The following is a 115,343-nucleotide window of genomic DNA, read 5'->3' as shown; positions in this document are numbered from 1 at the left end:
ACATGGCTGGCGGCCGCGTTGTTCATCAGCTTGGGCACGACAAAGGGATGGACCCTGTTCTTGCCCTCTTCATAGACCGAGCGGTAATTCTCGTCCCAGGTGCTGACGCCGCCACCCGCAGTGCCCAGCACCACGCCCGATTTCGCCGCCAGTTCACCGTGAAAGTTCAGCCCCGACTGGTCGATCGCCTCTTTGGCTGCGGTCAGGGTGAACTGGGTGAACCGGTCATAGAGCGACATCTGTTGGCGGTTGAAGCGGCCCTCGGCCTCGAACCCGCGCACCTGGCCGCCGATGCGGATGGCCAGCCGCTCGACATCGCGAAACTCCAGTTCGCCGATGCCGCAATGGCCCTCGCGCATGGCGTGCAGCGTCTCGGGCACCGAATGCCCCAGCGCGTTGATGGTGCCGGCCCCGGTGATGACAACCCGTTTCATGGGCGCGGTCAGACCTTTTCCGCAACCAGCTTCTCGATGCCCGCGATGATCGCGGCCACATTCGAGATATCGAAGTCGCTCTGGCTGGGTTCGTTGGCATTGAAGGGGATCGAGATGTCGAATTCTTCTTCGATGGCAAAAATGCTTTCCACCAGGCCCAGGCTGTCGATGCCCAGATCTTCAAGCGTGCTTTCGGGGCTGACGTCGGAGGGCTCCAGCACGGCCTGCTCGGCGATGATGGCGATAGCGCGGTCGCTGATGCTCATGTCGATCCTCTGGGTTCTGTCTGGCGCTGATTTACTCGCTCGGTCCCGGTTTGGAAACCGCCTTTTTCAGTGCCGCGATGTCGCGCAACAGGCGAGGAAGACGGCGCTGCGCCTTGTAGATCTCGGTATGCAGATCCATTTTCACGCCGGGATAGCCCATGATCACCCGGCCCGCCGGTACGTTCGACAGGATCTTGGTGCCACCCCCCGCGATCACCCCGTCACCAATAAAGATATTGTCGACCACCCCGGTCTGGCCGCCCAACACCACGTTGTTGCCGATCTCGACCGAACCGGACACGCCGGTCTGCCCGCAGAGCAGACAGTCGCGCCCGACACGCGTATTGTGGCCGACATGCACAAGGTTATCGAGCTTGCTGCCATCGCCGATACTGGTATTGCGGATGGTGCCGTTGTCGACGGTGCAATTGGCGCCGACCTCGACATCGTCGCCGATCTCGACCGCGCCCAGCGAATGGATGCGGGTCCAGGCCTGCGCCTTGGCCTCGCCCTGATCGCCCATTGTCTTGCGGGCATTTTCGGCGCCCGACACCTCGGGCGTAACAAACGAGAAGCCGTCGCCGCCGATCCGTGCGCCGGGTTGCGCGATGAAACGGGCGCCGATGGTGGCGCGGGCGCCAATGCTGACCATCTCGCGCAGGAAAGCGCCCGGCCCCAGCACCACATCCATGCCGATCACGCAATGCGGCCCGATGACCGAGCCCTCGCCGATCCGGGCCCGTGCGCCCACAACGGTCAGCGGCCCGATGCTGACATCGGCGCCGATCTCGGCGCTGGGGTCGATCACCGCCGAGGGATGGATGCCCGCCGCAACACCCTGACCGGGGTCGAGCATGGCGGTCACGCCCGCCATGGCCAGACGCGGTCGGGTGGTAAAGATCGCGGCCTCAAGCCCCATCGCCTGCCATGCGGCGCCGGGCCACAGGATCGCGGCGCGCGCGCCCCCCTGTGCCAGCGCCTCGGCATATTTCGGTGACATCGCCAGCGCCAGCTGGTCGCGCCCGGCATCGCCCGGTTCCGCCGCGCCGGTGACGGTCAGGTCGAGATTGCCTGCGGCCTCGGCCCCGAGGGCCTTGGCGATCTGCGAAATGGTATAGGTCATCTGGGGCCTGCTTCTTGTGGTTGGCCCCGTGGATTTAACCCTGAACCGCGCTCAGAACCACCCCTGCCCGACTGAGCGCGTCCCAAATCTTTGCGTCACGCCCATAAACGTCGCGCCGATAGCCGGGCTGTCCCCGGTCATCCACCACCGCCGTGCGATAGATGATATGTACCGGCACATGGCGTTCCAGATCGACCTTGGTTTCACGACCGGTGTTCAGCACGTTGTGAAAGAAGGCTTTCGGATCGGTTTCTTGCAGAGCGAGCAGCGCGTAAGCGAATTCAAAGGGTTGCGCCAACCGGATGCAGCCATGCGAATAGGCGCGGACCTCGCGGGCGAACAGGTGTTTCTGCGGCGTGTCGTGCAGGTAGATGTTGTACTTGTTCGGGAACATGAATTTCACCAGCCCCAGTGCATTGCTCTTGCCCGGCGGCTGGCGCATGGCAAAGGGAAAGCTGCGGCTGGAGAACTGGCTGAAATCCACTGCACCGCGATTGACCTGGCGGCCACGGCTGTCCGTGATTTCCAGATGCCGGACCGCATTGGGGTTTGCGCGCAGTTTCGGCAGATATTCCTTGGTGATGATCGAGCGCGGCACGTACCAGCTCGGGTTGATCACCATATGCTCCATCTCGTCCGAGAATTCGGGGCTGCGCCGGTCGCTGACATTCTTGCCGATGACCGAACGGGTTTCAAAGGTGACGCGGCCATGATCCACGATCTTGGCGGTGAAATCGGTCTGGTTGACCAGGATATGCCGCTCGCCGCGATCACGCGGCAGCCAGCGTTCGCGCTCCAGCCCGACAATCACCGATTTCAACCGGTCGGCCACGGATTTGTTGATCTCGTCCAGGGTGCCGTCGCCGGCAACCCCGTCGGGCTCCAGCCCATGGGCCAGCTGAAACGCCTGAACCGCCTTTTGCAGCGTGCCGTCATAGCTCGCCACCGCGCTGCGCTCCATGTATCCCATGGCGATCAGCCGGTTGCGCAGCGCCACGACCCGCGGGCCGCTGTTGCCCGGTTCCAGCTTGCCGCCCGAAACGGTCGGCCCCCAGCCACCGGTGGCCAGCGCATGTTCAAGGTCGAGCTTGAGTTTCAGAAGCGCCCGGTACTGCGCGGTATCCGGGGCCAGTCCACGCATGTAGCGCGCAGGTTGGGACGCCTGCAATTCGGTGAGATAAACCTCGGCGCCCCGGCGTTCTACCTCGCGCACCATGCCGTCGTCGATCTGCGAAGGTGTCAGCAGGCCGGTTTGCAGGTCACGGGCAAAGCGGGCGAATTCGCGGCTCAGTGCGACTTCGACCAGCCCCATGTCACGGGTGGTGCGCGCGGACGCCATCTGCGCCCTTAGTGCCTCGATGTCATAGCGTCCGGCGGGCAGGCCATGCACCTCGGCCATGCTCAGCGCTTCGATCAGGGCGGCGCGACGGGCTGTGAATTCGGCCCCCTCTCCGGTCCAGACCGGTTGATAGCCGTTCTTGCGATAAAAGGCGGCAACCCCGTCATCGCCATAGCTTGCCTCGGCAACAGCTTGTTTATATGCGGTAACTTGCGCTTCCGCCCCGCCGACTGAGCCGAACGCCGCGACACCGGCAAGCAGCAAGGCTGTCAGCGTGAGACGAAGGCGGGGGCGTTTGAGATGCGGCATGTTCGGGTCCTGGTCAAATGCGGTTAATCACGGGCAATGATGTGAATCTCTGAAAAACTTCGTGAGAACCAGGGGAAAAAGTCCATTCACAATTGCATCAGATGCCAACATGGCGGTCCGGATGATGCGCGGATGCATCGCCCTTCCGCGCCGGGGGCGCATTGGCTAGCGGCGAATTGCTGCATATGCATCACCTGTTTGGGCGAAAATCTGCCGAAAATTCCCCCTTGGATGACACATTCTGAAAGAAAACTTGGCGAACGAATCCCCCTGTGCCATACAAATGCGCAACCGGGGGATGGTTATTAACAATGTACACGTAACATCGTGTGCAGGCAGGACGACGTACGGGACGAAACAGTCACATGACTCACAACACCTCGACGGGCCTTACTCGGCGCGCACTTCTTCGGGCATTCACCGCAACCGCAGTGGCGGCCGCTCCCACCTACTCGATGGCCGCAGGGTTCCTGCGTGGCGGCGGCGACATCCGCCGCATCCGAATGTACTCTGGCCGCACCGGCGAACGCATCGACATGGTGTATTGGATCGACGGCGACTACATCAAGGACGCGGTGAAGGAGATCAATTACTTCATGCGCGACTGGCGCGTCGATCAGGTCAAGACCATGGACCTGCGTACCATCGACATCATGGCCGCCGCCCACAACCTGATGGACGTGAACGAGCCCTATATGCTGCTGTCCGGCTATCGCAGCCCGCAGACCAATGCCATGCTGCGCAGCCGCTCGCGCGGGGTGGCCCGCAACTCGCTGCACATGCAGGGCCAGGCCGCCGACCTGCGGCTTGCCTCACGCTCGGTCAGCCAGATGGCAAATGCCGCGATTTCCTGCCGCGCTGGCGGTGTCGGCAAATACTACCGCTCGAATTTCGTGCACATGGATTGCGGCGAGGTCCGCTCCTGGGGCGGCTGACCGTCCCTAAACAGGAAAAAGACCGGATGTCCCCCGTGCCGCAGGCTCGGGGGTTTTTGTTTTACGAGTGCATACCGCCTCGTCATCCGCTCTGGCAGGATGGACCGCGAGCCGAAGTATGGAGAGGGCCGCGAATTACCCAAAGGCTCATCCCCTTCGGAACCACCATACCACCCCCTGGCATATTCATGTTGCAAGCGGCATCCGCGCCTGTTTCAGGATCAGAACCGCAAATACTGTCGGTTCGGGCACAATGGCCCGATCGCGGAACCGGATACCGCCCCCTGAATGACTGTGCCTCTATTCGCCCGTGGTACCGGCCTCCCGCTCAGTCCAGCACCTCGGTCAATGGAACCCCGGTCGCGCCAGAGGGCGGCTTGGTGCCCAGATAGGCGGCGATGGTCGGCGCCACGTCCACCGTTTCGACATGGCGCGCAATGCGTGCCGGGGGGATGCCGGGGCCATGAAAGATCACCGGTACATGGGTGTCATAGGTCCACGGCGACCCATGCGCCGAGGCCACCGTCAGCCCGTCAAAATCGGCGATGAACCAATGCGGTTCGAACACGACATAGATATCGCCCGACCGGTCGCGGTGAAAGTTGCGGCGCACCGCGTCCACCACCTTGCCCTCGCCGATCTGCCCCTCGCGCAAGCGGCGGCTGGATACGGCAAGGTCGATGCCCGGCAGCAGGTCAAGTTCACGCGCAACCGAATCCTCGACCGTCGCCGGATCGAGCCCCTTCTCTGCAATCAGCTCGCGGTTGAGATAGACATAGGGGCTGGAAAAGTTGCGGATCAGCGCGCGCGCCTCGCCGAATTGCGCGCCCAGACGCACGAAACCGGGCTCTGTATCGACGCGCTCGAAATCGAAAGTGCCGGCCTTGATGCCATGGGTGGCAAGGTAGCCCGGGTTCTCGGGAGAGCCATGATCGGCGGACAGCACCACCAGCACCTGATCCAGCCCGACCCTGTCATCCACGAAATCAAGGAGATCGGCCAGCGTCCGGTCGAGGCGTCGAATGTTGTCTTCGGCCTCCAGGCTCGACGGCCCGAAGACATGCCCGACATAGTCGGTCGAAGACAGCGAGATGGACAGGTAATCGGGCACCGCGTCCTGCCCGATACCCTCGGCCTCGATCAGCGCCTTGGCGAAATCCACGGTGATCTCGTCGCCTGCCGGGCTGAGCGTCAGGCGGGTGGTGTAATACTTGTCATCCGCCTCTCCCCAGGGATGGGGAAAGCTGCGCCCGAAACCGGGAAAGTCGGTCTCCCACGGCTGGTCGTCGCGGGTGCCGAACATGTAGCTTTCGGGCGCGTCCGCGAGCGTCCAGCTTGTCCCGGCATACGAGGTGACCATGCCCGAACCGTTCCAGTCGCTCACCCAGCCGGGGTAGTCGTCGCGGTAAAAGGTCGAGGTTACGAACCGCCCCTCGGATTTCGAGAACCAATAGGCCTGACCGGTATGGCCGGCCATCGAAATCGCGCCCCGATCCTTGATCGACACGCCAAAGATCAGCGCCTCGGGACCAAAGAACATGCCGATCTCGTCGGCGATGGTCGAGGTCAGGATATTGCCGGGCGAGCGGCCATCGGTGGTGGCGGCGCGCTGGGTCGGGTCGATCTCGGTCGCCGCATCGACCCCGGCGGCGCCCACCAGCGGATAGTCGGGATCCTGCACATTGTAGACCTGACCGCCCTCGACCCGGTCGAACCAGACATTGGCGACCATCCCGTGCACCGCCGGATCGGCACCGGTGGCCAGCGTGGTGTGGCCGACGATGGTTTCGGTATTGGCATGGCCGTGATGGGCCTGGGTGAAATGGACACCGCCCCGGATCAGGCGGCGGAACCCGTCCTCGCCAAGTCCCGCACCGAACCTTTCGATCAGGTCGCCGCGCAATTGATCGACGGTGATCTGCAAGACCAGTTTCGGACGTTCCTGTGCCAGGGCGGGTACGGCGGGTGCAATGCAGGCTAGTGCCGCAACCAGCGCAGGCGCCGTCATTCTTGGGCTGCTGTTCACCATCTTGTTCCTCCTCCAAGTCAATTGTCCGGACCGCACGCGCTGCCGCTACTGTTCAGCAACCGAGCGTTTCATCTCGTTGAGCGCCGCACTATGCGGCAATTTCTCCAACGCCTCGTCAAGCACCCCGGCCGTAGCGTCGGGCCCGTCCATCGCCGCGGCGATGCGCGCCAGCATGATCCAGGCCTCCTCGCGTTGCGGGTCCATCGCGATCACCTGCCGGAACGCGCCGCGCGCGGCCGGGATGTTGCGCATGGTCAGCGCCATGCCCGCCATCACCATATGGGTTTCGGGGAAATCGACACGTGCTGCAAGCGCCCTGCGCCAGTCGGTCATCGCTGCCTGCATCTGCGCCTCGATGCGGGCCGGCAGCCGCGCAATGGGAGCATCCAGCATCGCCTTGGCGGTCTCGATCCGCACCATGCGCACCGGATCCGCCAGCAGCGGGATCAGCCGCTGCACACGTGTCTGAGGGGGCGCCGCGCGCTGAACCCCGATCGCCGCGGCGCGCACGAGGGGATCGTCGTCCTCTAGCAGCCCGGCCAGGAACTCGGCACTGTTGGCATCGCCCCCCTGAGACAAGAGCCAGAGTGCCGTCGCGCGGACCAGCCCGGCCTGATCCCGATCCTGGGCCAGGATGCGCAACCCCGGCCCCGCCGCGACCGGATCGGCCCGCCCGGCTGCCAGCACCGTGCCGTAATGCGTACGTTTGGCCGCATCGGGATACCGTTTGGCGATTTCCGCCGCCGCCCAGCCAGCATCCTGATCCGCATGGCAATCGGTACAGGCATCGGGCCCGCCGGTAACCGCCACCAAATCCGGGCGCGGGATGCGGAAACTGTGATCGCGCCGCCCGTCTATCCCCATGTAATCACGCTCGATCATATGGCAGGACTTGCATTCTGCCCCGGCAGAGCCCTTGGGGTGGAAGGTATGCGCGGGATCGTCGTAGAGCGCTGCTTTCAGGCTGGGAAAGCGCGGGTTCGCCGCCGGGGAGTGGCACTGGGTACACAGGCTGTTATCCTCGGCCCGCAGCGTCGCGCCATGCGGCTCGTGACAGTCCAGACAGCCCACCCCGCGCTGATACATCTTCGATTGCAGGAACGAACCATAGACATAGACCTCGTCCAGGATCTGGCCGTCGGCGTGATAGAGACCCGGCCGCAAAAGCGACAGCGTATAGGCGTCGTGATAGGGCGTCCCCGGTATCGGGTTGCCCTGCCCCATCGGCTCGCGCCGGGAATGGCAGCCGGCACATTGCTGGATCATCGCCTCGGTGCCGGCGGTGTTGAAGTCCATGGCAAGCCCATAGCCCTCGGGCGGCAGCAGCGGGTCCTGCGGGCTTCGCTCGCGAGCGGTTTCGGCCCAGGTCACATGCGCGGAACCGGGGCCATGGCAGGCCTCGCAGCCCACGCCGATCTCGGCCTGTTGCGAGTGGTAGCTGTCGCTTGCCGCATCGTAATTCTTCTCGAACCCGGTTGCGTGGCATTCGGCGCAGCGTGCGTTCCAGTTCTTGTAGGGGCCGGTCCAGTGCAGGCCGTCGCCCGGCGGCAGGTCCTGTTCGGGGTAAAGGTGGTACCAGCGGGCGCCGTCGACATCCCAGACCACGTCGAAGCTCTGAAGTCGCCCCGGTTCGGTCTCGATCAGGTATTGCTGAAGCGGCGCGATCCCGGCGACCGAGTGGATATCATGAGTCTTTTCGCTGCCGTCGACCTCGGTGATGGTGACGCGAAACTGTGCGCCCGCGCGGCTAAAGGCATAGCGCACCCCGTCATGGTTGAACTCGCTGTCATCGAAATCGGCCAGCACGGTCTCGGGCGTCGGCAGGGTCCAGGCCAGCGCGTGATGCGAGCCTTGCCAAGCCTTGGCCTCGCCCTCGTGGCAGTTGGCGCAACTGGCCGAGCCGACGTAATCGGCGCTTCCGGTCTCCGTGTCACCGGTCTGCGCCAGGGATGGCATCGCCAGGCTGATACAGGCCAGAACCGCGACAAGGAGGGAACGAAACATGGGCGACTCCGGTTTGCGCGGTCAGCGCGGATTGAGCGGGGGCAACCCGGCCAGCTGATGATGGCCCGCGCGGTTGGGGCTGTAAACCGCAAGTGCCCGGTCAAGCGCACGCCAGTCCGCCAAATCGCCTCTGGATGCAGGTCCATAGAGCGCCGCGCCGAGCGCCCTGAGCGCGCTGGCGATGGCCGGATCGCGGCGCGGGTCCGTGGTGCCGAGCCGCGCCGCCCAGAGATCGAGCGCGGCCAGCGTCGCCGACAGATCGCGCCGCCGCGCCGCGTCGATGGCCAAGCTGCGCGCGTGCGCAGGCGAGGCAAGATAGCGGCTAAGCCGGGCCGCGCGCCAGCGTTTCCAGCGCCGCAGCGCTGGGCGGACGGCAAATGCGACGACACCCAGCACCAGCACCAGCACCAGTGCGCCCAGGATCAGCAGCTGTAGCGAAAGCGCGGGCACACTGCGCGCGACGGGCGCGTCCACGGTCAGATCGACCCCCGGCACCGAGGCCGTTTCCACCTGACCGGTTTCCAGGTTGTACCAGTCGAGCGTGACCGGCGGGGCGGCGCCGCTGCCGCCGCTTTGCGCCAGATAGGTCACCCGCTCGACCCGGCTGCCGCCCGGTTCGCCGCGCGTTTCGGTTTCGCTCAGCACCGGTTCGGACGGGTAGACTGTCAGCCCGGTGACCGGTTCGACGGCTAACAACCCCGGCAGCAGCATCGCCGGTCCGCCCTCGATCGTGGCGGTCACTTCACGGATCACGCTGTCACCGGGGCCAAGGGGCGCTGTTGCCCCGGTTACCTCTTGCGTCAGCGTCACCGCGCGGGCGGCGATGAACGGGTCCAGCCCCTCGGCGCCATCGGGCAGGATGCCGGTGATCGTGATCGCCTCAATTGGCACGACCTCTTCACGGGGGGCAGCGCTGTCGGGATCGGCCCAGGTCACGATCAGTTCCTGCGGCGGGATCACGAAGCGGCCCGGCACCAGCGGCGTGATCCGGTAGCGCCGCGAGACCCCGGACCAGGTGTCGCGGTCAATCCGTTCGCTGATCGGGTTTGTCGCCCGTTCGGGCAGGCGAACCATCAGGTTCGGCGCCTCGAAAGTGGGGAAGACCACCGGTTTGGGCAACCATGTGGGCACCAGCACCGTGATCCGCAGGTCAAGCGGCTGGCCCGGTATCGTCTCGGCGGTCTCAAGCTCCACCGTCACGCGGGGCACGTCCTGCGCGCGGGCCGGTCCCGTCACGATAAGCGAGAGCACCGCAAGGACCAGGAACAGCGCGCCTCTCATTGACCCGCCCCCGATGCCTCGAACCGGAACCGATAGCGCAGGAAATCCCCCGTTCGGGTGTCGACCGTGTTCATCCACTGGTCACTGGTCAGGATCGCCTCATCACCGCGCGGTTGCCGATCGGTCTGGGTGCCGACGCCCCGGTTGGCCTCGTTGTCAAACACCACGTCATCGGCGCCGATGCCGGTTTCTTCGCCCGTGTCCGAGGCCTCGCGGGCATCCTCGACATAGGTCACGATGCGCCGCGCGGTTTCCAGGTTCTCTGCCGCGCCGGGAAAGTCCGGGTCGCGCTCCAGCGTGGCTTCAAAAGCGCGCACGCCGTCGCGATACTGGCGGTTCTTGATATGGGCAAGGCCCTGGGTAAAAGAGGCCTCGGGCGTCTCCAGCCGGTTCAGCACCTCGATCGCCTCGTCATAGCGCCCGGCTCGATAGAGCGCGTGACCCTTCCACATCGGATCGGCAAAAAGGTCACCCGCGCCTGTGAAGTCGTTCCGGTTGAACGCGCGATAGCCCTGCTGGTCGGGTGTCAGGAACCAGTCGGCCAGCCCGTCGGCCCGTGCGGCACCAGGGTTGAGTCCGACCGAGGCGACAAGGCAAAGCGCACCCCAGCGCATGGTCCAGCCCTGCCGGAACCACAACAGCGCCAGCAGCGCGGCGGGCACCGCCAGCCACCAGCCGCGATCTTCCCAGGGCTGGCTGTCATCATCCAGCAGCGCGCGGCGGTAATCCACATTCAGGATCCGGTCCAGCCGCTGCACGTCGCTGTCATCCGTTGTCGCCCGGACCACCGGCACCGCGCCAAGCCGGTCCAGCCCGATATCCGAAACGCCATCGGGCAGCATCGCCAGAACGGTCGTCGCCGCACCGGCCCCGGCGGAGTCGAAGGCTGCCACATCGGCACTGTCCAGCCCGTCCGCCACGACCAGCACCCCGCCTACGCCTTCGGCGGCAAGGATCTCTTGCGCCAAAGACAGCGCGGCGGTGGCATTCGCGCCCTCCTGCGGCATCACATCGGGCGTCAGCCCCTCAAGATAAGGCAGCATCACCTGCGCGTCCTCGGTAAAGGGCAGGACCCGGTGCGCCGTCCCGGCATAGGCCACAAGGGCGGTGCGCGCCCCGGCGCGCAGGTCCAGCAGGTCGCGGATCTTGAACTTGGCGCGCTCCAGCCGGCTTGGCGCCAGATCGGGCGTGGTCATCGAAGGCGTGACCTCGAGCACGATGACCACCGGACCGGTCTGGGCCAGAAAGGGATCGGCCTGCCGGGTCCAGGACGGGCCTGCGGCGCCGATCACCGCCAATGCCAGCAGCGCCGAGACATGGTCGATGGGCAAATATCGCCGGGCCGCGCCACCGCCCACGGTCAACGCCGCCAGCAGATGCGGCGCGATCCCCTCGGGCAGCGGCGGCTTGCGGGTCGCCGCGCGCCGGTTCATCCACCACAGCGCCGCCAGCGGCACCAACAGGAAGAGGAACAGCGGGCGCAGGAAGTGGAACGCGGCAACCACCAGCCCGAGTTCGGAAAGCAGGATCTCGCTCATGCCGCCCTCCGCCCGCTGCGCGCGGCAGTCAGCAGCCCCAGCGCCCCGATCCCAAGCACCGCCACCAGCCCAAGCAGCCATGAGGACAGAACCCTGCGCGGACGATACGAAACCTGTTCGACCAGCCGGGGGGACAGCGCGTCGATCCGCTGATAGACACCGGCCAGCGCCTCTACGTCCGAGGCGAAAAAGGCGCTGCCGCCGGTTCGGCTGGCGATATCGGCCAGCGTGCGGGTATCGACGCGGGTGTCACCGCTGGCCTGCGGGTCGCCCACCGCAATCGTGTGGATCTCGACCCCGCGCGCGCGGGCGATCTCGGCCGCGTTGAGCGGGCTCATCCGGCTGCCGGTATCGGCGCCGTCGGACAACAGGATCAACAGGCGCTGCTCGACCTCGCTGATTTCAAAGGTGCGAATGGCCAGACCGATCGCGTCGCCGATGGCGGTATGTGGCCCGGCCATCCCGACCTCGGTCTGCTCGACCAGTGCGGCGATGGTGGCCAGATCCTCGGTCAGCGGCGCCTGGAGAAAGGCCTGGGTGCCGAACACGATCAGCGCGATCCGGTCGCCCTCGCGCTCGGCCACGAAGCGGCTCACCACATCTTTGACCGCATCCAGACGTTGCAGACGGGTGCCATCTGGGGCGGCGAAATCGACGATGTCCATCGAGCCGGAAATGTCGATGGCCAGAACCACATCGCGGGCCGAGCGTGTCATCTCGATCGGGGCGCCCAGCCGTTCGGGTCGTGCCAACGCCAGCACCAGCAGCACCCAGACGGTAATCGCCACCGTCATCTGGAGCCGGGTCCGCCGCAGGATCACCGCCCCCTCGCCAGGTGTCACCTCTGCCGCACGTACGATCTGGCGAAAGAAGGGAAAGCGCAGTGCCGAGACCTGCTCGCGCCGCGCAGGCAGAAAGCGCCAGACCACAAGCGGCAGCGGCAGGAGCAACAGCGCAAGTGGAAAGCCGAGGGCGATCATCGCGACACCTCGCGCCGATGGCGGCGGATCCAGCGTGCGGCCAGATCGGCAAGACCGGAGGGCGCGGTACTGCCCGACCGATAGGGCGCGCTGGCCAGTGCCTGTCCGGGTCCCTGGGTGAACGCCGTGCCACCCCCACCGGTCCGGTCGAGAAAAACCAGCCATTCGGTCCCGCTCAACCCGGCCACCTCATGTCGCGGAAAGGCCACCAGCGCGGTGCGCCGCAGCACTTCGGCGATCACCACCGGGTCGCCGCCCGCGCGTGCCAGAGCGGCCAGCGCCGCGCGCCGGTAGCGATTGGCGTGATAATGGCGCCACCAGCGCCAGAGGCCATAGACCACAGCAACGCCGGCAAGCACTGCCAGCACCGCCCAACCGGCGGTTTGCGGCAGCATCGACACTGGCGGCGGCGGGTCGGGTGGCACCAGCTGGCCGATCAGATCGACCAGAGTGACCGGCGGGTCCTGTCCCTGCTCGCTCATCTCGGGCCAAGCCCCATCAGACGTTTCATCTGGGTCAGGCTGTCCTCGGCCGCGCTCAGCGGCAGCACCGGCACGCGATAACGGCGCTGCCAGTCCAGCACCTCGGCCAGACGTCCGCGCGACATCTCGCGCAGGTCGCGATGCACCGTCGTGTTTCCGGTGTCGATCTCGGCCTGAAGCTCACCATCAGAGATCACCAGTTTCAGCCCCTCGGGAACATCGTCCGCGATGGGGTCGGTCACCAGCCCCAGGATCAGGTCGTTCTGGCGCGACAGGGCATTGACCAGTTTCTGCGTCAGCTCGTCGATCACGTCGAAATCGGAAAAGACAAGGATCAGGTGATTGCGCGGCGCGATCCGTCCCACCGCTTGCAACACGTCGTTCAGGCCGACCGGCGCCACCTTGGGGGCATCGGCCCGCAACAGCGCATTGGCCCGCGTGATGGCCAGCAGCAACCGGTCCAGCGCGGCGCGGCTTCGCTGGGGCCGGATCTCGGCAAGGGTCTCGTCGCCAAAGACGATGCCACCGACCCGGTCGCCCTGATCGAGAATGCGGAAGGCGGCAAGTGCCGCGCATTCCGCCGCCGTGACCGATTTCATGTTCAGCACCGAACCGAAGAACATCGACATCCGCTGATCGACCACGATCAACGTCGGGCGGTCGCGCTCTTCGGTGAAGACCCGGACATGCGGCCTGCCGGTGCGCGCCGTCACCTTCCAGTCGATCGAGCGGATATCGTCCGAAGGCAGGTAGTCGCGCAATTCCTCGAAATTCAGCCCGCGCCCGCGCATCCGCGACGCATGGCGTCCGTTCAGCGCGCTGCCGGCAGGTTGGCGTGGCAGAAAGCTGAGCGTCCTGGCGCGGCCTTCGAGCTTGCGCAGATGCGCAAGTTCCACATGCACACGCGGATCGGTTTCTGCGCCTGCCGGTGGCAGGGCGGGCAGTGTACCGGTCCGTATGCGGGCGGCCCTGTCGAACATCGTGACGGTCCTAGGTCAGTGCAACTTGCGCGATCATCTCAGAAATCACCCGGTCCGGGGTGATCCCGTCGCCCATCGCCTCGTATGTCAGTCCCAGCCGGTGTCGAAACACGTTGGGCGCCACCGCGCGGATATCGGCGGGATCGACATAATCGCGCCCTTCCAGCCAGGCATGGGTGCGCCCGCATTTATCGAGCGCCAGCGAGGCGCGCGGGCTGGCGCCCACCCCGACCCAGCGGCCCAGATCGGGCCCGAACCGGTCCGGCACCCGTGTCGCGTTGACCAGATCGGCCATGTAGCGTTCCATCGCGTCCGAGACGTGAATGCCGACGATCTCGCGCCGCGCCTCGAACACCGCCTCTTGCGAAATCGCGGGCGGACGTTCCTTTGCCACCTTGTCCTTGGGCGCATTGGCGGCGGCCTCTTCGCCACGCACAAGGCGGATCACCTTCACCTCGTCCTCGACCGGGGGATAGGTGATCATCACATGCATCAGGAACCGGTCCATCTGCGCCTCGGGCAAGGGATAGGTGCCCTCTTGTTCGATCGGGTTCTGGGTCGCCATCACCATGAACAGCGGCGGCATCTTGTGCGTGGTGCCGGAAACGGTCACCTGCCGCTCTTCCATTGCTTCCAGCAGCGCGGCTTGCACCTTGGCCGGGGCGCGGTTGATCTCGTCGGCCAACACGATATTGGCAAAGATCGGTCCCGGCTCGAAGCGGAACTCCGACCCCTTGTCTGTCTGGTAATACACCTCGGTCCCGGTCACGTCCGAGGGCAACAGGTCGGGCGTGAACTGGATGCGGCTGAAATCGGTCTCGAGGTTCTTGGCCAGCGCCTTGATCGCGCGTGTCTTGGCCAGCCCCGGCAGGCCTTCGACCAGCAGGTTGCCATTGGCCAGAAGCCCGATCACCAGCATCCGGATCACGTCCTGCTGGCCGATGATGGCATCGCCCATGCGCGCAATCAGGGTGTCGATCTCGTCGCGCGGCGTGCTGCCCATATGCGCCTCCGTCTTTCTCGGGTTTCTCTGCCGTCCCCTTGGTGGGGGCCGAACCGGGTGGCGGCCCGCCTGCCCGCCTCGGCAAGACAAGACCGGCGGGAATACACCCGCCGGCCCCGATGGCATCAGATCAGTTCGAACTGGTGTTCGAGGTCAGTTTCTCCAGCGCGGCACCCAGGTTGAAGCTGCCCGGCGACTGGCGCGGCGGGTAGTCCTTGTAGGTTTCCAGATGCTGGGTCACATAAGCCACTGCCGGCAGCACCATGAACGCCCGGTCGAACCGCCACATGTCGTAATTGGCCGATTCGTGATCCGCCCGCTCGAACGGGTCGCCCAGCAGATCGAACAGCTTGGGCAGACGCAGTTCAAAGAACGGTTCCTGCCAGACCTCGAAGCCGTGGCCGCGCTGCTCCAGGAACACCATCTTCCAGCGGCCATAGCGCAGGTTGGCCAGATCGCCGTCATCGGTCCAGTAGAAGAACTCCTTGCGCGGGCCCTCCTCGACCTCGCCCGAGAAATAGGGCAGCAGGTTGTAGCCGTCGAGATGCACCTTGTACTCGCGCCCGATCGCCGAATGACCGGTCAGGAGCTTGTCCTTGACGTCGGTCTCGCCCACGGCCGCGAGGATGGTGGGCAGCATGTCCTCGTGCGAGAAGATGTCGTTATAGACGGTGCCCGGTTCGATGACGCCGGGCCACTTGATCAGGGTCGGCACACGATAACCGCCTTCCCAGTTCGAGTTCTTCTCGTTGCGGAAGGGGGTGGTGCCGCCATCCGGCCAGCTGAACACCTCGGCCCCGTTATCCGAGGAATACATGATCACCGTGTTGTCGGCGATGCCCAGCTCTTCGACCTTGTCGAGAACCTGGCCCACGTGACCGTCATGCTCGACCATGCCATCGGCATAGATACCCAGCCCGGTGACACCATCGGATTCCGGCTTCAGGTGGGTGTTCACGTGCATCCGGGTGGTGTTGTACCACAGGAAGAACGGCTTGTCGGCGGCCACCGCGCGTTCCATGAAGTCGATGGCCGAGGCAGTCACCTCTTCGTCCACCGTCTCCATCCGCTTCTTGGTGAGCGGGCCGGTATCCTCGATCTGGCCATCCGAGGTTGCGCGAATGACGCCGCGCGGGCCGAAATTCTCGCGGAAACCGGGGATCTTCGGATAGTCGGGATGCTCTGGCTCTTCCTCGGCATTCAGGTGATAGAGATTGCCAAAGAACTCGTCAAAACCGTGATTGGTCGGCAGGTGCTCGTCCAGGTCGCCCAGGTGGTTCTTGCCGTATTGGGCGGTCATGTAGCCGTGATTCTTGAGCAGGCCCGCGATGGTCGGGTCCTTCTCGGACAGACCTTCCTTGGCGCCTGGCAGCCCGACCTTGAGCAGACCGGTCCGCAGCGGGCTTTGCCCGGTGATGAAGGCCGCGCGCCCGGCGGTACAGCTCTGCTGGCCGTACCAGTCGGTGAACAGCGCGCCCTCGGAGGCGATCCGGTCGATATTCGGCGTCCGGTATCCCATCATGCCCCGGTTATAGGCCGACGTGTTCATCCAGCCCACGTCATCGCCCCAGATGATCAGGAAATTTGGTTTCTGATCCTGCGCGATCGCGAAACTTGGCGCGATCGCCAACGTTAGTGCAACAGCGGCCTGCACCGCGCGTTGCCTCATTCTCAATGTGGCAGCCACGAACCTTCTCCTTTTTGAACTGACCGGATGTCTCAAAATGGTATCAAGAAACGAGTGGGCAAAAGTATCATTTGATTGTTTTGTGAAAATTCTCTCTTATTTTCTGAGGGTAACGGAAGACGTCAAGGAGTGCGCATCATGCCTGTCGATCCGGCTCTCTTTGGAGACAGCGGGTGGTTCGCCGCGTGTCCCGAGAGCCTGCGCGAGGCACTGGTTGCAAGGGGGCAGTGGCGCAAATACGCGCCGGGGGAACGGGCCACGGGCGATGTCGAGGCGCCGCAGGCCGGCATGTTCGGTGTCTATCAGGGGACCTTTGACATCAAGACTCCGCGCGCGGATGGTGAACTTGTCACCTTTCATTCCCTTTCCCGCGGGCACTGGATCGGCGATATCTCGATCCTGTCGGAGCAAAACCAGCTTGCCGTGATGGAGGCACGAGTCGCATCTGAAGTGCTGTTCGTTCCGGCCCCGGTGGTTCTCGACATCGTTACACGGACCCCAGCCCATTATCGCGATTTCTACCGGCTGACCCGGCGCAACATGAACATCGCGATCGAGGCGCTGATTGGTCTGGTCGCTTCAGATGCCGATCACAAGATCGCCTTTCGCCTGCTCCAGCTTGACCGCATGAACTGTGTTCCCGGCGGATGGCTGGACATGTCCCAGAACGACCTGGCCGAGATGCTTGGCCTGTCCATCGCCTCGGTCCGTCGCGGGCTGACAGAACTCGCCAGAGCAAATGCGATAGAACTCGGCTATGCCCGAATGCGTGTTCACCGGGCTAAGCTGGCTTCGTGGATCGAAACACACTGACGCCGGGGGGAACCTGTTCCAATCCGCCCTACCGCCTTGCGGTTCAAGGCGTTGGGTCAGGGATCAACAAAAGGGTTTGATATGGCGCACCCGAGAGGATTCGAACCTCTGGCCTCTGCCTTCGGAGGGCAGCGCTCTATCCAGCTGAGCTACGGGTGCCTGTGACCCGGGCTATACGGTATCGCCGCGGCCTCTGCAATCGTCAATCTGCGGATTTTTCTTGCCTTCGTCACAACAGCTTCGCCAAATGCGCGGCATGGCTCGTACCCCATCTTTGATGTTGCTGATCCTGCTTCAGGTCACCGTCTCCGCCGCCTCGCTGGTGGTCGAGATCGTGGCCGGTCGCATGTTGGCGCCCTATGTGGGCATGTCACTTTATACTTGGACTTCGGTCATCGCGGTGGTGCTGGCAGGGTTTTCTTTGGGGCACTGGATCGGCGGTGTCCTGGCCGAGCGTCCCGCAGCACGCGCGCTAAGGCTGACTGGTTGGACACTTGTCGCGGCCGCCCTCACCACCGCCGCTGCGGCGCTTCTTTTGCGCAGTCTTTCGGAACCGGTGCTGGAACTGGTCGCGCATCCTGTCTGGGGGATCGCGCTGCTGACATTGGCGGTGTTCTTTCTGCCCTCCTGCTTTGCCGGGGTGCCCGCACCGGTATTGGCCGCGTTGTCGGTGCAACGCGGCACGGGCGCGGGCCGCGCCCTGGGGGCGATGTTTGCCGCCGGGGCCATCGGCGCCATAGCCGGAACCTTGCTGGCGGGGTTCGTTTTCATTTCCTGGCTGGGTTCATCGCTCACGCTGATGGCGGTGACGGCGGTTTATGCGCTGTCGGCGCTGCTCTGTTTCCGCCTCGGTGGCGGGCGCTGGCTGGCGCCTCTCGTCGCTCTTGGGCTGGTTTTGTCGCTGGCTGTCGCGGCGCTGGCCGCACCCGATCCCTGCACCCGCGAAAGCCGCTATTACTGTATTCGCGTGATCGAGCTGGGCACGCCCGAGGCGCCCGAACGGCTGATGGTAATCGACCATCTGGGCCACGGGATCAGTGCCCGCGATATGCCGCTGACCATGTATACCGACCATGCCGCCATGTTGGACGCGCTGGCCCGCATCCGCGCGCCGCGCCCCGATTTCTCGTCCTTCTTCATCGGCGGTGGATCCTACTCGATCCCGCGCGCCTTTGCGCTGCGCGACACCGGCCCGCGCGTGGTGGCCGAGATCGACCCCGAGGTGACCCGCATTGCCGCTGCGCAATTCTGGTTCGATCCCGCCAGTGCCGAGATCCTGCACGAGGATGCCCGCCGAGCGCTGCTGACCCGGCCCGAGCGGCGCTATGACGTGATCCTGGGCGATGCCTTTACTGATGTGGCGGTGCCCGCCCATCTGGTGACGCGTGAATTCTTCGAACTGGCGCGCGACAGGCTGACCCCCGAAGGCACCTATCTGATGAACGTGATCGACTATCAGGATCGCTTGCAGGCACTGGCCGCGCTGGTGCACACGCTGGGCGCCGTCTTTCCCATGGTCGAGGTCTGGACCAGCACCACCCCGCCTCCACCGGGCGAACGCGCGGTCTTTGTCCTGGTCGCGGGCAACAGCCCCACCCCGCATTCGCGTTTCGTCACCCGTGCGCCCGAGCCCACCGAATATGGCGCGCTCGCCCCGGACTGGGTCGCGCAACTGGCCGCCATGGGCACGCTGCTGACTGACGACTTCGCGCCCATCGACCGGCTGATCGGCCGGCCCGACTAAGCCCCTTCATTCCGCCAGAAATACTCCGGGGGGAGGTGACAAAATTCGCCGAATTTTGTCAGCGGGGGGCAGAGCCCCCCGACGCCCTTGCCGATCAGCGATCAGGCAAACAGCTCATGGGCCAGTTCCAGCGCCTCGATCAGCGTGTCCACCTCGGCACGGGTATTGTAGAGGCCAAAGCTCGCCCGGCAGGTCGCGGTCACGCCCAGATGTTCCATCAGCGGACCCGCGCAATGATGGCCCGCGCGCACCGCGACGCCCTTCTTGTCGAGGATGGTCGAAATGTCATGGGCATGCGCCGCACCCTCAAGCGTGAAGGAAAAGATCGCCGCCTTGCCCGGCGCATGGCCCTGCACGTTCAGCCAGTTCAGCCCGGCGAAACGGCTGGCCGCATAGTCGCGCAACCCGGCCTCGTGGGCGGCGATGTTCTCCATCCCCAACGCCATCATGTAATCCAGCGCCACACCCATGCCGATGGTCTGTACGATGCCCGGCGTACCGGCCTCGAACTTCATCGGTGGATCGTTATAGATCACCGTGTCCTTGGTGACCTCCTTGATCATGTCGCCACCGCCCATGAACGGGCGCATCTCGGCCAGCCGCTCGGCCCGGGCATAGATCGCGCCCGAGCCGGAGGGACCATAAAGCTTGTGCCCGGTGATGGCGTAGAAATCGCAGCCCAGATCCCGCACGTCGACCGGCATATGCACCGCGCCTTGCGAGCCGTCGACCAGAACCGGCACGCCCTTGGCCCGGGCGCCCGCGCAGATGGATTTCACATCGACAACGGTGCCCAACACGTTGGAACACTGGGTGATCGCCACCAGTTTCGTCCGGGGGCCGATCGCGTCCAGCACCGCCTGAGGATCCAGCGACCCGTCGGGTTCGGGGTCGACCCATTTCAGCACCACGCCCTGGCGTTCGCGCAGGAAATGCCAGGGCACGATATTGGCGTGATGTTCCATGGTCGACAGCACGATTTCGTCGCCTGCCTGCATAAGCGGCATGGCCCAGCCATAGGCGACCATGTTGATCCCCTCGGTGGTGCCCGAGTTCAGCACGATCTCGTCCTCGGAGCCCGCGTTCAGGAACCGCGCCACGATGCCGCGCACCGCCTCGTATTTCTCGGTCGCGAGATTGGACAGGAAATGCAACCCGCGATGCACATTGGCATATTCCTCGGCATAGCCGCGGGTCACCGCGTCGATCACCGCCTGCGGTTTCTGGGCCGAGGCGCCATTGTCGAGATAGGTCAGCGGTTTGCCGTTCACCTGACGGGACAGGATCGGAAAATCGGCGCGGATGCGGTCGACGTCATACATAGGGGGTCGCTCCGGGGATTGGCCCTCCGACGAAGGACAACAGGACAAGTACGCCAACGGCGATGGCCAGTACCGACAGGATCAACACCGCCGCCGCACGCATGAGGGAATTCAGGCGATGGGCCTGATCGATGAAATGCAGGGTGACATACAGCGCCACCAGATTGGCAGCCAGCGCCAGCAAAGCCGACAACAGCGGTACGGTCAGCGCCAAGAGCAGGGTGGCGGCCTGCACCACCACCAGCACCAGCTGGATCCAGACCATCACCGCCATCACGTCCCAGAAAGAGCCCTCTCCACCCAGCAGCCGCCCGATCCGGTGGATCGCCGCGATGGTCAGGACCAGCCCGCCGCCCATCAAAGCGCCATAGCCAACCACCGATTGCGGGATGCCGGGCATCGCCATTGCGCCAAAGGCCATGTTGGACAGCCCGTGCAACAGGCTCGCCAGCGCCACCGAGAGAGCCAGCGAAAGCCACAACACTTCGCGTCCCGGCGCGCGGCTGAGAATCACCCGCGCCGCATTGGCCGGATCGGTCACGGTAAGGGCGGCAAGCGACCGCAGCTCGGCAGATGTCATGGGGCGGGCCTCTGAGCTTCTCTGAGATTGGTTAGCCAGAACCAGGCAAAGACCGCAACCCATATCAGCCCGACCAGGCTCAACGCCGGGCCGGGGCCGATGAAGCCCGCCACCAGCCCGTTGAGCAATACCAGCGGGGTCGAGGCCAAGAGCGACCAGAACAGTGCCAGCCGCGCGCCATAGGCGCTGCCCTGCCCGCCCAGCATGCGCGCGACCCAATGGGACAGCAACGCGATGACATAGAAAAGCAGCGGCAGCAGAAAGACGCTGCCGAGCAGCGCGCCGCCCATCAGCATGTTCAGATCGGCCTGTTCCAGATGCGCCCGCCGGGCCAGCGCCGGCAGCTGCGCGACAAAGGCGATGACACAGAACGCCATCACAAAGGCCAGCGCGCGATCCTCGCGCTGGCCCATGTCCAGCAGGTGACGCATCACCCGCGCCGGACCGCGATAGCTGGCCGCGATATCTCTGGTGACCGGCATCAGGCCCGCCGCGCCAGCCAGCCTTCGAGCCGCGAGACGATATCGGCAGCCAGAGCCTCGTCCTCGATCTCTTCGACGGCCTCTGCCAGAAAGGCGAGCGTCAGCAGATCGGTGGCCTCTTTTTGAGGCACGCCGCGCGAGCGCAGGTAGAACAGAGCGGTTTCGTCGATGGCGCCGCTGGTCGAGCCATGCGAACAGGCGACGTCATCGGCATAGATCTCCAGCTCGGGCTTGGCCAGGAACTGGCTGTCATCGTCCAACAGCAGCGACTGGCTGATCTGATAGCCGTCCGTTTTCTGCGCGCCGGGCTGAACCAGGATCTTGCCCTGGAACACGCCGGTGGCGCCATTGCGCAGTACCTTCTTGAACACCTGACGGCTTTCGCAGTTCACCGCGTCATGGGTCACGAACACGGTGTCGTCATGGTGGAAGTCACCATCACCCACGCAGGCGCCTGCCACATGGGCCACGCCCTCGTCTCCGGTCAGCTCGACCACCTGTTCATTGCGGGTCAGAACGCCGTTCACGGTCAGGGTAAAGGACTTGTAGACCGAACCCGCGCCCAGCCGGGTGAACATATGCGTCACCGCGCGGCGTTCATGGTCGCGGCCCTGGGCGCGCACATGATGCAAGGTGCCGCCATCAGCGATGTCGATCTCCATGCATTTGTTGAAGCGCGATGCGGCGGGGCCGTTTTCCAGGATGGTTACCTCGGCACCGCTTTCGACCCGGATCACGTGATGCAGCAGCGCGTCCGAGCTTTCCGAGGCATGGCGGTAGATCAGGCTGATCGGTTTCGACGGTTTGCCGGTCACGTGAATGGCGATGCCATCACCGGCAAAGGCGGTGTTCAGCGCCGCCAGCGGGCGCGGCACCGGCGACTGGCCACGTGCTTCAAGAACGCCGTACAAGTCCTTGGCCCAATGGATATCCTTGCAGCAGATATCCTCGATCCGCTCGATCCGCACGCCCTCCATCTCCAGCGCATCCGACGCCTCGGCATCGAAAACCCCGTCGACAAAGACGATCTTGAGCCGGTCGATGGCGTCGAACATCATCGGTTCGTCGGTGTGGAATGTCGCGGCGCGCGGCGCCTCGGGGGCGATCAGCGTATCGGGACGGGTGTATTTCCAGTACTCGTCGCGCCGTCCGGGCACGCCCATTTCACGCAGCCGCGCCAAAGCGGCCTCGCGCGCGGACTGGGTACAGCCGGCGGTGGGCAGCGTCAGCGTCGCCAGCAACGCCTCGGTCGCGGTCTGTTTCTGTGCAGGCACACCCATCAGTTCACCTCGGCCAGGATATCGGCGTAACCGTTGTTCTCGACCTCCAGCGCCAGCTCGGGGCCGCCGGATTTCACGATGCGGCCATCGGCCATGATATGCACGACATCGGGTTTGATGTGATCCAGCAGGCGCTGGTAATGGGTGATCACAAGGAAGCCGCGCCCGGCATCGCGCAGCGCGTTCACGCCCTCGGCCACCAGTTTCATCGCATCCACGTCAAGGCCCGAGTCGGTCTCGTCCAGGATGCACATCTTGGGTTCTAGCATCGCCATTTGCAGGATCTCGTTGCGCTTTTTCTCACCGCCCGAGAAGCCCACGTTGACCGGGCGTTTCAGCATGTCGGCGTCGATTTTCAGTGCCTTTGCCTTGGCGCGCACTTCTTTCAGGAAGTCGGCGGCGCTCAACTCTTCTTCGCCGCGTGCCTTGCGCTGGGCGTTCACCGCGGTGCGCAGAAAGGTCATGTTGCCCACGCCGGGGATCTCGACCGGGTATTGAAACGCCAGGAACAGGCCCGCGGCGGCGCGTTCCTCGGGCTCCATTTCCAGCAGATCGGCGCCCGACAGGGTGGCGGCGCCCTCGGTCACCTCGTACCCGTCGCGCCCCGACAGAACATAGCTGAGCGTCGATTTGCCCGACCCGTTCGGCCCCATGATCGCATGCACCTTGCCCGCCTCGACGGTCAGGTCCACACCTTTGAGGATCTGCTTGTCCTCTTCTTCAAGTTTCACGTGCAGGTTTTTGATTTCAAGCATGGTTTCCTCGTCTCAATTCGGTTCCGCCACAGCGGCGGAGGCAGGGGTTTGGGCGCGCATATGCGCCGGGAAAGCGGTCAGCAGATCGGCGCGGGCGCGGGCGATGCCCTCGGCCCAGGCCAGTCCGTCGTCGTCCTTGAGGCCACGCAGATGCGCGGGTACCTCGTCCAGCCTCAGCGGCATGTCCAGCGGACGGCCCACCGAGGCGGCATAGTCGTAATATTTCAGATGCTGCTGCCCGCCCGGCATCAGCCAGGTCGAGGGCACGCCGCAGGCATCGGCAACGATCAGCCCGTGCAGGCTGGCCGAGATCACATGCCGACAAGATGCGATGCGGCGGCAGACCTCCAGCGTGTCACCCGCGACGTCGATCAGTTCCAGCGCCGGTTCTGCGTCCAGCAGTGTCGCCAGCGCCGGATCGGCCAGCATCGAGTGATGCGGCACCAGCGCGATCCGATCATCGCGCGCGGGCAGCTCACCCAACAGGTCGCCCACCAGCAGGCCGGGATCGCCAAAGGCGCGCATCCTCAGCCCCAAAAGATCGGCGCTGAGCGGTCCACGCAGCAGCGCCACCTCGACATTCTCAAGAAACCCGATGGAACCCACCGGATGCAACAGCCCCGCGCCCCAGATCACCGGACGGCGCCCGTCGGGTGCCGGGTCGCCATAGTTGCGGCGCATCACCTGGATCAGCGAGCCGATGGCCAGCATCTCGCAATTCTTGGGCCCGGCATGGCGCACCGCACGGCCCGACACATGCGCCACCACCAGCGCCGACAGGGCGTCGCCGAAATTCGGCACGCCCTTCCACCAATACAGGCGGATCGGATCTGTGGGCAGCGCGCGCATCCTAGTTCCCCTTCAGCATCCAGGCAGGCAGCGTATCGACGAACTGCCCGGGCACCTCGGGCGCCGCGAGGCCCCGCCGCACCAACTCGTCCAGACAGAACACGGTCAGGTCGAAACTGCCGAAAACGCAGGCAGAGACCACGGCCAGTTGCCGGACCTGCTCTGCCGTCCAATCCCCGATCGTTTCCGGGTCGCGGATATAGATCGCATCGCCATCCATCATCTGGCTGCGGATGGTCTTGTAGGGCAAGCGCGCGCTTTGCGAGTTGATCACCTGCCGCGACTTGGTGAACTGGAAGGTGTGAAAGCGAAACCCCTGATCGTGCAACTCCACATCCAGCGGCCCGAACAGCGGCTCGTCCTCGTAGATGCGATAGAACCGCACCTCGGGAATGATACAGATCGCCTCGGACAGTTTCTGGCGCCCGGTGCGGATCACGTCCAGCTCGCCCCCCTGAATGTCGATCTTGAGCACATCCGGACGCGGCAGCGCCGCGTCGTCGAGATCGTCAAGCGCGATCAGCTCCATATCGATCGGCTCGCGTCGCGAGTCGTGCCACTGCGGCTTGCCCAGATAGGTGACCGATTCCTTTCGGATCGGAAACAGCGACCCCAGACCGCTCAGCCGATGCGGATGGAACCGGCCCGGACCGGTCACCCCCACCGCCTGTTGCAGGTAATGGGTGCCCGGACGCGGATCGGCCATCAGCGCATCGAACGAGGCCTGATCGGGTTCAAATCCCCAGACCTCGCACCCGCCGAGCGTCAGCAACCGGTCATAGTCGGGCACGTTGATCGGGTTGGCCCCCACATCGGTGATGCGCAGCGGTCGTTCGGGCGCGATGGCATCGGCGAGGAACGCATAGCGGCGCGCCAGCATCTGGTCTGCGCGGCTCAGCTGCGCGGCGGGTGCGATATCTTCGGTACTCACGTCGATCCTCCCACAATCAGTCCAGCACGACGGCGGTGCCCGAGGCCGAGACCATCAGCATCGACTGGCCCACCACCTCGTAATCCAGATCGACGCCAACGACCGCATTGGCCCCCAGCGCGGCGGCGCGGCCCTCAAGCTCGGACAGCGCGGTTTCGCGGGCATCCTGCAACTTGCTTTCATATGCGCCAGAGCGGCCACCGACGATATCGGTGATCGAGGCGAAGACGTCGCGCACAACATTGGCGCCCATGATCGCCTCGCCCACCACGATGCCCTTGTAGGCGGTGATGCGGTGGCCTTCGACACTTGGAGTAGTGGTCACGATCATGGGTCGGGTCCTTGTTGCGGGTTCAATTCACGGGCTGGTCATGGTGCGGATCACCCGCAACAGCGCGCCGGGGGGGATCGGCTGCGGCTCGACCTGAAAGGCAGCCAGGCGTCCGATCATCAGCGGGGCGCCGAGGTATTCCTCGACCTGGTGTTGCCAGCGTCGCTGGCTGTAATCGTCAAACAGCAACGTCACCGGACGGGTGATCGAAAAGGCGGTGGCCAGCGCACAGCCAACCCGGAACCGCCCATCCACCAGCACCACATCGGGATGGCGGAACCCCTCGGCCCGCCAGACCGCCAGCGGATAGTCGGGATAGCTGCGCCATTTGCTGTCCGAAACAGGATGCCCCCAATCGCCGGTCGGGCCGATATCGGTCCAGACGATATTGACCTCGGTCCCCTCGGCGGGCGGGTTGGCGGCCAGCCAGGCCTTCATCATCCGTGCCCAGGTCCGGTCGCTTTCGATCGAGGTGACATGCTTGCCCGGCAGTTCCGACGCCAGCACGGTCGAGCCGCCGGACCCGTATTCCAGGATCACCCGCGCCTCTTCATAGGCCGTGCGCAGCGCCTCTGCCTCTGCCGGGGGCATGGTCAGCTCTGGCCGCATCTGTTCGCCGGTCTGGTCGTCCACTGGCCTGATCCCTGCCGCAACGGCCCCGAAGGGGCCTTAGCCCACCGAGCCTTCGAGGCTGATCGCCACCAGTTGCTGTGCCTCCATGGCAAACTCCATCGGCAGCGCCTGCAACACGTCCTTGCAGAACCCGTTCACCACCAGCGCTACGGCCTCTTCCTCGTCCATCCCGCGCGAGCGGCAATAGAACAGCTGATCCTCGTCCACCTTGGACGTGGTCGCCTCGTGCTCGCAGCGCGACGAGTTGTTCTTGACCTCGATATAGGGCACCGTATGCGCCCCGCATTTGTCGCCGATCAGCAGGCTGTCGCACTGGGTATAGTTGCGGCTGTTCTTGGCCTTGGGATGCATCGAGACGAGGCCGCGATAAGTATTCTGCGCCTTGCCCGCGCTGATCCCCTTGGAGACGATGCGCGATTTGGTGTTCTTGCCCAGATGGATCATCTTGGTGCCGGTATCGGCCTGCTGCATGTTGTTGGCGATGGCGATGGAATAGAACTCGCCCTGACTGTCATCGCCGCGCAGGATGCAGGAGGGGTATTTCCAGGTCACGGCCGAGCCGGTTTCCACCTGGGTCCACATCACCTTGGACCGGTCGCCCCGACAATCGGCGCGTTTGGTGACGAAGTTGTAGATGCCGCCCTTGCCGTTCTCGTCGCCCGGATACCAGTTCTGGACGGTCGAGTATTTCACCTCGGCGTCTTCCTCGACGATGATCTCGACCACCGCGGCATGCAGCTGAGCGGTGTCGCGCTGGGGGGCGGTGCAGCCTTCGAGATAGGACACATAGCTGCCCTTGTCGGCGATGATCAGGGTGCGTTCGAACTGGCCGGTGTTTTCCGCGTTGATGCGGAAATAGGTCGACAGCTCCATCGGGCAGCGCACACCGGGCGGCACATAGACAAAGGAGCCGTCCGAGAACACTGCAGAGTTCAGCGTGGCATAGAAATTGTCGCTGACCGGCACCACGGTGCCCAGGTATTTCTTCACCAGTTCGGGATGTTCGCGGATCGCCTCGGAGATCGAGCAGAAGATCACGCCCGCCTTTTTCAGTTCGGCCTGGAATGTGGTGCCCACGGACACGGAATCAAACACCGCGTCCACGGCGACCTTGCGACCCTCGGCGGGGGCGTTCTCGGCGCCTTCGACACCGGCCAGGATCATCTGTTCCTTGAGCGGAATGCCCAGCTTTTCATAGGTGGCGAGCAGCTTGGGGTCGACCTCGTCCAGCGATTTGGGCTTTTCGGTCATGCTCTTGGGGCGAGCATAGTAGTACTGATCCTGAAAGTCGATTTCGGGATAGTTGACCATCGCCCATTTCGGTTCGCTCATGCCGGTCCAGCGTTCGAACGCGGCCAGCCGCCATTCGGTCATCCATTCGGGCTCTTCGTTCTTGCCCGAGATCAGCCGCACGATATCGGGGTTCACGCCCTTGGGGGCATATTCCATCTCGATCTCGGTTTCCCAGCCGTATTTATAGGTGCCCGCCTCGCGGACGGCATCCACCGTCTCCTGATCGACGCCTTCTTTTACCTGGGTCTGGTCCAATGCGGCCATGAGAGCCCTCCTTCGCGCTGAGCGCGCTGTTTGTTCTGTGTCACGCGGCGCGCGCGCGGTGTTTCTTTTCTTTGTCCAGCCACGCTTCGGCAAAGCGCAGCACATCCGTTTCGGTCGTCTCGGGCCCCAGTGACACGCGGATCGCGCTTGTCGCCGTTGCCTCGTCAAACCCCATCGCCTGAAGCACAGCGCTGGAGCGGACCTTGCCGCTGGAACAGGCGCTGCCGGCGCTGATGGCAAATCCGGCCAGGTCCATCTGCATCACCTGCGTCTCGCCCTTCCAGCCCGGCGTGGCCAGGCACAGGGTGTTGGGCAGGCGGGGCCGACCTTTCCCGACAAAAATAGTAGATTTAGCTCCGGCCTCAAGAGCATTTTCTAGAATATTTCTAAGTTTCTCGACACGGCTCCAGACCCCGTCCGCAAGATCGCGCGCGGCGGCCTCGGCAGCGGCGCCGAAACCGGCGATGCCGATCACGTTTTCAGTGCCCGAGCGACGCCCCATTTCCTGCCCGCCACCCTTGATCTGCGCCGCAAGATCGGTGCCGCGTTTCATCACCAGCGCGCCGATGCCCTTGGGGCCGCCCAGCTTGTGGGCCGAGATCAGCGCCATTTCGGCCCCAAGCCAATTGAAGGCGACCGGCAGTTTACCAAACCCCTGCGTCGCATCGGTCACCGCCAGCCCCTGCGGCAGGTCCTGAAGGAGACCGGTCTCGGAATTGGCTAGTTGCAATGTCGATCGCGCCGGATCCGAAACCGCGACCAGCCCATCGGCGGCCACGGGCAAATCCTCTTTGATCCATGCCCTTACCGCATCATGCTCAAGCGCGCATCCGTGCAGCCCACGATCCTTGAGCGCCAGTGCCGCGGCCTCTGTCGCGCTGGAGGTAAAGACGATGTCTGCCCCCTCGGCGCCAAAGGCGGCGGCGACCTGCGCACGCGCCTTTTCCACCACCGCCTTGGCCGCGCGCCCTTCGGCATGGACCGAGGACGGGTTGCCGCAAACATCCATCGCCGCGATCATCGCCGCCCGCGCCTCGGGCCGCAGCGGTGTGGTGGCATTGTGATCGAGGTAAACGCGCATCAGAGATTCATCATTTCTTGGCGGTTGGGTCCAGATAGACGGACCCGGCAAAAATGGCAATCAGGGGTCCAGACAGGGCTAGTCGTCAACGACTGAAAACAGATTGGGCACCGCCGGGCACGGCGCCAGATCGTTCTTGACCACATCCGACAGCCGGGTCTGGTGCAGGAACACATAGACATGCGCGCTCAGCCCCTCCCACAGCCGGTTGGTCAGCGATTGCGCGCGACTGCCAGACGACGCACCCGAGGCGCCCGCCCCCTTGTGCATCGCGTTCACCGTCTCGTCCACGGCGGCCAGAATATCGACCACTCGGATATCCGAGGCCGGCCGAGCCAGACGATAGCCCCCACCCGGACCGCGCACCGAGGCGACCAGATCCGCCCGCCGCAGCTTGACGAACAGCTGTTCCAGATAAGGCAGCGAGATATCCTGACGCTCGGAAATGTCACCCAGCGTGACCAGCTTGTCCGCCGGTTGCAGGGCAATATCGGTCAGCGCGACCATCGCATAGCGCCCCTTTGTCGATAGCTTCACGCTCCTGCCCTCCTCAACCGCGCCCAGATGCGCGAAATCATTGACCTTATCGCCCTCAGTGCGTATCTCCCACTGACAGCGTTGCCGGCAAGCGGCACGTTACTTAGAACCATTCTAAGATGCCCGAGGGAATTCGTCAAGTTTAGCCCGGCATCTCAGACCGCGAGACAGGACGAAAGCACATATGCCCGAGGTGATTTTTCCCGGACCCGAAGGCCGCCTGGAAGGCCGCTACCACCCGCAAAAGGAAAAAGACGCACCCATTGCCATCGTGCTGCACCCGCATCCGCAATTCGGCGGCACCATGAACAACAAGGTCGTCTATAACCTGCATTATGCCTTTTACAATCTGGGTTTCACCGTGCTGCGGTTCAATTTCCGCGGAGTCGGGCGCAGCCAGGGCGAATATGATCAGGGTATCGGCGAGTTGAGCGATGCGGCATCGGCGCTCGACTATCTCCAGTCGATGAACAACAACTCGAAACATTGCTGGGTCGCGGGCTTTTCCTTTGGCGCGTGGATCGGCATGCAGCTGTTGATGCGCCGCCCCGAGATCACCGGGTTCATCAGCGTGGCCCCGCCGGCCAACATGTATGATTTCTCGTTCCTGGCGCCCTGCCCGTCCTCGGGCCTGATCATCAATGGCACCTCGGACCGGGTTGCACCGCCAGCAGATACCCGCTCGCTGGTCAACAAACTGCACGAGCAGAAAGGCATCACCATCACCCATACCGAGGTCGAGGGCGCCGATCACTTCTTTCAGAACCAGCACATGGACACGATGATCACCAGCGTGACCGATTATGTGAAGCGTCGCCTGACCGAGACCTCGCGCTGATGGCAGGCACGATCGAGACGCTGGCCGCCAAACTGGCCGAGGACACGCTCAAGGCGATGGACGCGACCGGCGACGAGCGGCTTTATATGGAGATCGGCACGCAACTGGCAGCCTCTTCGCAATCGCTGGAAGAGGCGTTCCTGACCGAGGTCCGCGTGCGGCTGGCCGAACGTGGCGCGCGCCGGGTTCTGATGCGACGCGTGGCCGAGTTGAAGGCCAAGGCACAGGACAGCGCATGACCGCACGGCTTGACGCCCAGTTTGCCTTTCTGAAGCAGGCTGACAGGCTGAAAACGGTCGAGCGGGCCAATGTGCTGCTTGATTTGTCGCGTCCCGAAAATTCCGCCGAACACAGCTGGCATCTGGCGCTTTGGGCGCTGGTGCTGGCGCCTTTTGCGGCACCGGATGTGGATGTCGACCGCGCCATTCGCATGCTCCTGCTGCACGATCTGGTCGAGATCGAGACTGGCGACCACCCGATTCACGAGGTGACCGACTGGCAGGCGGTGGAACGGGCCGAGCGGGCAGCGGCGCGCAAGCTGTTTGGCCTGCTGCCCCCCGATCAGGCGGCGGATTTCCACGCGCTCTGGACCGAGTTCGAGGCCGATGAAAGCCCCGACGCCCGCTATGCCAAGATGCTGGACCGCTGCCAGCCGATGTTCCAGGTGCTCTGCGCCGACACGCCGCGCCCCGACCATGTCGAGGTGGTGCGCGAGAATCTGAGCAGCGGGCGTGCCGCCTATCTGGCCGAGGTTTTCCCCGAGGCGCATGCGCACGCGCAGGCGCTGCTTGACGGGCGCGCGCCCGCTGCGGGTGGTTTTGCCGACCGGCTGGCGTTTCTGGCCGAGGCGGACCAGCTCAAGACCGTGCTGCGCGCCTCGCGCCTGATCGATGACAGCCGGTTTGAGAACTCGGCCGAACACAGCTGGCACATCATGCTTTATGCTTGGGTGCTGGGGGAATACGCGGCCCATCCGATCGACACGGACCGGGTTCTGCGCATGCTGCTGCTCCACGATCTGGTCGAAATCGACGCCGGCGACAACCCGATCCACGGCAATGTGGACCATGCCGCGCAAGAGGCGCTGGAGGCTGCCGCCGCCGAACGCCTGTTCGGCCTTCTGCCCGTGGAGCAAGGCGCCGCTCTGTGCGCGATCTGGCAGGAATTCGAGACTGCCCAAAGCGCCGATGCGCTGTTCGGCAAGGCGGTGGACCGGGTGCAGACCCCGATCGCCAATCTGGAAAACGGCGGTGGATCGTGGATCACCTATGATGTCAGCCTGCCACAGTTGGTGGCGCGGGTCGGCACTCCGGTCAGCCGGGGCGCCCCGGGCCTGTGGGATTGGCTGCATCCCCAGCTGAGCGATTGCTTCACCCGTCTGGGCCTGCGGCTCTAAGCGGATCAGACACCGCGAGCGGGCTGTGGATGGTCCAATTCGGCGGCGGGAACAGGTGCTTCTGACCGCGGAGCAAGGCCGAAGCCAACCCCAGCAACGAGTAATGCAACAACAACAATCGCTTTGGCAAATGGCGTAATCATAGTGAACCTAACTATAAATGCGGAATTAGAATAAGGTCAGGCTAACCCGCCCTACCCCGACGCGCCAGTAAGGTATTCAACACCTTACGCTGCGCACCCGAAATCCTCGGGTGCAAAGTCACGCTCCTGCGCGCCCTCGGCCCCGATGGTCAGCATCCGGCCCGGACGCAGCTCGCTCCAGTCCCCTTCATCGGTTTCCAGCGGCTCGGACACCACCGCCCACCCCTGGCGCGCGTGGCTGTAGCGGTAGTAGACCGAAGGCGCGATATGGTCCGAGGAATAGCGCGCGGCATAAAGGGTCTGCCCGTCGCTGAAGGCCGCAGATAGACGCATGTGCGGCGTTGAGCCATGGGCACGGCTCAGCGCTTCGAGCCGTGCCACTGCCCGCGCCAACGCGCCATGGGGGTCACTTTCCAACCCTTCGCTCAGGGCTAACAGGAACAGTACCTCGGAATCGGTGCTGCCCTTGCGATAGGTATAGAACTCGTCGGCAATCGCCATGTCTGCCTGCTTGCGGAACGCCTCGAACCCACCGACCTGGCCGTTATGCATGAAACACCAGCGCCGCGCCGCGAAAGGATGGCAGTTGTTGCGGCTGATACACGACCCGGTCGAAGCGCGCACATGGCTGAGAAAGAGCCCCGAGCGCACGTGATGGGCCACCGCCCGCAGGTTCGGGTCGGACCAGGCCGGATAGACATCGCGATACAGCCCCGGTTCGGGCCGGGCGTCATACCAGGCCACGCCGAACCCGTCGCCATTGGTGGCGGTCTTGCATTCCTCGGCATGGGCGCTTTGCGCGATCAGCGAATGCCCCGGACGGGAAATGACATCTTCGAGAAAGATCGGGGTTCCATGATAGGCGGCCCAACGGCACATGGTTCGCTCTCCGGCTGGGGCGACTGCTCCCGCGCCCCACAGGTCCGGGGCAGCGGCCCCGTCTGATCGCTCTCATTATCGTGAACGAGCCTTTCCGTCGAGTGAATCGCCGAACAGGTACCTGTGCGAATTTTAGCCGTTTTCGGCCCCCTGTCCCGAATCCGGAATTTGCGCTAGTCCGGGTCCGACACCCGGTTTCGACCGATTCACCTGACCGGAGACCGGCCATGCCTCTGCACTATATCTATCTGATCCTTGCCGTCGCGGCCGAGACCGTGGGGACCACCGCGCTGCAGGCCAGCCAGCAGTTCACCCGGCTGGTGCCCTCGCTGATCGTGGTGGGCGGCTATGGTATCGCTTTTTTCCTATTGTCGCTCACGCTGCGCGTCATGCCGGTTGGCATCGTCTACGCGATCTGGTCGGGGCTGGGCATCGTGTTCATCGCCGTCATCGGGCTGGTCGTGTTCGGCCAACGACTGGATCTGCCTGCCATTCTGGGGATTTCGATGATCATGGCCGGCATCCTTGTCATCCATCTGTTCTCGGGCGCCTCGCCGCATTGATGCCGCGCCGCGGCGTATATCGGCGTAAAAGATGCATTTCCTCTGGCCTTTGGCCGGATCTCGGGCTATGCGCCGGGCCAACTCCCTTACAAAGGCGGACCTCATGGACCTGCGCAACATTGCGATCATCGCTCACGTGGACCACGGCAAGACGACGCTGGTGGATGAACTGCTGAAACAATCCGGTGCCTTTCGCGAAAACCAGGCCGTGGCCGAACGCGCCATGGACAGCAACGACCTGGAGCGCGAACGCGGGATCACCATCCTGGCCAAGGCGACCTCGGTCGAGTGGCAGGGCACCCGTATCAATATCGTCGACACCCCCGGCCACGCCGATTTCGGCGGCGAGGTCGAGCGCATCCTGAGCATGGTCGATGGCGTTGTGCTGCTGGTCGATGCGGCCGAAGGCCCGATGCCGCAGACCAAGTTCGTGACCTCCAAGGCGCTGGCGCTGGGCCTGCGCCCCATCGTGGTGCTGAACAAGGTCGACAAGCCCGATGCCGAACCCGACCGGGCGCTGGACGAATGTTTCGACCTGTTCGCCAATCTGGGCGCCAATGACGAACAGCTCGATTTTCCGCATCTTTATGCCTCGGGGCGTTCGGGCTGGGCCGACACCGATCTGGACGGACCGCGCAAGGATCTGACCGCTCTCTTCGAACTGGTGGTGCGCCATGTGCCCGCCCCGGCGCAGATCGCCCGCAAGGACGAGCCGTTCCGCATGCTGGCCACCACGCTGGGCAGCGATCCGTTCATCGGCCGCATCCTGACCGGCCGGGTGGAAAGCGGCACGCTCAAGGCGGGCGAGAGTCTGAAAGCGCTCAGCCGCGACGGCACCCAGATCGAAAGCTTCCGCGCCTCGAAGATCCTGGCCTTTCGCGGCCTGGGCCAACAGCCCATCGACGTGGCCGAAGCGGGCGATATCGTCACCATCGCCGGCATGAGCAAGGCCACCGTGGCCGACAGCCTGGTCAATCCTCAGGTGACCGAAGCCCTGCCCGCCCAGCCGATCGACCCGCCGACCATCAGCGTGACCTTCGGCATCAATGACAGCCCGCTTGCGGGCCGCGACGGCAAGAAGGTGCAAAGCCGGGTGATCCGCGACCGCCTGATGAAAGAGGCGGAATCGAACGTCGCCATCCGCGTCACCGACACGCCCGGCGGCGAGGCCTTCGAGGTCGCGGGCCGGGGCGAATTGCAGATGGGCGTCCTGATCGAGAACATGCGCCGCGAAGGGTTCGAGCTCAGCATCTCGCGCCCGCAGGTCCTGTTCCGCGAGGAAGACGGCCAGCGCATGGAACCGGTCGAGGAAGTCACCATCGACGTGGATGACGAATATACCGGCGCGGTGATCGAAAAGGTGACCGGCCCCCGCAAGGGTGAGCTGGTCGAGATGAAACCCGCCGGCGCCGGCAAGACGCGGATCATCGCGCATGTGCCCTCGCGCGGGCTCATTGGCTATCACGGCGAGTTCCTGACCGATACGCGCGGTACCGGCGTGCTGAACCGGGTGTTCCACGGCTGGACCCCACACAAGGGCGCCATCCCGGGCCGGCGCGCGGGCGTGCTGATCTCGATGGAAAACGGCCAGTCGGTGGCCTATGCGCTGTGGAACCTCGAAGAGCGTGGCCGCATGTTCATCGGCCCGCAGACCGATGTCTACGAGGGCATGATCATCGGTGAACACAGCCGCGACAATGACCTGGAAGTGAACCCGCTCAAGGGCAAGAAACTGACCAACGTGCGTGCCTCGGGCACCGATGACGCGGTGCGGCTGACCCCGCATATCCAGTTCAGCCTTGAAGAGGCGATTGCCTATATCGACGATGACGAACTGGTCGAGGTGACCCCGACCACCATCCGCCTGCGCAAACGCTATCTCGACCCGCATGAACGCAAACGCATGGCCAAGGCGGCCAGCTGAAAGAACAAGGGGCGCCCGGCAGGGCGCCCCTTTTTGGTCCGGTCCGAGATTATTCGTCGAATAATCTCGGACTCCGAAAATTCGCAGAATTTTCTTATTCGTTGGTCTCGACAACCATCAGTTCGCGCTCCGATGCGCCGCGCGCATGGTCCAGCGCCGCCTGGTATTCGGGCGAGTTGTAACAATCCACCGCCGCCTCGACGCTGGGAAAGCGCGCCACGACGTTGCGCGGGCGCTCCTTGCCTTCAAGCTGAACGAAACGGCCACCCCGCGCGACAAATGTGCCGCCGTGTTTGGCAATGGCGGGCCCGGCCAGTTCGGCATATTTTCCATATGCTTCGGCGTCTGTCACCGTCACATGTGCAATCCAGAGTGCACCCATCGTCTTATCCTCCCAATACCTGTTCCGCGGCCTTGATCGCCGCATCCGCTTTGCCTGCGTCCTGACCACCGCCCTGGGCCATGTCGGCACGGCCACCACCGCCCTTGCCGCCCAGCTCGGCCACGGCCGCGCGCACCAGATCGACCGCCGACACCCGGTCGGTCAGATCGGCCGTCACCCCGGCAGCCACCGCTACCTTGCCGCCGGTATCGGCGATCAGCAGCACCGCACCCGACCCCAGCCGGTCCTTGTGCTCGTCGATCAGCGCCGGCAGGTCCTTGCCCGATACACCAGACAGGACCTGCGCAAGGAAAGGCACACCTTTCACCTCGCGCGCCTCGGCGCCACCACCCTGCCCGGCCCCTCCGGCCATGGCCAGATCGCGGCGCAGCTGCGCCACCTCGTTCTGGAGCGCCTTGCGCTCGTCCAACAGCGCCCGCACCCGCTCGGCCACCTCGGCCGGTTGCGCCTTGAGCATCGCGGTCACTTGCGACAGGCGTGCAACCTCCTGTGCCAGGTGTTCATATGCGGCCTGCCCGGTCAGCGCCTCGATCCGGCGTACCCCTGCGCTCGACGCGCTATCGCCCAGGATCACGAACATGCCGATATCGCCGGTCTGCGCCACGTGGGTGCCGCCGCACAGCTCGATCGACCAGGTCTTGCCATCGGCACCCTTGCCGGTCTCGGCCCGGCCCATGGACACCACCCGCACCTCGTCGCCGTATTTCTCGCCGAACAGCGCCTGCGCCCCGATGGCGCGAGCATCGTCGGGGGTCATGATACGGGTCTCGACATTGGAATTCTGCCGGATGAACCGGTTCACCTCGGTGCCGACCCGGGAAAGTTCCGCCTCGCTCAGCGCCTTGGCATGGCTGAAATCGAAGCGCAGCCGGTCGGCGGCGTTCAACGAGCCGCGCTGGGCCACATGATCGCCCAATGCCTCGCGCAGCGCCTCGTGCAACAGGTGCGTGGCCGAGTGGTTGGCCCGGATCGCGCTGCGGCGGGCATGATCCACCTCCAGCTCGACCGCATCGCCCTTGGCCAGCGTGCCGCGCTCCATCGTCACCTTATGGGCATAGACCTTGCCTTCGGCGAACTTGCGCGTGTCCTCGACCAGGGCCACGTGATCGCGGTTCTCCAGCCGGCGGACCACGCCGCTATCACCGACCTGACCACCGGATTCGCCATAGAACGGGGTCTGGTTGGTCACCACCCAGCCGCTGCCGCCCTCGGCAATCCTGTCGCTGACGGCACCATCGACCACCAGCACCAGCGCCTGACCCTCGGCCTTTTCGGTGTCATAGCCCAGGAAATCGGTCGCGCCCGCGACATCCAGCACGTCGAACCAGACGGCATTGTCCGCCGCCTCGCCCGAGCCCGCCCAGGCGGCGCGCGCCTTGGCCTTCTGCTCGGCCATCGCGGCGTCGAACCCGTCGGTATCGACCTTGCGGCCCTTCTCGCGCAGCGCGTCCTGCGTCAGGTCCAGCGGAAACCCGTAAGTGTCATACAGCTTGAACGCCGCCTCGCCCGGCAGCGGCGCGCCCTCGGGCAGCGCGCCCAACTCGTCATCCAGCAGTTTCAGGCCCCGGTCCAGCGTCTGCTTGAACCGGGTTTCTTCCAACAGCAGAGTTTCTTCGATCAGCGCCTGCGCCCGTCCCAGTTCCGGATAGGCCGCGCCCATCTGGCCCACCAGCGTGCGCACCAGCCGGTGCATCACCGGATCCTTGGCGCCCAACAGGTGGGCATGCCGCATCGCCCGCCGCATGATCCGCCGCAGCACATAGCCGCGCCCGTCATTGCTGGGCATCACCCCATCCGCGATCAGGAACGAGGTAGACCGCAGGTGATCGGCGATCACCCGGTGGTGCACGTTCTGATCGCCATAGGGATCGACACTAGTGGCATCGGCCGAAGCCTCGATCAATGCCTTGAACAGGTCGGTGTCATAGTTGTCATGACTGCCCTGAAGCAGCGCGCCGATCCGCTCCAGCCCCATGCCGGTGTCGATCGACTGCATGTCGAGATCGACCATCGAGCCGTCCTCGAACTTCTCGTTCTGCATGAAGACGATGTTCCAGATCTCGATGAACCGGTCGCCATCCTCTTCCGGGCTGCCCGGAGGGCCACCCCAGATATGGTCGCCATGGTCATAGAAAATCTCGGTGCAGGGGCCACAGGGGCCGGTCGGGCCCATCTGCCAGAAATTGTCCGAGGTGGCGATGCGAATGATCCGGTCCTCGGGCACGCCCACCTTCTTCCAGATCTCGAAGGCCTCGTCATCGGTGTGATAGACCGTGGTATAAAGCTTGTCCTTTGGAATGTCGAAATCGCGGGTGATCAGTTCCCAGGCAAAGGGGATCGCCTCGGATTTGAAATAATCGCCAAAGGAGAAGTTGCCGAGCATTTCGAAAAACGTGTGATGCCGGGCGGTATAGCCCACATTGTCGAGGTCGTTGTGCTTGCCGCCCGCCCGCACGCATTTCTGTGCGGTGGTGGCGCGGACATAGTCGCGCTTGTCTACCCCGGTAAAGCAGTTCTTGAACTGCACCATGCCCGAATTGGTGAACATCAGCGTCGGGTCGTTGCGCGGCACCAGCGGGCTGGACGGGACGATCGTATGCCCCTGCTTCGCGAAATAGTTCAGAAAGGTCGATCGGATATCGTTCAGGCTGGGCATTCTGGCTCTCTCGGCGCGAATTCGACAAGGTCTGAGCCGGTTTAGCCGCAGCGTAAGCGATAGTCCACTCCTCGCAGCCGCAGCGCAGAAAAATGGGGCGCCCGCCATTGGACGCCCCTGTTGTCAGATTGCCCGGCCGCGGGTCTGGTCAGGCTTCGAGGATGTCCTCGCCATCTTCGGTCATGTCGAACTCCAGCCCGTGCGCGGCGCGGATCTTGTCTTCGATCGCCAACGCAATCGACTGGTTTTCCTTGAGAAAGGTCTTGGCGTTCTCACGGCCCTGGCCGATCCGCTCATCTCCGTAAGAGAACCAGCTGCCGGATTTCTCGACCACGCCGGCCTTGACGCCCAGATCCAGCAACTCACCGGTCTTCGAGATACCCTCGCCATACATGATGTCGAACTCGACCTGCTTGAAGGGCGGCGCCACCTTGTTCTTGACCACCTTGACGCGGGTGGCGTTGCCCACAACCTCGTCACGGTCCTTGATGGCACCGATGCGGCGGATATCCAGGCGGACCGAGCTGTAGAATTTCAGCGCGTTGCCACCGGTGGTGGTTTCCGGGCTGCCGAACATCACGCCGATCTTCATCCGGATCTGGTTGATGAAGATCACCATGCATTTCGAACGGCTGATCGAACCGGTCAGCTTGCGCATGGCCTGGCTCATCAGGCGCGCCTGCACGCCGACGCTGGAATCGCCCATGTCGCCTTCAAGTTCCGATTTGGGGGTCAGCGCAGCGACCGAATCGACCACGACCATGTTGACCGCGCCCGAGCGCACCAGCGTATCGGTGATCTCCAGCGCCTGTTCACCGGTATCGGGCTGGCTGATCAGAAGTTCATCCAGATCGACGCCCAGCTTGCGCGCATATTGCGGGTCAAGCGCATGTTCGGCATCGACGAATGCACAGACGCCACCGCGTTTCTGCTGTTCGGCGATGCAATGCAGGGTCAGCGTTGTCTTGCCCGAACTTTCCGGCCCGTAAATCTCGACAATCCGCCCCATCGGCAGACCGCCGATTCCCAGCGCGATATCCAACCCCAGCGAGCCGGTCGAACTTGCCTCGATCTCCTGAATGGCGTTCTCGCCGCCAAGTTTCATGATCGAGCCTTTGCCGAACTGCCGCTCGATCTGGGCCAGGGCGCTGTCCAGCGCCTTTTGCTTGTCCGCGTTCTGTTTGCTGCTCATCGTCAGAAGATCCGCCATTATCCTGTCCCCTTCCTTTTGTCACACGCCGTCACGGGCGGCAATCGGGTCTTTGTTCACCTCTTGTTCCTTATGGGGTCAAAAGGAGAACATTTCAAACAAAATCTTTCTTATTCACTCTTTTCCAATTGTGTTAAGGAGTGGTTTACGCTGAACAGGTTTCATGGGTCAGGCAGGAGGGTTGGAGAGCAGATGCTTGTTTTCTTTAAGGAAAGACTCGTACTTCTCTCTGTCCCCAAGACCGGAACCACCGCTTATCAGACCGCGCTGCGTGCCCGCGCTGACATTGTCGTGTCCGACCCGCCCGAGTTGAAACATGCGCCCATTTACCGCTATGACCGGTTTTTTCGACCGATTTTCGAGAAGATGTTCGGGGTCGAGATGGAGATCATGGCCGTGGTGCGCGAGCCGGTCGACTGGCTTGGCAGCTGGTATCGCTATCGCCAGCGCCCTTTCATGCAGGGCAAACCGAACGCGACCCATGGCATCAGCTTCGATGACTTCGTGAACGCCTATATGCAGGGCAAGCGCCCAGGGTTTGCCAATGTCGGCTCCCAGGCGCGGTTTCTGACCCCGCGTCCCAATGGCTGTACCGTCAGACATCTGTTCAAATACGAGAACCAGCCGGGCATTCGCGCCTTTCTGCAAGACCGCTTGCAGACCGAGATCGCTCCGGCCCGGGAGAATGTCTCGCCCGATCTGCCGCTTGAGCTGTCCCCCGACATCGCCGAGCGGCTGCGCCGCAAATGCGCCGACGAGTTCGAGTTGCACGCGCGCGCGATCTGATCTGCCTCAATGAAGCTGCTGGTGCACCGTTTCGGTCAGTTGTGTCAGCGAGAAGGGTTTCGGCAGAAAGACCGAATTCGGCAACGCGCTGTCTGTTTCGCCAAACGCGCCCTCGGAATAACCCGAAACAAACACCACCCGCACGTCGGGACGCTCTTCGCGCGCCTGACGCACCCAGGTCGGCCCGTCCAGCCCCGGCATCACCACATCGGTGACAAAGACATCGACGGCCAGATCTGGATCCTCAAGCAGGCGGAGCGCCTCTTCGGCCGAATCCGCCTCGATCACAGTATAGCCGCGCAGCCGTAGCGCGCGCGAGGCGAATGCCCGCACTGGCGCCTCGTCCTCGACCAACAACACGACACCCGCGCCATGGGTCGCCAAAGGTTTCTCAGGCCGCGTGGGCGCCGGGATCTCTTCGTCCGCCACCGCCTGATAGGCTGGCAGGTAGAGTGTGAATTCAGTTCCCTTGCCCAGAACGCTGTCGACGAAGATAAATCCGCCGGTCTGCTTGACGATACCGTAAACTGTAGAGAGGCCAAGGCCGGTGCCTTCGCCGGTGCGCTTGGTGGTGTAGAAGGGTTCGAAGATTTTTTGCAACTTGTCAGGCTCGATCCCGGTCCCCTCGTCCCGCACTTTGACGGTGACATATTCACCGATCGGAAGGGTGGCTCGGTCCCGCTCCAGCGGTTCTTCCAAGCTCACCATTTCGGTTTCAATTCGGATTTCACCCCCTTTGGGCATCGAGTCTCGGGCATTGACGACTAGGTTCATCAGCACCTGTTCCAGCTGTCGCTTGTCAGCACGCACCGATTTCAGCACCGGATCATGACTTAGGGTGAGCGTTACCTTCTCCCCCACAAGCCGGTTCAGCAGGTGGATCAGGTCCGCCAGCGTGTCGCGCAGGTCCAGGACCTCAGGTCGCAGGGTTTGTTTGCGCGAAAAGGCCAAGAGCTGGCTGACCAGCGCCGCAGCCCGGTTAGCGTTCTGGTTGATCTGCACCAGATCACCATAGTCAGGATCACCCTGATCGTGGCGCAGCAGCAAGAGATCGCAATGGCCCGAAATCGCCGTCAGCAGGTTGTTAAAATCATGCGCGACGCCACCCGCAAGTTGACCAACCGCCTGCATTTTCTGACTTTGCACGAATTGCGCCTCAAGCGTCTTGAGTTCGGTGGCATCGTTCAGCACCGCTATCAACCCGGTCTGCCCTGCCTCGCTGATCGGGCTCAGCGTGACCTGCACGAACATTTCGCTGTCACGCCCACTTAGGCGCAGGAATTCCGACCGGGGGGCACCGGCCTCTTCCGCGGTTTGGCGTAGCCAGTCGGGAATCGGCCGTCCCAAACCCATCATCAACTGGTCGAGCGTCGTGTCAGGCTCTACCGGTCCGCCCAGCAGGTCCTGCGCTAGCCGGTTCACCTCCAGCACCTTGCCCGTCGCCGTCAGACGCATCATCGCCACCGGCAGGGTGGCGAAATCGGGCGCCTCGCCCTGCCCAAGTTCCCCCTTGAAGGGGATCAGGAACAGTTCCTGCCGGCCCGGACTGTTGGAGATTTCGACCACGATCGCAGGCGCGTTGCCCTCGCCCGTGCTGACATGGTTGATCTCGCCCGGGCGATACGGCAGTTGCAGAAACAGCCGGTCCAACGATTTTATCCGCGAACCGACAAAGCTGCGCGCCGCCTCGTTCATGAACAGCACCGCGCCCGAGCGCCCGATGGTCAGCATCGGCAATGGCAGGTTGTCGGCGCGGCTGCTGGCGGCGGTGCGATCGGTGATATCCTCGACCCGCCAAAGAAATCCGACGTCGCCCAGCACATGCACCGACAGGCGGATATGGCCGCGCCGTGTCACCACATCCTCGCGCGCGTTACCTTCGATCCGGGCCCGGCATTGCAAGCGGTAGAGCACCGCCGAGGGATTGCCGAAGATCGAGCGCAGCGTGGCGCCAAGTGTCTCGTCCGCGGTGCCCGAGAACCGGATCGAGGCGGCGGCGTTGCGGGCCTGTATCGCGCCCTCTTCATCGGTCACAAAACTCGGGGTGGCGTCCTTTTCGATGAATCCCGCCAGAAACCCGCGCATCTGGGTTTCGACCCCGCGCGTGTTGCGTCCCTGATAAAGCAGCCATCCGGTGACCAGCACCGAGGCCCCTCCCGCCGCGACTAACGCCTTCTGCGCGAATCCGGACAGGTCCCAGAAGACGGCCGCGCCAAAGGCCGCCAATGCCAGCAACAGCATCGCGACCGCCCGCGCGCGGGTACTGCGCCACGTGGACTGCACAGGTGGGATCGAGGCGGTGAATTCGGTCACATTCCGGCTCCGGCATTTGAGTCGTCAGGACTTTGTCGCCCATCAAGGGTTAAGTCCGCTTTAACGCGCCCCATCCGTCCGTGACTCCAACTATCCTTATGGTTGTTAAAACTCGGAATGTATTCTCGTCAAGAGTGCAAGATAGAAACCGTCTGTGCCTGATAGCACATCCCAACGGCGACAATCGTCCTGTTTCCAGTCGCCCGCATCCAGAAACGCCTGCACCGCGCCGTCATTCTCCTCGGTCAGCATCGAGCAGGTGGCATAGGCCAGCACCCCGCCCGGTGCAGTCAGAGCAGCGGCGCGTTGCAGGATCTCGCGCTGGACTGCCAGCAAGGCGGTGAATGTCTCTTCGGTCAGGTCCCACTTGCCAGCGGGCGCCCGACGCCATGAGCCGCTGCCCGAACAGGGCGCATCGGCCAGTACCAGGTCGAAAGGCGCCGCTCGCGTCGCTTCGTCGGTATCAAGCAGACGCACCCGCGCCCCGGCCCGGGCCGCGCGCACCGGCAGGTCGCGCATGCGCTGCGGGGCGGCGTCATGGGCGAACACCTCGACCCCCGGAACCGCCGCCAGCGCCAGCGTCTTGCCCCCGCCCCCGGCGCAATAATCAAGCACGCGCATGCCCGGCGCCAGCGGCAGGGCAGCCACGATGGCCTGGCTGGCGGCATCCTGCAACTCGACCAGCCCGTCCAGATAGGCGGTCGAGCGGGCGATACCACGGGCGCCTTCGGTCACTTCCAGCGCGGTGTCGCAGGCGGGGTGCGGCTGGGTTGCGATCCCTTCACCCGCCAATGCGGCGATGGCGCCGGGGCGGTCGGTGCGGGCGGTATTGACCCGCAGATGCACCGGCGCGCGGCTCTGCATGATTTCGCCCGCCTGTTGCGCCTGCGCGCCCAGGCTGGCCTGGAACCGGGGCCAGAGCCAGTCGGGAATATCCGCCGCTTCGGCCCCCGGCGCGGGGTCGCGTCCACTGGCCTGTTCCCCGGGTGTCAACGGCGCGGGCGCATGGCCGATACCGGTAAACAGATCCGCAACGGTCAAGCCCTGTGCCCGGCACAGGCCCAGGATCAGGCCGCGCCCGGTCTCGGCCCCGCCGCGTGCCGCAAAGGAGCGTCGGGCGCGCAGCGCGTCGAACACATGGTCACGCAGCGCCGCGCGATCCTTGGACCCGGCAAACCGCGAGCGGCGCGCCCAGCCAGTCAGCGCCCGTTCGGCGGGCTTTCCGGCCAGGATCTCGTCCAGAACCTCGATCGCGGCCTGAAGCCGGGCGGCGGGGGTCATCTCTCAGGTCTCCAGTTTCGCAAAGCCGTCACCGGCGCGATCTAACCGGGCGAATTTGGCGCCGATCAGGTGGCTGCCCGACCAGACAAGGTTGCGCTCGGCGATCTCGGCCAGCGCCGCGCGGCGGCTGGCAAGGGCCTGCGCCGGGTCTACGTCGAATTGGGTGGCGTTTTCCGGATCGGGCAGTTGCAGCGCCTCGGAATGCACGATGTCACCGGCCAGCACCAGATCGTCGCCGATCCGCAGGCCGAAATGACCGGGCGTGTGCCCCGGCAAGGCCCAGACCCGGACATCCGCGCCCAGATCCGCATCCGAGCCGACCAGCCGGAGGCGGTCGGCGCAGGTCTTGAGCACCTGGGCGCCGGGCGCCTCTGTGTCGCGCCAATGCGCAACCTCGTCGGGATGCAGCAGGATCTCGGCATCGGCAAACAGCGCCGCACCCGACCCCAGCAGCCCGCCGCAATGATCGGCATGCAGATGGGTCAGGATCACCCGGCTGATATCGCCGGGCGCGATGCCCGCGCTTGCCAGCCGGTCGGGCAATTGCCCACCCTCGGGGCCGCAAATGCTGCCGCAACCGGTATCGACCAGCCAGATGCGACCATCGTCATGGCGCATCAGATAGGCGTTGAACTCGGTCACCGCCGCGCTCAGGCCCGCCGCGCCCAGCAACTCGGCCTGCCGGGCGGGGGCGACATTGGCAAACACATCCGTGCCGAATGTCATACCGCCATCGACCAGACAGTCGACCCGCCACGGGCCGCTGCGGACGCTGTCCACCGGATCCATCATCCGATCCGGTAGTTGGGGCTTTCGCGGGTGATCTGCACGTCGTGCACGTGGCTTTCCTTGAGCCCGGCACCGGTGATCTTCACGAACTGGCAGTTCTGGCGCATCTCGGCCACGGTGGCGCAGCCGGTATAGCCCATCGCGGCCCGCAAGCCGCCCACCAGCTGGTGGATCACCGCACTGGCCGAACCCTTGTAGGGGACCTGCCCCTCGATCCCTTCGGGTACCAGCTTGTCGCTGGCCGCATCCTTCTGGAAATAGCGGTCGGCCGAGCCGCGCGCCATCGCGCCAAGGCTGCCCATGCCACGGTAGCTTTTGAAGCTACGCCCTTGATACAGAATGACTTCTCCCGGGCTTTCATCGGTGCCCGCGATCATCGAGCCGACCATGGCACAGGACGCGCCCGCCGCGATCGCCTTGGCGAAATCGCCCGAGAACTTGATGCCGCCATCGGCGATCACGGGCACGTCGCCCGCCGCCTGGGCGCAATCCATGATCGCGGTCAACTGCGGCACGCCGACACCGGCCACCATCCGTGTGGTACAGATCGAGCCCGGCCCGATGCCCACCTTGACCGCATCGGCACCGGCGTCGATCAGCGCCTTGGTCGCGTCTGCCGTGGCCACGTTGCCCGCGATCACCTGAACCATGTTCGACTGTTGCTTGATCCGGCGCACCGCGTCGATCACACCCGCCGAATGCCCATGTGCGGTGTCGACCACCACGATATCGACGCCCGCATCGATCAGCGCCTCGGAACGGGCAAAGCCGCTGTCGCCAACCGAGCTGGCCGCCGCGACCCGCAGGCGCCCCAGATGATCCTTGCAAGCGGTGGGGTTCAGCACCGCCTGTTCAGTGTCTTTCAGCGTCAGCAGGCCGGTCAACCGCCCCTGCCCGTCATGCACCAGCAGTTTCTCGATCCGGCGCGCGCGCATCAGGCTTTTCGCCTCGTCAAGATCGGCGGGTTCGGCCAGCATTGCCAGGTCGCTCGTGGTCATCACCGCGCTGACCGGCATGTCATCGCTGGTGGCAAAACGCATGTCACGGTTGGTGACGATGCCGACGATATGGCCACGGTCGTCCGTGACCGGGAAGCCGGTGAAATTATACCGCTCTACCAAGGCCTTGGCGTCGGCAATGGTCTGATCCGGGCGCAGCGTGACGGGGTTGTAGACGATACCGCTTTCGAACCGTTTGACCCGGCGCACCTCGCGCGCCTGCTCATCCACGCTCAGGTTCTTGTGGATCACGCCCATGCCACCGGCCTGGGCCATGGCGATGGCCATGCGCGCCTCGGTCACCGTGTCCATGGCCGAACTCAGCAGCGGTATGTTCAGCTTGATCTCGCGCGTCACGCGGGTTCTGGTGTCGGCGGTCGACGGCAGCACCGACGAGGCCGCCGGAACCAGTAGAACATCGTCAAAGGTGAGAGCCTCACGAATCTGCATTTGCGGTCCCCATGCATAATCCCGTTTGGCGGTGACCCTATGGCACAGTTATCCACCGGGTAAAAGGGCCAGCGCGCAGAAAACGGACGCGCCCGACCCTGATCTGTGTCAAGGCAGCGTCACGCAGGCCCGCTATCCCTGCCTCTTGCGCGAATGAAGAAAGGAAACGCCCATGTCCGGCCCTCTCAGCGGCACCCTCGTTCTGGACCTGACCCATGTTCTGGCGGGGCCCTTTGCCAGCATGACACTGGCCGATCTGGGCGCTCGGGTCATCAAGGTCGAGCGCCCCGGACAGGGCGATGACACCCGCGCCTTTCCCCCGTTCAAGGGTGGCAAGAGCGCCTATTTCGCCACCATCAACCATGGCAAGGAAAGCATCGCGCTGGACCTCAAGGCGCCCGAGGACCGGGTCATTTTCGACCGGCTGCTGGCGCGGGCCGATATCCTGCTGGAAAACTACCGCCCCGGCGTGATGGAGCGGCTGGGCTACGGCTGGGAGGCGCTGCATGCGCGTCACCCAAAGCTGATTTATGGCGCCGTCTCCGGCTTTGGCCATACCGGACCCGAGGCGCAGCGTCCCGCCTATGACATGGTGGTGCAGGCGCGTGGCGGGGTGATGTCGATCACCGGCGAGCGCGACCGCGAGCCGGTGCGCGTCGGCGCCTCGATCGGCGATATCGTGGCGGGCATGTATCTGGTGCAAGGTGTGCTGGCCGCCTTGTTGCAGGTAGACCGCGGCGGCGCGGGGCAAAAGATCGATGTGGCGATGCTCGACAGCCAGTTGGCGCTTCTGGAACATGCCATCGCCATCACCAGCGTCACCGGCGAGCCGCCGCGCCCCTCGGGCGCGCGGCATCCCTCGATCACCCCGTTCGAGACCTTTCACGCCGAGGATGGGCTTTTCGTCATCGCCGCCGGCAATGACGGCCTGTTTGCCCGCCTCTGCGACGCGCTGGACCTGCCGCTGGCGGATGATCCGCGCTTTGCCACCAACCCGGCCCGCTGCCAGAATGCGCGGCTTTTGAAACGGCTGATCGAGGCGGTGACCATCGACCGGCCCAAGGCGCATTGGATCGACACCCTGACCCGCGCGGGCATTCCCACCGGCCCGATCCAGAACGTGGCCGAGGTGCTGAACGATCCGCAGATCCGCGCCCGCAACATGGTTGTGGATGTGCTGGGACCCGATGGCGCCCCGGCCTATACCGCTGCTGGCAACCCGATCAAGATGACCGACTTGCCCGACCCGGCCACCCGCGCCCCGGCGCCGGATCTGGATGCGGATCGGGCCGCGATTCTGGATTGGCTCGACAAAGACGCAGCCGACTGAACCCACATCCAGGCCACATCTTTTTGCGGTAAATGCCGCCACCGGACAGGAAAATGCCGCGCGTCGCCTTTCCGTCGGCTCAAAACACAATATTGTCGCGCACAATCGGTACTCCGGAAGGCAGAAAGTCATGAGCAGCGATCCCCTCGTCGTATTCACCCCCTCGGGCAAGCGCGGGCACTTTCCCGTAGGCACTCCCATTCTGACCGCGGCGCGGCAGTTGGGAGTCGATCTCGATTCGGTCTGCGGCGGGCGTGGCATCTGCTCGAAATGCCAGATCACCCCGTCCTATGGTGAATTCCCCAAACATGGTGTCACCGTACGTGACGGCGCGCTCAGCGAATGGAACGCGGTCGAGCAGCGCTACAAGGACAAGCGCGGCTTGATCGACGGGCGCCGGCTGGGCTGTCAGGCGACGGTACAGGGCGATGTGGTGATCGACGTGCCGCCCGAAAGCCAGGTCCACCGCCAGGTGGTGCGCAAGCGGGCCGAGGCGCGCAAGATCACCATGAACCCCTCGACCCGGCTGTTCTATGTCGAGGTCGAAGAGCCCGACATGCACAAGCCCACCGGCGACATGGAACGCCTGATCGCGGCGCTCGCCGAACAATGGCAGCTGACCGGCGTACAGACCGACCTGCATATCCTGCACCAGTTGCAGCCGGTGTTGCGCAAGGGTGGATGGAAGGTCACCGTGGCGGTGCATCTGGGCGATGCCAGCCACCCGCCCAAGATCATGCATATCTGGCCCGGCTATTACGATGGCACCGTCTATGGGCTGGCGGTCGATCTCGGCTCGACCACCATCGCCGCGCATCTGTGCGACCTGCACAGCGGCGAGGTGGTGGCCTCATCCGGCATCATGAACCCGCAGATCCGCTTTGGCGAGGATCTGATGAGCCGGGTCAGCTACTCGATGATGAACAAGGGCGGCGACCAGGAGATGACCCGCGCGGTGCGCGAAGGCATGAACGCCCTGTTTACCCAGATCGCAGCCGAGGCCGGGATCGACAAGGCGCTGATCGTGGATGCGGTGTTTGTCTGCAACCCGGTCATGCACCACCTGTTCCTGGGGATCGACCCGTTCGAGCTGGGTCAGGCGCCGTTTGCGCTGGCCACCTCGGACGCGCTGTCGCTGCGGGCCTGGGAACTGGATCTGAACATCCATCCCGCCGCGCGCGTCTATATCCTGCCCTGTATCGCGGGCCATGTGGGCGCCGATGCCGCCGCCGTCGCCCTGTCCGAGGCGCCCGACAAATCCGAGGATCTGGTGTTGGTGGTCGATGTGGGCACCAATGCCGAGATCCTGCTGGGCAACAAGGACAAGGTGCTGGCCTGCTCCTCGCCCACCGGCCCGGCCTTTGAAGGCGCACAGATTTCCAGCGGCCAGCGCGCCGCCCCCGGCGCCATCGAACGGGTCGAGATCGACCCGGTCACCAAGGAACCGCGTTTCCGCGTGATCGGTTCGGAGATCTGGTCCGATCAGGAAGGCTTTGCCGAAGCGATCGCCACCACCGGCATCACCGGCATCTGCGGCTCGGGCATCATCGAGGTGGTGGCCGAGATGCGCATGGCGGGCATTCTGGACGCCTCGGGCCTGATCGGCTCGGCCGAGCAGACCGGCAGCCCCCGTTGCATCCAGGACGGGCGCACCAATGCCTATCTGCTGTGGGATGGCTCCGCCGACGGCGGCCCGACCATCACCGTCACCAACCCCGATGTGCGCGCCATCCAGATGGCAAAGGCGGCGCTTTACTCCGGCGCCCGCCTGCTGATGGACAAGCTGGAGGTCGACAAGGTGGACCGGGTGGTGCTGGCCGGGGCGTTTGGCGCCCATATCTCGGCCAAACACGCGATGGTTCTGGGCATGATCCCCGATTGCCCGCTGGACAAGGTCACCAGCGCTGGCAACGCGGCGGGCACCGGCGCGCGGATCGCGCTGCTCAACACCGACGCCCGGACCGAGATAGAGGCCACCGTGCGCGCCATCGAGAAGATCGAGACCGCGGTCGAACGCCGATTCCAGGAGCATTTCGTGAATGCCTCGGCAATCCCGAACTCGGCCGAACCCTTCCCCGAACTGGCCAAGGTCCTGACCCTGCCCAAGGTCTCGTTCAACACCGGGGGTGGTGACGACGAGGGGTCTGGCCGCCGTCGCCGCCGCAGGGCATGATACCTTCCCAAAGGGAGGTATCATGACAGAGACAAACCAGGAGCAGGCCGAGTATTGGGGCAAATCCGCCTCGGGCATGAAATGGCTGACTTTCGAGGAGCAGATCGCGGCCTCCTTCGCGCCGGTCGTCGAGCTTCTGCTTGATCGCGCGGAGTTGAAGCCGGGCCAGCGCGTGCTGGATATCGGTTGCGGTCTGGGCGACGTCACCCTGGCGGCAGGTCGGACGGTCGGGCCGAGCGGCCATGTGTTGGGGGTCGATATCTCGGCGCCGTTCCTTAAGCGGGCCCGGGAGCGGGCCGAGGGTATGGAGAATGTGGGGTTTGCCCTCGCCGATGCCCAGACCGAGCCCTTTCCGCCGGCTGCGCGCGACGCGATGATCTCGCGTTTCGGCATGATGTTCTTTTCCGACAATGTCGCCGCGTTCACCAATATCGCCGGTGCATTGAAACCCGGTGGGCGCATGACCTTTGCCGCCTGGGGTCCGCTGGCCGGAAACCCCTGGTTCTACCTTCCCCACCGCGCGGCCACCGACCGGCTGGGCCAGATGCCCAAGGCAGACCGCAACGCACCGGGACCTCTGGCCTTTCACGACATTGACCGCGTCACCGGCCTCATGGCCGAAGCCGGTCTTGCCGATATCGAGGCCCATGCGGTTGAAGTAAAGCTGACCCCGCCCGGCGGGTTGTCAGGGGCCTCGGCACTCTGCACCCGATTGGGACCAGCCGCACGGGTGCTGGCACATTTCGACGGATCCGAGGCGGACGAAGCCGCGATCCGCGACGCGGTCAGCACTGCGCTCGAACCTTACGTCGAAGAGCGCCGGATCCTGATGCCGGCCACCATCAACCTGTTCCAGGCCCGGCGCGCCGGAACCGCTTGACGCGGCTCCGGCCATTGCGTATTCGAACCCGGTGAGCGCGGGTATGGTGTAGTGGTAGCGCGCCGGCTTCCCAAGCCTGAAGTGCGGGTTCGATTCCCGCTACCCGCTCCAGTTCCAACGGCAAACTCTGTTAACAACTGCGCTCGACGCAGCTGCTTTGTCGGACGCAAGGGTCATCTCCATCTAAATCCACGTTGGTTTCGCGCTTCTTGGCGGGGTGTTGCCGCTTGCCCCTTTTGTCATCCGCGTAAAAGCGCCGGTCCCATCGATTTGCCAGTACATTCCGAAATTTCCCCCTAGCCCCCGACAATTCAGACCCCCATGTACAGCCCACTCAAATATTGGGAGACCGCAATGAATCGCATTCTGATCCTCGTCGCCCTGGGCGCTATCGGTGCCGGGGCTTATGTTTTTTTCACACAGGGCGAACAACCGGCTGAAGTTCAGCAAACCAGCACTGTTACCCCTGCCGAGCCGGTCACCGAAGCGCCCGTGCAGTCGACAACCGAAGAGGTCGCAACCGCAGCCGATGAAGCGGTGGATCAGGCTGCAGCGGCCGTGACCGAAACACTGTCCCAGGTCGGTGAAGCCGCCAGCGAAGCTGTACAGGACGCAACCGATAGCGTCGCACAAGCGGTGGATCAGGCAAGCGAGGCTACCTCGGACGTTGCGACGCAAGCAACCGAGACAGCCAGCAGCGCGGCCGATACTGCCACCGAGGCGGCAAACAGCGCGGTTGATACGGCAACCCAAGTCGCAAACGATGCTGCCACCGCAGTTGGTGAACAGGTGGCCGCCGCGCAAACCGGTGCCGCCGAGCTTTACAAGAGCTGGCAAGACAACGGGTTGTTGACCGAGTCAGGCTTCGACTATGACAAGATGGTCGAGAATGTAGAGACCAGCGCGCTGAACGAGACGCTCAAGACCGGGGTGCTCAAGGTGCTGTCCGGGATCAAGGCCGCGCCCGAGACCATCTCGGTTCAGGCCCAGGCCCTGCGCGCGCTGATGGCGAACTGAGCCGATCACCCGGCCAGACCAGAACCTTGCGTGACGCAAGGGACCCTTGCGTCACGTTCTACCATCCTCCCGGCTCAGGCGGCTGTCAGCCCACGGTTGGCGACAATCGACAGGCCCGCCGGGCCGGGGTTCACGATAGTCACAAAACCCAGATCGTCTCTGTCGCTCAGTGCCGCGACCGCTGGCTGAACCGCGTCGATCAGGAAGTTTTGAGCAAAGGCAAGGTCCGCGTCATCCACCGCGCGTCTCGCCACGCTCCCCAAATCTTAAACCGAACCGACACGACCGTGTGGATACCAAGATCACACAGTTGCCGGGGCGGGAAATAGAACCGCGCCCCTTTTTTCATGCGTTCTCTCCCGTAATAACCACGATGACGTTGAAAAAAAACTTGCAGGGCAACCTGCCTGCGCCCTGCCCCGCATTCGTTCCTTTGCCGCCACGTCATGCAAGTGTCGGATTGATCCATACCCGCGCGTATGTATCCTTCATACCCAAGAGTATGTTTCCCGCCGCAGACAGCCAAAGGCCAAAGCCCCGTGAGCGATACCACCACCAACAGCCCCAGCCGCAGCGAGCGCTACGAGGAGTTGCTTGACGCCGCCGCCGAATGTTTCCAGAGCCGTGGTTTCGACGCCACCTCGATCGATACGGTGGCGCGGCACCTGGGCGCGACCAAGGGGCGGGTCTATCACTATTTCCCGTCCAAGATGGACCTGTTCAACGCGGTGCGCGACCGGGGCATGGATATCGTGTTCCAGGCCACCGACCCCGGCTATCAGGCCGATCTGCCGGTGCTCGACCGGCTCGAGGCGATGGCACGCGGCCATGTGCGCGCGATGCTGTTTCACCATTCCTTCATGCTGGTGCTCAAGGACGGGCTGCTGATGCGCCGCTATACCACCACGACCGAGTTCCAGAAGGAATCGCTGTCCCAGCATATCGCGCGCCGCGATGCCTATGAGGCGCGGTTTCGCGAATTGCTGGCCAAGGGGCTGGCCGAGGGAAGCCTGCGCGCCGGCCCCGACCCGGCGATCACCGTACAGACCTTCATGAGCGCGCTGAACGGGCCGGTCGCCTGGTTCCGCCCCCGCCCCGGCGATACGCCACAGAAATACGAAGCCATCGTCGAAGAGATCGTGCGCTTCGCCATGCAAGGCCTGCGGGCCTATCCCTCCTGACCCCGATCGAGGACGACAATGACAGATATCCCCACCACCATGTTCGCCGTTTTGCAGACCGGCGACGGGTATTCCGGCAAGGCCACCGGCCCGGCCATCGCGGACGCCGCCGACTGGCTGGAGTCGGGCGAGATCGCGGTGCCCCAACCCGGCCCCGGCGAGGCGCTGATCCGGCTGCGCATGGCCTCGGTCAATCCCTCGGACCTGCATTTCATCAAGGGCGAATACGGCCAGCCGCGCGTCAAGGGCGCGCCGGCGGGCTTTGAAGGTTGCGGCGACGTGGTCGCGGCGGGCAAGGGCGCCGAGGGTCTGGTGGGCCAGCGCGTCGCCTTTGTCGCCGCCAGTTCGGGTGCCTGGGCCGAATATGTGCTGACCAAGGCGCAGATGTGTATTCCACTGCGCCCCGATATCAGTGACGAGGACGGATCGGCGCAGATCGTCAACCCGCTGACGGCGATGGCCATGGTCGATATCGCGCGCTCCGAGGGCGAGGCGTTCGTGGTCTCGGCGGCCACCAGCCAGCTGGGCAAGCTGATGGTGTCGCTGGGGCGCGATCTGGGTCTGAAACCCATCGCGCTGGTGCGCCGGGCCGAGGCGGTGGAGCCGCTCAAGGCATTGGGCGCGGTCGAGGTTCTGGTGACGTCCGATCCCGAACTGGTTCAGAAATTCACCGCCATCAGCCGGGCACTGAAACCGCGCGTGTTCCTGGACGCGGTGTCGGACCAGACCTCGGAACGCATCTTTACCGCCATGCCGAACGGCGCGCGCTGGGTGTCTTATGGCAAGCTCGATGCCGAATTGCCGGTACTGACCCAGATGGGTCAGCTGATCTTCATGAACAAGCGAATCGAGGGCTTCTGGCTCACCCAGTGGATGATGACCACCCCGCCCGCCGATCAGGCGCGCGTGGTGGCCGAGGTGCAGGCGCGTTTTGCCGACGGGCGTTGGAAAACCGATGTGTCGGGACACCTTCCGCTTCGTGACGTTGTGTCAGGATTGGCCAACGCTCTGAAAAAGACTGACGGAAAGGTGATGATCACGCCATAGTGAGAGCCAAGCCCCGGTCCGATACTCGGTCCGGGGCACAGGAAAGGACGCCGGAAAACCGGCGCAGGGAGGAAAATTTGGACAACGTACAGCTGCTGATCAGCGGGCTGGCGAATGGCTGCGTCTACGGCCTGATCGCGCTTGGCTTCGTTCTGATCTACAAGGCGACCGAGGCGGTGAATTTCGCGCAGGGCGATTTCATGATGCTGGGCGCCTTTGTCACCATCGGGCTGACCAATGCAGAGTATATGGGCCTGCCGTTCTGGATGGCGGTGCCGATCTCGCTGGGGATCATGGCGGGGCTGGGCTATCTGCTCGACCGGTTGGTGATCCGGCGGATGTTCGGCGAAAGCCAGACGGCGGTGGTGATCCTGACCATCGCGCTGGGTTTCGTCATCCGTTTCGTCGCCGGTCTGATCTGGGGCCACGAGCCGCAGACGCTGCAAAACCCGCTGGCGGGCAAGGAGCTGTCATTTGGCGGGCTGGTCCTGGGGCTGGAGGATGTGGCGGTGATCATCGTCACCCTGGCGCTGACCGGGTCGCTCTACCTGTTCTTCAGCCGTACCAAGCTGGGCCTGGCGATGCAGGGCGCGTCGCAGAACCAGCTGGCCGCCTATTACATGGGCATCCCGGTCAAGCGGGTGCAGGGCTTTATCTGGGCGCTGGCCGGTGCGGTGGCCGCGGTGGCGGGCATCCTCTTTGCCGCCAAGGGCTCGGTCGATCCCTCGACCGGCCTGTTGGGCATCAAGGCCTTTGCCGCTGCCGTGATCGGCGGGTTCGGCAGCCTGCCCGGCGCGCTTGCGGGCGGCTTGATCGTCGGTGTCATCGAACCCTTTGCCAGCCGCTATATCGCCGCCGGTTACAGCCAGATCGCGCCTTATGCGCTGCTTGTGGCGGTGCTGGTCTTCCGTCCCCACGGCCTGTTCAGCCAGGTCCGCGTGAAGAAGGTCTGAGATCATGCGCATCGTTTTCAAAACCGACTACATGCAGGATATCCGCCCCTGGAAGGACGGATACCAGCTGAGCCTCTACATGATCCTGCTGGCCATCGTGATCGCCGCACCCTGGCTGCTGGACACGTTCTATCTGGGCGAGCTGACCAACGTGCTGATCTGGGCCATCGCGGGCATGGGGCTGATGGTGCTGACCGGCCATACCGGTCAGGCCAGTCTTGGTCACGCGGCCTTTCTGGCCTTTGGCTGTTATGCCAATGTCATCCTGCTCGAGGCGGGCGTACCCTTCCTGATCGCCTTTCCGCTGGCCGGGGTGATCACCGGGCTGATCGGCGCCACGGTGGCGATCCCTGCCTTGCGGCTGCACGGTATCTATCTGGCCATTTTCACGCTGGCCCTGTCGATCCTTGTCGACGACATCATCGTGCTGACCGAACCCTGGACCGGCGGCGTCGGCGGCAAATACATCGCCGGGATCGACCTCTTTGGCCTGACCATCGACCGCTGGGGCACGCCGATGCTGTTCTATTGGCTGGTGCTGGCAGTCACCGTGATCGTGACGCTGGGCTATATCAACCTGCTCCGCTCGCCGCTGGGGCGCAGCTTCATCGCGGTGCGTGACAGCGAAGTGTCGGCCCAGGCGATGGGTGTCGATATCGCGCGGACCAAGACCATCTCGTTTGGCCTCTCGTGCATGGTCACCGGCTGGGCGGGCGCCTTCATGGGCCTGTTCGCCGGCGCCTTCAACAACGAGACCTTCAGCGTCGTGATCTCGATCGAGCTGTTGATGATGATCGTGATCGGCGGGCTGGGGTCGATCCACGGCGCCTTTTTCGGCGCCATCGTGATCGGGTTCCTGCCGCAGTTCCTGTCGATCGCCAAGGAATACGTGGGCGCCGTCTTTGGCGGCAGCACCGTGGCCATTCCGGGGCTGGAATTCGGGATCTTCGGCATGATCCTGATCGCCTTCATCCTGCTCGAACCGATGGGCATCTATGGCCGCTGGCTCAAGATCCGCACCTTCTTCGAGCTGTTCCCATTCTACCGCAAGGACATGTTCAAGCGGCAGAAATCCTATCTGAAGACGGAGCGCCTGAGATGAGCCTGTTGGAGCTGGAAAACGTCACTCTGAAATTCGGCGGGCTGACGGCGGTGGACAACCTGTCCTTCTCCGTCGAAGAGGGCGAGGTCTTTGCCATCGTCGGCCCCAACGGGGCGGGCAAGTCGACGGTGTTCAACCTGATCTCGCGCTTTTACGACCCTTATGCGGGCCAGATCCGGTTCGATGGTCACAACCTGTTGGAGGTCAAGCCCTCGGGCGTGGCTGCCTATGGGGTGGCGCGCACCTTTCAGAACATCGAACTGTTCGAGCATGCCACCGTGTTGCAGAACCTGCTGGTGGGCCGCCACCGGCATCGCCGCACCAACCTGTTCTCGGAGATCCTGTTCACCCCCTCGGCGCGGCGGCAAGAGATGGAGAACCGCGAGAAGGTAGAGGAGATCATCGACTTTCTCGATCTCCAGGCCTATCGCGACAAGTATATCGCCGGCCTGCCCTATGGCGTGCGCAAGGTGGTCGAGGTGGCCCGCGCGCTGGCCACCGATCCCAAGCTGTTGCTGCTGGACGAACCCGCCTCGGGCCTGTCGGTCGAGGAGACCAACGACATGCGCTGGTGGATCGACGACATCCGCCGCCAGATGGGGATTACCGTGCTGATGGTGGAACATGACATGGGGCTGGTCTCGGGCGTGAGCGACCGGGTGCTGGCCATGGCTGACGGGGCAAAACTGGCGCTGGGCACACCGGCGCAGGTGCAATCCGACCCTGCCGTGATCGAAGCCTATCTGGGGAAGGCCGCATGACCGAGCCCATTCTGAAAATCCGCAATATCGAAAGCTTTTACGGCCCGATCATGGCCATCCGTGGCGTCTCGCTCGAGGTGCGGCCAGGCCAGATCGTCTCGATCCTGGGCGCCAACGGCGCGGGCAAAACCACGCTGATGAAGACCATCTCGGGCGTGATGGATCCCGAAAAGGGCACCATCACCTTTGACGGCGAGGAGATCCAGGGATCGGAACCGCACAAGGTGGTCCAGAAAGGCATCGTGCATGTGCCCGAGGGGCGCGAGGTGTTTCCGCTGCTGACCGTGGACGAGAACCTGAGCCTGGGCGCCTATACCGCCACCGACAAGGCACAGATCGAGCGCGACCGGGAACTGGTGTTCAGCTATTTCCCGATCCTGAAGGAGCGCCGCAACCAGGAGGCGGGCACCCTGTCGGGCGGGCAACAACAGATGCTGGCCATTGGCCGGGGCCTGATGGCCAACCCGCGCATCATGTTGCTGGACGAACCCAGCCTGGGCCTGTCGCCGCTGCTGGTGCAAGAGATCTTTGCCATCCTCAAACGGCTCAACGAAGAGCAGAACATGACCATGATGCTGGTGGAACAGAATGCCAGCGCGGCGCTGGAGCTGGCCGATCATGGCTATGTGATGGAGGTCGGGCGCATCGTCATGGACGGCTCGGCGCAATCGCTGATGGCCTCCGAGGACATCCAGAACTTCTATCTGGGTGTGCAAGAGGAAGGCGCGCGGGAGAACCGCCGCTGGAAACGCAAGAAAACCTGGCGCTAACGAAAGAGGTGGACAAGATGGATACACGCACCCTGCCCGCCCAGACCGTGATCAACGGGGTCACGTTCAACGCCACGCCGGGCCAGCGCCCGGTGCTGGTGGACGGTACCACCACGATCTCGGCCCTGTTCCAGAAACGCTGCGCCGAGTTGGGCACCCGCACCGCGCATCGGGAAAAGGATTTCGGCATCTGGAAATCCTATTCCTGGGCCGATTACTGGCAGCATGCCAAATGGATCGGCCTTGCCTTGCGCAAGCTGGGGCTGAAACGCGGCGAGGTCGTCTCGATCCTCAGCGAGGACCGCAAGGAATGGGCCTGGTTCGACATGGGCATTCAGGCCGTCGGCGGCATCGCCTCGGGTGTCTATACGACCGACTCGGCCAGCCAGCTGAAATACCTGATCAACGACAGCGACAGCCGGTTCCTGATTGCCGAGAACGAGGAACAGTTGGACAAGTATCTGCAGATCGAGGGCGAGGTTCCCGGCCTGCTCAACGTCATCATCCTCGAAGATGAGGGCCTGCATGACCTGAACCATCCCCGCTGTCTGATGATCGACAAGCTCTACGAGATCGGCCGAGAGGCGGAAAAGGAAGAGCCGGGCGCGTTCGAGGCCGAGATCGCCCTGACCCGGCCCGAGGATGTGGCGCTGCTGATCTATACCTCGGGCACCACCGGCATGCCCAAGGGCGCGATGCTGACGCACGAGAACATCATGGCCGGAATCGAGGCGGGCGCCCACAGGTTGCCGACCGAGGAGACTGACGAGCAGCTGTGTTTTCTGCCGCTCTGCCATATCCTGGAACGCGATGTGTCGATCTATTTCCCGCTCGCCTCCAAATGCACGGTGAATTTCGCCGAAAGCCCCGAGACGGTGTTTGCCAACCTGCAAGAGGTCTCGCCCGCGACCTTCACCGCGGTACCGCGGGTGTGGGAGAAGATCTATTCCCAGGTGCTGATCCTGGCGCAAGAGGCCACGCCCAGCGGGCGCGCGGCCTTTGGCATGGCGCTGCGGGCGGGCATGAAACGCGCGCAATACCTGATTGAAAACAAACCGGTTCCCGCCGGTGTGGCCGCAAATTTCTGGCTCTGGGACCGGCTGGTACTGCGCAACCTGCGCCGCATGCTGGGCATGGACAAGATGCGACGGGGCGGCACCGGGGCGGCGCCGATCTCGCCCGAGCTGCTGAAATGGTACTGGGCCATCGGCGTGCCGCTGGTCGAAGGCTACGGCATGACCGAAACCGCCGGGATCGCCACCATCAACACGCCCGAGGAAAACCGGATCGGCACGATCGGCAAGGTGGTTCCCGGCATCGAGGTGCGCATCGCCGAGGGCGGCGAGATCCAGGTCAAGGGGCTCAACATCTTCAAGGGCTACTGGCGCAACAACGAAAAGACCGCCGAAAGCTTTACCGACGACGGCTGGCTGCGCACCGGCGATATCGGGCGGATGGACGGTGATGGCTATGTCACCATCACCGGGCGGCTCAAGGACATCATCATCACCGCCGGGGGCAAGAACATCACCCCCGCCGAGATCGAAAGCCGGCTGAAATTCAGCCATTACATCTCGGACGCGGTGATCGTCGGCGACAAGCGCAAGTTCCTGACCTGCCTGATCATGATCGACCAGGAAAACGTCGAGAAATTCGCGCAGGATCGCAAGGTGCCGTTTTCGAACTTCGCCTCGCTCTGCGCCGCCAAGGAGGTGCGCGAGCTTATCGCGGCCGAGGTCGCACAGGTGAACAAGGAATTCGCGCGGGTCGAGCAGATCAAGGATTTCCGCCTGATCGACGTGCTGCTGACCGCCGAAGACGACGAGCTGACCGCGACGATGAAACTGAAACGCAGTTTTGTCGAAAAGAAACACGCACATCTCATCGAAGATATGTACAAATAACAACAGGGCCATCCAAAGGGAGGAATATGATGAAGAACATGATCAAGGGTCTGCTGGCGGCCACCGCGCTGACTGCGGCGGCGGGGCTGGCCAGCGCCGAAACCCAGGGTGTGACCGATGACGAAATCGTCATCGGCGCGGTCAACGACCTGAGCGGCATCTTCGCCGCCGTGGGCGTACCCGCCACCAAGGGCGCCAATGTCTATTTCGACAAGATCAACGCCGCCGGCGGCGTGCATGGGCGCCAGATCCGCTATGTGGTCGAGGACCACGGCTATCAGATGCCGCGCGCGATGCAGGGCTTCAACAAGCTGCTGAACCGCGACAAGGTCTTTGCGATGATGCAAAACCTGGGCACGCCGATGAACCTAGCCGGGTTCAAGCTGATCGATCCGATGGGCATTCCGAACATCGCCCCGCTGTCGGCAGCGCGTCAGATGATCCAGGAACCGATGGGCAACAAGTTCACCTCGTTCTCGAGCTATTTCGACCAGAGCCGGGTGGGCGTGAAGTATCTGGCCAGCGCACATGGGGCCAAGAATGTCTGCACCATGTATCTGCCCACCGATTTTGGTAAGGAGATCCTTGAAGGCACCAAGGCCGGGGTCGAGGAAGCGGGTCTGACCTTTGCCGCCGAGACCACCCACAAGCCGGATGAGACCGATTTCGTGGGCTCGCTCAGCAAACTCAAGGAATCGGGCTGCGAGATCGTGACGATCGCTTTGGGCGTACGTCAGGCGATCACCATCGTCGGCACCGCCAAGAAGATGGGCCTGTCCGACATGCAATTCATGGGGACTTCGGCCAGCTTCCTGACCGTGGTGGCACAGGTTCCGGGCGGCGTGACCGAGGGTTTCTATGCCGCAGCCAGCTGGCAGGACCTGTGGGCGCGCGCAGACGAGCCCGCCCCGAAAGCCTTCATCGAGGAATACAAGGCCGCAACCGGTGAAGACCCGCAAGGCTTTGCCATGCTCGGCTATGCCGCGGCCCAGCAGATGGTCATGGCGCTCGAGGCCGCTGGCCCCGATCTGACCCATGAAAGCTTCATCGCCGCGATGGAAACGCTCGATTATCAGGACGATCTGGTCGGCAACCATATCAACTATGGCCCCGACGATCACCAGGGCGCGGACTCGGTCTATGTTCTCAAGGTCGAGAATGGCGGCTGGGCCAAGGTCCACGAGGAATAAGACCTGAAAATCGCGGGCGTCCGAAGGTTTCGGGCGCCCGTTTTCCGTCCAGCCCCCAGCAAGGAAGCGCCGCATGTCCGCCCCTCATACCCAGCCGCGTATCCAGCATCGCAGCTGCAACATATGCGAGGCCATGTGCGGCCTGATCATCACACATGACGACAACGACGTTCTGTCGATCCGTCCCGATCCCGAGGATCCGCTGTCGCACGGCCATATCTGCCCCAAGGCGGTCGCCTTGCAGGATTTCCGCACCGATCCCGACCGGGTGACCAAACCCTTGCTGAAACGCGACAGCGATTTCGAGGAAATCAGCTGGGAGGCGGCGTTTGACCATGCCGCCGAGCGTATCCGCGCCGTGCAGGCCGCCCATGACCGGGACGCGGTGGGCGTTTATCTCGGCAATCCCAACGCGCATAAATTCGGCAACCTTCTGAACCTGCCGGCACTGGTCAAGGCGATCGGCACGACCAACCGCTACAGCTCGGCCACCGCCGATCAAATCCCCCATCACGTCGCTTCGATCCACATGCTGGGCCACCCGATGCTGATGCCGATCCCCGATATCGACCGCACCGATTTCCTGTTGATCATCGGTGGCAACCCGGTGGTTTCGAACGGTTCGATGATGACAGCACCGGGCTATGGCCGCCGCATCGACGCGATCAAGGCGCGCGGTGGCCGGGTCGTCGTAATCGACCCGCGCCGGACCGAGACCGCCGAGCGCGCGGGGGAGCATCACTTCATCCGCCCCGAAAGCGACGCCTGGCTGCTGATGGCGATGCTGCATGTGATCCTGTCGGACGGCCCTGCCCGCCTGCGCCACCTGGAACCACTGACGGATGGACTGGACCGGCTGAGCGCCACTGTCGCCCGTTTCACCCCCGAGCGCGCCGCCCAGGCCACCGGGATCGGCGCTGACACCATCCGCCAGTTGGCCCGCGATTTCGCCGCCGCCCCCCGCGCCGCCTGTTACGCCCGCATGGGCGCCTCGACGCAAAGCTTTGGCACGCTCTGCCAATGGGCCACCAACGCGCTCAACATCGTGACCGGCAATTTCGACCGCGAAGGCGGCGCCATGTTCACCACCCCGGCGGTGGACTATGTCGGCATGACCTCGCGCAAGGGCAAGGCGCGCCGCTATCCCGAACGGCGCTCGCGGGTGTCGGGCCAGCCGCTCTACAATGGCGAATTTCCGGTCTCGGTGCTGGCCGAAGAGATCGAGACACCCGGCCCCGGCCAGATCCGCGCGCTGGTGACCGTGGCGGGCAATCCGGTGCTGACCGCGCCGAACGGGCGGCGCATCGAACGCGCGCTTCAGGAGCTTGATTTCATGATGTCGCTCGACATTCATGTAAACGACACCACCCGGCACGCCGACCTGATCCTGCCCGGTACCGTGGCGCTCGAAGAGACGGTCTATGACATGGTGTTCCACACGTTTTCGGTGCGCAACACGGTGGGCTATGCGACCCCGATCTTTGCACCGCCGCAAGGCAATCCGCCCGAATGGGAGGTCATTGCCCGACTGACCGCAAAGCTGACCGGCGCCAACCAGATCGGCCCGGCGCCCGATCAGGTGCTCGCGGTGCTGCTGGCGCAGGGGTTCCATGGCGACAGTGTCTCGCTCGAAACGCTGCAACAGACAGGCCGCCCGCGCGATCTGGGTCCGTTGAAGCCGAACCTGACCGACCGGCTGGAGACCCCGGAGGGACGTCTCGACCTGGCGCCCCAAGCCTTTCTGGACGACCTGCCGCGCCTGCTGGCCAGCAGCGACACCCCCGATCCCGCGCGTCCCCTTTTCTTGATCGGACGGAGACAGGCACGCAGCCACAACAGCTGGACCCAGAACAGCCCGCGCCTGGTCAAGGGCCGCAACCGCTGCACGGTCGAGGTGAACCCGGCTGATGCCACCCGCCTCGGCCTTGCCGACGGCGCGCAGGCCCGCGTCACCAGCGCGGCCGGCACGGTCACCCTGCCTGTCGAAGTGACCGAAGCCATGGCGCCGGGCGTCGTCTCCATCCCCCAGGGCTGGGGCCAGCAAGGAGGCCACCTTTCGGCAGCAACGCAAAACCGGACCGTTTCGATCAACGACCTGACCGACGACCGCCGCACCGACCCGCTCAGCGGCAATGCCGCGTTCAACGGCCTGCCGGTCTCACTGCATCCGGCCTGACACGTATTTCATTTCGCCCGAAATACTCCGGGGGAGGAGACAAAATTCGTCGAATTTTGTCTCTCGGGAGCAGAGCCCCCGCGCCGTGCGCAGCACGGCGCCCGGCCCAACGGGAGGCGGGGTTTTCGTCAGAAAACCCCAACGACGGGCGGGAGCGCCCTGTTCCACGACTTGTCTCAGCCGATCTCCAGACCGTCCCGCCACACCCGGCGCAGCGCCAATTGATCGTCCAGATGCACCAGATCAGCCCGCGCGCCGGGCGCAAGCCGCCCCAGGTCCGCGCGCCCGATCAGATCGGCAGGCGAGCGCGTGGCCATGCCGACCGCCGCGGCCACATCCAGCCCTGCCATGGCCATTACGTTGCGTATCGCCTGCGCCAGCTCAAGATGCGCCCCGGCAAGGGTTCCATCGGCAAGTGTCAGCCGGTCGCCGCTGCGCCGGATCTCGCGCCCGTTGAGGGTGAACGCATCGATATCGGATCCCGCCGTCGCCATGGAATCACTGACCAGAAACACCCGTCCCGGACCGGCCTTGGCCCGGATCGCATTGCCCAGCGAGGCGGGATGCACGTGGATGCCATCGGCGATAATCCCCGCCGACAGCGCCCCCAGCGCCAGTGCCGCGCCCACCACGCCCGGCTCACGATTGCCCATCTGGCTTTGTGCATTGAACAGATGGGTGACACAGGCCGCCCCTGCATCTGCCGCTGCGCGGCAGTCCTCGAAACGCGCATCGGTATGACCCATCGACACCAGTACCCCGGCCGCGGTCAACGCGCGGATCTGCTCCGGCGTCACGCTCTCGGTCGCCAGCGTGACCTTGAGCAGAGGCAGCCGCCGCGCCGCCTCCAGCAGCAGCGCCAGATCTTCCTCCTCCATCACACGGATCAGCGCCGGGTCATGGGCGCCCTTGCGCGAGAGGGCCAGGTGCGGCCCCTCCAGATGCAGGCCCGCGATCCCCGGCACGCCACCGGCCACTGCCGCCTCGACCGCCGCGATGGCGGCGGTCACCACGCCCGGAGCATCGGTGATCAGCGTCGGCAGGATGGTGGTCGCCCCGATCCGGCCATGCGCCTCGGACATCCGGCGCAAAGTGTCGACAGAGGGCGCGTTGTTCAACATCACGCCCCCGCCGCCATTGACCTGTAGATCGACGAAACCGGGGACCAGCCACCCCCCTTCGAGTCGCAGATGCCGTGCCCCGGCGGGGGTCTCTCCTTCGGATGCGACCCGCAGAATCCGGCCCGCCTCGACCAGCAGCGCTTGCCCCTCGACAACGCCTTCGGGCGTCAGGATTCGGGCTCCGGACAGGGCAAGGGTCATACCGTCTCCGTCACCTTGTTGAGATGGCGCGGCGCGTCCGGGTCGATGCCACGCTCGGCGGCAAAGGCCTCGACCATGGCATAGAAGGATACGATCAGGCTCAGCGGATCGGTCAGCGGATGGCCGCTGCGCACATGGTCCAGCGCATGGGCGCGGCTGACCCGCCCGGTGGTGGCAAACACGGTGGCGCCCTTGGCCGCGATCTGGTCGGCGATCTCGGCCAGCGGCGCCTCGGCGGCATCCTCCGCGGCAAAGCCCAGCACCGGGAACCCCTCCTCGACGATCGAGACAGGTCCGTGCAGCACCTCGGCCGAGGAATAGCTCTCGGCATGCAATTGGCAGGTTTCCTTGAACTTCAGCGCGGCCTCGTTCGAGACCGCCAGCGCGGTGCCCCGACCCAGGGTAAAGAGCGAGGGCCGCGCCCCGATGGCGGCGCGCATCTCTGGCCAGTCGATGCGGCTGGCCGCCGCCAGCGTTTCAGGCAGGTTGCCAAGTGCGGCGCGCAGCCCCTCATCCTCGGCCCAGTCGGCCAGTAGCATCAGCCCGGCCACCGCCGAGGTGACAAAGGTCTTGGTCGCCGCCACGCTCAGTTCGGGCCCGGCATGGATGTCGATCGTATGATCGCTGACCCCGGCCAGGGGCGAAGCGGCATCGTTGGTCAGCGCCACGCTCAGCGCCCCATCGCGCCCTGCATTGCGGGCCATGGCGACGATATCGGGACTCTTGCCCGATTGCGACACCGACAGGCAAAGCGCCCGCTCAAGCCTGAGCCGCGCATCGTAGACAGACGCCACCGACGGGCCGATCGAGGCGACCGGCAGACCCAGCAGCAGTTCGGCGGCATATTTCAGATAGGTGCAGACATGATCGGACGAGCCGCGCGCCACCGTCGCGATAAACAGGGGATCGCGCAGACGCAGCACGGCGGCCACCCGGGCCACATCCTGCGCCCCGTGGTCCAGCAGACGCTGCACCGCCTCGGGGATTTCGTCGATCTCGCGCCGCATGCGCGTGATATGCTGGGTCATGATCAGTCCTAGCTGTTGCCAAGGCGCAGTTCGGCCACGAAATCGTAGGCGTCCGCGCGGTAAAGAGAGCGGGTGTACTCGATGACCCGCCGGTTCGGCAGGTACGAGGTGCGAATGATGCGAAGCCCCGCCGTACCGGGTTCCACCCCCAGCAGCGCTGCGTCCTCTGCTCCCAGATTGACCGCCGAGATCCGTTGTAGCGCCCGCACCGGGCGGTTGCCGTCGCGTTCAAGCACCGCATAAAGCGACGAGGTCACCAGTTGCGGGTCAGGCAGGATATCGGTGGGCAGCGAGGCGCGTTCGATCGCCATGGGGCGCCCCTCGGCGCGGCGCAGGCGTGCCACCCGCGCCACCTGCTCGCCCGAGCTGAGCGCCAGCGCCATCACCTCTTCGGGCGAGGGGATGAACACGCCGCGCGTCAGCCATTCGCTGGTGACGTTGAGGCCACGCCGCTCCATATCCTCGGTGAACGAGGTCAGATGCGAAAGCGATTGCTCGACCCGGGGCGCGGCATCGGCCACGAAACTGCCCGAACCCTGGCGCTGAACGATGATGCCGCGATCGACCAGCTCTTGCATCGCCCGGCGCACGGTAACACGCGACAGGCCGGTCAGGCTGGCAATCTCGCGCTCGCCCGGCAAGGGCGCGCTCTTCGCCAGCAAACCGCTGTCGATGCTCTGCTCGATCCGCTTGCGCAGCCGCACATAGAGCGGCCCCGCCGCGTCCTCGACCCACGCACCGGGGCGCAGATAGGTCTCGATGGTTTCCACGGTATCGCTGTTCATGCCGCTCCCCTCGCGCTGCGTTCCGCCAGCCGGCGGGCCAGTTCCAGCCCGCCATCCAGCGCCGTTCCCCGCGCGGGGGTGAACGCAGCGGACATGTCCGCAGGCAGGAATGGTGTATAGCGCCCGGCCAGGCCGCCAAGAGCGCAGATCGCCTCGCCCGGCTGCCAGCCAAGCGCGTGCAGGCCGCGGGACAGATAGTCGGCCCCTGCCCGCATCAGCGCCTGCCCCAGCGGATCGCCCGCCTCGGCGGCCTCGACCACCATGGGTGCCAGCGCCGCGTAATCGGCAGGCCCGGCCTCGGCCGAAAACCGCACGATGGCATTGCTGCCCGCTCCGATCCGGGCGCCCAGGGTCGCGACCAGTGGCGTGGCCGCCTCCAGACCGTCCTGCGCCCACAGGCAGCGGCGCAACAGCGCCATGCCCAGCCAGCAGCCCGAGGCCTCGTCACCCAGCGACCAGCCATAGCCGCCGATCAGGCGGATGCCATCGGCATCCTGACGCCCCAGAAAAGAGCCGGTCCCGACGCCGATCAGGCAACCGGTCCGCTCCCCCAGCGCGCCCACCACGGCAGGCAAGCGGTCATCGGCCACTTCGACATGGCGCAACGGCAGGGCGGCGGCGACCTCTTGGGCCGCAGTGTTATCGATCACGCCGGCAAGTCCTGCAAAGACTGGAATGTCGACCAGGCTATCGGTCGGCAGACCCGCCTGAACCACAAGCCGCGCCAACCCCTCGCTCAAGGTGGCCAAGGCCCCGGTACGATTGGAAAACACATTGGCGCTGCCCAGGCGCAGTTCGTGCCGAATGGCGCCCGCCTGCAAGGCAAACCGGCAGGAGGTTCCCCCGCCATCGACCGCAACCAGATATGGAAAGCCAGACTCATGCATGCAATACCTTTATAATACCTTTTAATGCCAATAAAGACCTTTGTGCGATGCTTTGCATGATTTCCGCTTGATTACGGCAGATATACGGCCTGCAACTGGAAGGAGGTAGACAAAAGGTATTAAATAGGTATTAGATACACCAGCCACAGGGGAATCATATGCTGCCGCAGACCGAGACATTGCGAGACGAGGCACGGGGATTGGACACCCGCCCCGGCCCCGAGATTCTCGCCCTGCTACTTCACGGCCAGCAGAGCGCGCTCGGCGCCATCCAAACCTGTCTGCCGCAGATCGACGCAGCAGCAGCACTGGTTGCGCAGGCCCTGCAAACCGGCGGCGACATCCACTATGCAGCAGCCGGTTCGTCGGCGCTGATGGGGTTGGCAGACGGCGTTGAGTTGCCCGGCACATTCGGCATCGCGCCCGAGCGCATCCATATCCACATGGCCGGTGGCGTCCCCGTGACGGCCGCCATGCCCGGCCATACCGAGGACGATGTGCAAGCGGCCGAAAAGGCCGCGCGCGGGGTCAAAAACGGCGACGTTGTGATCGCACTTTCCGCAAGTGGAACAACACCTTATCCAATCGCCTTCACCCGTATCGCAGCCGCATCCGGCGCGCGGATCGTGGCGATAGCCAACAATGCCGGCACGCCCCTTCTGACGCAGGCCGATTGCGCCATCCATCTGCCCACACCGCCCGAAGTGATCGCCGGATCGACCCGGCTGGGCGCGGCAACGGCGCAAAAGGCGGTTCTGAACATGATCTCGACGCTGATGGCGATGCGGTTGGGCCATGTGCACGACGGCATGATGGTCAACCTGATTGCCGACAATGACAAATTGCGCCAGCGCGCATTGGGCATCGTTGAACGGATCGTTCCCGGCGCCGCGCCCCGGCAGGCGCTCGACCTGGCCGGCGGTCACGTCAAGGAAGCGGTATTGATCGCCGCCGGTGCCGTTACACGAGAACAGGCAAGCGCATTGCTGAACCGGACCGGAGGCCATTTGCGCCCGGCATTGGCGGAACTCGAAAAAAGCACAAACCAAGGGAGAGAAAATACATGAAAACCAGAGTATTGAGCGCCATTCTTTTGGCATCGACCGCGCTTGGCGGTGCGGCCTGGGCGGAAACGACCCTGACCATCGAAAGCTGGCGCAACGACGACTTGACCCTGTGGCAGGACAAGATCATTCCCGCCTTCGAGGCCAAGCATCCCGACATCAAGGTCAAGTTCACCCCTTCGGCCCCGGCGGAATACAATGCCGTGCTGAACGCCAAGCTCGATGCGGGTTCGGCCGGTGACCTGATCACCTGCCGCCCCTTCGACACCTCGCTGGGCCTTTACCAGAACGGCCACCTGGCCGACCTGAGCGACCTCGGCGGCATGGCCAATTTCTCGGATGTGGCGAAATCCGCCTGGCAGACCGATGATGGCGCCGCCACTTTCTGCGTGCCGATGGCTTCGGTCATCCATGGCTTTATCTACAACAAGGACGCCTTTGCCGAGCTGGGGCTGAACGTGCCCGAGACCGAGGCCGAGTTCTTTGACGTGCTGGAGAAGATCAAGGCGGACGGCAGCTATATCCCGATGGCGATGGGGACCAACGACCAGTGGGAAGCCGCCACCATGGGGTACAACAATATCGGCCCGAACTACTGGAAGGGCGAGGAAGGCCGCCTGGCGCTGATCAACGGCGAACAGAAGCTGACCGACGAGGCCTGGGTCGCGCCCTATCGCGCTCTGGCCAAATGGGGCGGCTATCTGGGCGACGGGTACGAGGCACAGACCTATCCCGACAGTCAGAACCTGTTCACCCTGGGCCGGGCCGCGATCTATCCTGCCGGCAGCTGGGAGATCACCGGCTTCAACGCACAGGCCGATTTCGAGATGGGCGCCTTCAAGCCGCCGGTACAGAATGCGGGCGACAAATGCTATATCTCGGACCATACCGATATCGCGATCGGCATGAATGCCGCCTCGCCCAATGCCGAGGCCGCGCGAACCTTCCTTGACTGGGTCGGCTCCGAAGAGTTTGCCAATATCTATGCCAACGCCCTGCCCGGCTTCTTCTCGCTGTCGAGTTTCGATGTGCCGATGCAGGACCCGCTGGCGCAGGAATTCGTCAGCTGGCGTGGCGAATGCGGCTCGACCATCCGCTCGACCTATCAGATCCTGTCGCGCGGCACGCCGAACCTGGAAAACGAGACCTGGAACGCCTCGGTGCAGGTGATCAAGGGCGCCGAAAGCCCCGAGGATGCCGGCAAGCGGCTGCAGGACGGTCTGGCCAGCTGGTACGACCCGCAGAAGTAACCTGAAATCGGCCGGTTCCGCCTGACGGGGCCGGCCCCGACCGGATGAGGCATACCATGGGCGCGAGCCGGATCAAATGGCATGTCGTGGTCTTTCTTGCACCTGCTGTGCTGGTCTATACCGCGATCATGATCTTCCCCCTTTTCAATACCTTGCGGCTCGCTCTTTACAGCGAGGCAGATCAGGTGCGGGCGTTTGTCGGGCTCGACAATTTCCGCCGCCTGTTTGGCGATCCGAACTGGTCGGGGGCGTTCTGGAACGCGCTGGGCAACAATTTCTGGTTCTTCTTCATCCATATGCTGGTGCAGAACCCGATCGGCATCGCGCTGGCCGCGATCCTCAGCCATCCGCGCCTGCGCTTTGCCGCCTTTTACCGCTCGGCCATCTTCATTCCGACCATCCTCAGCTTTGTCATCGTGGGGTTTGCCTGGAAACTGATCCTCAGCCCGATCTGGGGCATCGCCCCCGACATGCTGGACGCCATCGGCCTGAAATCGCTGTTCGCGCCCTGGCTGGGCAAGGAGGAATACGCGCTGACCACGTTGGCGCTGATCTCGGTGTGGCAGTTCGTGGGCATCCCGATGATGCTGATCTATGCCGCGCTGTTGTCGATCCCCGAAGAGATACTGGAGGCCGCCGAAGTCGAGGGGCTGACCGGCATGGCCGCCTTCTGGAAGATCAAGCTGCCGCTGATCCTGCCCTCGATCGGGATCATCTCGATCCTGACATTTGTGGGTAATTTCAACGCCTTCGACCTGATTTATGCGGCACAGGGCGCGCTGGCGGGGCCGAATTTCGCCACCGATATCCTGGGCACCTTCATGTATCGCACCTTCTTCGGCTTTCAGCTGCAACTGGGCGATCCGCATATGGGCTCGGCGATTGCCACCGCGATGTTCGCGATCATCCTGCTGGGGGTCTGTGTCTATCTCTTTGCGATCCAGACTCGGATCCGCCGCTATCAGTTCTGAGGGGAGCAAGAGATGAACAAGGCCCGCCGCAACCCCGCCAATACCCTTGCCATGCATGGGGCGCTGATCCTCTATACCTGCATCGCGCTGTTCCCGGTCTTTGTGATCCTGATCAACAGCTTCAAGACCCGCAAGGCGATCTTTCGCGAGCCACTGGCCCTGCCCGATGCCGACAGCTTCTCGATGATCGGCTATCAGACGGTGATGAAACAGGGGGATTTCTTTCTTTATTTCCAGAACTCGATGATCGTGACCGTGGCCTCGCTGTTCTTTGTCCTCATGTTCGGGGCGATGGCGGCCTTTGCGCTCAGTGAATACCGGTTCCGGGGCAATACGCTGATGGGCCTCTATCTGGCGCTGGGGATCATGATCCCAATCCGCATCGGTACCGTCGCCATTCTGGAGTTGATGGTGGCCAGCGGGCTGGTCAATACGCTCTGGGCGCTGATCCTGGTCTATACCGCGCAGGGGCTGCCGCTGGCCGTGTTCATCCTCAGCGAGTTCATGCGCCAGGTCAGCGATGATCTGAAGAATGCGGGCCGGATCGACGGGCTGAGCGAATACACCATCTTCTTTCGCCTCGTGCTGCCGCTGGTGCGCCCCGCCATGGCGACGGTGGCGGTGTTCAACATGATCCCGATCTGGAACGACCTGTGGTTCCCGCTGATCCTGGCCCCGGCCGAGGAAACCAAGACCCTGACGCTGGGCAGCCAGGTCTTCATCGGTCAGTTCGTCACCGACTGGAACGCGGTCCTGTCGGCGCTCAGCATGGCGATCCTGCCGGTCATGGTCCTTTATGTCATCTTCTCGCGGCAGTTGATCCGCGGCATCACAAGTGGAGCCGTCAAATGACCCGTGTCCTGGTCGCCGGTCTTGGCAATATGGGTCTCAGCCACGCGCTGGCCCATCACCACCACCCTCAGGCGCAGATCGTGGGCCTCGTGAACCGCTCGGGCGTGACCGACCATCCCGATTTGCAGGCCTATCCGGTGTTTACCGATTTCCATGCGGCGCTGGAGCAGACACGGCCCGATCTGGTGGTGATCGCCACCTATTCCGACAGCCATGCCGATTTCGCCTGCGCGGCGATGGCGGCGGGCGCGCATGTCTTTGTCGAAAAGCCGCTGGCCACCACCGTGGCCGATGCCCGCCGCGTGGTGGACTGCGCGACCAGAACCGGGCGCAAGCTGGTGGTGGGCTATATCCTGCGTCACCATCCCAGCTGGCAGCGGCTGATCGCCGAGGCGCGCGCGCTGGGCGGGCCTTATGTGTTTCGCCTGAACCTGAACCAGCAATCGGACGGCCCCACATGGGAGACCCACAAGGCGCTGATGCAGACCACCAGCCCGATCGTCGATTGCGGTGTGCATTATGTCGATGTGATGTGCCAGATCACCGATGCGCCCCCTGTGCGGGTCAACGGCATCGGCCTGCGCCTCAGCGACGAGATCGCGCCCGACATGTACAATTACGGCCAGTTCCAAGTGGTGTTCGCCGATGGCTCGGTCGGCTGGTACGAGGCAGGCTGGGGCCCGATGATGTCGGAAACCGCCTTTTTCGTAAAGGATATCATCAGCCCCAATGGCGCGGTGTCGATCACCGACGGCAACAAGGGCGCCTCGGACGATGTCGATGGCCATACCCGCGTGGGCGGGTTGCTGGTGCACCGCCCGGGCAACGACACCCTGATCGAGCTGGCGGGCGAACCCGGCCACCAGCAGCTCTGCGATACCGAACAGGCCTATATGCTGCGCGCCATCGCCGAGGATATCGACCTGACCCGACATATGAGCGATGCGGTGCAATCGCTGCGCATCTGCCTGGCCGCCGATCACAGCATTCGCACCGGCGCCCCCGTGGATTTGAGAGAGGACTGACATGACCGCCCTGACCCTGAGCAACGTGTGCAAATCCTTCGGCCCGGTCGATGTCCTCAAGAATATCGACCTCACCGTCGAGGACAGCGAATTCGTCGTCTTTGTCGGCCCCTCGGGCTGCGGCAAGTCCACCCTGCTGCGGGTCATCGCAGGGCTGGAAGAGGCGACCTCGGGCAGCATCGACATCGGTGGCCAGGTGGTCAACACGGTGCCCCCGGCCAAACGCGGCATCGCCATGGTATTCCAGTCCTATGCGCTCTACCCGCATCTGACCGTGCACGGCAACATGGCGCTGGGTCTGAAACAGGCGGGCCATCCCAGGGACGAGATCGAGCGCAGGATTGCCGAGGCGGCGCGGATGCTGTCGCTCGAGGCCTATCTGACGCGGCGCCCGTCCGAACTGTCGGGCGGCCAGCGCCAGCGCGTCGCCATCGGCCGCGCCATCGTGCGCAAGCCCAAGCTGTTCCTGTTCGACGAACCGCTGTCGAACCTCGACGCCGCCCTGCGCATGAACACCCGGATCGAGATCGCCAACCTGCACCGGCAACTGACCGCCTCGATGATCTATGTCACCCATGACCAGACCGAGGCGATGACGCTGGCCGACAAGATCGTGGTGCTGCGCGACGGCCGGGTCGAACAGGTGGGCAGCCCGCTTGAGCTTTACAACAACCCCGCCAACCGCTTTGTCGCCGAGTTCATCGGGTCGCCTGCCATGAATTTCGTGGACGCCGACCGGGTGGGCGGGCCGGTGGGCGCCACGCTGGGCATCAGACCCGAACATGCCCGCATCGGCGACACCGGCCCGCTGTCGGGCCAGGTGATGCATGTCGAGAAGCTGGGTGGTGACACCAACGTGATGATCGACCTGGGCCGGGACAGCCGGTTCACCGTGCGTGTCTTTGGTCAATACGAGATCGACCCCGGCGCCGAGGTCAGGATCGACTATGACACGGCGCGGACACTGCTGTTCAGCACCGAAGGGGCACGTATCGCCAGTTGAACCTTGGGAGCCGCGGCAGGCCCCGATCATGAGTGCCGCGCAAGTAGCACATCGCGTAGCGTGCGAGCCCCACGCGGGTGGCCCGGCAGGTCGAGATAGCAAACGATCTGCTGCCTTCCCCATGCGCCTGAAACGGGTTTCGAGACCAGATGAAAGTGCGCATTCGGGTTCATCTCCAGCCCCGAGAAAAAGAGTCTCGAACTTCGGCTTTTTCGTATAGGTTAGTGAACACACCACAGATTTTGTTTATTCCTTTCCCTCAAGCGGAGGAAACCGATGGCTGACCCGAAGCTTGTCAAAGACATTGTCGAGGCGCTTGATATTCGTGGCGGCAGTACCAAAAGACGGCCTGTCCACACAGTCGGCATTGGCGCAACCGGGCATTTCATCCCGTCGCCGGTAGCCCGCGATTTCTGTATCGCAGAGCATTTCCATCCCCCTTCCCAACCAGAGGGCATTCCTGTCGATGTCCGGTTTTCAAACGGGATGGGTGTTGTGGCCGAGCATGACGGTTGGTCGGACGTGCGAGGAATGGCAGTCCGATTTCATCTCACCGACGGCAAATCCACCGACCTGGTTGCCATGACACTTCCAGTGTTTTTCGCACCGACGCCCAAGAAGTTCCTCGATTTCGCTCTTGCTGCGCGGCCCGTTCGCTGTCGGCGCGAAACGCCTTGGCAAAAGATCAAGGACTACCTGCGATTGGAATTACCGATGCCGGATCCCTATCCGGGTCAGACAGAACGGCCGAACGAGAAAGCGATTGCCTTTGCGAATGAAAATGTCTGGGCACAGCCTGCGGTCATCGATGCCTCTTCGATCGGTGCCCCGACAAGCTACGTACGCGCCATGTATCATGCGGTGCACACCTTCGTGGTGACCGGTAAGGAAGAAGAGACGCGCTGGGTTCGGTTTTCGTGGTCGCCAATTGCTGGTGTCTTGAACACCGACCCGCTGAAACCGCCAGAGGACGATTACCTGAAACAAGACCTGATAGACCGCCTGGCGGGTGATCGGACCGAGCGGTTTTCCCTCGTCATGCACATCGGCGAAGAAGGTGACGATTTTAACGACTCCACCCAGCAGTGGCCGCCGCACCGTAAGCGGGTCATGATGGGGACACTGACCCTGAACCATGTGCCAGAGGATCAGGAGGCGCATTCCGAGAAGCTAAGTTTCAATCCCTGGCATCTTACTCCAGGGATAGAACCATCGGGTGATCCGATCCTGAGAATCCGCAAGGATGTATACGAGTATTCCAGCAATCGGCGGGGCGGTATTCCTTGCCCCTTCAGTGGCGTGAAAGGGTAAGGTATGAACAACGACGGCGGATGGCTGAACCGGTATATCAACAGCTTGCCGGAACGTGGCTGGTTCAAGTTCCTTTCGAAATATGTGGTTGTTCCTTACTGGGTCTGGCGAGAGGGCAGACCTAAACTTCCGGGCGGACCACGCCCCTCGCCACAGCCCAGTGACAGCACTCAGCGAATGATGAACCTGCTGATGCCGCTCAGGGACACGTCGCCGATCGGTCGGGCAAAGGCAGTCATGGCATTGGCCCAGAACGTTGACGAGATTTTTGCCGGTCTCGACAACGTGGGCACTGTGCATTCTGCCCGGTTCCTTCTGGTCGAGGACTATATCTGCATGATCTCGGTCTATGACGGGGATTTCAGCAACTATATCCGCGACTTCATTGCCACGATCGGCAGCGTTTTCGACGCCCTGATGAAAGAGGTCGAGGGCGGCGACAAGCTTTATCCTTGCGAGAAGAATGTCGAAGCTTTCATTGATTGGGTGCGCGCGCACGACCTGTTTCAAGCACCTGATTATCCGTTTGACCTGTTCGCCCTCCAGGACGTGCAGGCTGGCCGCAAACCAAACGACCCACCGCATGCGCTGCAATCGCTTCCTCGCTCGCTGATCCTCCAACTGCATTCGAACCGCAATATCTCGCTTGGTGGCGGTTATCGCGGGTATCCCGGCTATTCGGCGGCACAGATCAGAAACAAACTCGGGGTGGGATGGTGATGTCCAACATTAATCCTGAAGACGATTTTGACGCCGAAAAGGTCCAGGGCAATATCCTGAGGGGCTACAAACACAACAACGTCCGCCACCTCATTCTGGAAGTCACCAACAAGGATGCAGCAAGGCGGTTCCTGGCCGCGTCGGCCGATGGCACAGACAAGACTGTCCCGCGCATAACTCGTTCGGCCAATTGGGCGCCCCCCGCCCCCGAGGTCTGTTTCAATATCGGGATCACGTTCGAAGGTTTGCGGGCCCTGGGTCTGCCAGCAAGCCAGCTTGCCACCTTTCCCACTGAATATGCCGAGGGAATGGCAAAGCGCGCAGTCAAGCTGGGTGATTTCGGCGACAGCGCGCCCGAGAACTGGCCGAGCCCGTTCGACCAGCCCGACCGTATCCATATCGTGGCGTCGATCTATTCCAACGATGTTGAGAATTTCGAGCCGGTCGAAAAGCAGGTGGCGAAGGCCTTCACCATTCTTGGCGTTCGCGATGGTCGCAACCTGCCCGATGGCAAGGTGTTCTTTGGCTATCGAGACAGCATTTCCCAACCGCGCTTCAGACATATCTTCGACCCCGACATGGTCAACGTAGACGAACCCAAGGACCCGCTGGGCACCGCGCTATTGGGCTATCCCACACATTTCGAGGGTGTCGAATTCGCAATCCCAGAGCCCAAGGAGGTGTTTCACGACTGTTCCTTCAACGCGTTCCGGGTCTTGCAGCAGAAAACCGATGCCTTCGAGACTTACCTGAGCGAAGCCGCGACTAAGCTGGAGAAACACCCCAAGCAGTTCGAGCTTTTGTCCGAGGGGGCCGAGGCGAATATCTGCGGCGGCATGAGCCGGCACGATGCCCTGCGCGAGGTGGTTGCCGCGCAGATGTGCGGGCGCTGGCGCAATGGTACACCCTATGAATTGTCGCCAGACTCAGATGAGAAGGGAGATCTGTCCCTGACGAATTACGACTATACGCTCGCGTCGCGATGCCCCGCCGGGGCTCACATGCGACGGGCCAACCCTCGCGGCGGCCCCATCGTGCAACGTGTGTCGAACTACTCCCGCCGCATTGTCCGACGCGGAATGTCCTATGGTCCCGACCCGGAAACAGGCGAGCACGGCCTGCTTGGCAATTTCATTGGCGCCAACTATGGGGCTCAGTTCGAGGCGGTGATGTGCGACTGGATTAACTTTGGCCTGCAAGACCCCAGAATTACTGGAAGCAATGACCCTCTGTTAGGCGCAAATGTGCCTGAAACCAGCGTCTTTGATCTGACCTTGCGCAACGGCGGCCATATCAGGCTAAGCGGGTTTCCCAGATTCGTGATCGCGCGGGGCGGCGCCTATACCCTGTTACCCAGCCTGCCCGCTATCCGCTATCTGGCCCAGCTTTCGGATTAGGCTGCAAGTTCAGCCAGCGCCTCTTCGATCCTGGTAAGCATTGGAGAGGCGCCGGTCGGCGCGATCAGACGATGGGCCGTTTCAAGATGATCAAGCGCCTGCTGGTTGCGCTTCTTGGTCTTGCAAAGCAAGCCCAGTATCATTTCACCTCTAGCAAAATAGTGACCGTCCCGATCAAACTGTGGGTTCTGCCGCGCTTTGTCTATCAGCGCCTTGATCTGTTTTTCCCCGGTAAGCATCACGCCTGCCAAGCAGCGGAAATTTCTCAACAATACACCCAGCGATGCCCCCCCCTCGCCGGACAAGATCTGAAGGTAAACCTCGCTCAGGAAAAGCCTGTTCCAATCCGCGCCGATCTGCATCCCTTCCGCTTCGCGTCGGTCGATAGTGTTCTGAATCTGTTGCAAGCCTTCGGCGACCTTCCCCTGCATCGCCAACCCCACACCCAGCATGGTCTGCGGCACGCCGCTAAACAGTGTACAGCCATCAGTCGCGCTCTTGTCGACAAATTCCTGCACCGCCTCGAGGGCGCCGGGGCGCTCCAACGCAACCAGAGCGGCCACGCGTGACGACTCGGCGATCGCAGTCTCGAATTCAGCTCTCGACAAACTCAGCGCCTCTTCGGACAGTTTCAGCGCCGTCTCGTGATCATCGGTCACAACCGCCACCAATGCCTTCATCGCGGTGCCATAACCCAACGCACGTGGGTCATTGTTTCGTTTGCCGAACTCGATCATCCGTTCGGCTGTTTCACGGGCGCCGACGACCCGCCCGCGGGTCAACTCGTTCCACCCGACGGTGGCCAGAAAGAAATTCTGAAGATAGGCATCGTCGAACTTTGCCAGAGCCGCCTCGATTGCCCTTTTCTTGCTCTCGAATTCGGCATTGGGAATAGGCGCGCAATAGATAGCGACGGAAAGCTCGTTCACCATGGCATAAGCGCGCGATTTAGGATCGCCAAGACGCGCGGCCATTTCAGTCAATTCCCGCTGGACCCTCAATGCCTCGTGAAACTGACTATTGCAGACCAGGCAGGAAACATAGTGGTGCAGGAACAGAACATGATCGCCAGTGTCACCGATCCTGTCCAGCACTGGCCCGATGCGTTGGGCCAGGTTGATCGTGGTCATGATATCAAGAGAGATATTCGAACAGAGCGCGAAATTGCCCAGAAACTCGGCAAAAGCGGCATCGCTGGCACAATCCGGATCCTGTTCATATAGCTGCAAGGCCGTCGCAAAGTAGCGATTGGCCTGATCGTGCGAGTATGTTCCAAGACACTTGGCCCCGGCAAGCGCCGTGTACCGAAAGGCCAGGTCTGTCCGTTCTGTTCGCGAATAGTGATGGGCCAGCGTTTCAGCAGTTTCCGGCAACCGATTGGCATTACGCTTTTCCAACGCCTCGGCTATGATCAGGTGCAATTCAACCCGGCGATCCGTCAACAGGCTTTGATACACGGTGTCACGGAGAAGCACGTGCTTGAACATGTAGTCCGACGAATTCTCTCTGCGATGCACCAGATCAAGGGCCTGTAGTCGTTCAAGCGCCGCGCCGGTCTGATCGGCATCCTGTACGACCATGGACAGCAGGCCGGGGTCGAATTGCCGCCCTATCGTGGCGGCCGCTTGCAATAGCGCGCGATCTTCGGGGCGAAGCTGTTCGATCCGCGCCGAAAGAAGGGTTTGCATGCTGGACGGCAATGCGCTCATCCCCGCCTCGGGATCATACTCAGCCCGCCCATCAACGATTTTCAACGCACCCTGTTCGATGAGGTAGATCAGGATTTCTTCGCCAAAGAGAGGATTGCCTCCCGAACGTTCGACGACCTCTCGAATGAGGTCGTCAGGCAACGTTTCAACCTGCAAACGGCTTTGCAGCAGGTCGCGGATATCATCCCGAGAAAGCGGCTTTAGCGCCACGGTCTGCACGACCTCATTCGTGTGCCAGTCCGGCAAGTATTCCGGCCGCCGGGTGGTCAGGATCATCAGGTTTACGAACTCCTTGTCGGCAATAAGCTTGCGCAGCAAGTCCTCGGACGCGCTGTCGATCCAATGGATATCCTCGACCAACAAGATCACGGGTCCCAGATTACATTGCGCCTTGAGCAACGCCGGCAACAGATCGCGCGTGCGCAACCCCACGAGAACACCGTCCAGACCGTCAAGCGCCCCCTCTGGCGGCGAGAGCCCGAGAAGGTTCATCAACAGACCAAGATTCTCTTCCGAATAAAGCTGCCTGCGCTCAAGACCTGCCTGCAATTTTTCGCCAATTTCCTCAGGTTCGTCTTCCTCCTGTATACGGAACGAATTGCGCACAAGCTCAATGAACGGTAGGAACGGCACCTGCTGACCGTCCGAGGTACAGTGGCCAGTGAAAATTCTTGCTGGCTTCGATTTATCGCTGCGTAGGAACTCGAAGATCAGGCGCGTCTTGCCCAATCCGGGTTCGGCAACAAAATCGACCACTCGCAGCCCCGTCGCACTCGCTTCGAACGCTTCGGCCACGGTGGCAAGCTCGATCTGGCGACCGATGTACCGGGTTAAACCCCGCCCCACCGACGCATCAAACCGGGTGGCCCCGTCGCGAATTGATCGTAGGCGCCAGAGTTTTTGTTGCTTTGTAACGCCCTTGACGGTGAATTCGCCTTCAAAGCTCAGATCGACACGCCATTCGACCAGCCGCCGGGTGTTGTCGCAGATCAGACAACCGCCCTCTGGCGCCAGGGACTGGATACGCGAGGCCAGATTCACGGTGTTTCCGACCGCAGTCAGTTCGCCTTTTTCACCTTCCACCGCCGCAACAACAACGTTTCCCGAGCATACGCCGACGCGCATGATCGGGCGCACGCCAAAGCGAGCCTCGATCGTGTCGCCTGCCGTTGCAAACGCCTGTTGAAGCGCCATGGCTGCCCGGCAGGCCTTCAGACCGGCCTCTTCAAGTGCAACGGGCACACCAAAAATAGCCATGATGCTGTCACCGGCAAAACCTCTTACCGCGCCGCCGTGCTCCTGAACGACGGAGGTGAGCATCTCATAGAGCATCCGCGCAAAGTGAACGGCCTTGTCTTCGCCCAGCTTTTCGATTGTCGCGGTGTATCCGACCATGTCGGTAAACAGTACCGAGACCAACCGACGCTCGGCCAGGTGTTTCGGCGCGTTCGCGAGGGGTGCGGCAGCATCAACCATGTTAACTTAGGTTAACATGGTTGATGGTGACTCGGCTACTCTGCAGGCTGGCCCAATTCCGGTCAAACCCCACCAAGAACCCGAAGCCCCGGCGGCTTACGGCACTCAAGCCGTAAATGCCAGTTTCAGCCCTGGGCGTGGCCATCTCGTCTTGTAAATCGTTCCTGTGCTCGACGCCGTAATCCAGACATCACGCATGTCGGCGCCGCCGAAGCAGAGGTTGGTCGTGAACAAGTCATTTACCGGGAGGTGCTCGGTCTTGCCATCGGGCGTGAAGATCGTGATCCCGCCATTGAATATCGTACCGACGCAAACGCGCCCGTCGGCTTCGACCTTGAGACTGTCGAGCCATTGGTAGCCCGGCAATGTCTGTACGACATTCCCCGGCATTCCAGGCAAAGGCCCGGGAGCCAGTTCTCCGGGGCCCACAATGTCCATGACCCAAAGCCGGCCGAAAACCGTATCAGAAACATAGAGTTTGTCCCCCTTGGGCGAGATGCCGATCCCATTCGCCGTGGGTACGGCTGCAACGCGTTTCAGCGTCTTGCCGTCGATGGTCCCAAAGTAAACGGCTCCGGACTCGCTGGTCATGCCATCCTGTTTGCCGGTGTCGGTGAACCAAAAGTCACCATTCGCGTCAAAAACGATATCATCCGGGGCAATCAGGCATTTGCCCTTATACTTGCAATAGAGGGTCCTGACTTCACCGGTCTCCAGATCGACTCGCTGTATGGACCCGCCCTGATATTCCGGGCGCTTGGGACTGGGAATTGTGATCTCGCGCTTTGGATCGGGTGTCTTACCAGAACCGGGCGGCGCCAAGGGATCAAATCTCTCAAAAGAATACACCCCGCCGTTGTTACAGATATAAGCCGCCCCGTCAGGACCGATCGCCGTCCCGTTTGGCCCACCAGGAAGCTCCGCGACATCCACTAGCGAATTGTCCGCCTTCAACCGCCTGAGCAACTGGGCCTCGATATCGACAAAAAGGACTGAACCGTCATCCATCGCCACGGGGCCTTCTGGAAACTTTAACCCCGAAACGACGGCGTCTAATTCCAATGACATCTCAATTCTCCATATATTAAGTAATCCTGTCAGGTAATCAGACCCAAGTCGTATTGCTTGGGCTATTAAGTCTCTCCCGTTGTTCCGAATGGCCCACATCGAAGCCCTCTGTAAGGTTCCGGCGAAACATGGGCGGTGTATCGGGGTCTTCGAGACCCAAGCTAACGCCGAATTCCTCACACGAGCAAGCACCGAACCCGGTTCGACGAAACCGGACCATCCTGTCAACTCCGCCAACGAATGTGCTGGCAAACAAGTTCGAACCAGTCTCAGCTAAGACAGTGACACCGTCTTTCAGGCCGCGCACGTGGTCTGCCCCCTGAGAAGTGGTCCTTCCTGAAGTAGGTTTTTCAGCCAGATGGAGGATCAAGCTGTCTGACGTCAGCTCTCGCCGGACAGATTTAGGGTTTTGATCAACAGAGGATTTCTGGTTCATCGAAGCCATTATGGAGCGAAGATGAACAAAGCATCCTGAAATTCGAAGGACGCCGCTGACAAACTGGTCAGAGGCATCATGCGTAAGAGGCGCAAAGGCCAGCGCAAAGTTACCTAGGAATAACTCTCAAAAACAAAGGCAAATTCCAGTAGTGGCCGGATCGGGAGAACACTTTCGCGGGGGCAAGTGGCGGACAGTGAGTTCGCCATATTAGTTTCTTGGTGGTTTGAGCAAGGTAGGATTAACACCGACAAACCACAGAAAAACATAGCATTTTTTGACCAACTTGTTTGAATAAGGTAGAATGAATTAGTTTGCAATTGGATCTAAAAAGGGGGCAGAAAAGGGGGCAGACAATCCGTGCCCCCTTTCAGGAGAACATCACATGTCCGCCTCCCCCCCCTGCCGAATTGATCCCCGCCCCCGTCCCGCCGCACCTGCTTTTTGCAGAAGTAGGGCCGGGCTTCCCCGCTTTGCTGGCGCCCCTGCCCGGCCTATCAGACGAGGCCATTGCCTCCCTGCCCCGCGAATGGGCTGAACTTCCCGGCCTTATCGTCACGCTGATCGTAGACGAGGGGTTGTCCACCGAAATGGCCGCCCACGAAGCTAACGTCCCACCCAGCCTTGTGCGGGCTTACCGCGCCCTTGCGGGCATCTGACGCGCAACGCCCCCTGCCGGGGGCACACTATACCCGGCAGGGGGGCTACCCCGGACAAGGAAACCCACCATGCCAGCCAAGCATTCCCGCTCCACCAACCGCCTTTCGGCCCGCAAAGTCGAGACAGCCTCCGAACCCGGCTACTACATCGACGGGGGCGGTTTGCTGCTGCATATCTCGAACAACGGCGGCAAGCGGTGGCTGCTGCGTTTCACTTCACCCCTGACCGGCAAACGGCGCGAAATGGGCCTTGGTCCGGCAGGCGAGCGGGGTAAGGTCTCGCTTGCTGACGCTCGCGCCGCTGCCGATGCGGCACGGCGGTTGGTGCAGACTGGCGTCGATCCGATCCAACACCGGGACGAGGAAGTTAAGCGCCGTCGCACAGAAGCGGCACGCGCGGCGCCCAAGACGTTCGGGGCCTTCGCTGCCGAATGGCTGGACGGCAACTTGAGCCAGTTCCGAAACCCCAAGCACCGCCAGCAATGGCGCAACACTCTTACGACCTACGCTGCCCCGATTTGGGACACCCCTCTGCCGGACGTCACAACGGACAACGTTCTGGCTGCCCTGCGGCCGATCTGGACAGATAAGAACGAGACTGCCCGCCGGGTCCGGGGGAGGATTGAAAGGCTCTTGGACGCAGCGTCCGCTGTTGGGCTGCGGACCGGGGAAAACCCCGCGCGATGGAGGGGGCACCTTGCAAACTTGCTGCCGCCGAAACCCAAAGGGACTGAAAAGCACCACCGCGCCCTGCCGTGGAAAGACCTGCCCGCGTTCATTGCGGACCTGCGGACGCGGGACGGCATCGCCGCTTTGGCGTTGGAGTTTGGTATTCTGACCGTAAGCCGTTCCGGCATGGTCCGGGGCGCGACTTGGGCAGAAATCGACATGGACGGCGCGCGCTGGACGATCCCCGGCAGGAGGATGAAAGCCAAGCGTGACCACCGCGTGCCCCTCACGCCTCGCGCGTTGGAAATCCTGCGCCAGATGGAGGCCCACCGCCCCGCCGACGACCCGGACGGGGCAGCGCTGGTGTTCCCGGGAACGAAGCGAGGCAAGCCGCTCTCGGACATGACGCTGGCGGCTGTCCTGAGACGTATGGGGCGAGACACGATTACCGTCCACGGCTTCCGGTCCACGTTCCGCGATTGGGCCGAAGACAGCGCAGACGCCGCCTATGGCACGATCCGTAGCGCGATGGCACACACCATTGGTGACAAGGTGGACGCAGCCTACCGGCGCAGTGACGCCTTCGACCGGCGGCGCGATCTGATGGCGCAATGGGAAGCCTACATGAACGCCCCCCTGCCGGGAACCGACCCAACAGACGCATCCTGACAACCCCGGCAGGGGCGCAGCGAAATGGGGCGGTCCCGCGTGGGTCGCCCCTTTCTTAGGTAGGGCTGTCGTTGGATTTGACAGAATAGACAAACAATAACAAATACTTGTTAGCATACTACAAATCGGATTAGTATGCTTTGAGTGCCCCCGTTGGGCAGCGACCGCAAACGGAGAAGATCATGACCCCGCTATTCCCGCCTGACTTTGGCGGAAGGAACTTCAACTGAAATCGGCCGCCCTCGTATTCGGCGCGGCCTGTTGGATAGAGGAACACCATGATTAAAAACGCCGCTGTCGCGCCCGCCCTGCAACCCGACAAGTTCTACACCGGTAAAGAAATCGCCGCCCTACTGAGCGTGCATGTGACGACCCTTTACGCTTGGATGCGAGCCGGGAAGTTCCCCCTGCCGCAACGCATCGGACCACGGACCGTTCGCTGGACCGGCCGTCAGGTCATCGACTACCTGTCGGATAACCTGCCTTGGTAAGCCGCGCCTAAGCGCGCCATCCATCCTGACAACCCGAAAAAAGAACAGCCCGTCCCTTTGCGACAAGGAACGGGCCGGGGAACTCGATTATGCATGAGAAACTTAACACACCCCCGGCAGGGGGGCAAACACAACTTGTCGAAACTGGCAAAACAGGGACGCCCCTGCCCGACGACACCGACGCGCTGCTGGACGTAGCGCGCCAAGCGGCGGCGGCGGAATTGGTGCCCCCTGCCCTGATCGACAAACTAAGCATATGCCGCGCCATCGGAAAGGGCGCAGAAGTACAAACGCACCTTGCGGAAGCGTTGGCGGCTGGGCCTGCTGCGGAACGGGCGCTGGACGCCATTGCCCCGGCTTTCGCTCCCGGCGATGTGATCGAACTGCGCGCGCTGGATCCGGCAGGGGGCGGCAGTCATTCCATTTGCGGACAATTGCACAACCCGGAAAAGCGCAAAGCATTGGAGGAGTTCATTCGCCGCCACAATGGGCGGCGAAACCTCTACCTTGGTGTAAACCCGCGTCGTTCGGAGTTGGCTGGAACAAACCATGCCGCTTCCTCTGCGGACGTGTCGGCTCGTCGTGCCATGGTTTTGGACTTCGACCGAAAGGACGCACCTTCGGTGGACCCAGACTGGACGCGGACGCGGGACGCGATAGCGGCGAACCTCAATCCGTTGTTTATCATGGATAGCGGGAATGGCCTGCACGTCTGGTTGGAGCTTGAATCCGTGTCCGGCCCGGACGTGATTGCGTCCGTAGGTCCGCTAGCGGCAGCAATGGCACGCTTGGGAGCGGACAACATGGCCGACGCCGCCCGGATTGCACGCTTGCCTTATACCGTCAACCTGCCGACTGGAACGAAGCTTAAGCGCGGAGCCGTGGCGCGCCTTGCCACGCCGTTGCCGCAGGCGAACGTGAAGCACGCGCCCGCGCCTTCAGTGAAGGCGCTGTGTGCCTCACTGAGCGGATTGGCGACTCGATTGGGCCTTCCCGGCAAGGTTGAACGTCAGGCCGTCAAACCCGCAGCCAAATCGTCGAACTACTACGGGCCCTCTGGGGAACGCAAAACCGCAACACCCGCCCCTTCCCTTGAGGCATTGCAGTTGCTGGCCGAAGAACTTCCGAATGATCCCGGCGGGCCTTTCGATGACCGCGTCGAATGGGCGATAGCGGGTCTTGCTTTCTTTGGAGCGGCTAGCGCGGCCGGATTGAAAACCGAAGGTCGAGACATCTTTCTTGGCTGGTCCGGAAAGTGGGGCGGTGATCCAGTGGAGGACGCGAAATTCTGGGACACCTGCCGTGATACCCATACCGGTTGGGGGACGCTGATGCGGTTGTTGTTGCGTTACAACCCGGCCGGGGTCGGCAAGGTCCGAGGAGCCATCGCCCGCGCGGTGTTTGCGGCGGCACCGCTGACCGTCGAGGATCAACGCCAGATCGCTTCACTTTCCCAATGGGCGTGGCTTTGCGCGAACAACAACAGCGCTCCTTCTGCCAACCGAAATGTCTCTAATCTAAAAGTATTTATCCTAAATCCGACGAAGGCACCGTCACCGAGTAAAATTCCGCCACGGCGCTGGGTTTACGGTCACAGCGTTATTGCCGGGTTTGTCTCTGTACTGGCAGCGCCCGGCGGCACCGGCAAGAGCGCCCTCATTCTGACCGAAGCGCTAGCCATGGCCACAGGCAAGACGCTTTTGGGCGGGGATGATCCACGACGTCCACGGCGTGTTTGGATGCACAACGCGGAGGACCCTAGCGACGAGCAACTGCGGCGTCTGGCGGCGATGCAGGCACACCGTGGGATATCGGATGCAGAGATAGGCGGTCGCCTGTTCCTGACCTCTGGACGCGATCTATCGCTGTGCCTGGCACGGCAGGGGGTCGATGGGCCGGAAATCGTAGCGGAGCATCTGGACGCTGTTGTGAACGCTATGCTGGACGCGAAGGTGGACGTGCTGATTTTGGATCCATTGGGTGCAGTCCACAGCCTGCCGGAGAATGACAATACGGCGTTCAACGTGCTTTTGGGGGCGCTGCGTGAGATTGCGGAACGCACAGGCGCGGCGATCATCTTGGTTCATCACGTCAGTAAGGCTGCGGGTGCAGACATGAGCGCTGCGGGGGCCGACGCGGTGCGGGGAGCTTCGGCTATCAAGGATGGCGCGCGGATTGTCCGACAGTTGGTACGCATGTCGGAGAAGGAAGCTCGGCAGTTCGGCATTGCAGATGAAGAACGTCATCAATACGTTCGCATAGAGAACGGAAAGAGCAATCTGGCCCCTGCGGCAAAGGCGCGCTGGATGCGTCTCTCGTCTGTGAAGCTGAACAATGGAACGCCGGAATACCCTTCGGGCGATACCGTGGCAGTGGTTGAGGACTGGACGCCGCCCGGGCCGGTTAAGGGAACGCCTAGCGATTTGCATCGCGTGCAAGCAGCCATTGACGGCACATCAACCCCACCGCGCGCAAGCGCGCAAGCACACGGATGGGTTGGGTACATCGTCGCCGACACGTTGGGATTGGATGTGGGCAAGCCCGGCACGAAAGCTGCTGACCGAACGCCAGAACAGGCGCGGACTTTCCGTGGCGTCTCCGACATGGTGGCCGGGTGGTTGGCGGACGGGGGCCTTCGCATGGACACTGAACGCGACCCGGCAAGCGGACGTACCGTAGACGTGGTCCGCAGTGGCACCCCTGCCGTATTTCGGGACGGGGCATTGCAAGAGGCGGTTGCATGATACTGCCCTTACCAGAACCCAGCGCTGGGCGCACGGTCTGCCTGATACATCTCCGGCAGGGGGCTTCCACACTTGTCACACTCCAGTGTGATCGAAGTGTGGAGGGTGTGGAAAAAACCGGAAATGGTTGTGGGTGTGCCCCCCATAAAGGGGCACCCCCACACCAGTGGTTTTCCTTAGGGCGCAAGTGTGGTGTGACGGCCAAAACACCTTGTTTTTAGCCCCCTTGCCGGACTGTCTTTTCACGCTTTCAAGTGTGGAAATTCGGTCCCTACGAGCACTCAAGGTGAGGGCGTACACACTGTCTCCCACCCTGATTTGCGTGAGGGACCGCATCTGGAAATGCAGCGGAAAATTGCGGGGTTCGCTGTCCCGCAAGGGCGGCAACGACCGAAAGTGCGCCGCGTGCGCGACGTACAGGCGGCGTTCCGGTCTGTAGAAGAAATCAACATACGAAAAGGAGTCGATATGACCCAAACTCCCGCCATGCCTAACGCGCAAAAAGCCAAGCCCACGTTTTTTGTTTTCGCTGGGTGGCTTCCGTCCCTCTCGCAATTCTATGGGCTGGAATATCCTGGCAAGGCGCGTGTGTCCCTGTCGGGCATACACCAATACCTGTCCGCTAACCCCGAACGAATTGCGCAGCTAATTCACCTCACCTACCGTGATCGCAACGGCCAAACAGTCGAGCGTTTCATTGTCGGTTACCGCACCATCGATGGTCAAGATCCCGATCAGTGGGTCGCGGAAATCTATGAAATCAGCCAGGCTGCAAATCAGCGTGGTCAGGTGGCCCAGGGTTGGAACAAGGTGCTCGGCAGCGTTTTGCGCGAAAACACGTTCCTGTTGAATCTTTTGCGGAAAGAAGCCAAGCGGCGTCCCGAAGCCGCACAAGCCTTACGTTCTCTCGTGCTGACAGACGACACACGCCTTTCAGTTGCAACGCGGCAGGTATTTCGGCCCCTCTAACAGATCATCGTCATTAGGCCGTCAGAGGTATATACAACGCCGCTGGCGGCCTATCACACCAAAGTGAACTCTACCAAGGCAAGCCACCGTTTGCACAACTCGGCGTCTTGCGGCCGTGCAAGGTGGTCCCGCAAGGTTCTCAGCACGGACAACTGTTTTTCCTCACCCTTCATGACGTCCATGATTGGTTCCAGGACGGCAGCATTCTCCCGGTAAACCGTCATCAAGTCCGTGAACTCGTCCGCGTCCGCAGGCTGAGTCCGGGGGCGTCCGGGCCGAGCATAGCCCTTCCCTCGCCGGGCCTTGGGCGCTTTGGTTCTGTCCGGTAATTGGCGTCTAGACAGACCCACCGCTGATCCAACGTGCACTGTCCAAGTCCGTGGAGACCTGTCGGGCTTTGTGTTGCGTCCAGACGCCCCATCTGGACGTGGACCCGCGTCCGCGACACGCCTGGGCAAGTCGTGGTGCAGCGCTTTGCGCCATGCGTCCAGATTTTGCCGGTCAATCTGCGTCCGGCGATAGCGCCAGCGCAACCAATCGGCAACGGCTGGGGGTAACCCATCCACGTCCACCCCGCCCAAAGCTTCGCGAAAGGCATCCTCCTGTTCTCCCAGATTAATCGTACAACCTGGCAGCCAGGGGTTCTTCTTCCACTTGTCGCCAAGTCGATTGGCGGCTCTGCGTGCTTCGGCACGGTTCCATTCCGCCGCGCTGACGCTGCCCGCCTCAAAGCGGCGCTTCTGACGATCACGATAGGCCCGCGCTGCGTGCGGCCCGCAATGGCTCAGGCAACGGCCTTTTGGGCTTTCCTTGATCGGTGGGTTCGGACAAGCGGCACCTGTACGCAAGCGCGCGCCGCATACCCGTAAACCCGGCGTTCCGATCCGGTGCGCCATTGCGACTTGGCGAAAACCGTACTCGTGTTCGGCTGAAAAGAAGGACATGGTGGATGACGATCGAAGCACCAGCAGTCATGGGGTGTAATAATATAACACTCTGTGGGCGCCATAATCAATCACATCGACAACTTCCAGCTTCGCAATGGACAGCAATTTCGAACCCATAGGCGCCCTTCGGGAGAGGCACAGCAGCAGTCATCATGGGCGGACACCGGCTATTCTCTGCAACCGCGAGAAACCCGAGTCGAAACGGCGTAAACTGCCGTTCAGTCCGGGCTTCAAGACCATCTTCTGAACCGGACCTTCGCTGCGCCGGTTTCGAGCGTCTCACATGCGGACATTGCCGCCATACACCAACTCCAAGTCAATGTCCGATCGTCGTGTCAAAACTTGTTCCGGCACAAGCTTTCTTCGATATCTGTCCAGTCCGGAAACGGAACGACCCGGCAAATGGAATCGATGTTTTCCAACCAGACGAAAACCGACAGAAAGGGGTGGTCATATGCGCGTGTGGCATGGGGTTCGCCGGGCGCATTCCATATGATCGATCCGGCCTCGTAGTCTTGCCACCCTTTGGACGACAACCTCCATCCCGAGCGAGGGGACAGGTTCACGTAAAGCTCGGGTGCATCATGGGCATGATCGCGGTATAGCGTTCGTGGCCCTAGCATGAAAAGGCCAAGACAGAAGTCTTGCGCTTCAAACCCACATGCGTTCGGCCCGATAAGCAGGCTGTGCAAGTTGCAATTGCGATACCCGTCGCCAAGATCGGCATTCGGCGCGTAGAATTGTGCGTTGTCTTCGCGCCAGGCCAGATCGCGTCGGGCGCGTTTGAGGCAGCTGGCAATGTCACGCAAGTCCGGCGCGGTGATTTCTTCAATCGCTTCGGTCAGAATAGTAGCATGACGCGTGTCACGCGGTGGGACATCCACGGAGGCCCTCAATGACAGGTCCATGGCCCGCATCTTTTCCAACGCCTGATCTATGCCCGTTGCACAGGCACGATTGGCCTCGAAAAACTGCATGATCGCGTGCACGAGCGCATGGATTCGCATAGATTTTTCTGTGTTCGTACCAGACATGGATGATCCTGATGAGCCGGATTTTCCGGCCGTTTTTCTTCAGACAGATTGACCGCCCGGCCTCGCGTTGAGTAGTGAAATGAATTGTTTCACCGGCAAAAGATATTTACCGTTTGCTGCGGGGTTTTTCGGCTGACCCCGCGCTTCACTCTGAAGGGAAGAACACTTGGCTACGCGCATACCCACCCTGACGTCTCTTCGTGCTTTTGAAGCGGTTGCGCGTTTCAGGAGCTTTCGAAAGGCGGCCGACGAGTTGCATGTCACCCACGCCGCCGTCAGCCATCAGATCAAAACACTGGAACAGACTGTCGGCATCCAGCTTTTCGTTAGAAACAGCCGATCGGTGGAACTCACTCCGGCAGGGGCGCAATACTATCCGTCGATCCGCGAACATATCCAGGGCATCATGGACGCAACGCAGCGCCTGCAAGCGCCCGACGAAGCGAATGTTCTGCGTGTGCAGTCCTATAACAGCTTCAATACGATGTGGCTGCAGCCCAGGCTTGCCGATTTCCTGCAGGACAATCCGACGATCAGGGTTCGCATCATCTCGTCGTTCGAGGACGGAAATTATGACATTCATCGCTTTGATGTGGGGGTGTTCAACGCGCCGCCCTTTGATCCTAGGTATGACTATCGGTTCCTGTTTGAAACCGACATATTCCCGGTTTGCGCGCCGGGTTGGGCGGTGACACAAGAAGGTTCTGCTGATCTGGCCTTGTTGGAAACTGCCGACCTTCTGTCTGTCCCAAACACAGGGAATGTGGCTGATTGGGATTGCTGGCTGCGCCACGTCGGTCTGAACCCAGAAACCATGACCTACGGGTCCGTCTTCGATCACTATCCTCTGGTCCGAGAAGCGGTGTTAAATGGCAAAGGCATTGGCATCGCGCGCGCGCCCTTCGTTGATCGTGATCTGGCCAGCGGTCGCCTGCTTAAACCCTTCGCGCAGACTGTGCCCGAACCATTGCCGTGGTTTGTCGCAACGAAGAAGGAAGGCAAACCCAATCCAAGCGTTACTCTTTTCGTGGACTGGTTGGTTGCAGAGATGGGGGCCGACCCCACCGTCAGAAGCACACAGACCTCTGCCTGAAAGGCAAACATCACACCTATTTCATGTGCATACGTCTCTTGGTTTCGCGCACACGTTCCGTCGCTTCCGGACTGCCGTCGTGGAAGCTGCCGAACCAGTTGTCCCAGGGCATTTCCGGGCCGCCGTAATTGCATTCGAAATACCGGTGATGCAGTTGGTGATGGAACGACCCGATCTTCAGGTGGGCCTTGTCCCCCAGCACCAGGTTTTCAAACCCGGCATGCGACGTGGCAGAAGCAAGCGCCAACGAAAATCCGACGAAGAGGAAGTGGATCGGATGCGCGGGCAGAACCAGGAAGATCAGCAGCAGAGACATGTAGCCGACATGCTCGATCGGGTGCATGGAAAAGCCAGACCACGGGGCCACTGAAACACTGCGGTGATGCACCGAATGCACGCGCTTGTAGACCCATGGGATGTGCAGTGCGCGGTGCAACCAGTAGAAATGGAAGGACTGTACAACAGGCAACAACAGGAACAAGGCAAAGAACCAGATCGGATTGCTTTGCAGAGTGATCATCGGTGCCCAGCCATTGGCATAGCCCATCCAAACAATGGCATCATAAAACGTCCAGACGGTCACACCAGATAGAAGCGCGTAGGTGACATTGTCCCAATATTGATCGTTCCAAAGGAAAATCCGCGCATTCTTGGCCAGCCCGCGCCGATCAAACTTGTAATCTTCGCCCTGCTTCTTCCACCCATAGAGCCACAGGTGCAGCCCTTGAGCAAAGAGGGTCATCAGGATCAGATTGCGCGCCCAAAGCTGCAACACCCATCCCCAGCTTAAGCGTTGCATCTGTTCCAACGGTGGCACCAGCCACGCCCAGATGGCCCAAGCCATCAGAGAATAGATCAGGTATTCGGTGATCGGCAGCCAGTTGGTTGCAAACCACCGCAGCGTTGCCAGCGGCCTTGGCGGCCAGGAAAACAACGGTGAGACCGCGACAGGTAGGTCCGGATGCCAGTTCCATTCCTTGCTTGGGCCTGCTTTCAGCTGCACATCCCTGACCGACATGCGCGTTCCCCCTTATCCGTCCAACCAGATCTTATCTATGTGAATTTCAAAGGTCGGGTGCATGCCCATTCCTTTCACGTGCGGACGGTTGTGATTGTAGAGCGAGCGCCAATACGGCTGTGTCACGACACCTTCTTCAAGCATGATGGCCTCAAGTCTGGCCATGATGTCCCGGCGCTTGTCTGCATCCGGGGTGGCCAGCGCTTCCGCCAGAAGATTGTCGAACTCGGCATTGTCAAACCCCGTTTCATTCCATGCCTCGCCGGACCGATAAGCCAGCGCCAGGATCTGAACACCCAGCGGACGCATGTTCCAGTTGGTCGAGCTGAACGGGAACTTTGCCCAATCATTCCAGAAGGATGCGCCGGGGATGACGGTGCGTTTGACCTTGATGCCCGCATCGCGCAGTTGGGCCGCCATGGCATCGGTTGTGTTCTTGCGCCAGTCATCGTCGATCGAGATCAGGTCGTGCTCATAGTCTTCCATCCCGGCCTCTTTCAGAAGGACCATGGCACCCGCCGGATCATGGGGAAGCCGATCCACTTTGGCATACTCGGGATGAATCGGGCAGACATGATGGTTCTGCGCCGTAATGCCCAAACCGTTGACGCCCAGTTCAAGCAAGACGTTGTTGTCCACGGCCATGGACAACGCCCGCCGCACGCGCGCATCGGCATAGGGTTTTTGACCATTCACTTCGGTGAACTGATTGGTCCGCAGGACAATGGTTGCAGCCGTCACCGCTTCGTTCTGCACCAGGTCCAGCCCGGTCAGCACGTCAACAAACTCACCGCTGGATTCATAGTTGGCGTCGATCTCCTCGGCTTCATAAGACGCGACAATGATTGTCGGGTCGGTACCGACATCGACATATTCGATCCGGTCGAGATAGGCTCCATTGCCTTCATTCCACCATGTGTGCCCCTCTTTGCGGACCAGAACGGCTTTCACGCCCGCTTCATGGCTTTCCAAAGTGTAGGGTCCCGTGCCCATCGGCGCCAGGAACGGATCCGCGCTCCCCGCACTTGGATGTACGACAGCCGCCGGATAATCTGCCATACCGGCGATCAGCGTGATATCCGGGTTGGGTAGGTTCAGACGCACGGTCATGTCATCGACTACCTCGATAGTACCGTCCGCAGCCTTCCCGGTCTCGGCGTCGATCAAAGTGCCGAACCGACCGGCCATCGAGTTGCCCTCAACATCCTTCTCGCACCACCGGGCAATGTTGTAAGCGACGTGTTCAGCCGTCAGCGCATCGCCGTTGTGCCAAGTCACGCCGGGGCGCACATTCAGGATGTAGGTCTTTGCGTCCTCGCTGATTTCCCAGCTTTCCAGCAACATCGGTTCGAACGTGAATGCATGCGTGTAACGCACCAGATATTCCAACCAACCCCGGCTGATGTTGGCTTGCGGGCTATCATCGTAAGACCGAGGGTCTTTCCCTGCCCGTACAACCATCCCGATCCGAATTGTACCTCCGATTTTGGGTGTTTCAGAGGCCAAAGCGGGCGCATTCATGCCCAGCATGGAATAGGCGGTCGCCGTTGTGGCCCCGAACGTCGTCGCCATGGCGAGAAACTCGCGGCGGCTGACATCGTCATTTTGCGGGCCTTGTGCCAAACCGGAGTTTTCGATGCTTGTTGGCAGCGTATCGCTGCCGGACTTGTAGAATTTCATGGTTTCCTCCCGTGATCTGTTACGATGGTAGGCCTTGAACAGAGCCCGGGAGAACTGAAAGTCGTTGGGCGATCATAAAGATTTTCTAACCAATGGTCGTTCCCAAATTTGAAAGATAGCGAACTTCACGAAAAGGCACTGCCGACATTTGTGTTCTGTGCAGCATCGGCAACTGTGGGCTCTGAGCCCGTATTCGCGGCGTTTGACATTAACGTCGCCTGCCGATGCGTGAATGTCTCGGGTGCGACGGGCAAGGCCAAAGATCAATGGCTTGGCGTTTGTGGCGAACGGCCGTTTTCCTGCAGCCTGAGCCAAAGTGCGTGCCACAGGCGCATTGGGCCGCTTCGAGCCCTTCCACGACGTTCATGATCTTTCGCAGAATCCGTAGCGTAGGGCGGTCTCCGGACATTCGCCGCTGTCGCGAGCCAAGCTTGGGCTTCATGATCAAAGCCGACTTTCAAAAGGTACCGATTCCGAGCTCGGCTCTGCATCGCCGCAAGGCGGCTCCGAGCCCGGAGCGGTCATTAACATAGCACGTAGCGCACCATCGCTGATTGTGGAACGTTGGCGAACAGACAGCGGCGTCAGTCGAGTTCCTGAACGCCTCCGCCCGACACCGTCAGGATCTGACCGCTGATCCAGGACGCGGCGGGAGAGCACAGGAAAAGCGCAGCCTTCGCGATGTCCGACGCCTGGCCAAGTCTCTTGATCGGCGTGTGAGCCAGCATCTTTTCTTCAACGTCGGGGGTCAGGACAGAGGCGAGCGCATCGGTGAGGATAGCGCCCGGTGCGATGGCGTTCACCCGGATCCCCTTCGCGCCGAGGTCAAAGGCGATATTTCGGGTCAAATGGCTGACGGCTGCCTTGGAGGACCCGTAAGATGCCATGCGCCTGTTCTTGTTCTCCGCAGACATGGATGAGATGTTGAGCACCGCACCGCCACCCACTCTTTCCATCAGAGGAACGGCCAGTTGGATCAAGCGGAAGGTCGAGAAAACGTTGATTTCGTAAGCCCAGCGGAAGTCTTCCATTGGCATGTCAAAAGGCTTGGGCCCACCACCGCCGGCATTGTTCACCAGAATGGTCAGACTCCCGAAGCTATCCTCCACGGTTCTGATCGCAGCTTTCAAATCTGTCTCTCTCGTCACATTGCAGGACACGCCTATCGCTTTGCCGCCGGCTTTAACAATGTCATTGGCCACAGCAACGGCCGTTTCCTTATTGAGATCGCTAACTACGACAGCGGCGCCGGCGCTCGCGAATGTCTCGGCGATGCCGCGTCCGATTCCCGCTCCGGCGCCAGTCACCAGAGCTACCTGGCCGTCTAGCCTGAAGTCTTTGCAATCGAACATCTATCTCTCCATTTGCCTTCAGTGGATCAAGTACTTGAGAACCGCCAAGCCCAGACCAATGGCTCCTGAGAAGAGGCTTCCGAGCACAGCCGCACTTGCCTTTCGGTCGATCACCCAGCCAGCTCGCCCCCCCAGAACGGCCAGCAGCAGAACAGCTGTTACTTGCGACAGCATGGAAGCCAGATCGGCAGAAAACCATCCAAGACCTGCTAATACAAAAAAGAGCGTGGGAAAGTTTGCCACTGCAAGCGTCGGTGCACTGTGGGTCCAGGCTTTGCGCCAGGAGAGCCTCGTGATCCGCTCTCCGGTATCCAAGGCATTTGCCATCAATTCTGCAAATGCCTTGGCAAGTGTAATGGCAAGGACCGATCCAAACAGTACGGCCGCAGTTTCAAATGGAGCTTGGGGATGATGACCAGCGGCAATCAAGATGCTGAGCACCATGATGGCACCATAGATGATCCCGAAGGCCGCCCGGTCGAGTCGTTGCCATCCGGTTGATTCCTGGTGGTCTTCGCTTTTGCTCATCGTCCAAGTCTCCTGCGGATTTGCCAGAGAAGCTAAAACCACTGTGGATAGCTAAGCATGAATCTCATTCTCGCTTCATCAGGAATTCCGCGACAGCTTGGTATGCGGGCAACGAGGTCGGGTCGATGAAACCGTTTTGCGCGCGCGGGTAAGAGGCGAGCCGCACCAGAACCATCTCGGCGGTAGGATCCACATAAATCGTCTGGCCGTGGACCCCGCGCGCGGCATAGGCGCCGTGGTCGTTGTGGAATACCCACCACTGGCTTGTATAGCTTCCAGGTCCGAACGTCGGGAATCCAGTGCCGAACTTGGACCGGTCACCGCCGGCGCGGATGTTTTCCACAACGTCTGCCGGAAACAGTCTCTCGTCGTTCAACTCGCCGCCGTTTAGCATCAGCTGACCGAGCCGCCCAAGGTCGCGAAGGCCGGCAGTGATACCGCCGCCTGCGAAGGGCACGCCCTTCCCGTCAACGGTCTGATAAGCGTCCTGTTCGACGCCCATGCGGCGCCAAAGCCGTTCGGCGGTAAGCTCGGTCACGGACTTTCCAGACACGCGGCTGATAATCCAGCCTAGCATGTCAGAGTTGATGGTCTTGTAGTGAAACTCCTCGCCATGTTTGCCCTCTGGTTCGACCTGCTGGAGATATTCCCAATAACCGTCTGGCCCTTCGTAGCCTTCAGGCTTGGGCAGCGGGCTTGCAGCGGCGGAGTAAAGCCATATGTCGGCATCGGGGTCCGAGTAATCCTCGGAATACTTGACGCCCGTGGTCATATCCATGACCTGTCGGACGGTGGCCGAGGCAAAGGCGCTGTCGCCGATTTCAGGGATGATATCTGCGACCCGCGCCGTATCATCGAGCGCCCCTTCCACTACCAAGATTTCGGCCAGAAGGCCGGTAAAGGACTTGGTCATCGACATGATGGCGTGCTTGCCGTCTTCTTCGAGACAGCCGAAGTAGCGTTCGTAAACGACCTTCCCCTTGTGCTGGATCAGAATGCCGTCGGTGTAGTTGGCGTAGAGTGACTCTTCCCAGGTCATCTCCTCATCGCTGTTCTGCGGCATGAAGGTAACCGCGTCGATCTCATGCCGGAGATCGGCGAACTGCGCGGGCGATGGATAGTTGAGCGGCACTGGAGCACCGATACCGCGGCTGATTTCTTCGGTGGGGAGGAATTCGCGAAGGTGACAGACCGACCAGCGCAGTTTCGGGAAGCTGAAATAATTGCTGTCGGGCTGGGTGACGAGCATGTCAGCCGGAGGCGGGAAACCCTGCATCCATCCCATCAGGGTGGGATCCGTTGCTTGCGCCGAAAACGGTTGCGGTTGCGCGTTCGCACCGGTTGGCGCACCGAGTGCCATGGCAACTCCCGTGACCAGGGCTATGAGATTAGAAGTTGATGTAAGCATTCGAAAAACCTCCCGACCAGCTTGGCGCGTCTCCATCGATGGAACCGTCTGCATCAACCCTGTGAAATGATGCAAAGTCACCAACGGTCAATATTGTGTTGCGATTGGCAACCTCCATGGAGACTTCTGTGCAACCCGTTTTGAAGTTCCTTAGAGCGTTGCAAGCCAGCCGCGAATGAAGATGCATTGAATGTCGTTAGTGTCCGCGTTCCCGTCATTGACGCTCGGGAAATGCTGCGCGGGACACGAACGACTGCAATGCTAAAGCGGCACTGCAGCATCGCGGGACCAGCCGCGCCATGAAATGGTTCATGTCGTGTCGGCGCGCGGCGGTGCCCCATTCGGGGTTATCCTTCAGGAGCTCGACATAGAGCCGGTTGAGGCGCCCCGTCGCCTTGATGTCAAATGCGCTCTCGCGGATTTGCTTGACCGTGCTGATCCCGGCAAGGGGCAGGAAGAACCCGAAGTGATCGGGAAAGTCTGCGTAAGCGCAAGCGATCGTCTCGCCGGTGGTCAGGTCTTCAGCCTCAAGATCGGTGCCGTCGGTGGCCAGAACAAACTTGGCCTTGGCCTTCGTGGTGGACCGGCTTGTCTTGAGTTGCGTCAGGGTACTCGTGACCGACCCCGCCTCACAGACCTTCAGATGGATATTGTTGGTCTGAAGTACGCCGCCCTGGTCGGACTTGTTTGAAGAGCCAGCGCGCAGACGTTTGATTGTGGTGGCCTTGTTGCCGAAGGCTTCAAGGAAGGCGAAGGGGAACTCGTCCGGATCGAATGGTTGCTCTGCCAATGCAGAGATCGCCTCTTCGATTTCAACAGCATTCATGCCCGTAACCTTTCTACCTTAGCGAATCTTAGTCCACTTGAACTAAACCTGCCAACAGGGTCGAGATCGTTTTCGATGGACCGTACTTTGGTCACAGGGCGTGCACAACTGGTCTGAAAAAGCGGTAGTTCTGTCCGGCGATCGCCACTCCGGCAGTTCTTGCAGACGAGAGCTTTCCTAACAAGCAGCCAACACGAGGAATCCTAGCCTTCTCTAGAAATCAATTTTGCTCCCCCTCGGGGGTATCTTCGGAGAGGAACCCGGGGGTGCTTTGTCCAGCGCCCGCAGGATCGTCAGCCTGCGTTCCGCTTCCACCTGTATCTCGGGCGGGTACGTCTCCGAAAGGAACGTCGTCAACCACGTCCTGATTATCAGCCTGCGGTGCGACGTGCTGGCGTCCGGCGGGATCGTTGGTGGTGGACCGGGTAAGAGCACTGCACGCCCTCTCTGCTGTTCGCGTTCAAAATGTGCGGGGAAGGCGTTGTTCGATCAAGGACGTAACAGATAGTTCATCGGGGATACTGTCACGCTTGGCAGTTCCCCGTGCTATGAACGCTGCCTCGTCTCGTTTGTCTGATCTGTCAAAAGTTCAGAAATGGCGCGTTTTGTTGGCGAGGGTTATAAACAAAATCCGGCGCTCGCCGGGTGAGGCCGGGGGGTGGGGGTCGGACGTGGCGCGGACGCGCAGCATATATCCCGGACCTCCCCGGCAGTGGCGCGTGCGACAATGTGTCAATAACTGCCCTCGCCCCCTGCCGGGGCTAACACCCCACACAAAAGGGGGCACGGAAGGGGGCACAACCTTCGACTCAAGGAAAGAATCCAATATTATCAATAATTTAGGCAGCAAAAGTGGCGGACAGTGAGGGATTCGAACCCTCGAGACGGTTCCCCGCCTACACACTTTCCAGGCGTGCGCCTTCGACCACTCGGCCAACTGTCCGTGACGGGGTGTTTCGACCATCGGGACAAGATTTGCAAGGGGGTTTTTCCCTTTATCGCTACCCATCCAGATGCAGATAGACGCGGCGGTTCTGGCGGCCTTTCTTTTCGATCTTACCCAGCCTTATCCTTCCGATTTCACCGGTGCGGGCCACATGGGTTCCTCCGCAGGGTTGCAGATCAACTTGATCGGCGCCCTGCCCGATCCGCACCAGCCGCACCCGGCCGCTGCCGCGCGGCGGCGAGACTGACATGGTCTTGACTAGGGCCGGATTGGCGTCCAGTTCCGCATCGGTGATCCAGTTTTCGGTCACCGACAAATCGCGGTCGATCAGTGTCTGCAACGCCTGTTCCAGCGCTGCCTTGTCCTCGGGCGCCTCGGGCATGTTGAAGTCGAGCCGCCCCTTGTCCGCCGCGATCGCACCACCCGAAACCTCGAGCGGGATCACCACCGACAGAAGATGCAGCGCGGTATGGACGCGCATATGGGCGTGGCGCCGCTCCCAGTCGAGTTCTTGTATCACCTCGCTGCCGGCCGGCGGCGGCATGGAACCCTCGGCCGGGATCACCGCGATGATGCCCTCGCCCGCCTTGATCGTGGAGACGACCGCCATCTCTCCCCCGCCCCAGCGGAGCAAGCCGCTATCGCCCGGCTGACCTCCGCCAGTCGCATAGAACAGCGAGCGGTCCAGGATCACGCCCCCCTCGTCGGTATGGCCGATCACCCGGGCCGGAGCCTGCCGCAGATAGGCATCCTGCAGGAAAAGCGGTTTAGTAGTCATCTGCAGCTCCTACATCCATGTCGCCCTCTGTCAGCGTGGCGGCCTCGCTCACTGTGGGGGGCGCGGCAGGTGGCGTGGCCTTGCCGTTCAGCACCTCGGGGTTGCGCAGCCAGACATCTCGCTGGGCAAAGGGTATCTCGATCCCCTCTTCCGCGAACCGGCGGTTGATCTCGTGGTTCATGTCGGATTTCACCGACAGCACCCAGTTCACATCTCGCAGTATGGCCCGGATCTCGAAATCGAGCGAATCCGCGCCAAAGCGCTGAAACACCACGTTGGGTGCGGGGTTGGCCAGCACCATCGGATGCGCCTCGGCAATCTCGCGCAGGATCGCCTCGACCTTGCGGGTATCGGTGCCATAGGCCACGCCCACCGGCACGATCACCCTGCCCACCGTATTGCCGCGGGTATAGTTGGTGACGCTGCCGCTGATCAGATCCGAGTTGGGGATGATCACATCGGTTCGGTCAAAGGTCTCGATCCGGGTTGAGCGTACCGAGATGTCACGGACATAGCCCATCTGCCCGTTCACATCGATCCAGTCGCCCTTGGAGATCGGGCGCTCGATCAGCAAGATGATGCCCGAGACGAAGTTGGACACGATGGTCTGAAGACCAAAACCGATCCCGACCGAGAGCGCACCAGCAACGATGGCCAGCGACGACAGGTCGAACCCGGCCATGGTGATCGCCAGCAGCGCCGCTAGGAAGATGCCGAGGTACCCTGTGCCGGCGACAATGGCATTCTGGCCGCCGGGGTCGAGCCGCGTCTTGGGCAGCAGCGAGTTGCGCAAGCCGCCCTGCAACAGCCGGGTCACTGTATAGCCGATGGCAAAGACCAGCGCAAAGGTCAGGAAATTCGACGGCGAAATGACCACGCCGCCGATATCGAACCCAATCATGATGCGCGACCAGATCTCGGTCAGCTCTGCCTCGCGCGCACCCCAATAAAGCGCCAGCAGCGGCAGCGCCAGGATTGCCAACAGGAAACCGAGGATCACGGAAAAGAGCGAATCCCCCGCCTCGTCGCCTTTGCGGGTCAGCCATCCATAGACATTGGTGAGAAATCGCTGGACGATCACCAGCGCCGCAATCAGCGCCAGTGTCTTGACCGCCGGATAGACCAGCGCCTCGGCGGCATTGTTGTAGCCGAACATCGCCAGTACCGGCGACGCGATGCCCAGCAGGTAGAGCGCGCGCCGCAGGAACTCGACCAGGCGGCTGAACCCCGCACCGCCACGCGCGGCCTCTGCGCCGTCCACCGTGCCGCCCTTGACCTGCCCCTGCGCACGCACCCGCTGAAGCCTGAGCAGCAGAAGCGCGGTCATCACGATTATCGGGAAACCGGTCACCGCGCGCGTGGCCTCGGGAATGTTCTCAAGCCGCTCGAACAGCACGATCAGGTCGTGCAGCACCAGCATCACGGCCAGAAGATCGACACACAGACGGGTTACCCGCACCTGCGACTGGCTGAGATAGCGAAAGCCGGTACCGGCATTGAACAGAAAGACCTGGCGGCCGATCCAGTTGAAATACAGGATCGCCGCCGCCCAATAAGGCACTTGCTCAAGTATCAGCGCTCCGCGCAAACCGGTGATGTCCATCATCTCAAGCGACTGGACCAGGAACATGACACCGACCCAGGGGATCAGGATCCTGAGCAGCGACACCACGAAGGACCAGACCCCGGTTCCGACCCCGCCCAGCGAGCGCAGGAAATCGCCCGCCTGTTCCGACCATCTGCGCCCGCGGGCAAGGAAAACCAGCCCCACGACGCTCAAGAGCAAGATGCCGGGGCCATTGCTTTTCAGCCGTTCGCGCACCACGTCCGAGCGCATGTTGAACGCGACCTCGTTGGCCAGCGCCGTCATCGCCTGTTTGATGTCCTTCCACGCGTCCGGCCAATATTCGGGATTGAGCGGCGACGGCCCGCGTTTGAGCAGTTCCTTGGTGTCGCGCGCCCGCACGATGCGGTCGATCTCGTTGATCAGGCCATTGGCACGGCTATAGGCCTCTTCCGAGATGATGCGCGGTACGGTCAGCTTGGCGAGCTGCTCGTTCAGATGGGTGCGCAGCCGGGCGATGTCCTCGGCCTCGCTCTCGCCGTCTCCGGGCTTGGGCCCCAGCGCCGCGATCTGTGCCTCGAGCGTCTTGATCCGGTCCGAATTCTCGCCCCGAACCCGGTTGAAGGTATCCCGGTAAGATCTTACCTCGGCGCGCAATTGCTCGAACGCGGCCTGCGACGCACGGTTGAGTTTGATAACCTCTTCCGCGCGCTCGGCGGTGCGTACCCATCGGTCGTAATAGGCACGACTCTCGTCGGTCAACTGGGCCGAGAGCGCGCTCGCCGTCAACAGCAGCAACGCGGTGAGCAAAGACCGCAACACCCGGCCCATCGTCATGTCAGACGTCCTCGAACACGCCCGGGATCGAACTGGGCGCACGGGTCATCCAGTCGGGCACGGGCAGGTTCTTCTCGCGCAGGAAATCCGGGTTGAACAGTTTGGACTGGTAACGGGTTCCATAGTCGCACAGCATGGTGACGATAGTGTGCCCCGGCCCCATCTCGCGCGCCATGCGCACCGCGCCGGCGATGTTGATCGCGGTCGAGCCGCCCATGACCAGCCCTTCCTGCCGCAGCAGGTCAAAGATATAGGGCAGCGCCTCGGCATCGGGCACCTGATAGGCGAAATCGGGTTTGAACCCTTCCAGGTTCCGGGTGATCCGCACCTGACCGATGCCTTCGGCGATCGAGCCGCCCTCCATCGCCAGTTCACCGGTGGTGTAATAGCTGTAAAGTCCCGCCCCCATCGGGTCGGCCAGCGCGATCTTGACCCCCTTGGGTTGCAACGCCTCGGCCACGCCCGCAAGCGTACCGCCCGAGCCCACCGCCGCGACAAACCCGTCGACCTTGCCGTCGGTCTGTTCCCAGATTTCGGGACCGGTGGTTTCCACATGCGCCTGCCGGTTGGCGATATTGTCGAACTGGTTGGCCCAGATGGCGCCATTGGGTTCGGTCTTGGCCAGTTCACGCGCCAGTCGCTCGGAGTAGCGCACGAAGTTGTTGGGATTGCGATAGGGCGCGGCGGGCACCTGCACCAGTTCGGCCCCCGCAAGGCGCAGCATGTCCTTCTTTTCCTCGGATTGGGTCTCGGGGATCACGATCACCGTCTTGAACCCCATCGAGGCACCGACCAGCGCCAGGCCGATGCCGGTGTTTCCGGCGGTGCCCTCGACGATGGTGCCGCCCGGCTGCAATTCGCCCCGCGCAATGGCGTCGCGGATGATGTAAAGCGCGGCACGGTCCTTGACCGACTGGCCCGGGTTCATGAACTCGGCCTTGCCATAGATCTCGCATCCGGTCTCTTCGCTGACCCGGCGCAGCCGGATCAGCGGGGTATGTCCAACGGCCTCGGCCAGATCGCGTGCAATGCGCATGTCGCCCTCACAAACTTGTCTTGCTGCACCCGATGTAGCCCTGCGCGCCCCCGACCTCAAGCGAGGAACCGATTGTCGGTGCAATCAGCCACGCAGACGGTCACGATGCCGGGCCAACCAGTTCGCCAGAGACAGCAGCGGCAAATCCTTGATCTCTTGTGCATCAACCTGCGCCATCAGTACGTCAAAGGACAGGATGCGGCTGCGAATATCTTCGCCTTCGCTTGCCAGACCACCCTGTTTCGTTTCTTCAACGATATCCGCCAATGCCACGAAAAGATGCACGAATTCGGTCGACGACCCGCTAGAGGAATAGGCCTTGCCCGCCGGCTCCAGAGCGCGTGCCTCCAAATGCGCCTCTTCGCGCAGTTCGCGCAATGCGGCTTGCTCCGGCGTTTCGCCCGGGTCGATCATGCCGGCGACCGCCTCCCACATCCAGGGGGCGGGATCGCCGATCAGGAAAACGGGCGCGCGGAACTGTTCTACGATCAGAACCTGATCACGTATCGGGTCATAGGGCAGTATCACCGAGGCCTGACCGGTCATCAAAGCTCCCCGGTTGAGGCGCTCGCTCATGCTCCCATCGTTGCGGCGATGGCGCACATCCATTTCGTCGAGGCCGAAATAGTTCACGTAGGCACGGGCGTGGCGCTCGACCACGACATCGCAGGCAAGGTCGCGTTCGGGATCACCGGCGCGCGTCGCCGCGGCCAGCCGCGCCGCAGCCCTTACCCGGATGGCGCGAAAGCTACGGGCTATCTGATCAGGTGTCAGGCGGCCGTAGAAATCCATCACCTCGGCGGCCGCATACAGGCTGAGTGGTGCCCATTCGGCGACCCAGTCCGCCAGTTGCCAGGGCGCATCCGGCGTCCATAGCCCCTCTTGCGGAAAGAAGACCTGGGCCGTGGCGGTGCCACCCGCAGCCAGCGTAACCTTGACCGCGCGCAGGTCATAGGCAAAGCCTCCCTCGTAGAAATTCAACCGGTCCAGTTGCAGCGAGGTCAGTCCGCGCACCAGTAGTCCCTCGGTCCGGGCGCCAGGCGCCACCTGGATCATCGGAAAAGGTTGCCCCTGAACGCCAAACACCGCGTGATCGGGCAAGCTGGCGGCAGCAATCTCGGGCAACGGGTCTGACGTGCCAAGAACAAGTTCCAGGAGCGGCGCATGGCGCAGCGTGCCGTAAAAGAACAAATCAGTCACAGAGGGTTTTAGTCCTTTGGTGAAGGAGGGATCAGCGCCAGCGCCTCCAAGCGATCTCGGCGGCTAGGCCGGACACCACCGCCCCGACAAGAAGGGTTACAATGATATGAGGTACCAGAAGGGCGCTGCCAAACTCGACCCCTTCTTCAAAAATCGCCAATACCGCCTCGAACGGGCCATCATACCGGTTGCGCATCGCCAACCGAAACATTTCGTAGGCGCCATGCACAAAGAGGCCCCAGAATAGCAGCGCGCCCACCCCCGTAAGCCCGTTATTGATGCCGTTGACAATGCCGCGCCCGGCGCGCGGCCCCATCACGATCCAACCGCACAGCAGGCCAAGGCCGGAGTTCACCCAGTTGAAATATCCGAAATCGGTCCCCTCGGGCAGCTGAGGCTTGACCTGTTCGGACACGACAAACGCCAGCAGAGCCAGACAGAGGGCGGCAACAAGACGAGCGGCTGTGGGCATGTGCGGTGGTCTCAGCTTTGGTTAGGACGGGCCACTGTCATCTGTGTCACATCGCAGGTGCCGGTGTCAAAGGCCGCTCCACAGGACGTGAGGTAGAAATTCCACATCCGCCGGAACCGGTCGTCAAAGCCGAGTTCCGCTACCTGATCCCATTTGTCGTTGAAGGTCTCGTACCAGCGTCTGAGCGTCAGGTCATAGCTTTTGCCGAACTCCTTTGAATGCACGAAATCCAGCCCCGCCCGCGCCACCTGCTCGCGCAGGATACGCGGTGCAGGCAGCATGCCGCCGGGAAAGATGTATTTCTGGATGAAATCGACGCCGTTTCGATAGATCTCCCACCGCCGGTCGGCCACGGTGATGATCTGCAACGTCGCCCGCTTGCCCGGTTTCAAACGCGCGCGCACCGTGTCGAAATAGACCGGCCAGTATTTCTCGCCCACGGCCTCGAACATCTCGATCGAGGCAATCCCGTCATAGCTGCCGCGTTCGTCGCGGTAATCCTGCAACTTGAACTCGACCCGTTCGGAAAGCCCTGCCTTTTCAATACGCTCCCGCGCAAACTTGATCTGTTCCTGACTGATCGTCAGCCCGGTCACCCGCATCCCGCGCTCGCGTGCGGCATATTCGGCGAAGCCGCCCCAGCCACAGCCGATTTCAAGGATGTGATCACCCGGCTGCGCGCCCATCTCGTCCAGCAGGCTGGCATATTTTGCTTCCTGCGCCTTTTCCAGACTTTCCTGCCCGGTCTCGAACAGGGCGCTGGAATAGGTCATCGTCTCGTCCAGCCAGAGCCCGTAGAACTCATTGCCCAGATCATAGTGGTACGAGATGTTCTTCTTGGCCTGTTTGCGATGGTTGCGTTGCAGCCAGAACCGAAGGCGCTCATAGGCGCGGGCCAGGAACTGGCCGGTAAACCCGTCATAGACGGTCTCGTTGCCCTGATGCACAAGATCCATGAAGGCGCGCAGGTCCGGCGTGCTCCATTCCTGCTCCAGATAGGCGTCGGAAAAACCCAGTTCACCCTCGCGGATCAGGCGGGCAAAGACATCCGTGTCGTGGATATCGACCCGGGCCACCGGACCGGGTTCGGCCCCTTCGGACCGGAACACCCGCCCATCCGGCAAGGCAATGTCGAGCCGACCGGCCTCCATACTGGCAAGCATCTGCATTACCTGAGGAAAATATCTGGGCAGGCCCTGCTGCCCCTCTGTTGACGTCAGGATCATCCGCCTCTCCCCGTTGCGGTTCGATCGACAGGTTAGGACGCGATGCCAACTCAGGCAAGTTTTCCGTCAGCCTCCCGCTGAAAGGCGTCGGAATAGGCCGCAAGTGCCCGTTTTCTCCCCATATTCAGTGTCACCACCGGCGCCGGATAGGCCGCATCGGGCCGCAGCCCCCAATGCATGGGCACCGCGTCGAAATAGGCAAGCGCGGTCTCGGGCGGGTGCGTCTGCCCCTCGGCGATCCAGCGCTTGCGATAGCAGCCATCGGCATCGAACTTCTTTCCTTGAGTCTCGGGGTTGAAGATGCGGAAATAGGGCGCGGCATCCGGCCCGCAGCCCGCCACCCATTGCCACCCCATCGCATTGGCCGCCGGATCCCAGTCGGTCAGGCAATCGGCAAACCAGTCCATCCCCAGTTTCCAGTGTATCATCAGATGCTTGGTCAGGTAACATGCGGCGATCATCCGGGCGCGGTTGTGCATGCGCCCGGTCACATACATCTCGCGCATGGCGGCATCGACCAGCGGTATACCGGTGCGCCCGCGCGTCCAGGCGACAAAGCCGGGATCGGTTCGCTCGGTACTCCACGGAAACGCCTCCCAGCCCGGGCGCCAGTTGTCGCTCAGCAGATGCGGTGTGTGATACATCAGGTGATAGGCAAAATCGCGCCAGACCAGTTGCTTCATCCAGGTCTCGGCCCCGGCGGCGCCCTGCCGTGCTGCCTCGGTCGCGCGATGCCAAAGGGTGCGCGGCCCGATCTCGCCAAGGCTGAGCGCATCCGACAGGGTCGAGGTGCCCTCACCAGCGGGAAGGTCGCGACATTTGGCATAGCCGCCGATCCCTGTTTCGACGAACCGGTCCAGACGCTCCAGCGCCGCCGCCTCTCCAGGCGCCTGATGCGCCGCGACCACCGCCGCGCCCCGGCGCATCGGCGCATCCAGCCGCCAGTCGGACAGCGCATCGGATCCGGGCCATGACGAAGGCGCCCGCAGGCGCGCGGGCGCCGCATCGGGCACGGCTACCTCGCGCTGGCTGACCGCCCGCCAGAAGGGTGTGTAAACCTTGTAAAAGCCGCCTGCCCCGGTCTCGACCGTCCAGGGTTCGAACAGCAGCGCGCCGCCAAACGAGCGTGCCTCGATCCCCGTCTGTTTCAGCGCCGCCTTGACAGCGCTGTCACGGGCGATGGCCTGGGGGGTATAGTCGCGGGTCCACCAGACAGACCCCGCTCCGGTTTCGGCAATCAGCGCCTGCAAGACCTCCAGCGCCGGGCCGCGCCGCAGGATCAGCCGGCTGCCGATCTCGCCCAGCGTGGCACCAAACCGTTCCAGTCCCAGTCCCAGCCGGAACGCAGGTGCCGCCCCCAGCGCCGACACCGTCTGGTCATGGATAAAGACCGGGATGACAGGCCGCCCACTGGCGGTGGCGGCGGTCAGGCCGGGATGATCGGCAAGGCGCAGATCGCGCCGCAGCCAGTACAGGATCGGTCGGGTATCGGTCACGCAAATCTCCGTCTCATCAAAGGTGTTACGAGACGAAGGCGTTCCCGGATCACAACACCCGGTCGAGCGCCTCGATCAGCTGCGCGATCTCGTCCTTGCTGGTGTAATGGGTAAAGCTGAGCCGCAGCACACCCTGCGCCGGATCGACCCCCATCGCCCCCAATGGGCGCACCGCATAGAAATCGCCGCCCCCCGCCATGATGCCGTATTGCGCCAGCTCCGCCGCCACCGGCTCCGCCGGGCGGTTCAGCGCCAGCGCCACGGTCGGTGCCCGCCCCTCGGCCCGGTCCGGGCCCAGCAGGCGCACCGAATTGCGCGCCGACACCGCATCGAGCAAGGGTTGCAGCAGCGCCACCTCATGCGCGCGCATCAGGTCATGCACCGTCGCACCACGCGCCGCGGCGTCGGTCTCGGCAACCCCGTGATGAGCCGCCAGCTGGTCGACATAATCGGCCATGCCCGCACAGGCCGCCACCTGCGCGTGATCGGGGCCTGCGGGGGTGAACCGTTTGTACAATACCCCGGCGTTGAAATAATGCCCCTGATTGGGCAACAGCTCGCCCAGCGGGCGGCGGATCACCATCAGCCCCTGATGCGGGCCATAGGTCTTGTAGGCCGAGAACAGGTAGATATCGGGCCCCAGCTCTCCGACATTGGGAAAGCCGTGGGGTGCATAGGACACCCCGTCGACACAGACAAAGGCCCCGGCGGCATGGGCGATGGCGGTGATCTCGGTCACCGGGTTGATCTCGCCCACCACGTTGGAGCAATGGGGGAAACAGACCAGCCGCACGCTCTCGTCCAGCAGATCCTCCAGATCCTCGGGGTTGAGATGGCCGGTTTCCGGGTCGATCTGCCATTCGCGCACCTCGATCCCCGCCTCGGCCAGCCGCCGCCAGGGGCCGGAATTGGCTTCGTGATCCTGATTGGTGACGATGATCGCCTCGCCCGGCTGCATCCATTGCCGGAACGCCTGCGCCAGAACATAGGTGTTCTGGGTGGTCGAGGGGCCAAAGCTCAATTCGTCAGTTTCGACCCCCAGGATCGCGGCCATGCGCGTGCGTGCCTCGTCCATCTCGGCACCGCCCAGCCGGCTTGCCTCGTAGGGCGCATAGGGCTGTACCTTGCGCTGGGTATAGAACCGGGTCAGCCGGTCGATCACCGACTGACAGGTATAGGACCCGCCCGCGTTTTCGAAAAACGCCTGACCGTTCAGCGACGGCTCGGCAAATGCGGGAAACTGCTTGCGGACAAAGTCGATATCCAGCGCCATCTTGACCCTCTTTTCTGCTGGCAAATGGATGCCTTCCGATTGGGGCGGGGTCAAGTCACTCCGCTGATGACAGGATTTGTCTGCATGCCGGGCGATACAGCCCTCATCGCAAGCAATGAGGTAAGACGATGAGCTATAAACCCGCGCATTTCCTGGTCTGGGGCGAACTGCCCGCGACCGACATGGAGCGCAGCCTGGCGTTCTATCAGACCGTCACCGGCGCCGAACTGAGCATCGACACCGGCGGCCCGAACCCGATGGCCGTGTTCAAACCCGCCAATACCGAAACCGGCGTGGCCCTGCATCTTTATCCCGGAAAACCCGCGGGTGACGGGCGCGGCCCGACCCTGCACCTTGCGGCCCAGGGTGCGCTGGAACAGACCATGGCCCGCGTGACCGAAGCCGGTGGCGAGGTGCTCTCGCCCGCCATCCCGCTCCCGGCCGGGCGGTTCTTTTACGCCAAGGACCTCGACGGCAATTCGGTGGGCTTCTTCGAAACCGCCGCTGCCTGACAAGGAGAGGCCCCCTGAAATGTCTCCGGGGGCCTCATGTCCTTCATGCCGGATCAGGCGTTGACGTCGACGACCACGCGTCCCTTGACCTGCCCCTTGAGGATATCGGCCCCCAGCTGCGGCAGATCGGACAGGGTCGCGGGTTGGATCATCGCTTCCAGCTTGTCCATCGGCAGATCGCGGGCGATCCGCTCCCAGGCCCGAACCCGGTTGTCATAAGGCTGCATGACCGAGTCGATGCCCAACAGGTTGACCCCGCGCAACAGGAACGGGATCACCGTGGCAGGCAGGCCCGCGCCCCCGGCCAGACCGACCGAAGCAACCGAGGCGCCGTATTTCATCTGGCCCAGCACCCGCGCCAGCATGGCACCGCCGACCGCGTCGACACAGCCCGCCCAGGTCTCGGATTCCAGCGGGCGTTTCACGGTCTCGTTGATCTCTTCACGCGCCACGATCTGGGTGGCACCCAGCGATTTCAGGTAATCGGCGGTCTCGGGCCGCCCGGTGACCCCGGCCACCTCATAGCCGAGATGAGCCAGGATGGCGGTCGCGACAGAGCCGACACCGCCCGCGGCGCCGGTCACCAGAACCGGCCCGTGACCCGGTGTCAGGCCGTGATCCTCCAGCGCCATCACCGCCAGCATCGCGGTGAAACCAGCGGTGCCCACGGCCATCGCCCGACGGGTATCCAGCCCCTCGGGCAGCGGCACCAGCCAGTCGGCGCGCACATTGGCCTTTTGACTGTAACCGCCCCAATGGGCCTCACCAACACGCCAGCCGGTCAGCACCACCTTGTCACCGGGCTGATAGCGCGCATCGGACGAGGCTTCGACCGTACCGGCAAAATCGATCCCCGGCACATGCGGATACTTGCGCACCAGACCGCCCCCCGGCCCGATGCACAGACCGTCCTTGTAGTTGACCGTGGAATATTCCACCGCCACTGTCACCTCGCCTTCGGGCAAATCCGCCAGCGACAATTGCTTGACTGCGGCCTGTGTCTTGCCGCTCTCTTCGTCCTTGTCGACCACCAAAGCATTGAACATCTGATCATTTCCTTCCCAGAGGTGTTTCCTCTTGCCAAAAATATCCCGGGGGAGCCGCGGCCTGCCGCGGCGGGGGCAGCGCCCCCTTCTAACGCCAGAACCCCTCGCGCACCGTAACCGGCCGCATGCCGTCGGGTGTCTCCACCTCCATCGTGCTGCCGGGCGCCCAGTGGCTGCGATCCACCATGCCGATCGCGACATTCACGCCGAATTCAGGGGAATGAATCGCAGACCCCACCTGCCCCACCCGGCGACCATCGGCCAGTAGCGGCCAGGCATCCTGACAGGGCGGGATATCGCCACCGATCACCAGCGCCCGGATCTGGCGTGCCGGTCCGTTCTTGGCCTGTTCAGCCAGAGCGGCCTTGCCGATATAGTCCTCGGGCGAGTTGCAGAACTTGCCCAGGCCGCATTCATAGGGCGTATTCTCGCGGGTCATGTCGTTGCCATAGCTCAACAGCCCGCTTTCGACACGTTCGATGTTGTTGGGGCAACCCGCGCGCACGTTCAGGTCCTCGCCCGCCGCGAACAGCGCGTTCCAGAGCGGCATGCCCAGTTCCGACCCCTCTACATAGATCTCGAAGCCGCCCTGTTTCGACCAGCCAGAGCGCGCCACCACCAGCTCGACCCCCTGAAAGGCCAGCCGTTTGTAGCGGAAAAAGCGGATATCGCGCACCGCATCGCCAAAGACCCGCGCCATCAGATCGTCCGCCTTGGGCCCCTGGACGGCCAGCGGCGACACATCGGGCTCCTCGATCTCGACATCAAAGCCGCGGGCGATGGCAATCCCCAGCGCAAATTGCAGCAGATCTCCGTCAGCCAGCGACAGCCAGTAATGATCGGCGGCCAGTTTCACCGCCACCGGGTCGTTCAGCATGCCGCCGCGATGATCGACCGTCGGCACGTAGTAGCACTGATCATCGGCCATGCGGTCCATGTCGCGCGGGCTGATCAGCTTCATCAGCCGCAGCGCATCGGGTCCCTTGATGCTGACCTGCCGTTCGCAGGCCACATCCCAAACCTGCACATGCTGCTTCAGATGCACGCAGTCCGCTTGCAGACTCTCGAACACCGTGGGCAGCAGCATGTGATTGTAGACGGTATAACCTTCGACGCCAGCCGCCTCGACACCAGACGAAAAGGGAGTGCGCCGAACCCGGCGTGAGGGAAAGATGCTTGCCATGCTCAGATCTCCATTCGAGCTATTCCAGGCCGCGTTCAACAGCGGCCGCCGGTGGGTGGGCAACAATTCGGCACATGACATCAGGGCCGGTTTCCAACGCGCGCCGGCATCCAAGGGATTGCACTTTGCCGACTCACGCCATAAGTTCTAAATGTCAGACTTTTAAATGTCAGACAAATGATTTCTGACCGCCGCTCCGCCGGTTCCATCACCTCACAGGCCTCCAGACATGCGGATAGACCCCAACAGCGCCACCGATCTTCCGGTTCAGATCGCCCAGGCGATCAAGGATGCGATCGTCTCGGGCGCGTTGATCGTGGACGAGCGCCTGCCATCCGAGGCGGAACTGGCCGAACAGTTCCAGGTGTCTCGTCCCACGGTGCGCGAGGCACTCAAGCGACTGGCGGCGCAATCGCTGATCCGGACCCAGCGCGGCGCCTTTGGCGGCGCTTTCGTGAACAGGCTGAGTTTCGAGGATGCGCAGGCGCAGCAGATCACCACCTCGACCCTGCTTCTGTCGATGAACGCGGTCAGTTTCGACACCGCCTGCGAGGCGCGGTTCGCGCTGGAGCGCGCCTGTGCGCCCCTGGCTGTCGAACGGCGCGGCGACACGCATCTGGCCGCGATGCGGGCCGAGATTCGGCGGCAAGGCGCGCCCGAGCTCAGCGACGAGGCGTTTTGCGCCTCGGACGTGGCCTTTCACCGTGCGCTGGTCGATGCGGCCGCCAATCCGGTGCTGTCCTATCACCTGGCCGGCGCGGTCGAGGCGATGCAGCCGCTGATGAACATGATCACCTTTACCGCCCGTTCGCGCGGAACCATCGTGGCGTTGCACGCACGGATCGCCGAGGCGATCGACGCACGGGATGCGGCGCAGGCCGACACCGCGCTGGCAGAGCTGATGCACTATACGATGTCGCTCAAGGATGATGTCATGGCGGCCCGCGCGGCGGCGCGGTCTTAACCGCGTATTTACCCTTGCCGGGCAAGTTCGGGGCATGTTCGCCTCAACCAGCCCATTCTCCCCCGAAATCTGGCTCCGGGATGTCTTTGACTGCAAGGCCGTCACCCATGGTCAGGTGATCCGCCGCAAGACCCGCGATATCGAACGATATGTCGGTATGAAACGGTTCCTGGAAGAAGTCCGCCAGCGTGGTTTTCAGGCGGTGCAGAACCGCGAACAGGTCATCATCTTCTGCAACAGCGCCCCGATCCGCCGCCTGGTCTGAGCCGTTTTCCGGCGCGGAAAACGGGCGGAAATCCTGCGAGGATTTCCGGACGCGCCCCGCCAGCCTGTTTTCCTTGCAGGAAAACAGGCCGACATCCTCGCAGGATGTCGGTTGCCGTTGCAACCGCTGCTGGAGCGACTATATTCAAGCCGTTCCCTCGGGAACTATGGACATAAACGCGCTCGTAATAAGCGGATCGGACCCGGGGGCGGTACCCGGCGGCTCCACCAGATACCCTCGTTGGGGGACCTTGGGGCCGAAACAGGATCGACGGACGTCTAAAGGGGTTAGCTTTGTCTCGGCGGGGTACCACCGTTATCGGTCCGTAAAGCATAATTGCCAACGACAATCGTGCTCCGGTCGCTCTGGCTGCGTAAGCAGTCCGAAACACCGAAATCTAAGCCCTTGCGCCTAGCAGCGTAAGGCGGGGTTCGCAGGTACCTGGCAACAGAAACCTGCACTTTCTCTCAATAAGTATGTTTTTAATGACCGTTTCATCGACGCCATTCAGCATTCGTTCACCAATCGGGCCCATTGTGAAGACAGCGACGATGGAGGCTCAGATGAACAAGTCCGAGTTGTTGATGGAATGGTATGCCCGGGTTTGGGAACAAGGCGATGTCGATGCGATCGATGATTTCTTTGCCGGCGACACGATGGCCGAGGGTCTGATCCCCGAGATGCAGGTGGGCGCCGACGATTTCCGCGAATTCGTTTCGGCCTTTCGCTATCACCTGGGCGATATCCGGGTGGACATCCCCAAGACGATCGAAAACGGCGACTGGCTGTCGGCGATCCTGCATGTGCATACCTCGCGCGCCGACAATGGCGCCCCGATCGAGGTTACGGGTCAGGTGATGGCCCGTTACAAGGACGGCAAGATCGTCGAGGCATACAACCAGTTCGACCTGATCTCGCTGTTCGAACAGCTGGGGCAGATGCCGGCCGATACCCTGCCCATCTGCATGACGGGCCAGCGCCTGGAATGGGCCTGACCAAACCCCGGCATTGACGCCCAAGCCCTCGACGGGCTAGCGAGGGGCCGCAGCTTTGCTGGGGTCCGTGTCGGGATGGTTCCGCACTCTGCGCGTATCGTGACAGCTAGAGGGTGCGGGCATGACGGTAAAAACCTCCGAGGGCGGAACGCATGCTACCACCGCGCCAGCGCCGCCACCGGCACTGACCGAGATGGCCAGCGTTTTCGGCCGCATTGGCCTTCTCTCCTTTGGCGGGCCAGCGGCACAAATCGCGCTGATGCATCGCGAACTGGTCGAGACCCGCCCCTGGCTGGACGAGCGGACCTATCTGCGTGCCCTGTCGCTGTGCATGTTGTTGCCGGGCCCCGAGGCAATGCAACTGGCTACCTATGCCGGCTGGCGGCTGCGCGGAGTAACCGGCGGGTTGCTGGCGGGAGCGTTGTTTGTGCTGCCCGGCGCGCTGGTGATCGCCGCGCTGGTGGCGGTCTATGTGCAGGTCGGCAGCGTGCCACTGGTACAGGCGGGTTTTCTGGGCATCAAGGCTGCGGTGATCGTGATCGTTGTAGAGGCGCTGCGCAAACTGGCCGCCCGAGCGCTGAAGACGCCCTCAGCCTGGATTATCGCCGGACTGGCCTTTATAGCGATCTTTGCTTTGTCACTGCCTTTTCCGCTGATCGTTCTGGCGGCAGCACTCTGGGGGGTTTTCCGAACCGCAGCGGGGGCACCGGACGAGACCGCCCTGCCCCCGCCGCCCTATCGCATTGCAGCCACCCTGCTGGTTCTGTGGCTTGGGCCACTCCTGCTGCTGGAGTTATCTGACGCGCCCCTGCTGGCCGACATAGGCTGGTTCATGACCAAGCTGGCCGTCGTCACCTTTGGCGGCGCCTATGCGGTGCTTGCCTATATGACCCAGACCGTGGTCGATCAGTATCACTGGATCACCACCACACAGATGATCGACGCGCTGGGCCTGGCCGAAACCACGCCGGGCCCGCTGATTCTGGTAACCCAGTTCGTCGCGATGCTAAGCGCCTATCTGGCCGGTGGCGCGGGGCTGGCAGCGCTGGCGGGTCTGGTGGCACTCTGGGCTACCTTCGTGCCCTGTTTCCTTTGGATATTCACCGCCGCACCCTATCTCGACCATATCGCCGGACGCCCGCGCCCGGCGGCGGCCCTGGCCGCGATCACTGCAGCCGTGGTCGGCGTCATCCTGAACCTGTCACTGTGGTTCACGCTGCATGTCTTGTTCACCGATATCTCGATCCTACACGCCGGTCCGGTGTCGCTGCCCGTCCCGCGACCGAGCAGCCTCGACCCGCAGGCGCTGGCCCTTGCGGCGCTGGCAGCACTCTGGCTGATCCTGCTGCGCCGGGGCATGGGGGAAACGATATTGCTGCTGGCGCTGGCCGGCGCAGGCAGTCATTTCATCTAACTGCGAAATGCGGCGCTGGATCTCTTTTGTTTCCAGCCGAATCCCCTATGCTGGGCTTCAAGACGGAATGAGGGCACTACATGTCGAGAGACATCGACTACGGCAACCTGATGCACACCGCGATGCGCGGCCTGATCAAGACGGTTCTGGCGGATGTGGCACAGCACGGCCTGCCGGGCGCGCATCACTTTTTCATCACGTTCGACACCCAGTACGAAGGGGTGCAGCTGGCCGATTGGCTGGCCGATCGCTATCCGGGCGAAATGACCATCGTGATGCAGCATTGGTACGAGAATCTCGACGTGGGCGAGGACGGGTTCGCCATCACGCTCAATTTCGGCGACTCGCCGGAACCGCTCTACATCCCCTATGACGCGATCCGCACCTTTGTCGATCCGTCGGTGGAATTTGGCCTGCGTTTCGAAAGCCCCGATTTCGACGAGGATGACGAGGACGATATCGAGGTCGAGGAAGAGCCCGACGCGCCCAAACCCGATGCCGAGGTGGTGTCGCTGGACAGTTTCCGCAAACCCTGATCCGCGATCGCATCCCAAACGCCCGCCATCCTTGCAAGAATGCGGCAGGCGTTGCGAAACCGGACTATTGTTTCTGCAAGAATGTCTCGACCGACTTGGCTGGGCGACCGTTCTTGACGCGCGAGAAATTCAGGATCAGCCCGCCCTCGGCAAGGGTTCGGTCGAATTGCTGCATCTCGTATCCGCCGTCATCGGCCACGAACAGCGAGAACACCGTCAGCGTATCGCCCGCGATGCGGCCCCAGACATAGGGCTCTCCCTTCATCGGATCGAGTTGCACGGTATGGCCGAATACATTGCGTCGCATCGCGGCGGCATAGACGCCATCACGCGTGCTGGGCAGGAAATCGACCGAATAGTCGCTTTCCTTTATGCGTCCGTCCGGCTTCTGGATGGTGGTTGACCAGCTGACGGTGAACCCCTCCTTGGTTTCTTCGATCATGACGTCCATATCGCGCATTTCGACACTGCCATCGGCGCGCTGGACCTCGGCACTTCCCATATAGGTGCCGGCGAACCGGGCAGCCTCGCCCGCAAAGGACGTAGGAAGAAGAAACAGCGACAGTAAAAGCGCCAGCGCAAACGCCAAAATCGGACGTGATTGGGTGAACAAGGGGATTGCGGGCATCAGGTGCTCCTTGGCGCTACGCTCTCACAACCATATTACAGGCCGCGAGCGGTTGAACAATGAATGAGTTCGACCAAAAGCCGCGATTTGATCGCCCTTGCGCTATACCTTGCCGCTACCAGACCCTATCTTTGGTCAGACCCCGCCACCAGCAGACGGAGAGGCAGATGGCCGCGACCCGCA

At 62.7% G+C, this 115,343-nt stretch carries 100 protein-coding genes, 3 tRNA genes, 1 other RNA gene and 1 pseudogene (2 of these 105 running past the window's edge); 45 read left to right on the top strand and 60 right to left on the bottom strand.

Going from position 1 to position 115,343, the window contains the following annotated elements:
* The 4 genes in view from MB818_RS02155 to MB818_RS02140 are tightly spaced (at most 34 nt apart) and all read right to left on the bottom strand, a layout consistent with a single transcriptional unit that may run on beyond the window.
* Positions 1-434 carry the 5' end (the start) of a beta-ketoacyl-[acyl-carrier-protein] synthase family protein gene (locus MB818_RS02155; RefSeq protein WP_234136702.1) on the bottom strand. 775 nt of this gene lie to the left of the window's left edge, so the window shows 434 of its 1,209 coding nt (coding positions 1-434); its start codon is at positions 432-434; its stop codon lies off the left edge, out of view.
* A gap of 8 nt (positions 435-442) precedes the next feature.
* Entirely contained in the window at positions 443-700 is a 258-nt protein-coding gene (locus MB818_RS02150) for an acyl carrier protein (RefSeq protein WP_234136701.1), read from the bottom strand.
* A gap of 31 nt (positions 701-731) precedes the next feature.
* Entirely contained in the window at positions 732-1,823 is a 1,092-nt protein-coding gene (lpxD, locus tag MB818_RS02145) for a UDP-3-O-(3-hydroxymyristoyl)glucosamine N-acyltransferase (protein ID WP_238903730.1), read from the bottom strand.
* Between the two features lie 34 nt (positions 1,824-1,857).
* Positions 1,858-3,471: a L,D-transpeptidase family protein gene (locus MB818_RS02140; protein WP_234144264.1), complete on the bottom strand. Its 1,614-nt coding sequence runs from the start codon at positions 3,469-3,471 to the stop codon at positions 1,858-1,860.
* Between the two features lie 365 nt (positions 3,472-3,836).
* Here MB818_RS02140 and mepK point away from each other — a divergent pair, with 365 nt between their 5' ends.
* Positions 3,837-4,406: a peptidoglycan L,D-endopeptidase MepK gene (mepK, locus tag MB818_RS02135; protein WP_234144265.1), complete on the top strand. Its 570-nt coding sequence runs from the start codon at positions 3,837-3,839 to the stop codon at positions 4,404-4,406.
* 328 nt (positions 4,407-4,734) lie between these two features.
* Here mepK and MB818_RS02130 read toward each other — a convergent pair whose 3' ends face one another.
* The 9 genes from MB818_RS02130 to MB818_RS02090 form a co-directional block, all read right to left on the bottom strand.
* Entirely contained in the window at positions 4,735-6,435 is a 1,701-nt protein-coding gene (locus tag MB818_RS02130; RefSeq protein WP_238903728.1) for an alkaline phosphatase family protein, read from the bottom strand.
* Positions 6,436-6,480: 45 nt separating this feature from the next.
* Positions 6,481-8,439 carry a multiheme c-type cytochrome gene (locus MB818_RS02125; protein WP_238903727.1) on the bottom strand — a complete coding sequence of 653 codons (1,959 nt, stop codon included), beginning with the start codon at positions 8,437-8,439 and terminating at the stop codon, positions 6,481-6,483.
* A 21-nt stretch (positions 8,440-8,460) separates the two neighbouring features.
* The gene (locus MB818_RS02120) at positions 8,461-9,720 is read right to left on the bottom strand and encodes a hypothetical protein (RefSeq protein ID WP_234183485.1); all 1,260 of its coding nucleotides are present in this window, start codon (positions 9,718-9,720) and stop codon (positions 8,461-8,463) included.
* Positions 9,717-11,258, bottom strand: a complete 1,542-nt coding sequence (locus MB818_RS02115) for a VWA domain-containing protein (protein WP_234183486.1) — start codon at positions 11,256-11,258, stop codon at positions 9,717-9,719. Before MB818_RS02115 ends, MB818_RS02120 begins: the two co-directional genes overlap by 4 nt.
* A complete protein-coding gene (locus MB818_RS02110; RefSeq protein ID WP_238903725.1) occupies positions 11,255-12,238 on the bottom strand; it encodes a VWA domain-containing protein in 984 nt (327 codons plus the stop codon). The genes MB818_RS02115 and MB818_RS02110 overlap by 4 nt, the downstream gene beginning before the upstream one ends.
* The gene (locus tag MB818_RS02105) at positions 12,235-12,720 is read right to left on the bottom strand and encodes a DUF4381 domain-containing protein (RefSeq protein ID WP_234215717.1); all 486 of its coding nucleotides are present in this window, start codon (positions 12,718-12,720) and stop codon (positions 12,235-12,237) included. Before MB818_RS02105 ends, MB818_RS02110 begins: the two co-directional genes overlap by 4 nt.
* On the bottom strand, positions 12,717-13,700 hold the full coding sequence (locus MB818_RS02100) for a DUF58 domain-containing protein (RefSeq protein ID WP_234215719.1): 984 nt from the start codon (positions 13,698-13,700) through the stop codon (positions 12,717-12,719). The genes MB818_RS02105 and MB818_RS02100 overlap by 4 nt, the downstream gene beginning before the upstream one ends.
* Positions 13,701-13,710: 10 nt before the next feature.
* The gene (locus tag MB818_RS02095) at positions 13,711-14,703 is read right to left on the bottom strand and encodes an AAA family ATPase (protein WP_238903724.1); all 993 of its coding nucleotides are present in this window, start codon (positions 14,701-14,703) and stop codon (positions 13,711-13,713) included.
* A gap of 130 nt (positions 14,704-14,833) precedes the next feature.
* Positions 14,834-16,333 (bottom strand): arylsulfatase, encoded by a 1,500-nt coding sequence (locus tag MB818_RS02090; RefSeq protein ID WP_439653266.1) that lies wholly within the window; start codon positions 16,331-16,333, stop codon positions 14,834-14,836.
* A 195-nt stretch (positions 16,334-16,528) separates the two neighbouring features.
* Between MB818_RS02090 and MB818_RS02085 the strand changes: the two genes are divergently transcribed.
* Entirely contained in the window at positions 16,529-17,203 is a 675-nt protein-coding gene (locus MB818_RS02085; RefSeq protein WP_234166607.1) for a Crp/Fnr family transcriptional regulator, read from the top strand.
* 82 nt (positions 17,204-17,285) lie between these two features.
* Here the strand turns inward: MB818_RS02085 and MB818_RS02080 are convergent.
* A tRNA-Arg gene (locus MB818_RS02080) sits at positions 17,286-17,362 on the bottom strand.
* Positions 17,363-17,459: 97 nt separating this feature from the next.
* On the opposite strand from MB818_RS02080, the gene MB818_RS02075 reads away from it, so the two are divergent.
* Positions 17,460-18,947 carry a fused MFS/spermidine synthase gene (locus MB818_RS02075; RefSeq protein WP_238903722.1) on the top strand — a complete coding sequence of 496 codons (1,488 nt, stop codon included), beginning with the start codon at positions 17,460-17,462 and terminating at the stop codon, positions 18,945-18,947.
* Positions 18,948-19,048: 101 nt separating this feature from the next.
* Here MB818_RS02075 and MB818_RS02070 read toward each other — a convergent pair whose 3' ends face one another.
* The 12 genes from MB818_RS02070 to iscR all read right to left on the bottom strand — a co-directional run bounded on the left by MB818_RS02070 (position 19,049) and on the right by iscR (position 29,285).
* A complete protein-coding gene (locus tag MB818_RS02070) occupies positions 19,049-20,269 on the bottom strand; it encodes a cysteine desulfurase (protein ID WP_234145616.1) in 1,221 nt (406 codons plus the stop codon).
* The gene (locus MB818_RS02065; protein WP_234136685.1) at positions 20,262-20,849 is read right to left on the bottom strand and encodes a YIP1 family protein; all 588 of its coding nucleotides are present in this window, start codon (positions 20,847-20,849) and stop codon (positions 20,262-20,264) included. The genes MB818_RS02070 and MB818_RS02065 overlap by 8 nt, the downstream gene beginning before the upstream one ends.
* Complete coding sequence (locus tag MB818_RS02060; RefSeq protein ID WP_234162538.1) at positions 20,846-21,331, bottom strand: YIP1 family protein; 486 nt, start codon at positions 21,329-21,331, stop codon at positions 20,846-20,848. Before MB818_RS02060 ends, MB818_RS02065 begins: the two co-directional genes overlap by 4 nt.
* A complete protein-coding gene (gene sufD, locus MB818_RS02055) occupies positions 21,331-22,611 on the bottom strand; it encodes a Fe-S cluster assembly protein SufD (protein WP_234183499.1) in 1,281 nt (426 codons plus the stop codon). Before sufD ends, MB818_RS02060 begins: the two co-directional genes overlap by 1 nt.
* Positions 22,611-23,366, bottom strand: coding sequence for a Fe-S cluster assembly ATPase SufC (gene sufC, locus MB818_RS02050; protein ID WP_234136682.1), 756 nt, complete (start codon positions 23,364-23,366; stop codon positions 22,611-22,613). Before sufC ends, sufD begins: the two co-directional genes overlap by 1 nt.
* A gap of 12 nt (positions 23,367-23,378) precedes the next feature.
* Positions 23,379-24,215, bottom strand: a complete 837-nt coding sequence (locus tag MB818_RS02045) for a polysaccharide pyruvyl transferase family protein (RefSeq protein ID WP_238903720.1) — start codon at positions 24,213-24,215, stop codon at positions 23,379-23,381.
* Between the two features lies 1 nt (position 24,216).
* On the bottom strand, positions 24,217-25,146 hold the full coding sequence (locus tag MB818_RS02040; RefSeq protein ID WP_238903718.1) for an FkbM family methyltransferase: 930 nt from the start codon (positions 25,144-25,146) through the stop codon (positions 24,217-24,219).
* A 16-nt stretch (positions 25,147-25,162) separates the two neighbouring features.
* Positions 25,163-25,477: a heavy metal-binding domain-containing protein gene (locus MB818_RS02035; RefSeq protein ID WP_234136679.1), complete on the bottom strand. Its 315-nt coding sequence runs from the start codon at positions 25,475-25,477 to the stop codon at positions 25,163-25,165.
* A 27-nt stretch (positions 25,478-25,504) separates the two neighbouring features.
* Complete coding sequence (locus MB818_RS02030; protein ID WP_234166614.1) at positions 25,505-26,110, bottom strand: hypothetical protein; 606 nt, start codon at positions 26,108-26,110, stop codon at positions 25,505-25,507.
* Between the two features lie 36 nt (positions 26,111-26,146).
* Complete coding sequence (gene sufB / locus MB818_RS02025) at positions 26,147-27,667, bottom strand: Fe-S cluster assembly protein SufB (protein ID WP_234145611.1); 1,521 nt, start codon at positions 27,665-27,667, stop codon at positions 26,147-26,149.
* Between the two features lie 40 nt (positions 27,668-27,707).
* Positions 27,708-28,751, bottom strand: a complete 1,044-nt coding sequence (locus tag MB818_RS02020) for a cysteine desulfurase family protein (protein WP_238904007.1) — start codon at positions 28,749-28,751, stop codon at positions 27,708-27,710.
* A gap of 75 nt (positions 28,752-28,826) precedes the next feature.
* Positions 28,827-29,285: a Fe-S cluster assembly transcriptional regulator IscR gene (iscR, locus tag MB818_RS02015; protein WP_234136676.1), complete on the bottom strand. Its 459-nt coding sequence runs from the start codon at positions 29,283-29,285 to the stop codon at positions 28,827-28,829.
* 184 nt (positions 29,286-29,469) lie between these two features.
* Between iscR and MB818_RS02010 the strand changes: the two genes are divergently transcribed.
* The 3 genes from MB818_RS02010 to MB818_RS02000 are packed head-to-tail and all read left to right on the top strand — an operon-like array spanning position 29,470 to position 31,519.
* Positions 29,470-30,123 carry an alpha/beta hydrolase gene (locus MB818_RS02010; RefSeq protein ID WP_011047753.1) on the top strand — a complete coding sequence of 218 codons (654 nt, stop codon included), beginning with the start codon at positions 29,470-29,472 and terminating at the stop codon, positions 30,121-30,123.
* Positions 30,123-30,362, top strand: a complete 240-nt coding sequence (locus MB818_RS02005) for a hypothetical protein (protein WP_234183501.1) — start codon at positions 30,123-30,125, stop codon at positions 30,360-30,362. Before MB818_RS02010 ends, MB818_RS02005 begins: the two co-directional genes overlap by 1 nt.
* On the top strand, positions 30,359-31,519 hold the full coding sequence (locus tag MB818_RS02000) for an HD domain-containing protein (RefSeq protein ID WP_238903716.1): 1,161 nt from the start codon (positions 30,359-30,361) through the stop codon (positions 31,517-31,519). Before MB818_RS02005 ends, MB818_RS02000 begins: the two co-directional genes overlap by 4 nt.
* Positions 31,520-31,746: 227 nt before the next feature.
* Here the strand turns inward: MB818_RS02000 and MB818_RS01995 are convergent, their stop codons facing one another.
* Positions 31,747-32,541: a class II glutamine amidotransferase gene (locus tag MB818_RS01995; protein WP_234136673.1), complete on the bottom strand. Its 795-nt coding sequence runs from the start codon at positions 32,539-32,541 to the stop codon at positions 31,747-31,749.
* A 227-nt stretch (positions 32,542-32,768) separates the two neighbouring features.
* Between MB818_RS01995 and MB818_RS01990 the strand changes: the two genes are divergently transcribed.
* Both MB818_RS01990 and typA read left to right on the top strand, forming a co-directional pair.
* Positions 32,769-33,104, top strand: coding sequence for a DMT family transporter (locus tag MB818_RS01990; protein ID WP_234136672.1), 336 nt, complete (start codon positions 32,769-32,771; stop codon positions 33,102-33,104).
* A gap of 103 nt (positions 33,105-33,207) precedes the next feature.
* Complete coding sequence (gene typA, locus MB818_RS01985; protein WP_234136671.1) at positions 33,208-35,028, top strand: translational GTPase TypA; 1,821 nt, start codon at positions 33,208-33,210, stop codon at positions 35,026-35,028.
* A 94-nt stretch (positions 35,029-35,122) separates the two neighbouring features.
* On the opposite strand, the gene MB818_RS01980 is transcribed toward typA, so the two are convergent.
* From MB818_RS01980 to recA, 3 genes are all read right to left on the bottom strand, one after another.
* Positions 35,123-35,410 carry a DUF1330 domain-containing protein gene (locus MB818_RS01980; protein WP_234136670.1) on the bottom strand — a complete coding sequence of 96 codons (288 nt, stop codon included), beginning with the start codon at positions 35,408-35,410 and terminating at the stop codon, positions 35,123-35,125.
* Between the two features lie 4 nt (positions 35,411-35,414).
* Positions 35,415-38,087, bottom strand: a complete 2,673-nt coding sequence (gene alaS / locus MB818_RS01975) for an alanine--tRNA ligase (RefSeq protein ID WP_238903714.1) — start codon at positions 38,085-38,087, stop codon at positions 35,415-35,417.
* Positions 38,088-38,235: 148 nt separating this feature from the next.
* Positions 38,236-39,297, bottom strand: a complete 1,062-nt coding sequence (recA, locus tag MB818_RS01970) for a recombinase RecA (protein WP_234136668.1) — start codon at positions 39,295-39,297, stop codon at positions 38,236-38,238.
* 192 nt (positions 39,298-39,489) lie between these two features.
* Between recA and MB818_RS01965 the strand changes: the two genes are divergently transcribed.
* On the top strand, positions 39,490-40,083 hold the full coding sequence (locus MB818_RS01965) for a gamma-glutamyl kinase (protein WP_238903712.1): 594 nt from the start codon (positions 39,490-39,492) through the stop codon (positions 40,081-40,083).
* 6 nt (positions 40,084-40,089) lie between these two features.
* Here the strand turns inward: MB818_RS01965 and MB818_RS01960 are convergent, their stop codons facing one another.
* The 4 genes from MB818_RS01960 to guaB form a co-directional block, all read right to left on the bottom strand.
* Complete coding sequence (locus tag MB818_RS01960) at positions 40,090-42,324, bottom strand: hybrid sensor histidine kinase/response regulator (RefSeq protein ID WP_255699865.1); 2,235 nt, start codon at positions 42,322-42,324, stop codon at positions 40,090-40,092.
* Between the two features lie 177 nt (positions 42,325-42,501).
* The gene (locus tag MB818_RS01955) at positions 42,502-43,677 is read right to left on the bottom strand and encodes an RsmB/NOP family class I SAM-dependent RNA methyltransferase (protein ID WP_234215734.1); all 1,176 of its coding nucleotides are present in this window, start codon (positions 43,675-43,677) and stop codon (positions 42,502-42,504) included.
* A 3-nt stretch (positions 43,678-43,680) separates the two neighbouring features.
* On the bottom strand, positions 43,681-44,466 hold the full coding sequence (locus MB818_RS01950; protein ID WP_234175759.1) for an MBL fold metallo-hydrolase: 786 nt from the start codon (positions 44,464-44,466) through the stop codon (positions 43,681-43,683).
* Positions 44,466-45,914: an IMP dehydrogenase gene (gene guaB, locus MB818_RS01945; protein WP_234136663.1), complete on the bottom strand. Its 1,449-nt coding sequence runs from the start codon at positions 45,912-45,914 to the stop codon at positions 44,466-44,468. The genes MB818_RS01950 and guaB overlap by 1 nt, the downstream gene beginning before the upstream one ends.
* 172 nt (positions 45,915-46,086) lie before the next feature.
* Between guaB and MB818_RS01940 the strand changes: the two genes are divergently transcribed.
* The 5 genes from MB818_RS01940 (at position 46,087) to MB818_RS01920 (ending at position 51,314) form a co-directional block, all read left to right on the top strand.
* Positions 46,087-47,244, top strand: coding sequence for a CaiB/BaiF CoA transferase family protein (locus MB818_RS01940; RefSeq protein WP_238903708.1), 1,158 nt, complete (start codon positions 46,087-46,089; stop codon positions 47,242-47,244).
* Positions 47,245-47,374: 130 nt separating this feature from the next.
* Positions 47,375-49,417 carry an ASKHA domain-containing protein gene (locus MB818_RS01935; protein ID WP_234218006.1) on the top strand — a complete coding sequence of 681 codons (2,043 nt, stop codon included), beginning with the start codon at positions 47,375-47,377 and terminating at the stop codon, positions 49,415-49,417.
* Positions 49,418-49,439: 22 nt separating this feature from the next.
* Positions 49,440-50,297, top strand: coding sequence for a class I SAM-dependent methyltransferase (locus MB818_RS01930; RefSeq protein WP_238903706.1), 858 nt, complete (start codon positions 49,440-49,442; stop codon positions 50,295-50,297).
* Between the two features lie 37 nt (positions 50,298-50,334).
* Positions 50,335-50,408: transfer RNA gene (locus tag MB818_RS01925), tRNA-Gly, on the top strand.
* Positions 50,409-50,651: 243 nt separating this feature from the next.
* Complete coding sequence (locus tag MB818_RS01920) at positions 50,652-51,314, top strand: hypothetical protein (RefSeq protein WP_234136659.1); 663 nt, start codon at positions 50,652-50,654, stop codon at positions 51,312-51,314.
* Between the two features lie 74 nt (positions 51,315-51,388).
* Here the strand turns inward: MB818_RS01920 and MB818_RS01915 are convergent, their stop codons facing one another.
* Entirely contained in the window at positions 51,389-51,553 is a 165-nt protein-coding gene (locus MB818_RS01915) for a hypothetical protein (protein ID WP_234136658.1), read from the bottom strand.
* A 300-nt stretch (positions 51,554-51,853) separates the two neighbouring features.
* Here MB818_RS01915 and MB818_RS01910 point away from each other — a divergent pair, with 300 nt between their 5' ends.
* The 9 genes from MB818_RS01910 to MB818_RS01870 all read left to right on the top strand — a co-directional run bounded on the left by MB818_RS01910 (position 51,854) and on the right by MB818_RS01870 (position 62,398).
* Positions 51,854-52,495 (top strand): TetR/AcrR family transcriptional regulator, encoded by a 642-nt coding sequence (locus MB818_RS01910; protein ID WP_234136657.1) that lies wholly within the window; start codon positions 51,854-51,856, stop codon positions 52,493-52,495.
* Positions 52,496-52,513: 18 nt separating this feature from the next.
* Positions 52,514-53,542 carry a zinc-binding dehydrogenase gene (locus MB818_RS01905; RefSeq protein WP_234175766.1) on the top strand — a complete coding sequence of 343 codons (1,029 nt, stop codon included), beginning with the start codon at positions 52,514-52,516 and terminating at the stop codon, positions 53,540-53,542.
* 77 nt (positions 53,543-53,619) lie between these two features.
* Positions 53,620-54,495, top strand: coding sequence for a branched-chain amino acid ABC transporter permease (locus MB818_RS01900; RefSeq protein WP_234136655.1), 876 nt, complete (start codon positions 53,620-53,622; stop codon positions 54,493-54,495).
* A gap of 4 nt (positions 54,496-54,499) precedes the next feature.
* Positions 54,500-55,597 carry a branched-chain amino acid ABC transporter permease gene (locus MB818_RS01895; protein WP_234136654.1) on the top strand — a complete coding sequence of 366 codons (1,098 nt, stop codon included), beginning with the start codon at positions 54,500-54,502 and terminating at the stop codon, positions 55,595-55,597.
* The gene (locus MB818_RS01890) at positions 55,594-56,358 is read left to right on the top strand and encodes an ABC transporter ATP-binding protein (RefSeq protein WP_234136653.1); all 765 of its coding nucleotides are present in this window, start codon (positions 55,594-55,596) and stop codon (positions 56,356-56,358) included. Before MB818_RS01895 ends, MB818_RS01890 begins: the two co-directional genes overlap by 4 nt.
* Complete coding sequence (locus tag MB818_RS01885; RefSeq protein ID WP_234136652.1) at positions 56,355-57,128, top strand: ABC transporter ATP-binding protein; 774 nt, start codon at positions 56,355-56,357, stop codon at positions 57,126-57,128. The genes MB818_RS01890 and MB818_RS01885 overlap by 4 nt, the downstream gene beginning before the upstream one ends.
* 17 nt (positions 57,129-57,145) lie before the next feature.
* Entirely contained in the window at positions 57,146-59,032 is a 1,887-nt protein-coding gene (locus MB818_RS01880; RefSeq protein ID WP_234136651.1) for an AMP-dependent synthetase/ligase, read from the top strand.
* Positions 59,033-59,061: 29 nt separating this feature from the next.
* The gene (locus MB818_RS01875) at positions 59,062-60,222 is read left to right on the top strand and encodes an ABC transporter substrate-binding protein (RefSeq protein ID WP_234215741.1); all 1,161 of its coding nucleotides are present in this window, start codon (positions 59,062-59,064) and stop codon (positions 60,220-60,222) included.
* 73 nt (positions 60,223-60,295) lie between these two features.
* On the top strand, positions 60,296-62,398 hold the full coding sequence (locus MB818_RS01870; protein WP_238903704.1) for a molybdopterin oxidoreductase family protein: 2,103 nt from the start codon (positions 60,296-60,298) through the stop codon (positions 62,396-62,398).
* 176 nt (positions 62,399-62,574) lie between these two features.
* Here MB818_RS01870 and nagA read toward each other — a convergent pair whose 3' ends face one another.
* From nagA to MB818_RS01850, 4 genes are read right to left on the bottom strand one after another with little or no spacing between them, the layout of a single operon-like run.
* The gene (gene nagA, locus MB818_RS01865; RefSeq protein WP_234136648.1) at positions 62,575-63,720 is read right to left on the bottom strand and encodes an N-acetylglucosamine-6-phosphate deacetylase; all 1,146 of its coding nucleotides are present in this window, start codon (positions 63,718-63,720) and stop codon (positions 62,575-62,577) included.
* On the bottom strand, positions 63,717-64,748 hold the full coding sequence (locus MB818_RS01860) for an SIS domain-containing protein (protein WP_234136647.1): 1,032 nt from the start codon (positions 64,746-64,748) through the stop codon (positions 63,717-63,719). The genes nagA and MB818_RS01860 overlap by 4 nt, the downstream gene beginning before the upstream one ends.
* A gap of 8 nt (positions 64,749-64,756) precedes the next feature.
* Positions 64,757-65,533, bottom strand: coding sequence for a GntR family transcriptional regulator (locus MB818_RS01855; RefSeq protein ID WP_238903702.1), 777 nt, complete (start codon positions 65,531-65,533; stop codon positions 64,757-64,759).
* Positions 65,530-66,420 carry a glucosamine kinase nucleotide-binding domain-containing protein gene (locus MB818_RS01850; RefSeq protein ID WP_238903701.1) on the bottom strand — a complete coding sequence of 297 codons (891 nt, stop codon included), beginning with the start codon at positions 66,418-66,420 and terminating at the stop codon, positions 65,530-65,532. The genes MB818_RS01855 and MB818_RS01850 overlap by 4 nt, the downstream gene beginning before the upstream one ends.
* A 158-nt stretch (positions 66,421-66,578) precedes the next feature.
* On the opposite strand from MB818_RS01850, the gene MB818_RS01845 reads away from it, so the two are divergent.
* From MB818_RS01845 to MB818_RS01805, 9 genes are all read left to right on the top strand, one after another.
* A complete protein-coding gene (locus MB818_RS01845; protein WP_238903699.1) occupies positions 66,579-67,487 on the top strand; it encodes an N-acetylmuramic acid 6-phosphate etherase in 909 nt (302 codons plus the stop codon).
* On the top strand, positions 67,484-68,734 hold the full coding sequence (locus tag MB818_RS01840; RefSeq protein WP_238903697.1) for an ABC transporter substrate-binding protein: 1,251 nt from the start codon (positions 67,484-67,486) through the stop codon (positions 68,732-68,734). Before MB818_RS01845 ends, MB818_RS01840 begins: the two co-directional genes overlap by 4 nt.
* 56 nt (positions 68,735-68,790) lie before the next feature.
* Positions 68,791-69,705, top strand: coding sequence for a carbohydrate ABC transporter permease (locus MB818_RS01835; RefSeq protein WP_234137020.1), 915 nt, complete (start codon positions 68,791-68,793; stop codon positions 69,703-69,705).
* Between the two features lie 12 nt (positions 69,706-69,717).
* Positions 69,718-70,557, top strand: a complete 840-nt coding sequence (locus MB818_RS01830) for a carbohydrate ABC transporter permease (protein WP_234136642.1) — start codon at positions 69,718-69,720, stop codon at positions 70,555-70,557.
* Positions 70,554-71,582, top strand: coding sequence for a Gfo/Idh/MocA family protein (locus tag MB818_RS01825; protein WP_238903695.1), 1,029 nt, complete (start codon positions 70,554-70,556; stop codon positions 71,580-71,582). The genes MB818_RS01830 and MB818_RS01825 overlap by 4 nt, the downstream gene beginning before the upstream one ends.
* A gap of 1 nt (position 71,583) precedes the next feature.
* The gene (locus MB818_RS01820) at positions 71,584-72,585 is read left to right on the top strand and encodes an ABC transporter ATP-binding protein (protein WP_234136640.1); all 1,002 of its coding nucleotides are present in this window, start codon (positions 71,584-71,586) and stop codon (positions 72,583-72,585) included.
* A gap of 276 nt (positions 72,586-72,861) precedes the next feature.
* Positions 72,862-73,896, top strand: a complete 1,035-nt coding sequence (locus tag MB818_RS01815; RefSeq protein ID WP_234136639.1) for a catalase — start codon at positions 72,862-72,864, stop codon at positions 73,894-73,896.
* Positions 73,897-73,899: 3 nt separating this feature from the next.
* The gene (locus MB818_RS01810; protein ID WP_238903693.1) at positions 73,900-74,616 is read left to right on the top strand and encodes a hypothetical protein; all 717 of its coding nucleotides are present in this window, start codon (positions 73,900-73,902) and stop codon (positions 74,614-74,616) included.
* Positions 74,616-76,013: a Dyp-type peroxidase gene (locus MB818_RS01805; protein ID WP_234136637.1), complete on the top strand. Its 1,398-nt coding sequence runs from the start codon at positions 74,616-74,618 to the stop codon at positions 76,011-76,013. Before MB818_RS01810 ends, MB818_RS01805 begins: the two co-directional genes overlap by 1 nt.
* Here the strand turns inward: MB818_RS01805 and MB818_RS01800 are convergent.
* Entirely contained in the window at positions 76,010-79,198 is a 3,189-nt protein-coding gene (locus MB818_RS01800; protein ID WP_234162523.1) for an ATP-binding protein, read from the bottom strand. The genes MB818_RS01805 and MB818_RS01800 overlap by 4 nt on opposite strands.
* Before the next feature lie 105 nt (positions 79,199-79,303).
* A complete protein-coding gene (locus MB818_RS01795; RefSeq protein ID WP_234136635.1) occupies positions 79,304-80,266 on the bottom strand; it encodes an SMP-30/gluconolactonase/LRE family protein in 963 nt (320 codons plus the stop codon).
* A gap of 1,164 nt (positions 80,267-81,430) precedes the next feature.
* Between MB818_RS01795 and MB818_RS01790 the strand changes: the two genes are divergently transcribed.
* The 4 genes from MB818_RS01790 to MB818_RS01775 all read left to right on the top strand — a co-directional run bounded on the left by MB818_RS01790 (position 81,431) and on the right by MB818_RS01775 (position 86,903).
* On the top strand, positions 81,431-82,699 hold the full coding sequence (locus tag MB818_RS01790) for a tyrosine-type recombinase/integrase (protein WP_238903691.1): 1,269 nt from the start codon (positions 81,431-81,433) through the stop codon (positions 82,697-82,699).
* Positions 82,700-82,977: 278 nt separating this feature from the next.
* Complete coding sequence (locus tag MB818_RS01785; protein WP_238903689.1) at positions 82,978-83,190, top strand: helix-turn-helix transcriptional regulator; 213 nt, start codon at positions 82,978-82,980, stop codon at positions 83,188-83,190.
* A gap of 89 nt (positions 83,191-83,279) precedes the next feature.
* On the top strand, positions 83,280-85,934 hold the full coding sequence (locus tag MB818_RS01780) for an AAA family ATPase (RefSeq protein WP_238903687.1): 2,655 nt from the start codon (positions 83,280-83,282) through the stop codon (positions 85,932-85,934).
* Positions 85,935-86,402: 468 nt separating this feature from the next.
* Positions 86,403-86,903, top strand: a complete 501-nt coding sequence (locus tag MB818_RS01775) for a hypothetical protein (protein WP_238903685.1) — start codon at positions 86,403-86,405, stop codon at positions 86,901-86,903.
* A gap of 1,282 nt (positions 86,904-88,185) precedes the next feature.
* Here the strand turns inward: MB818_RS01775 and MB818_RS01770 are convergent.
* Positions 88,186-88,884, bottom strand: coding sequence for a dimethylsulfonioproprionate lyase family protein (locus MB818_RS01770; protein ID WP_238903683.1), 699 nt, complete (start codon positions 88,882-88,884; stop codon positions 88,186-88,188).
* 166 nt (positions 88,885-89,050) lie between these two features.
* On the opposite strand from MB818_RS01770, the gene MB818_RS01765 reads away from it, so the two are divergent.
* A complete protein-coding gene (locus tag MB818_RS01765) occupies positions 89,051-89,977 on the top strand; it encodes a LysR substrate-binding domain-containing protein (RefSeq protein WP_238903681.1) in 927 nt (308 codons plus the stop codon).
* A gap of 16 nt (positions 89,978-89,993) precedes the next feature.
* Here MB818_RS01765 and MB818_RS01760 read toward each other — a convergent pair whose 3' ends face one another.
* From MB818_RS01760 to MB818_RS01690, 15 genes and pseudogenes are all read right to left on the bottom strand, one after another.
* On the bottom strand, positions 89,994-90,995 hold the full coding sequence (locus tag MB818_RS01760; RefSeq protein ID WP_238903679.1) for a sterol desaturase family protein: 1,002 nt from the start codon (positions 90,993-90,995) through the stop codon (positions 89,994-89,996).
* Between the two features lie 12 nt (positions 90,996-91,007).
* Entirely contained in the window at positions 91,008-92,675 is a 1,668-nt protein-coding gene (locus tag MB818_RS01755) for an ABC transporter substrate-binding protein (RefSeq protein ID WP_234163005.1), read from the bottom strand.
* A 584-nt stretch (positions 92,676-93,259) separates the two neighbouring features.
* Positions 93,260-94,027, bottom strand: coding sequence for a 7-alpha-hydroxysteroid dehydrogenase (hdhA, locus tag MB818_RS01750; protein WP_238903677.1), 768 nt, complete (start codon positions 94,025-94,027; stop codon positions 93,260-93,262).
* An 18-nt stretch (positions 94,028-94,045) separates the two neighbouring features.
* Positions 94,046-94,555 carry a hypothetical protein gene (locus MB818_RS01745; protein ID WP_238903676.1) on the bottom strand — a complete coding sequence of 170 codons (510 nt, stop codon included), beginning with the start codon at positions 94,553-94,555 and terminating at the stop codon, positions 94,046-94,048.
* 64 nt (positions 94,556-94,619) lie between these two features.
* Positions 94,620-95,915, bottom strand: a complete 1,296-nt coding sequence (locus MB818_RS01740) for a serine hydrolase domain-containing protein (RefSeq protein WP_238903674.1) — start codon at positions 95,913-95,915, stop codon at positions 94,620-94,622.
* Positions 95,916-96,192: 277 nt separating this feature from the next.
* Positions 96,193-96,789 (bottom strand): annotated as a pseudogene (locus MB818_RS01735) (type IIL restriction-modification enzyme MmeI); the annotation flags it as partial.
* A gap of 853 nt (positions 96,790-97,642) precedes the next feature.
* Positions 97,643-97,732: transfer RNA gene (locus MB818_RS01730), tRNA-Ser, on the bottom strand.
* 58 nt (positions 97,733-97,790) lie between these two features.
* Positions 97,791-98,513, bottom strand: a complete 723-nt coding sequence (locus tag MB818_RS01725; RefSeq protein ID WP_238903670.1) for an alanyl-tRNA editing protein — start codon at positions 98,511-98,513, stop codon at positions 97,791-97,793.
* On the bottom strand, positions 98,503-100,908 hold the full coding sequence (locus MB818_RS01720; RefSeq protein WP_238904004.1) for a DUF3772 domain-containing protein: 2,406 nt from the start codon (positions 100,906-100,908) through the stop codon (positions 98,503-98,505). The genes MB818_RS01725 and MB818_RS01720 overlap by 11 nt, the downstream gene beginning before the upstream one ends.
* Before the next feature lie 7 nt (positions 100,909-100,915).
* A complete protein-coding gene (locus MB818_RS01715; RefSeq protein ID WP_234136613.1) occupies positions 100,916-101,950 on the bottom strand; it encodes a cysteine synthase A in 1,035 nt (344 codons plus the stop codon).
* An 84-nt stretch (positions 101,951-102,034) separates the two neighbouring features.
* Positions 102,035-103,150, bottom strand: a complete 1,116-nt coding sequence (locus MB818_RS01710; protein WP_238903669.1) for an NUDIX domain-containing protein — start codon at positions 103,148-103,150, stop codon at positions 102,035-102,037.
* A gap of 31 nt (positions 103,151-103,181) precedes the next feature.
* Positions 103,182-103,622, bottom strand: coding sequence for a TrgA family protein (locus tag MB818_RS01705; protein ID WP_234136611.1), 441 nt, complete (start codon positions 103,620-103,622; stop codon positions 103,182-103,184).
* An 11-nt stretch (positions 103,623-103,633) separates the two neighbouring features.
* Positions 103,634-104,848, bottom strand: a complete 1,215-nt coding sequence (locus tag MB818_RS01700; protein WP_234175809.1) for an SAM-dependent methyltransferase — start codon at positions 104,846-104,848, stop codon at positions 103,634-103,636.
* A 50-nt stretch (positions 104,849-104,898) separates the two neighbouring features.
* Complete coding sequence (locus MB818_RS01695; protein ID WP_238903667.1) at positions 104,899-106,344, bottom strand: cryptochrome/photolyase family protein; 1,446 nt, start codon at positions 106,342-106,344, stop codon at positions 104,899-104,901.
* 49 nt (positions 106,345-106,393) lie between these two features.
* Positions 106,394-107,617, bottom strand: a complete 1,224-nt coding sequence (locus MB818_RS01690) for an aminotransferase class V-fold PLP-dependent enzyme (RefSeq protein ID WP_238903665.1) — start codon at positions 107,615-107,617, stop codon at positions 106,394-106,396.
* 128 nt (positions 107,618-107,745) lie between these two features.
* Here MB818_RS01690 and MB818_RS01685 point away from each other — a divergent pair, with 128 nt between their 5' ends.
* Positions 107,746-108,129 carry a VOC family protein gene (locus MB818_RS01685; RefSeq protein WP_234136607.1) on the top strand — a complete coding sequence of 128 codons (384 nt, stop codon included), beginning with the start codon at positions 107,746-107,748 and terminating at the stop codon, positions 108,127-108,129.
* A 53-nt stretch (positions 108,130-108,182) separates the two neighbouring features.
* Here the strand turns inward: MB818_RS01685 and acuI are convergent, their stop codons facing one another.
* The gene (gene acuI, locus MB818_RS01680) at positions 108,183-109,175 is read right to left on the bottom strand and encodes an acryloyl-CoA reductase (protein WP_234136606.1); all 993 of its coding nucleotides are present in this window, start codon (positions 109,173-109,175) and stop codon (positions 108,183-108,185) included.
* An 88-nt stretch (positions 109,176-109,263) separates the two neighbouring features.
* On the bottom strand, positions 109,264-110,358 hold the full coding sequence (locus MB818_RS01675) for a dimethylsulfoniopropionate demethylase (RefSeq protein WP_238903663.1): 1,095 nt from the start codon (positions 110,356-110,358) through the stop codon (positions 109,264-109,266).
* Between the two features lie 229 nt (positions 110,359-110,587).
* Between MB818_RS01675 and MB818_RS01670 the strand changes: the two genes are divergently transcribed.
* The 6 genes from MB818_RS01670 to MB818_RS01645 all read left to right on the top strand — a co-directional run bounded on the left by MB818_RS01670 (position 110,588) and on the right by MB818_RS01645 (position 114,532).
* A complete protein-coding gene (locus tag MB818_RS01670; protein WP_234144077.1) occupies positions 110,588-111,322 on the top strand; it encodes a FadR/GntR family transcriptional regulator in 735 nt (244 codons plus the stop codon).
* A 34-nt stretch (positions 111,323-111,356) separates the two neighbouring features.
* The gene (locus MB818_RS01665) at positions 111,357-111,587 is read left to right on the top strand and encodes an aspartate aminotransferase (protein ID WP_234136603.1); all 231 of its coding nucleotides are present in this window, start codon (positions 111,357-111,359) and stop codon (positions 111,585-111,587) included.
* Between the two features lie 113 nt (positions 111,588-111,700).
* Positions 111,701-112,049, top strand: a transfer-messenger RNA (tmRNA) gene (gene ssrA, locus MB818_RS01660).
* A gap of 101 nt (positions 112,050-112,150) precedes the next feature.
* Positions 112,151-112,582 (top strand): ester cyclase, encoded by a 432-nt coding sequence (locus MB818_RS01655; protein WP_234136602.1) that lies wholly within the window; start codon positions 112,151-112,153, stop codon positions 112,580-112,582.
* 121 nt (positions 112,583-112,703) lie between these two features.
* A complete protein-coding gene (chrA, locus tag MB818_RS01650; protein ID WP_439653265.1) occupies positions 112,704-113,996 on the top strand; it encodes a chromate efflux transporter in 1,293 nt (430 codons plus the stop codon).
* An 80-nt stretch (positions 113,997-114,076) separates the two neighbouring features.
* Positions 114,077-114,532: an SspB family protein gene (locus MB818_RS01645; protein WP_234136601.1), complete on the top strand. Its 456-nt coding sequence runs from the start codon at positions 114,077-114,079 to the stop codon at positions 114,530-114,532.
* 64 nt (positions 114,533-114,596) lie between these two features.
* Here MB818_RS01645 and MB818_RS01640 read toward each other — a convergent pair whose 3' ends face one another.
* The gene (locus tag MB818_RS01640; RefSeq protein WP_234162484.1) at positions 114,597-115,160 is read right to left on the bottom strand and encodes a hypothetical protein; all 564 of its coding nucleotides are present in this window, start codon (positions 115,158-115,160) and stop codon (positions 114,597-114,599) included.
* A 167-nt stretch (positions 115,161-115,327) separates the two neighbouring features.
* On the opposite strand from MB818_RS01640, the gene fumC reads away from it, so the two are divergent.
* Positions 115,328-115,343 carry the 5' end (the start) of a class II fumarate hydratase gene (gene fumC / locus MB818_RS01635; protein ID WP_234136599.1) on the top strand. Its footprint extends 1,379 nt past the window's final position, so only the first 16 of its 1,395 coding nucleotides appear in the window; it begins with the start codon at positions 115,328-115,330; its stop codon lies off the right edge, out of view.

The organism is Ruegeria alba (assembly GCF_022321465.1).
GTDB lineage: Bacteria > Pseudomonadota > Alphaproteobacteria > Rhodobacterales > Rhodobacteraceae > Ruegeria_B > Ruegeria_B alba.
Note: the sequence above shows the minus strand (reverse complement) of the source record. Positions and strands in the feature narration are given on the sequence as shown.

Excerpts from the sequence above, each read along its gene's own strand:
- MB818_RS01775 (WP_238903685.1), top strand. The coding sequence starts at position 86,403 with ATGACCCAAACTCCCGCCATGCCTAACGCGCAAAAAGCCAAGCCCACG.
- chrA (WP_439653265.1), top strand. The coding sequence starts at position 112,704 with ATGACGGTAAAAACCTCCGAGGGCGGAACGCATGCTACCACCGCGCCA.
- MB818_RS02005 (WP_234183501.1), top strand. The coding sequence starts at position 30,123 with ATGGCAGGCACGATCGAGACGCTGGCCGCCAAACTGGCCGAGGACACG.
- MB818_RS02065 (WP_234136685.1), bottom strand. The coding sequence starts at position 20,849 with ATGACATCTGCCGAGCTGCGGTCGCTTGCCGCCCTTACCGTGACCGAT.
- MB818_RS01795 (WP_234136635.1), bottom strand. The coding sequence starts at position 80,266 with ATGTCATTGGAATTAGACGCCGTCGTTTCGGGGTTAAAGTTTCCAGAA.
- MB818_RS01785 (WP_238903689.1), top strand. The coding sequence starts at position 82,978 with ATGATTAAAAACGCCGCTGTCGCGCCCGCCCTGCAACCCGACAAGTTC.
- guaB (WP_234136663.1), bottom strand. The coding sequence starts at position 45,914 with ATGCAGATTCGTGAGGCTCTCACCTTTGACGATGTTCTACTGGTTCCG.
- MB818_RS01850 (WP_238903701.1), bottom strand. The coding sequence starts at position 66,420 with ATGCATGAGTCTGGCTTTCCATATCTGGTTGCGGTCGATGGCGGGGGA.
- MB818_RS01840 (WP_238903697.1), top strand. The coding sequence starts at position 67,484 with ATGAAAACCAGAGTATTGAGCGCCATTCTTTTGGCATCGACCGCGCTT.
- MB818_RS01760 (WP_238903679.1), bottom strand. The coding sequence starts at position 90,995 with ATGTCGGTCAGGGATGTGCAGCTGAAAGCAGGCCCAAGCAAGGAATGG.
- MB818_RS02110 (WP_238903725.1), bottom strand. The coding sequence starts at position 12,238 with ATGATCGCCCTCGGCTTTCCACTTGCGCTGTTGCTCCTGCCGCTGCCG.
- MB818_RS02115 (WP_234183486.1), bottom strand. The coding sequence starts at position 11,258 with ATGAGCGAGATCCTGCTTTCCGAACTCGGGCTGGTGGTTGCCGCGTTC.
- MB818_RS01645 (WP_234136601.1), top strand. The coding sequence starts at position 114,077 with ATGTCGAGAGACATCGACTACGGCAACCTGATGCACACCGCGATGCGC.
- MB818_RS01880 (WP_234136651.1), top strand. The coding sequence starts at position 57,146 with ATGGATACACGCACCCTGCCCGCCCAGACCGTGATCAACGGGGTCACG.
- MB818_RS01665 (WP_234136603.1), top strand. The coding sequence starts at position 111,357 with ATGTTCGCCTCAACCAGCCCATTCTCCCCCGAAATCTGGCTCCGGGAT.
- nagA (WP_234136648.1), bottom strand. The coding sequence starts at position 63,720 with ATGACCCTTGCCCTGTCCGGAGCCCGAATCCTGACGCCCGAAGGCGTT.
- recA (WP_234136668.1), bottom strand. The coding sequence starts at position 39,297 with ATGGCGGATCTTCTGACGATGAGCAGCAAACAGAACGCGGACAAGCAA.
- MB818_RS01815 (WP_234136639.1), top strand. The coding sequence starts at position 72,862 with ATGGCTGACCCGAAGCTTGTCAAAGACATTGTCGAGGCGCTTGATATT.
- MB818_RS02150 (WP_234136701.1), bottom strand. The coding sequence starts at position 700 with ATGAGCATCAGCGACCGCGCTATCGCCATCATCGCCGAGCAGGCCGTG.
- MB818_RS01845 (WP_238903699.1), top strand. The coding sequence starts at position 66,579 with ATGCTGCCGCAGACCGAGACATTGCGAGACGAGGCACGGGGATTGGAC.
- MB818_RS01800 (WP_234162523.1), bottom strand. The coding sequence starts at position 79,198 with ATGGTTGATGCTGCCGCACCCCTCGCGAACGCGCCGAAACACCTGGCC.
- MB818_RS01715 (WP_234136613.1), bottom strand. The coding sequence starts at position 101,950 with ATGCGCATTGCACGCGATCTGGCCGAGGCCGTTGGACATACCCCGCTG.
- MB818_RS01640 (WP_234162484.1), bottom strand. The coding sequence starts at position 115,160 with ATGCCCGCAATCCCCTTGTTCACCCAATCACGTCCGATTTTGGCGTTT.
- MB818_RS01875 (WP_234215741.1), top strand. The coding sequence starts at position 59,062 with ATGAAGAACATGATCAAGGGTCTGCTGGCGGCCACCGCGCTGACTGCG.
- mepK (WP_234144265.1), top strand. The coding sequence starts at position 3,837 with ATGACTCACAACACCTCGACGGGCCTTACTCGGCGCGCACTTCTTCGG.
- MB818_RS02070 (WP_234145616.1), bottom strand. The coding sequence starts at position 20,269 with ATGTATGACGTCGACCGCATCCGCGCCGATTTTCCGATCCTGTCCCGT.
- MB818_RS01805 (WP_234136637.1), top strand. The coding sequence starts at position 74,616 with ATGTCCAACATTAATCCTGAAGACGATTTTGACGCCGAAAAGGTCCAG.
- MB818_RS02010 (WP_011047753.1), top strand. The coding sequence starts at position 29,470 with ATGCCCGAGGTGATTTTTCCCGGACCCGAAGGCCGCCTGGAAGGCCGC.
- MB818_RS02000 (WP_238903716.1), top strand. The coding sequence starts at position 30,359 with ATGACCGCACGGCTTGACGCCCAGTTTGCCTTTCTGAAGCAGGCTGAC.
- MB818_RS02140 (WP_234144264.1), bottom strand. The coding sequence starts at position 3,471 with ATGCCGCATCTCAAACGCCCCCGCCTTCGTCTCACGCTGACAGCCTTG.
- MB818_RS01790 (WP_238903691.1), top strand. The coding sequence starts at position 81,431 with ATGCCAGCCAAGCATTCCCGCTCCACCAACCGCCTTTCGGCCCGCAAA.
- MB818_RS01885 (WP_234136652.1), top strand. The coding sequence starts at position 56,355 with ATGACCGAGCCCATTCTGAAAATCCGCAATATCGAAAGCTTTTACGGC.
- MB818_RS02100 (WP_234215719.1), bottom strand. The coding sequence starts at position 13,700 with ATGTTCGACAGGGCCGCCCGCATACGGACCGGTACACTGCCCGCCCTG.
- MB818_RS01810 (WP_238903693.1), top strand. The coding sequence starts at position 73,900 with ATGAACAACGACGGCGGATGGCTGAACCGGTATATCAACAGCTTGCCG.
- MB818_RS01860 (WP_234136647.1), bottom strand. The coding sequence starts at position 64,748 with ATGACCCAGCATATCACGCGCATGCGGCGCGAGATCGACGAAATCCCC.
- MB818_RS02120 (WP_234183485.1), bottom strand. The coding sequence starts at position 9,720 with ATGAGAGGCGCGCTGTTCCTGGTCCTTGCGGTGCTCTCGCTTATCGTG.
- MB818_RS01685 (WP_234136607.1), top strand. The coding sequence starts at position 107,746 with ATGAGCTATAAACCCGCGCATTTCCTGGTCTGGGGCGAACTGCCCGCG.
- MB818_RS01920 (WP_234136659.1), top strand. The coding sequence starts at position 50,652 with ATGAATCGCATTCTGATCCTCGTCGCCCTGGGCGCTATCGGTGCCGGG.
- MB818_RS01780 (WP_238903687.1), top strand. The coding sequence starts at position 83,280 with ATGCATGAGAAACTTAACACACCCCCGGCAGGGGGGCAAACACAACTT.
- MB818_RS01870 (WP_238903704.1), top strand. The coding sequence starts at position 60,296 with ATGTCCGCCCCTCATACCCAGCCGCGTATCCAGCATCGCAGCTGCAAC.
- sufD (WP_234183499.1), bottom strand. The coding sequence starts at position 22,611 with ATGGGTGTGCCTGCACAGAAACAGACCGCGACCGAGGCGTTGCTGGCG.
- MB818_RS01990 (WP_234136672.1), top strand. The coding sequence starts at position 32,769 with ATGCCTCTGCACTATATCTATCTGATCCTTGCCGTCGCGGCCGAGACC.
- MB818_RS01745 (WP_238903676.1), bottom strand. The coding sequence starts at position 94,555 with ATGAGCAAAAGCGAAGACCACCAGGAATCAACCGGATGGCAACGACTC.
- MB818_RS01720 (WP_238904004.1), bottom strand. The coding sequence starts at position 100,908 with ATGGGCCGGGTGTTGCGGTCTTTGCTCACCGCGTTGCTGCTGTTGACG.
- sufB (WP_234145611.1), bottom strand. The coding sequence starts at position 27,667 with ATGGCCGCATTGGACCAGACCCAGGTAAAAGAAGGCGTCGATCAGGAG.
- MB818_RS01690 (WP_238903665.1), bottom strand. The coding sequence starts at position 107,617 with ATGGCGCTGGATATCGACTTTGTCCGCAAGCAGTTTCCCGCATTTGCC.
- MB818_RS02105 (WP_234215717.1), bottom strand. The coding sequence starts at position 12,720 with ATGAGCGAGCAGGGACAGGACCCGCCGGTCACTCTGGTCGATCTGATC.
- MB818_RS01995 (WP_234136673.1), bottom strand. The coding sequence starts at position 32,541 with ATGTGCCGTTGGGCCGCCTATCATGGAACCCCGATCTTTCTCGAAGAT.
- MB818_RS01855 (WP_238903702.1), bottom strand. The coding sequence starts at position 65,533 with ATGAACAGCGATACCGTGGAAACCATCGAGACCTATCTGCGCCCCGGT.
- MB818_RS01820 (WP_234136640.1), top strand. The coding sequence starts at position 71,584 with ATGACCGCCCTGACCCTGAGCAACGTGTGCAAATCCTTCGGCCCGGTC.
- MB818_RS01980 (WP_234136670.1), bottom strand. The coding sequence starts at position 35,410 with ATGGGTGCACTCTGGATTGCACATGTGACGGTGACAGACGCCGAAGCA.
- typA (WP_234136671.1), top strand. The coding sequence starts at position 33,208 with ATGGACCTGCGCAACATTGCGATCATCGCTCACGTGGACCACGGCAAG.
- MB818_RS02125 (WP_238903727.1), bottom strand. The coding sequence starts at position 8,439 with ATGTTTCGTTCCCTCCTTGTCGCGGTTCTGGCCTGTATCAGCCTGGCG.
- MB818_RS01770 (WP_238903683.1), bottom strand. The coding sequence starts at position 88,884 with ATGTCTGGTACGAACACAGAAAAATCTATGCGAATCCATGCGCTCGTG.
- MB818_RS02085 (WP_234166607.1), top strand. The coding sequence starts at position 16,529 with ATGCCTGTCGATCCGGCTCTCTTTGGAGACAGCGGGTGGTTCGCCGCG.
- MB818_RS01960 (WP_255699865.1), bottom strand. The coding sequence starts at position 42,324 with ATGCTGTTGCTGGCATTGGCGGCCTTTGGCGCGGCCGTCTTCTGGGAC.
- MB818_RS01700 (WP_234175809.1), bottom strand. The coding sequence starts at position 104,848 with ATGATCCTGACGTCAACAGAGGGGCAGCAGGGCCTGCCCAGATATTTT.
- MB818_RS02035 (WP_234136679.1), bottom strand. The coding sequence starts at position 25,477 with ATGATCGTGACCACTACTCCAAGTGTCGAAGGCCACCGCATCACCGCC.
- MB818_RS02060 (WP_234162538.1), bottom strand. The coding sequence starts at position 21,331 with ATGCCGGTCACCAGAGATATCGCGGCCAGCTATCGCGGTCCGGCGCGG.
- MB818_RS01835 (WP_234137020.1), top strand. The coding sequence starts at position 68,791 with ATGGGCGCGAGCCGGATCAAATGGCATGTCGTGGTCTTTCTTGCACCT.
- MB818_RS01965 (WP_238903712.1), top strand. The coding sequence starts at position 39,490 with ATGCTTGTTTTCTTTAAGGAAAGACTCGTACTTCTCTCTGTCCCCAAG.
- MB818_RS01935 (WP_234218006.1), top strand. The coding sequence starts at position 47,375 with ATGAGCAGCGATCCCCTCGTCGTATTCACCCCCTCGGGCAAGCGCGGG.
- hdhA (WP_238903677.1), bottom strand. The coding sequence starts at position 94,027 with ATGTTCGATTGCAAAGACTTCAGGCTAGACGGCCAGGTAGCTCTGGTG.
- alaS (WP_238903714.1), bottom strand. The coding sequence starts at position 38,087 with ATGCCCAGCCTGAACGATATCCGATCGACCTTTCTGAACTATTTCGCG.
- MB818_RS01725 (WP_238903670.1), bottom strand. The coding sequence starts at position 98,513 with ATGACTACTAAACCGCTTTTCCTGCAGGATGCCTATCTGCGGCAGGCT.
- MB818_RS01930 (WP_238903706.1), top strand. The coding sequence starts at position 49,440 with ATGACAGAGACAAACCAGGAGCAGGCCGAGTATTGGGGCAAATCCGCC.
- MB818_RS01705 (WP_234136611.1), bottom strand. The coding sequence starts at position 103,622 with ATGCCCACAGCCGCTCGTCTTGTTGCCGCCCTCTGTCTGGCTCTGCTG.
- MB818_RS01955 (WP_234215734.1), bottom strand. The coding sequence starts at position 43,677 with ATGACCCCCGCCGCCCGGCTTCAGGCCGCGATCGAGGTTCTGGACGAG.
- MB818_RS02095 (WP_238903724.1), bottom strand. The coding sequence starts at position 14,703 with ATGGGCAGCACGCCGCGCGACGAGATCGACACCCTGATTGCGCGCATG.
- MB818_RS01895 (WP_234136654.1), top strand. The coding sequence starts at position 54,500 with ATGCGCATCGTTTTCAAAACCGACTACATGCAGGATATCCGCCCCTGG.
- lpxD (WP_238903730.1), bottom strand. The coding sequence starts at position 1,823 with ATGACCTATACCATTTCGCAGATCGCCAAGGCCCTCGGGGCCGAGGCC.
- MB818_RS01890 (WP_234136653.1), top strand. The coding sequence starts at position 55,594 with ATGAGCCTGTTGGAGCTGGAAAACGTCACTCTGAAATTCGGCGGGCTG.
- MB818_RS01675 (WP_238903663.1), bottom strand. The coding sequence starts at position 110,358 with ATGGCAAGCATCTTTCCCTCACGCCGGGTTCGGCGCACTCCCTTTTCG.
- MB818_RS01655 (WP_234136602.1), top strand. The coding sequence starts at position 112,151 with ATGAACAAGTCCGAGTTGTTGATGGAATGGTATGCCCGGGTTTGGGAA.
- MB818_RS01940 (WP_238903708.1), top strand. The coding sequence starts at position 46,087 with ATGTCCGGCCCTCTCAGCGGCACCCTCGTTCTGGACCTGACCCATGTT.
- acuI (WP_234136606.1), bottom strand. The coding sequence starts at position 109,175 with ATGTTCAATGCTTTGGTGGTCGACAAGGACGAAGAGAGCGGCAAGACA.
- MB818_RS01825 (WP_238903695.1), top strand. The coding sequence starts at position 70,554 with ATGACCCGTGTCCTGGTCGCCGGTCTTGGCAATATGGGTCTCAGCCAC.
- MB818_RS01670 (WP_234144077.1), top strand. The coding sequence starts at position 110,588 with ATGCGGATAGACCCCAACAGCGCCACCGATCTTCCGGTTCAGATCGCC.
- MB818_RS01755 (WP_234163005.1), bottom strand. The coding sequence starts at position 92,675 with ATGAAATTCTACAAGTCCGGCAGCGATACGCTGCCAACAAGCATCGAA.
- MB818_RS02045 (WP_238903720.1), bottom strand. The coding sequence starts at position 24,215 with ATGCGCGCGCTGCCCACAGATCCGATCCGCCTGTATTGGTGGAAGGGC.
- MB818_RS02075 (WP_238903722.1), top strand. The coding sequence starts at position 17,460 with ATGGCTCGTACCCCATCTTTGATGTTGCTGATCCTGCTTCAGGTCACC.
- sufC (WP_234136682.1), bottom strand. The coding sequence starts at position 23,366 with ATGCTTGAAATCAAAAACCTGCACGTGAAACTTGAAGAAGAGGACAAG.
- MB818_RS02130 (WP_238903728.1), bottom strand. The coding sequence starts at position 6,435 with ATGGTGAACAGCAGCCCAAGAATGACGGCGCCTGCGCTGGTTGCGGCA.
- MB818_RS01740 (WP_238903674.1), bottom strand. The coding sequence starts at position 95,915 with ATGGCACTCGGTGCGCCAACCGGTGCGAACGCGCAACCGCAACCGTTT.
- MB818_RS01905 (WP_234175766.1), top strand. The coding sequence starts at position 52,514 with ATGACAGATATCCCCACCACCATGTTCGCCGTTTTGCAGACCGGCGAC.
- MB818_RS01950 (WP_234175759.1), bottom strand. The coding sequence starts at position 44,466 with ATGGATCCGGTGGACAGCGTCCGCAGCGGCCCGTGGCGGGTCGACTGT.
- MB818_RS01830 (WP_234136642.1), top strand. The coding sequence starts at position 69,718 with ATGAACAAGGCCCGCCGCAACCCCGCCAATACCCTTGCCATGCATGGG.